This window comes from Sphingomonas sp. AP4-R1 (assembly GCF_013113735.1).
GTDB lineage: Bacteria > Pseudomonadota > Alphaproteobacteria > Sphingomonadales > Sphingomonadaceae > Sphingomonas_I.
On record NZ_CP053346.1, the window covers coordinates 791,794 to 905,183 of the forward strand.

A 113,390-nucleotide genomic window follows, 5' to 3' on the forward strand; every position below is an offset into this window, starting at 1 on the left:
AGCCTGTTCTGGTGCATGATGATCGGCCTCGCCGTCACGGGCGCGCTGGTCTGGATCACCGAATATTATACGGGCACCAATTATCGCCCGGTGAAGTCGATCGCGAAGGCCAGCGTGACCGGCCACGGCACCAACGTGATCCAGGGCCTCGCCATCAGCCTGGAATCGACCGCCCTGCCGACGATCGTGATCGTGGTGGCGGTGGTGGCGGCCTATCAGCTGGCCGGCGTGATCGGCATCGCCTTCGCCGCCACCTCAATGCTGGCGCTGGCGGGCATGGTCGTGGCGCTGGATGCCTACGGCCCCGTCACCGACAATGCCGGCGGCATCGCCGAAATGGCGGGCCTTGAAGACAGCGTGCGCGAGAAGACCGACGCGCTGGATGCGGTGGGCAACACCACCAAGGCCGTCACCAAAGGCTATGCGATCGGATCGGCGGCGCTGGCGGCGCTCGTCCTGTTCGGCGCCTATACGGCCGATCTGAAGGAGTATTTCCCCGGCCTCGCGGTCGATTTCTCGCTGTCCAATCCGTACGTGATCGTCGGGCTGCTGCTGGGCGCCTTGCTGCCCTTCGTGTTCGGCGCGTTCGGGATGACCGCGGTGGGCCGGGCGGCGGGCGCGGTGGTGGAGGATGTGCGCGACCAGTTCCGCGCCAACCCCGGCATCATGGCGGGCACCAGCCGCCCGAACTATGCCCGCACCGTCGATCTGGTGACCAAGGCGGCGATCCGCGAGATGATCGTGCCCAGCCTGCTGCCGGTGCTGGCGCCGGTCATCGTCTATTTCGTGATCCGCCTCGTCGCGGGGCCCGCCAACGGCTTCGCGGCTTTGGGCGCGCTGCTGCTGGGCGTGATCGTCTCCGGGCTGTTCGTCGCCATCTCGATGACGTCGGGCGGCGGCGCGTGGGACAATGCCAAGAAATATATCGAGGATGGCAATTATGGCGGCAAGGGATCGGACGCGCACAAGGCGGCCGTGACCGGCGACACGGTGGGCGATCCCTACAAAGACACGGCCGGCCCCGCCGTGAACCCGATGATCAAGATCACCAACATCGTCGCGCTGTTGCTGCTGGCGGCATTGGCGGCCCACGGCTGAACCCTCCCCTCCCGCTTGCGGGAGGGGCCGGGGGTGGGTGGGCAGTCCGACGGCCGATCGGCGGCACGACTTCTATGATCCGTCGGCCCACCCCTAACCCCTCCCGCAAGCGGGAGGGGAATGATCACTTCACCACCGGCGGCGCCAGCCCCGTCCAGTAAGCCGCGAACGCCAGCACGTCCGCATATTCCTCGATCGCCTTCGAGGTGGGCTTGCCTGAGCCGTGGCCCGCGCGCGTCTCGATCCGGATCAGATGCGGCTTCGGGCCGATGTCGGCCGCCTGCAAAGCCGCCGCATATTTGAAGCTGTGCGCGGGCACGACGCGATCGTCCGTATCGGCGGTCGTCGCCAGAATCGCCGGATAGGCCGAGCCCGAGCGGATCGTGTGATAGGGCGAATAAGCGAGGTTGTACTTCAGGTCCGCCTCGTTCGCGACGGGATCGCCATAGTCGCCCGTCCAGAAGCGCCCCGCCGTCCAGTTGGTGAAGCGCGTCATATCCATCACGCCCACCTGCGGGATCGCCGCCGCGAACAGATCCGGCCGTTGATTGACCACCGCGCCCACCAGCAGGCCGCCATTCGATCCGCCGTTGATCGCCAGCTTCTCCTTCCGGGTGATGCCGGTGGAGATCAGAGTTTCCGCCGCCGCGATGAAGTCGTCGAACACATTCTGCTTCTGCAGATGCTTGCCGGCATCGTGCCACGGCTTCCCATATTCGCCGCCGCCGCGCAGGTTCGCGACCGCGATCACGCCGCCCATCTCCATCCAGTCGAGCCAACCGACCGAGAAAGCGGGCAGCACCGGAATATTGAACCCGCCATAGCCATAGAGCCAGGTCGGCGCCCCCGTCGACAGATCCAGCCCCTTCTTGTGCGCGACGAACATCGGCACGCGCGTGCCGTCCTTCGACGTGTAGAAGACCTGCTCCACCTGATACTCGCCGGGATCGAACGGCGTCTGCGGGGCCTTGAACACGGTCGAGGCATTGGCGGCCGCGTCGTAGCGATAGATGGTGGTCGGCCGGTTGTAGCTGGCGAAGCTGTAATAGGTGATCGGGCCGTCGCCATCCTCGGCGAAGCCCGCCGCCGTGCCGATGCCGGGCAGCGCGACGATCCCGTCCGCCTTGCCGTCCAGCGCGTAGCGGCGGACGACACTCTTGGCGTCCTCCATCGTCACGACGAGGAAGCGATGGCCGACGATCGAGGCGGAATCGATCGTGCCCACCCCCTCCGCGATCAGCGGGGTCGCGACGGGATGGCCGGGTGCGGTGCCGTCGATCGCCACGATCCGCTTGCGCGGCGCGCCATCGGTGGTGACGACGAACAGGGTGTCGCCCGCCGAGCCCGCATATTGCAGCTCATGATCGCCGTAGGGGATCAGGATGCGCGCCTTGGCCCCCGGCTGCGACAGATCGAGCGCGGCCAGCTCGGTCTTCACGTCATCCTCGGTCGAGAGGATCACGAGCCAGCGGCCATCCTCGCTCACCTGCAGCCCGTGCGTCAGTTTGGGCCGATCGGATGTGTCATAGACGAGCGGATCGTCGCTCTGGGGCGTACCGATCCTGTGGAAATAGATGCGCTGGTCGAGCGTGCCGGACGTGTAGAGGTGCCCGCCCTCCGGCTCCGCATAGCGGCCGTAGAAGAAGCCCGAACTGTCGCCCTTCCAGACGATGTTCGTATATTTGCCCCACTCGACCGTATCGGGCAGCACCTTGCCCGTCGCCACCTCGACGACATGGAAGGTGCGCCAGTCGGTGCCGCCCTCCTGCACGCCATAGGCGACATAGCGCCCGTCCTTCGACGCCTCCCACTCCGCCATCGCGGTGGCACCGTCCTGCGCCCACGGATTGGGATCGATCAGCACGCGCGGCGCGGCGTTCCCTTCCTGCACGTACAGGACATATTGATTCTGCAGCCCGCTGTTGCGCCGGTAGAACAGGCGATCGCCGCGGATCTGCGGCACGGCGAACTTCTCGAAATTCCAGAGCTGGGTCAGCCGCGCCTTGATCGCGTCGCGGCCCGGCAGCGTCGCCAGATAGGCCTCGGTGAACCGGCTTTCCTGATCCACCCACGCGCGCACCTTCGCATCGGTGCGGACGTCCGCCTCCAGCCAGCGATAGGGATCGGGGATCGCCAGCCCGAACGGATGGTCTACCGTCGTCCCGCGTTCGGTGGCCGGATAGGGCGCCGCCGTCTGCGGCGGGGTGGCGGAGGTGGCGCCGGACAGCAGGGACGTGGAAAGCAGGGTCATCGCGAGCAGCACCGGGCGGAAAAGCATGAAGAGGCCTCGAAACGGAAAAGGGCCGGAAGGCTTTCCGCCCCCGGCCCTTCATCCATTCAACCCGAAGCGGGTGTCGCGATCAAGCCGCGTCTTCGAGCACCTCGACCGGGCCCGAATCCTGGCCCTTGGCGGTGACGTCGCGATCGACGAACTCGATCACGGCCATCGCGGCCGCGTCCGACAGACGGGTCGGCGCCTTGATGATGCGGGTATAACCACCGGCGCGGTTCGCATAGCGCGCCGCCAGCACGTCGAACAGCTTCACCAGCTGCGCGTCGTCCATCAGGCGGCCATGGGCCAGACGACGGTTGGACAGGCCACCCTTCTTCGCGAGCGTCACCAGCTTCTCGACATAGGGGCGAAGCTCCTTCGCCTTGGCGAGCGTGGTGATGATCTGCTCATGCTTGATGAGGGCAGCGGACTGGTTGCGGAACAGGGCCGCACGATGGGACGCGGTGCGCTGAAGCTTACGACCGCCGACGCGATGACGCATGGGTAATTCCTTCTCGTTCGTCAGGGGCCCGTATGAGGTAACCCCAGCCAGGCGGTGATGAGGGCCACCGCCGAAAGCCCATTCTCAATCTCGTCACCCCGGCCTTGAGCCGGAGGGGACGGCGGGTTTGAAAGCCGGGCCGAAGTCTCGCTTCGGCCCGAACTCTCAGAACTCCTGTTCGAGCTTCTTGGCCATTTCCTCGATATTCTCGGGCGGCCAGCCGGGGATTTCCATGCCCAGACGGAGACCCATCGTGGCGAGGACTTCCTTGATCTCGTTCAGCGACTTGCGGCCGAAATTCGGCGTGCGCAGCATCTCCGCCTCGGTCTTCTGAACCAGATCGCCGATGTAGATGATGTTGTCGTTCTTGAGGCAGTTGGCCGAACGGACCGACAGCTCCAGCTCGTCCACCTTCTTGAGGAGGAAGCGGTTGAGCTGGTTCGAGCCGACTTCCGGCTCGGCCACGCCACCGCCGATCGGCGCCATCGGCTGGGCTGCGGCCGGAGCCGAAACCGCCATGCCTTCGTCGAAGTGGACGAAGAGCTGGAGCTGATCCTGCAGGATGCGCGCGGAATAAGCGAGCGCGTCCTCGGGCGTCACCGTGCCGTCGGTTTCGACGGTGATCGTGAGCTTGTCGTAATCCAGTTCCTGGCCGACGCGGGTGTTCTCCACCTTGTACGCCACCTGGCGGACCGGCGAGTACAGCGCATCGATCGGGATCAGGCCGATCGGGGCGTCGGCCGGACGGTTCGACGCGGCCGGGACGTAGCCCTTACCGACATGGACGGTGAGTTCCATGTTGAGCGAGGCGCCCTCGTCCAGATGGCAGATCACGAGATCCTTGTTCATGACCTCGATGTCGCCCGACGTGGCGATGTCGCCCGCGGTCACCTCGGCCGGGCCGGTGGCGGACAGCTGGAGACGCTTCGGGCCTTCGCCCTGCATGCGCAGCGCGACCTGCTTCACGTTCAGAACGATGTCGGTCACGTCCTCGCGCACGCCGGCGAGCGACGAGAATTCGTGCAGCACGTTCTCGATCTTGATCGCGGTCACCGCAGCACCCTGCAGCGACGAGAGCAACACGCGGCGCAGCGCGTTGCCGAGCGTAAGGCCGAAGCCACGCTCCAGCGGCTCGGCCACGAAGGTCGCGCGGCTCTTGGAGCCACCGCCGGCCTTACGCTCGAGACCCATCGGCTTCTTCAGTTCCTGCCAATTCTTGGCGTTGACGGCCATGGTGTTCCCCTTGGGGTTTGAGCCGCGACGCGTCCGCCGCGACCATAAAAGCGGTGTCCGGGCCCACGGATGCGGGCGCCGGAAGGACGATCAGACGCGGCGGCGCTTGGAGGGGCGAACGCCATTGTGCGGGATCGACGTCACGTCGCGGATCGACGTGATGTGGAAGCCCACCGCCTGCAGCGCGCGCAGGGCCGACTCGCGGCCCGAACCGGGGCCCTTCACTTCGACTTCGAGGGTGCGGACGCCATGTTCCGCGGCCTTCTTGCCGGCGTCTTCCGCGGCGACCTGCGCGGCATACGGCGTCGACTTGCGGCTGCCCTTGAAGCCCATCATGCCGGCGGACGACCACGAAATGGCGTTGCCCTGGGCATCGGTGATGGTGATCATCGTGTTGTTGAAGCTGGCGTTCACGTGGGCCACGCCCGCCGTGATGTTCTTGCGCTCGCGCCGCTTGATGCGCTGTGGTTCGCGTGCCATCGAAAAGTTCCTGACCTAAATCTGTTGAAGCAGGAGGGGCCGGCTCTGGGAGCGTCCGCCTCCGGCGGAGAAGAAGTTGGAAAACAGTCCCGGGACTGTTCTCTCTTACTTCTTCTTGCCTGCGATCGGCTTGGCCTTGCCCTTGCGGGTGCGCGCATTGGTGTGCGTGCGCTGGCCGCGGACCGGCAGACCCTTGCGATGGCGCAGGCCGCGATAGCAGGCGAGATCCATCAGGCGCTTGATGTTCATCGCCACCTGGCGGCGAAGATCGCCTTCCACGGTGTAGCCGGCGTCGATCGCTTCACGGATCTGCAGGACCTCCTGGTCCGAAAGATCCTGGACGCGGCGCGCAGCCTCGATGCCCAGCTTGGCGGTGATTTCCTTGGCCTTGGCCGGGCCAATGCCGTGAATGTAGGTCAGCGCGATTTCGACGCGCTTGTTGGTCGGGATATTAACACCCGCGATACGTGCCATAGTCTTTCTATCTCCTGCTCCACAGGGCGGTTGGCGGGCCACCCCATCTCGACGCTTCGAACCCCCGAACAGGAAAAACACGACGCACGCGTAAGCGCCGCCGGAAACCGGTTTCGAGGGAGGACGCGCATGTAAGTGTGTGATGGAACCGAGTCAAGCGCCGCGCGTGCGGCGCCCGACCCGTTCCGGGCAAGGCGGAAGGAGCGTTGCGCCCCGCCCGCCTCATGCGGTGGCGGACTCGCTTATGATACCGTCGATCGCGGCCGTCACGGCGTGGATATCCGCCATGCCGTCGACGCGGGCGACGAGGTTCTTCGCATCGTAATAAGGCAGGATCGGCGCCGTTTTCGCGCGATATTCCGCCAGACGCGTGCGGACGGTATCCGCATTGTCGTCCGGACGGCGCTTGAACTCGTGGCTGCCGCACACGTCGCACGTGCCCTTCACCTTGGGCAGCTTGTAGCGATCGTGATAGCCTTCGTTGCACTTGGCGCAGGTGAAGCGGCCCGAGATGCGATCGACCAGGGCATCCTCGTCCACCTCCAGCTCGATCACATGATCCAGCTTCAGGCCGCGCTCCGCCAGCAGGGCGTCGAGCGATTCGGCCTGCGCCTGCGTGCGGGGATAGCCGTCGAAGATGAAGCCCGGCGCGTGCGCCTCGTCATCCAGCCGGTCCGCGATCAGCTTCGTCACGATCTCGTCCGAGACGAGTCCGCCCGACTTCATGATCGCATCCGCCTGCCGGCCGACATCGCTGCCGGCCTTCACGGCCGCACGCAGCATGTCACCCGTCGAAAGCTGGATCAATCCGTGCTTCGTCATCAGCAACTGGGCCTGCGTGCCCTTCCCCGCCCCCGGGGGCCCGAGCAGGATCAGAAGCTTCATCTACGCATTCCTCCCTTGAGGCGGGCCTTCTTGATGAGGTCGCCATATTGATGCGCCAGCAGATGGCTCTGGATCTGCGTCACCGTGTCGATGGTCACATTGACCACGATCAACAGGCTCGTGCCACCAAAACCAACCAGATGCCGGGGCATGAAAATCTCCGGCACCACGCAAATGAGCGTGAGATATGCCGCACCGATCACGGTGATGCGAGTGAGCACATAGTCCAGGTAGACTTCCGTGTTCTTGCCTGGGCGGATGCCGGGGATGAAGCCGCCATAGCGCTTCAGATTGTCCGCCGTCTCCTCCGGGTTGAACACCACGGCCGTGTAGAAGAAGCTGAAGAAGATGATGCCGGCCGCATAGAGCACGAAATACAGCGGCGTATCCTGGCCGATCACCTGGTTCACGGTGATCAGGAAATCGCCCCAGCGGCTCTCGCCCGAAATGCGGTTGCCCGCGAACTGCGTGATCGTCAGCGGCAGCGCCAGCAGCGAGGACGCGAAGATCGGCGGGATCACGTTGGCGGTGTTGATCTTCAGCGGCAGGTGGCTCTTGTCCGCCTGCATCATGCCGCGCGCGGTCTGGCGCTTCGGATACTGGATCAGCACCCGGCGCTGCGCGCGCTCCATGAAGCAGATCAGCAGGATCAGCGCGATGATGAACAGGAAGCCCGCCAGCACCATGATCGGCGAGGACGCGCCCGTGCGTGCCGCCTCGAACGCGGTGGCGATCGTCGTCGGCAGCTGGGCCACGATACCCGCCATGATGATGAGCGAGACGCCGTTGCCGATGCCCCGGCTGGTGATCTGCTCACCCAGCCACATCAGGAACATCGTGCCGCCGACCAGCGTGATCACGGTGGTGACGCGGAACAGGATCGGATCGACGACCACGGCCGTCTGCCCGGCGCTGTCGCCCCAGGCGGACAGGCCGACCGCGATGAAATAGCCCTGGATCGCCGTCAGCAGCACCGTGCCGTAGCGGGTATATTGGTTGAGCTTCTTGCGACCGCTCTCGCCTTCCTTCTTGATCGAGGCGAGCTGCGGGCTCAGCGACGTGGACAGCTGCACCACGATCGAGGCGGTGATGTAGGGCATCACGCCCAGCGCCACGATCGACATGCGCGTCAGCGCGCCGCCGGTGAAGGTATTGAAGAAGTCCATGACCCCGCCCTTCGTCGTATCGAAGAGCGTGGCGAGCGCGCGCGGATCGATGCCCGGCAGCGGCACATAGGAGAGCAGGCGGAACACGACGAGCGCGCCCAGCGTGAACCAGATGCGCTTCTTGAGTTCGGTGGCCTTGGCGAATTGCGAGAGGCTCGCGTTCGACGCCAGTTGTTCGGCTGCTGATGCCATGGAGAACTATCGAACCTTCAGAAATGACAGGAGCGGCGCGGCGAATGATCCGCCAGCGCCGCTCCATATAGTGCCGTTTCGGTCAAGGCCACTAGGCCCCGCGCGAATTAGCCGCGAGCGGCCTTCTTGGCAGCCAGGGTCTTGCCCTTCTTGGCAGCGGCCTTCTCGGCGGCCGGAACCACCTCGATCACGTTGACCGAGCCGCCGGCGGCTTCGATCGCCGCCTTGGCCGCGCCCGAAACGCCCGCGACCTTGAAGTTCAGCTTCGCCGAATATTCGCCCTTGGCCAGCACGCGGACGCCGTCCTTGCCGCCACGGGCGACACCGGCCGCCTTCAGCGCGGCATGATCGATCACGCCGTCGGTGGCGAGCGCGCCCGCATCGACCAGCTTCTGGATCGCGCCCAGGTTCACCTCGGCATAATCCTTGGCGAAGATGTTGTTGAAGCCGCGCTTCGGCAGACGCATGTGGAGCGGCATCTGGCCGCCCTCGAAGCCGGCGATCGACACGCCCTCACGGCTCTTCTGGCCCTTCTGGCCGCGACCGGCGGTCTTGCCGACGCCCGAGCCGATGCCGCGGCCCACGCGGACGCGGCTCTTGCGCGCGCCCTTGTTGTCGGTGATGTCGTTCAGTTTCATATCGTGCACTCGCTTTCGCTATGTTCGCGCGGATTGGGAAGCCGGCGCCCCTAGCCTATCCCGGCCGGCCTGCCAAGCCCGGCGGCGACTCCGGAAGTAGGCCCGCGCATTTGTGGAGACATGCGCGCCGTGTATGCTTCACCGGGACGGCACGAAAATGGGGCAATACGCGCATGGGGGTTCGGCAGGACGATCAACGGCGCGTCTTTCATATTCTGGATCTGCTGCGTGCCGTCGCCGCGCTCGCCGTCGTCGGCCATCACCTCGGCGGGATCCTGGATCGCTGGCTGCCGGCCAGCCCGCTCGCGGTGGATCTGTTCTTCGTCCTCAGCGGATTCGTGATCAGCCATGCCTATGACGGCCGATTGCGATCGGGGCGATTGAGCGCTTCGGCCTTCTTCCGGCTCCGCATCATCCGGCTTTATCCGCTCTATATCCTGGGCACGCTGCTGATGCTGGCGCTGGTCGTCGCCAAGCGCCTCTCCGGCCACGGGGCGCTCTTCCCGATCGAAGCCGCTGTCTCGTCCCTCGCCTTCGCCGCCCTCTTCCTGCCGACACCGAACGCCGTCTCCGTCGCTCCGGGCGTCGTCTTCCCACTCAACAACCCCGCCTGGTCGCTCTTCTGGGAACTGGCCGCGAATCTGGCCTACGCGCTCCTCATCCGGCGGCTGAGCAGGGCCGCGCTGGCGGCTCTCGTCGGCGTGGGTGCGCTGCTCCTGCTTTCCAGCAGCGTGCATTATGGGGGGCTCAATATCGGCGGCCTGTACGCGACCTTCCCGGGCGGGATGGGCCGCGTCGTCTTCGGCTTCTTCTGCGGCGTGGGAATCGAGCATCTCCACCGCCGGGGGCGGCTACCCGGTTTCTCCCTGCCGGCCGGGCTTTCGGCGATCATCCTGCTGCTGGTTTTCGCGTTTCGTCCGGCCGGCGATCCCGCGCTTTACGACGCGGGCGCCGTCCTGATCGCCTTCCCTCTGCTGGTCGCGCTCTCGCTGGGGGATCCGCCGCGCTGGATGGAGCCGATCTGCTCCAAGCTGGGCGTCGCTTCCTATGCGATCTATGCGCTCCAGACGCCGTTTCTGGATCACTTCGCGTTCGTCGAACATGGTCTGGCGTTCGAGCTCGGTTTCCTTGCGGTATTGACCGCGATCGCGCTCGTCGCCGACGCCGTTTACGACCGCCCCGTCCGACGCTTCCTCAGTCGCCGGTTTGCAGCGGCCTGATCCGGGCGGCGTACCGCTTGCAGCGCTCTGTAGCCGTCCTGCAAGCGCGGCTCCGGTGACGTAGCCCGATCGCCTCCGGCAGGGATCGTCCTTGCGAGCGCAGCGAAGCAATCCAGTCCCGAACGCGAGGAGCTGGATTGCTTCGCTGCGCTCGCAAGGACGGTCGCTTTGTCCGGACTATCCCGGAGCCCATACCGCAGCCAAAAGAAAAGCCGGCCCGGGGCGAACCCGGACCGGCTTTCTCTTTTCAACGCAGGGTCGGAAGAGGGCTCAGCCCTCGACCTTCACCATGTGCTGGACTTTCTTGATCATCCCGCGCACCTCGGGGGTGTCGGTCAGCTCGCTGGTCTTGTGCATCTTGTTGAGGCCGAGACCGATCAGCGTCGCGCGCTGATCCTTGGTCCGGCGAATCGGCGAACCCGTCTGGGTCAGCTTGATCGTCGCCATGTCGCTTACTCCACGATCGCGGCGGCGTCGGCTTCGGCGACTTCGGCCGAAGCGCCGCCACGGCGCAGCAGGTCCGCAATCTTCTTGCCGCGACGCTGGGCGACGGCACGCGGGCTCGTCTGCTCAGCGAGCGCCTCGAAGGTCGCACGGATCATGTTGTAGGGATTGCTGGTGCCGACCGACTTGGTGACCACGTCGTGGACGCCCAGGCTCTCGAACACGGCGCGCATCGGGCCGCCGGCGATGATGCCGGTGCCGGGAGGGGCCGAGCGGACGGTGACGCGGCCCGCACCGAAATGGCCGAGGCCATCATGATGCAGCGTGCGGCCATCCTTGAGAGCGACGCGGATCATCGCCTTCTTCGCCGAGGCGGTCGCCTTCGAGATGGCTTCCGGCACTTCGCGCGCCTTGCCATGGCCGAAGCCGACGCGACCGGCGCCATCGCCCACGACGACCAGCGCCGCGAAACCGAAGCGCTTGCCGCCCTTCACCGTCTTCGAGACGCGGTTGATGTGAACCAGCTTCTCGACCAGCTCCTCGCCGCCCTCGTCGCGATTATTGTCGCGGCGGTTGCGATCGTTGCGACCACGGCCGTCGCGGTTGTTGCCGCCGCCGGGACCACGGCCACGGCCGCCACGGGGGCCACGGCCCTCACGCTGCGGCGCGTCGCCCGCGGGTGCGGTCGCCTCGACGGCGACCTCGTTCTGAACTTCGTCAGCCATTTAGAACTCCAGTCCGCCTTCGCGGGCGGCATCGGCGAGCGCCTTCACCCGGCCGTGGAAGAGGAAACCACCGCGGTCGAACACCACCTTGGTGACGCCGGCGGCAGCCGCACGCTCGGCGACGCGCTTGCCCACGCCCTCGGCAGCGCCGAGGTTCGCGCCGGACACGTCGCGCACATCCTTCTCGAGGGTCGAGGCCGAAGCGACGGTCTTGCCCGCCGCATCGTCGATCACCTGCGCATAGATATGGCGGCCCGAACGATGCACCGACAGACGGGGACGCAGCGAACCCTTCGCCCTCAGCGCCGTGCGAACACGACGCCGGCGGCGTTCGAAGAGAGAGAGACCCTTGGCCATTACTTCTTCTTCCCTTCCTTGCGGAAGATGAACTCGCCCGCGTACTTGATACCCTTGCCCTTATACGGCTCGGGCTTGCGCCAGCGGCGGATCTCGGCGGCGACCTGACCCACCTTCTGCTTGTCGATACCCGAGATGTTGATCGTCGTCTGATCCGGGGTGGCGATCGTGATGCCTTCCGGGATCGCGTAATCGACATCGTGGCTGTAACCGAGCTGCAGCTTCAGGTTCTTGCCCTGAACGTTCGCGCGGTAACCGACGCCGGTGATCAGGAGCTGCTTCGAAAAGCCGTCCGTCACGCCGGTGATCAGGTTCTGCACCAGCGTGCGCTGCATGCCCCAGAAGGAGCGGGCGCGCTTCGTCTCGTTGGCCGGCTGCACCGAAATGCCGCCGTCGACGAGCTCATAGCTGATCTCGTCCGCCTTCGGGATCGTCAGGGTGCCCTTGGGGCCCTTGATCGAAACGTCCTTGCCTTCGAGGCTGGCGGTCACGCCGGCCGGAACCAGGACCGGCTTCTTGCCGATGCGGCTCATCAGAACACCTCCGCGAGCACTTCGCCGCCGACATTCTGGTCGCGCGCTTCCGCGTCGGACAGAACGCCACGCGGCGTCGAGACGATGACCATGCCGAGGCCGTTGCGGACGCGGGGCAGACCCTGCGAACCGGAATAGACGCGGCGGCCCGGCTTCGAGACACGTGCGACGTGCTGGATGGCCGGCTGGCCCTCGAAATACTTCAGCTCGATGCGGAGACCGGGGTGGTCGCCGAGCTGCTCTTCCGAATAGCCACGGATGTAGCCCTCGCGCTGGAGAACGTCGAGCACGCGGGCGCGCAGCTTCGACGCCGGCGAAAGGACCGAGTCCTTGCGCGCGCGCTGGCCGTTGCGAATGCGGGTGAGCAAATCACCCAGGGGATCGTTGATCGACATATCTTTGCGACCTTACCAGCTCGACTTCACGACGCCGGGGATCATCCCCCGCGTGGCAAGCTGGCGCAGCATGACGCGGCCGAGCTTGAACTTGCGATAGACGCCACGGGGACGCCCGGTGACTTCGCAGCGATTGCGAATGCGGGTCGGATTCGCGTTGCGCGGAATCTCGGCCAGCTTCAGGCGCGCGATCAGGCGCTCCGTCTCGTCCAGAGATTCATCGTCCGCGATCGCCTTCAGCCGGGCATATTTGCCCGCATACTGCTTCACGAGCTTCTTGCGACGCTCGTTCTTGTTGATCGAACTCAGTTTCGCCATCGACTTAAGTCCTTAGAGCCGCCGGCCAGGCCGGCGGCGGGAAACAATTACGCTGCCTTCTTCTCGTCGGTCTGGGGCAGCGGGAACGGGAAGCCAAACAGGCGGAGAAGCTCGCGAGCCTCCTCGTCGGTCTGGGCACTGGTCTGGACGATCACGTCCATGCCGCGAATGTTGTCGACCTTGTCGTAGCTGATTTCCGGGAAGATCAGCTGCTCCTTCAGGCCGGTCGCATAATTGCCACGGCCGTCGAACGACTTGTCGCTCAGGCCGCGGAAGTCGCGGACGCGCGGCAGCGCGATCGTGACGAAGCGGTCGAGGAATTCGTACATCCGCTCGCGGCGCAGCGTGACCTTGCAGCCGATCGGCATGCCTTCACGCAGCTTGAACTGCGCGATCGACTTCTTCGCCTTCGTGATGACCGCCTTCTGGCCGGCGATCTGCGTCATCTCGTTGGCGGCCTGCTCGACCTTCTTCTTGTCCTGCGTCGCCTCACCGACGCCCATGTTCAGCACGATCTTCTCGAGCTTGGGCACCTGCATCGGATTGGTGTAACCGAACTTCTCGGTCATCGCCTTGACGATCTTCTCGTCATACATCTGGTGAAGACGGGGCTTCACATTCTTGGCTTCAGCCATCGATCTTCTCCCCGGTCTTGACGGCCACGCGGACCTTCTTACCGTCCTGGGTCTCGAAACGGACGCGCGTCGGCTTGCCGTCGGCGGTCGCGATCGCGACCTTCGAGACGTGCATCGGCGCTTCACGGCGCTCCAGGCCACCCTGCGGGTTTTCCTGGCTCGGCTTGCGGTGACGGGTCGCGACGTTGATGCCGGAAACGATCACCTTGCCGTCCTTCGGCAAAGCCTTCGTCACCTCACCGGTGCGGCCCTTGTCCTTACCGGACAGGACGACGACGCGGTCACCCTTCTTGATCTTGGCAGCGGCCATCACAGCACCTCGGGCGCGAGCGAAATGATCTTCATGTGGCCCGCAGCGCGCAGCTCGCGCACGACCGGCCCGAAGATACGGGTGCCGATCGGCTCCCCGCTATTCTTGTTGATGAGAACGGCGGCATTGCCGTCGAAGCGGATGGTCGAGCCGTCGGCGCGATTGATGTCCTTCGCGGTGCGGACGATCACGGCGCGGTGAACGTCGCCCTTCTTGACCTTGGCGCGCGGAGCCGCCTCCTTGATGGAGACGACGATCACGTCACCCACCGAAGCGAAACGACGCTTGGAGCCGCCGAGCACCTTGATGCACTGGACGCGCTTGGCGCCCGAATTGTCGGCGACGTCCAGGTTGGACTGCATCTGGATCATGGTTCAGTCCTTCCTTTATGCGTGGTTGGGGGTGGCGTGGGTGTCCACGGCGCCGACAACAGTCCAGGTCTTCAGCTTCGAGATCGGTGCGCACTCTTCGATGCGGACCGTCTGGCCTTCCTTGAACGTGTTGCCCTCGTCATGGGCATGATACTTCTTCGACCGCTTGATGATCTTGCCGTAGAGCGGGTGCTTGACCCGGCGCTCCACGAGCACGACGATCGTCTTGTCGGTCTTGTCGGACACCACAGTGCCCGTCAGCACGCGCTTCGGCATCGTGTGGCTCCTTACTTGGCAGCCGAGCGGGTGCGCTCGGTCTGCAGCGTCTTGATCTGCGCGATCGTGCGACGGACTTCCTTCACCCGGCTCGGCTTTTCGAGCTGGTTGGTGGCCGCCTGAAAGCGCAGGTTGAACTGCTCGCGCTTCAGCTCGGAGAGCTGGGTCGAGAGCTGGTCGTCGGTCGCGACCTTGAGATCCGAAATCTTCGCCATGACTTACACAGCCTCGTGCACGGACTCGCCCAGACGGGCGACGACCTTGGTCTTGATCGGCAGCTTCTCCATCGCGCGCTCGAAAGCGACGCGGGCGAGCGGGCCGGGAACGCCGTCCAGCTCGAACAGGATGCGGCCGGGCTTTACGCGGGCGGCCCAGAATTCCGGCGCACCCTTACCGGAGCCCATGCGGACTTCGGCGGGCTTCGACGAAACGGGCACATCCGGGAAGATGCGGATCCAGAGGCGACCCTGGCGCTTGATGTGACGCGTGATCGCGCGGCGAGCCGCCTCGATCTGACGGGCCGTGATGCGATCCGGCTCCATGGCCTTCAGGCCGAAGGCGCCGAAATTGAGCGCGGTTCCGCCCTTGGCGTCGCCGTGGATGCGGCCCTTGTGGGCCTTGCGGAACTTGGTGCGCTTCGGTTGCAGCATGTTCTCTAACCTTCAAACACCGCCCGTCTCGCGGGCGGCCGATAAGGCGGCAGGGCTTTTCAGCCTCAGCGCGCCGGACGAACTCCGGAAGTCTGCGCTTCCATCATCAGGCGGTCCTGCGCGAGCGGATCATGGCCGAGGATCTCACCCTTGAAGATCCAGACCTTGACGCCGCAGACGCCGTAGGCGGTGTGCGCTTCGGCTTCCGCATAATCGACGTTCGCGCGCAGCGTGTGCAGCGGAACGCGACCCTCGCGATACCATTCGGTCCGCGCGATCTCAGCGCCGCCCAGACGGCCGGCGCAGGTGATGCGGATGCCCTCGGCGCCGAGGCGCAGAGCGGACTGAACGGCGCGCTTCATGGCGCGACGGAAAGCGATACGGCGCTCGAGCTGGTCGGCGACGCCCTGAGCGACGAGCTTGCTGTCGATCTCCGGCTTGCGGATCTCGACGATGTTCAGGCTCACGTCCGAACCGGTCATCTTGCCGAGCGTCTTGCGCAGCTTCTCGATGTCCGCGCCCTTTTTGCCGATGATCACGCCGGGGCGTGCGGCATAGATGGAGATGCGGCACAGCTTGGCCGGACGCTCGATCACCACCTTCGAGATCGCTGCCGAGGGCAGGTTCTTGAAGATGTAGGCGCGGATCTTGAGATCCTCGAGCAGAAGGCGGCCATAGGCCTCGCCTTCGGCGAACCAGCGGCTGTCCCAGGTGCGGTTGATCTGCAACCGCATGCCGATCGGGTTGGACTTCTGACCCATTATGCTTCTTCCTGCTCGCGCACGACGACGCGGATCCGGCTGAACGGCTTCACGATCCGGGCCGAGCGGCCGCGGGCGCGGGTGGCGAAGCGCTTCATGACGAGGCCCTTGCCGACCGATGCTTCCTGCACGACGAGCGCGTCCACATCGAGATTGTGGTTGTTCTCGGCATTGGCGATCGCGCTGGCGAGCGTCTTGCGGACTTCCACAGCCATCGCCTTCTTCGAGAAGGTGAGGATGTTGAGCGCGTCGCCGGCCTTCTTGCCGCGGATCAGGCCCGCGACCAGATTGAGCTTGTACGGCGAACCGCGCACGGAGGTGTTGACGGCAAGGGCTTCCTTGTCGCCCACCTTGCGGGGGGATGCAGGCTTCGACATCAGCGCTTGCCCTTCTTGTCCGCGGCGTGGCCGGGGAAGTAGCGCGTCGGCGCGAACTCGCCGAGCTTGTGCCCGACCATGTCCTCGTTGACGGCGATGGGAACGAACTTGCGGCCGTTATAGAGGCTGAAGGTCAGCCCCACGAACTGCGGCAGGATCGTCGACCGGCGCGACCAGGTCTTGATCGGCGCACGCGCACCGGATTCCTGGGCGGATTCGGCCTTCTTGAGCAGGCTCAGTTCGACGAACGGGCCCTTCCAGACTGAACGAGCCATGGTTTAGCCCTTCCTCTTCGTCGAATGACGCGACCGGATGATCATCTTGTCGGTCGACTTGTTGTGACGGGTACGATGACCCTTGGTCGGCTTGCCCCACGGGGTGACCGGATGACGGCCGCCCGAGGTCCGGCCTTCACCACCGCCGTGCGGATGGTCGACCGGGTTCTTGGCGACGCCGCGGGTCAGCGGGCGCTTGCCGAGCCAGCGGGTGCGGCCGGCCTTGGCGAGATAGGTGTTGGCGTTGTCGGGGTTCGACACCGCGCCCACCGTGCACATGCAATCCGCGCGGATGTAGCGCTGCTCGCCCGAGTTCAGGCGAACCATCACCATGCCCTTGTCGCGGCCGACGATCTGAGCGTACGTGCCGGCGGCGCGTGCGATCTGACCACCCTTGCCGGGCTTCATCTCGACATTGTGGACGATCGTGCCGACCGGAGCCTGGCCGATTTCCATCGCGTTGCCGGGCTTCACGTCCGTCTTCTTCGCGGCGACGACGACGTCACCGGCGGCGAGACGCTGCGGCGCCAGGATGTAGGCCAGTTCGCCGTCCTCATACTTCACCAGAGCGATGAAGGCCGAACGGTTGGGATCGTACTCGAGACGCTCGACGGTCGCGGGCTGATCCCACTTCCGGCGCTTGAAATCGACGTAGCGATACTTCTGCTTGTGGCCGCCCGCGATGCCGCGCGCCGTGGCGTGACCCATGTTGTTGCGGCCGCCGGACTTGCGCTTGCCCTCGACGAGCGCCTTGACCGGCTTGCCCTTCCACAGGCCCGACTTGTCGACGAGCACCAGGCCGCGACGGGCCGGGCTGGTCGGGTTATAATGCTTGAGTGCCATGGACTCAGATCCCCGTCGTCACGTCGATGGACTGGCCGTCCGCCAGCGTCACGATCGCCTTCTTGCTGTCGGAACGCTTGTAGGCTTCGCCCTTCCAGCGCTTCGTCTTGCCCTTCGACACGATCGTGTTGACGCCGGTGACGGTCACACCGAACAGCGCCTCGACGGCCGCCTTGATCTCGGGCTTGGTAGCCTTCTCGGCGACCTTGAACACGACCGCATTATGCTCGGAGAGCAGGGTCGACTTCTCGGTGATGTGCGGAGCGAGCACCACGTCGTAATGACGGATGTCGATCGCGCCCTTCTGCTGCTTAGCCATTGAAGCGCGCCTCCAGCTTCTCGACCGCGGCGCGCGTCAGCACCAGCGTGTCATGCTTCAGGATGTCATAGACGTTGGCACCGATCGCGGGCAGCAGGTTGATGCCCTTGAGGTTCGACGAAGCCCGCGCGAACGAGATGTTCAGCGCCTCGCCGTCGATCACCAGCGTCTTCGTGCCGAAGCCGAGCGTCGCCAGCTTGGCCGACAGCGCCTTGGTCTTGCCCTCGGCGACGTCCAGACCATCGATGATGATCAGGTTGCCGTCCTTGGCCTTCGACGACAGGGCCATCTTCAGGCCCAGCGCGCGGACCTTCTTGTTGAGGCCTGGGTTGAAATCACGGACGCGGGCGCCGTGCGCCTTGCCGCCGCCGATGAACACCGGAGCGCGACGATCGCCGTGACGGGCGGAACCGCCGCCCTTCTGGTTGCCGAGCTTCTTGCCCGACCGCGCGACGTCCGCACGCTCGCGGGTGCCGCGGGCGGTGCCGCGACGCTTCTCGAGCTGCCACGTCACGACGCGGTGCAGGATGTCCGCGCGCGGCTCGAGGCCGAACACGTCGTCGTTGAGCTCGATGTCGCCAGCCGATGCGGCGTCGAGGTTCTTGACCTGAATCTTCATGATCAGCCCTCCTGGCCTTCGGCGGCTTCGGGCGTCTCGACGACCGGAGCGGGGTTGCTGTTGGCGGCGACCTTCAGGCCGGCCGGCTTCGGAGCATCCTTGTGGGCGGGCTCCTTCACGGCATCCTTCACGAGGAGCCAGCCACCCTTCGAGCCCGGAACCGAACCCTTGATGAAGAGCAGGCCGCGCTCGGCGTCCGTGCGGACGATCTCGAGATTCTGCTGCGTGCGGTTACGGTCGCCCATGTGGCCGGCCATCTTCTTGTTCTTGAAGACCTTGCCCGGATCCTGGCGCTGACCGGTCGAACCGAGCGAACGGTGCGAGACCGAAACGCCGTGCGTCGCGCGCAGACCGCCGAAGCCCCAGCGCTTCATACCGCCCTGGAAGCCCTTACCCTGGGTACGACCCTGGATATCGACATACTGGCCGGCGACGAAATGCTCGGCCGAAAGCTCGGCGCCAACGTCGAGGAGGTTATCCTCGGAGACGCGGAACTCGGCGACGAACGCCTTGGGCTCGACCTCGGCCTTGCCGAAGTGGCCGCGCTGCGGCTTGGCGACATTCTTCGCCTTCGCGGTGCCGGCGCCCAGCTGAACGGCCACATAACCGTCCGACTCGACTTCCTTGCGCGCGACGACCTGGACGCTTTCCAGCTGCAGGACGGTGACGGGCACATGACGCCCATCGTCCTGGAACAGCCGGGTCATCCCAACCTTCTTCGCGATCACGCCTGTACGCATGATCCATTCCTTCCAACAACAGAGGCCCAACCCGATCCCTCGGGCAGGGCTTGCCAACGAAAAGGGCCCCGCATCGCTGCGAAGCCCGGCCCGGTGAAACTGCGTGCCCCGCCAGGGCCATATCCAACAGACAGGCGATCCTTCGCCCGAATGTCGAAAGCGGGGACGCAGGCAACGGACGCTCCCTTGCGGAACCGGCCGTTCGGTATCCTTGCTTTCTACTTCCACCGCAGCGGCGGACCCGAAGGTCGACGACGAGAGCGGGAAGCTAAAAGCGCCGGAAAGGGAATCACCCGATCCGGCGGTGCTGGCGCCTTACGCCAACTTGATCTCGACATCAACACCTGCGGCGAGATCGAGCTTCATCAGCGCGTCGACCGTCTGCGGGGTGGGCTGCACGATGTCGAGGAGGCGCTTGTAGGTGCGCACCTCGAACTGCTCGCGGCTCTTCTTGTCGATGTGGGGGCCACGGTTGACCGTGAACTTCTCGATGCGCGTCGGCAGGGGAATCGGGCCACGGGTCAGCGCGCCGGTGCGGCGAGCGGTGTCGGCGATCTCGCCGGTCGCCTGGTCGAGAATGCGATGGTCGAACGCCTTCAGGCGAATGCGGATGTTGCTGTCCATGGGATTCCTACCAATGCGAAAGAGCCTGGGCCGATGCCCCGCCCTCGTGGGCGGCGGAACGACCTCTCATTAAAAGCAAACCGGCCGACTCTCCGAAGAGAATCGGCCGGCTCATTGAGGCTGACGCCTATATTACGCGGTGATCGACGCGACAACCCCGGCGCCGACGGTGCGGCCGCCTTCACGGATCGAGAAGCGCAGGCCCTCTTCCATCGCGATCGGTGCGATCAGCTTCACGCCGAGCTGCACGTTGTCGCCGGGCATCACCATCTCGGTGCCCTCCGGCAGAACCACTTCGCCCGTCACGTCGGTCGTGCGGAAGTAGAACTGCGGACGGTAGTTCGCGAAGAACGGCGTGTGACGGCCGCCTTCTTCCTTCGAGAGGACATAGACCTCCGAAGAGAACTGGGTGTGCGGCTTGATCGAGCCCGGCTTGCAGAGAACCTGGCCGCGCTCGACGTCCTCACGGCCGACGCCGCGGAGCAGCGCGCCGATGTTGTCGCCGGCCTGGCCCGAGTCGAGCAGCTTGCGGAACATCTCGACGCCCGTGACGGTGGTCTTGCGGGTGTCCTTGAGGCCGACGATCTCGACTTCCTCGCCAACCTTGACGATGCCGGTCTCGACGCGGCCGGTGACGACCGTGCCGCGACCCGAGATCGAGAACACGTCTTCGATCGGCATCAGGAACGGCTTGTCCAGCGGACGCTCCGGCTGCGGGATGTAGCTGTCGACAGCCTGCATCAGCTTCAGAACGGCGTCATGGCCGATCTCGGGCTGCTTGTCCTCGAGGGCGCACACGGCCGAACCCGGAATGACGGGGATGTCGTCGCCCGGGAAGTCGTAGGACGAGAGCAGCTCGCGGATCTCGAGCTCGACAAGCTCCAGGATCTCGGCGTCGTCGACCAGATCGACCTTGTTCATGAACACGACCAGAGCCGGCACGCCGACCTGACGGGCGAGCAGGATGTGCTCGCGGGTCTGCGGCATCGGGCCGTCGGTCGCGGACACGACGAGGATGCCGCCGTCCATCTGCGCGGCGCCGGTGATCATGTTCTTCACATAATCGGCGTGGCCCGGGCAATCGACGTGCGCATAGTGGCGCTGCTCGGTCTCATACTCGACGTGCGCGGTCGAGATGGTGATGCCGCGCTCGCGCTCCTCGGGAGCCTTGTCGATGTTGGCATAGCTGGTGAAGGTCGCGCCGCCGGTTTCGGCGAGGACCTTGGTGATGGCGGCCGTGAGGGACGTCTTGCCGTGATCGACGTGCCCGATGGTGCCGATGTTGCAGTGCGGCTTCGTCCGCTCGAATTTCGCCTTCGCCATGTTTCCTACCTTGCTTCGAATCTGATGGGAATGACGGGCGCACCGCCAAACGGGGTGCGCCCATAACAGCTTTTTTGAGTTACGCCAGCCTTGCGGGAGTTCTTCCCAAAGGCAAGCGCTGCTTACGCCAGCTTCGCGACGACTTCCTCGGCCACGTTGGCCGGGACTTCGTCATAGTGGCTGAACTGCATCGTGTACTGCGCGCGGCCCTGCGTGAACGAGCGGAGCTGGTTCACATAGCCGAACATGTTCGCCAGCGGCACCATCGCCTCGACGACCTGTGCGTTGCCGCGGCTGTCGGTGCCCTGGATCTGGCCACGGCGGCTGTTCATATCGCCGATCACGTCACCCAGATAATCTTCCGGCGTCACGACCTCGACCTTCATGATCGGCTCGAGAATCTTGATGCCGGACTTCTGGGCCGCTTCGCGCATCGCGCCGCGGGCGCAGATTTCGAACGCCAGCGCCGACGAGTCGACGTCGTGGTAGGCGCCGTCCGTCAGCGTCGCGGTGAAGTCGATCAGCGGGAAGCCGATCTTCACACCCGTCGCCGCGATCTCGCGAATGCCCTTTTCCACCGACGGGATGTACTCGCGCGGCACGTTGCCGCCCTTGACCTCGTCGACGAAGATCACGCCCTGGCCGCGCTCGCCCGGCTCGACCGTGATCTTGACGCGGCCGAACTGGCCCGAGCCGCCCGACTGCTTCTTGTGGGTGTAGTCGATGTCGACCTTGCGGCTCAGCGACTCGCGATAGGCGACCTGCGGAGCGCCGATGTTCGCCTCGACCTTGAACTCGCGCTTCATGCGGTCGACCAGGATCTCGAGATGGAGTTCGCCCATCCCCTTGATGATGGTCTGGCCGCTCTCATTGTCCGAAGACACGCGGAACGAGGGATCTTCGCGCGCCAGACGATTGAGCGCGACGCCCATCTTTTCCTGGTCGGCCTTGGTCTTCGGCTCCACCGAAAGCTCGATCACGGGATCCGGGAACTCCATGCGCTCCAGGATGATCGGCGCGTTCGACGCGCAGAGCGTGTCGCCCGTGGTCGTGTCCTTCAGGCCCGCCAGAGCGACGATGTCGCCCGCGAACGCTTCCTGGATGTCCTCGCGGCTGTTCGCATGCATCAGCAGCATGCGACCGACCTTTTCCTTCTTGTCCTTCACCGAATTGGTGACGGTCGTGGCGGCTTCCATCTTGCCCGAATAGATACGGGCGAAGGTGAGCGTGCCCACGAAGGGATCGTTCATGATCTTGAACGCGAGCGCCGACATCGGCGCCGTATCCTCTGCCGGACGCGAATCGGGCGTCTCGCCGTCGAGCTTCAGGCCCTGGACCGGCGGAATGTCGAGCGGGCTCGGCAGATAGTCGATCACGGCGTCGAGCAGGGGCTGCACGCCCTTGTTCTTGAACGCCGAGCCGCACAGCACCGGCACGAACGAGAAGTTCAGCGTGCCCTTGCGGATCAGCTTCTTCAGCGTCGCCACGTCGGGCTCATTGCCCTCCAGATAGGCTTCCATGACCGCGTCGTCCTGCTCGACGGCCATTTCGATCAGCTCGGCGCGCGCGGTCGCGGCGGCATCGGCCAGATCGTCCGGAATCGCCTGATATTCGAACTTCGCGCCCAGCGACTCTTCGAGCCACACGATCGCGCGATTCTCGACCAGGTCGACGAGGCCCTTGAAGCCGCCCTCGATGCCGATCGGGAGATACAGGACGGCCGGGCGGGCGCCCAGACGATCCTTGATCATGTCGACGCAGCGCTCGAAGCTGGCGCCCGTGCGGTCCAGCTTGTTGACGAAGCACATGCGCGGAACCTTGTACTTCTCCGCCTGGCGCCACACCGTCTCGGACTGCGGCTCCACGCCGGCGACGCCGTCGAAGCAGGCGACCGCGCCGTCGAGCACGCGCAGCGAACGCTCGACTTCGATCGTGAAGTCGACGTGGCCGGGGGTGTCGATGATGTTGATGCGGTGCTCGAGACCGTTGCCGTCCTCGCCCTTCCAGAAACAGGTCGTGGCAGCGGACGTGATCGTGATCCCGCGCTCCTGCTCCTGCTCCATCCAGTCCATCGTGGCGGTGCCCTCATGGACCTCGCCGATCTTGTACGACTTGCCGGTGTAATACAGGATACGCTCGGTCGTGGTCGTCTTGCCGGCATCGATGTGCGCCATGATGCCGATGTTGCGATATCGTTCGAGCGGATGGCTGCGGGCCATGATCGGGCTTTCCTTAAGCGTATGGGGAGCCGACGGCGCCGGCTCCCCAGATGTAGGTCGTCGCTGCTAGAGCGACAATGTTACCAGCGGTAGTGGCTGAACGCGCGGTTCGCTTCCGCCATGCGGTGCGTGTCTTCGCGCTTCTTCACCGCGTTGCCGCGATTGTTCGCCGCATCCAGCAGCTCGCCCGAAAGGCGCGCCGACATGGTGTGCTCCGAACGGCCGCGGGCGGCGGCGATCAGCCAGCGGATCGCCAGAGCCTGCGAGCGCTCCGGGCGAACCTCGACCGGGACCTGGTAGGTCGCGCCGCCGACGCGGCGGCTGCGGACCTCGATGCCCGGACGGATGTTGTTGAGCGCGTCATGGAACACGCCGATCGGCTCGCGCTTGGCGCGGGTCTCGACGGTTTCGAGGGCCGAATAGACGATCGTCTCGGCGACCGACTTCTTGCCGTCGAGCATGACGGAATTCATGAACTTGGAGAGAATGATATCCCCGAACTTCGGATCGGGAAGGATCTCGCGCTTCTCGGGACGACGACGACGTGCCATCTGATTTTCCTTCTAATGCTTCAGCCTGGATGATCGGACTGGCCGGCAGCCCCAGCGAAGCTGGAGGCGAACCGGGCCGATCGGCTTACTTCGGACGCTTGGCGCCGTACTTGGAGCGGGACTGCTTGCGGTTCTTGACGCCCTGGGTGTCGAGCACGCCGCGCAGCACGTGATAGCGGACGCCGGGAAGGTCGCGAACGCGGCCGCCACGGATCAGCACCACCGAGTGCTCCTGCAGGTTATGACCCTCACCCGGAATGTACGAAATGACTTCGCGGGCATTGGTCAGACGAACCTTGGCCACCTTGCGGAGCGCCGAGTTCGGCTTCTTCGGGGTCGTCGTATAGACGCGGGTGCAAACGCCACGCTTCTGCGGGTTCTGCTCCATCGCAGGGACCTTGGACTTGGCCTTCTGCGGCTCGCGACCCTTGCGGATCAGCTGGTTAATTGTCGGCATTGAAGCCCTTCACCTCATCTTAGGGTTACTTTACCGCGCTCGCCCCGCTTCATGTCCGAAGACACCGCAGATCGAAGAAATGCACGGAAGGCCCCAGACGATCGGTTCCGATCGCCTTGGTGCCCTGCAAGCAACGGCAATGTTCATGCATCCGGCGCCGGAGAACCGGCCTCGAACGGTGGCGGCCTATAGGCGGAGGGACCGATCCGGTCAACCTGAGTCCCCTGGGGATGCGAAAGGCGCCGAGTTCTCGCTCTTCGGCTGCCCTGCGGCTTTCAGAGATCCGCCGTGCTCCTGCGAACGCAGGAGCCCAGAGCTTCAAATGCGACGCCTGCTGCCCTGGAGTTTTGCGTTCGCAGGAATACGCCGGTGCGCAGGCCGCTCCGCCCTCAAAACGGGCTCACCGCCCCCTTCAGCTTGTTGAACAGGCCGCCCTTCTTTTTCGACTGTTCCGGCGGCCGCTGCCCCTCGATCGCATCGCGCCCGCGATTGGATTCGTCGCCGGCCGGCCCGCTTGGCATGCCGAGAATCAGCCCCGTGGTGGACTTGTACCGCACCTTGGTGGTCCAGCTGATGTTCCACGGCACCTTGGGGTCGGCCGGGCGCGGCGGATCGGCGAAATTGGCCTCGTCGCCATAGGCGATCATCGAGACGATGCCCGAGCGCGCCTGAGTCGTCACCTCCGCAGGCACGACGCATTGCGTCGTCGCGGGCGGCATCACCACCTTCTGATCGATCAGCCGCTTCACCTCGGCCGGCGCGAGGAAGTCGAGCAGCCCCTGATCGGCGAACACTTGCACGCCGCTGGAACTCCACATCACGATCGTCGCGCCGTCCTCGCGACCGCCCTCGGCCGCCCCGCCGAACAAGGTGGCGAAATAGCCGGTGGCGGCGGGAATCGCCTGCCAGCGCAGGATCGTGCCGCCGCCGGGGCTCTTGCCCGCGGCGTCCAGCTGCAGCGGCGGCATCCAGTCCTTGCCGGGCGGCAGGATGAAGGCGATGTCGGGCGAATAATTGCCCTTCACCTGATGGCTGCCGAGCAGGCTCTGCGGCACCTGCTGGTCGCGCGACCTGGCGTTGGGCCAGCCGCCGAACGTGGCATAGCGGCCGACCGTCGGCGGATTCTGGTGGTGGACCGTCACATAGGGCAGGCGCGGCATGGGCTGGCCGGCCATGATCTTCGAAAGATCCAGCACGAAAGGCTGGCCGGCCGGCGCCTTCTCGCCGCAGCCCCAGTAGATCAGGATGCGCGCCTTGGGCGGTTCCTTGATGTCGGGCTGGTCGCGCGTTTCCTCCGCCTGCCGGGCGGGCGGGCCCTGCGTGGGCGTGACGAGCGGGAGCGCCGGGCCCGTGCCGGGCAGGTGATTCGCATCGGGCGCGGGCGCGGTGCGGCTGGAGCCGAGCGCCAGTTCCAGCAGATGGATCGGCCGACTTCCACCGCCGCGCATCATCGACATGATGTCGCCCATCGAAGGCTTTTTCTGGCCGGATCCGAGCCCGCCGAAGCCGAACCCGCTCGAAGTGGCGGCGCTCACCCAGTAAACGGCGACCGGCCCGGTCACCTTTTGTTGCGTGGCAGGCGGGGCAGCGATCCCCGCAAACGTGATCGCGGACGCAAAAAATGCGGATTTTCTGCCGATTTTCACAAGCATTGCCCCTCAAACGCCGTGAACCTGCGCGGTGATGCCTCTTCGGGCCCGCTTTCGTCAATCGAGGAAGCGCAAACTTGCTGCCCGCGTCACTCTGGGGCACGAAGCATTCAGAGAAGGCGACTTGGAGTTAGGGGACTCGTGAGATTGCTTCGCTTCACCGGTGCGTTGATCGCTCTTGTTGCCGCCGCCGAGCCGGGCGCCGCCCAGTTCGGCTCCTTCCTGCGCTCGATCACGCCGCCCTCCTCCTCCAGTTCGTCCAGCAGCGGTTCGGATGACGGCACGTGCAAGCGCGGCCAGCGCAGCAAGGGCGCCGCGATGATGGGCCAGATGTTCGGCAACGCCACCAGCCGCGCGCTGGGCAGCACCGGCATCGCCCAGTTCGTGCCGATTCCCGAAGTCGCCGGCGTGCTGAGCGACGCGATCGCCTGCCGGCTGGATCAGGGCGAGCAGAAGCAGGCCGCCACCGCGACGCAGACGGTGGTGCGCCAGGGCGAGATCGGCACCTCCTCCGAATGGAAGAGCGAGAGTCGCGAGGGCGTCTCCGGCACCTCCACCCTCACCGCGCGCAGCGAGGAATCGGACGGCTCCAGCTGCGTGCAGGTGACCGACGTGATCATCGTCAACGGCGAGGAGACGACGGTGCCCAAGAAGATGTGCCGCGCGCGCGGCGCCTCCGGCTACACGATCGCCGCCTGATGATGCGCGCGATGGCCGGCCTGCTGATGCTGCTCGCCACCGGCGCGCAGGCCCAGACGCAGATGGCCGGGCAGATGGATCCGAAGAACCCTACCTGTCCGCTCAATCCGGACTGGTCCGCCTATCCGGCGATGAAGTTCACGCCCGAGAAGAAGGACGGCCGCACGATCCTGTTCGCCGAGGGCCGGATCGATTCCGATGTCGTCGCCCGGCTGGAGGCGGCGATCGCGAAGTCGAAGCCGATCGACGAGATCGTCGTGCGCTCGCCCGGCGGCGATGCGGAGGCGGGCAACAAGGCGGGCCTCGTCGTCCGCAAGGCGGGCATCCCCACGCGCATTCCCGCCGGCTGGGCCTGCTTCTCCGCCTGCAATTTCCTGTTCATGGGCGGGCCGATCCGCGCGGTCGAGCCGGGCGGCCTCTTCATCGTCCACATGTTCACCTTCACCGGCGACGGCGGCGTGATCGCGGCGGAGGCGCAGCGCGGCTACAAGGAGGCCGTGGGCGTGATCGGGGATGTCGAGCAGGGATCGGCGCTTCTCGCCAGCGAGGACAATGATTTCCTGATCCGGATGGGCGTCTCGCGCAAATTGCTGACTGAGGTGATGTACCGGCAGAAGGCCGTCGCCGGCGCGAGCGGCGACACCTCGACTCGGCGCTGTCTCTCGCAGGACGAGCTGTTTCGTTACAATGTAGCCAACATCCGGTGATCGCTGGATTTTCAGCCCGCCTCCGGATCGCCCCGCCCTATCGTGAATAGGGCCGGATCGGCTGCAACATTCCGGCTACGTAACGCCGCATTCGGCAATCGTTAAGCAAACGGGCGCATGGACATTGCGGCCATGAACGCACCGCTCCGCCTTCCGGCACGCCCTTATGCGCTTGTGGACATCCGTCCGCTGGCGCTGGCCGTCATCATCCCCACGCTCAACGAGCGCGACAATGTCGCGCCTTTGTTGCAGGCACTCGCCCGCGCGCTGGCCGGTCGCGAGTGGGAGGCGATCTTCGTCGACGACGGCTCGACCGACGGCACGCAGGAAGCGATCGAGGCGATCGCCCGCGAGCGCCGCGACGTGCGCCTGATCCGCCGCCACGGCCGCCGCGGCCTTTCCACCGCCATTCTCGAAGGCATGATGGCCACCACCGCGCCCGTCGTCGCCTCGATCGATGCGGACATGCAGCATGACGAGGCGATCCTGCCCCGCCTGCACGATGCCGTCCTCGCCGGTGCCGACGTCGCGGTCGGCACGCGCTACGCCAAGGGCGGATCGTGCGGCGAGTGGGAGGCCAGCCGCGTCCGCAAGAGCGAGTTCGCCACCCGCCTCGCCGCCGTCGTCACGAAGACGCGCGTGTCCGATCCCATGTCCGGTTTCTTCGTCGCGCGGCGCGATGCCGTGCTGGATGCCGTGCCCAACATGTCGGGCGTCGGCTTCAAGATCCTGCTCGATCTGCTCGCCTCCTCGCCCCGCCCGCTGGCCGTGGCCGAGGTGCCCTACACGTTCCGCCCCCGTCAGGCGGGCGAGAGCAAGCTCGATTCGATGGTCGCGCTGGAATATCTGCTGCTGCTGCTCGACAAGGTCACGGGCGGCGCGATCCCGGCGCGGATGATCCTGTTCCTCGCGGTCGGCGCGGCCGGCCTGATCGTGAATCTCGGCGCGCTGGACATGCTGCTGAACGGCGTGGGCCTCGGCTTCCGCGCCGCGCAGACGATGGCGGTGGCGCTGTCGATCCTGTTCAATTTCGCGCTCAACAACTGGCTGACCTACAATGATCGCCGGCTGCGCGGTCTGGCCTGGCTGCGCGGCCTGGCGACCTTCACGCTCGTTTGCGGCATCGGCGCCATCGCCCAGGTCGGGATCAGCGAGATGGTCTATGACGAGCGGCGCGTCTGGTGGGTCGGCGGTCTGGCCGGCGCCGCCGTCGGCGCGGTCTGGAATTACGCGGCCTCCTCCTTCGTGACCTGGCGCCGGGCGTGACCCGGCCGGCTCCGGCCGGACGCCTTCCCCTGCTCCCCACGCCTGCGTGGAGCGATCGCCGCTGGCGCATCGGCCTCGTGCTGCTGGCGCTGGCTGCCTTCGGCTTGCGGAGCCTGACGTTCGGCTATCCCCTGATCGACGTGGACGAGGAATTCTACCTCCTCGTCGGCGATCGGATGCTCCACGGCGCGATCCCCTATCTCGACATCTGGGATCGCAAGCCGCCGGGGCTGTTCGTCTTCTATGCCGCGATCCGGCTGCTCGGCGGCGACGGCATCGTCCAGTATCAGGTGGTGGCGGCCCTGTTCGCCAGCGCCACCACCGTCGTCATCGCGATTCTCGCGCGCCGGATCGCGCATCCGCTGGCGGCGCTCGCCGCGGCTCTGGCCTATATTCCCGCCGCCGCGCTGATCGGCGGGAGCGGTGGCCAGACGCCGATCTTCTACAATCTGCCCGTCACGCTGGCGGCGCTGATCGTGCTGCGCCTCGCCCTCCGCCCCGCCACGGCCACGGCGATCCGCTGGCACGGCGCAGGCGCGATGCTGCTGATCGGCGTGGCGCTCCAGCTGAAGCCCACCGCGCTCTTCGAGGGCGTCTATTTCGGGCTGGTGCTGCTCTGGCTCGCCTATCGCGGCGGCGCGCGCCCGGCCCGGATCGCGGCGGATGCCCTTCTCTGGATCGCCATCGCGCTCGCACCCACGCTGATCGCCTGGGGCTATTATGTCGCGATCGGCCGGAACGACGCCTTCCTCTACGCCAATGTCGGCTCGATCTTCGCGCGGGCGGACGACGCCACCGGCACGCCGCTGAAGAATCTCGGCAAGATCGCCGCGCGCATCGCGCCGTTGCTCGCGGCGCCGCTGGTGGGCGAATGGCTGCTGCGCGATCATCTCCCCTCGCGGCAATCCTCCTCCGGGATCGCCGCGCATCGCTTTCTGCTCGGCTGGCTGATGGCGGCCCTGTTCGGCTTTGCCGTGTTCGGCACCTATTTCGAGCATTATGCGCTGCCGCTGCTGCCGCCGCTCGCCGTGATCTCGGCCGCCGCCTTCTCGCTGCGCACGCGGAATGTGGGCGTGGTGCTGGCGGGCTTCACACTGGCCCTGCTGCTCGTCCGCATGCCCATCGAGGCCCGCAAATGGCAGCACAAGCGCGGCGATGCCGCCTTCGCCCGGCGGATGGAGCAGGCGATCGCCGCGAACCTCCACGGCGGCTGCCTCTATATCTTCTATGGCGAGCCGATCTATTATCACCTCAGCCACGCCTGCATGCCCACGCGCTGGCCCTTCCCTTTCCACCTGAGCCTCGCGCGCGAGGCGGGCGCGATCGGCGTCGATCCGGAGGCGGAGACGCGCCGCATCCTCGCCCGGCGCCCGGCCGTGATCGTCGATCGGCTGGTGGAGGATGACGAGGTCAATGTCCGCACGCAGGCGATCCTGCGCGCGGGTCTGGCCCGCGACTACCGGCTGGTCTTTTCCGAGACGCACGACGGCAGCCGCCATGCCGACACGGATCGGGTGTGGGCGCTGCGCGCACCCGCCCGCTGACGCGGCCTATTCGCCCTTGCGCGCCAGCGCGGCGTTCATGCCATAGTCGGCCGGGAGCGTGCCGGAGCAGCCGCCCGCGCGCACGAACAGGCACTGATCGGGCAGGAGCGGAAGAGTGCGCTGCTTTCGCCGCGCCTTGTTGCTCACATAGCAGTCGATCCGCCGATAGCCGGGACCTAGCAGCCCCACTCGATCGGATGAGGTGATCGCCGCGTTGAAGGCGCCGCCCAGCCGGCGCACATCGCGATACGCCTCGGGCTGGTCGAACACGTAGATCGGCACCGCGCGATCGAAATAGGCATAGCTCGCCTGCAGCGCATTGAGCGGCTGGACGAAGGCGAGCCCGCAAATGCCCGGCACGTCATGCGCCGCGCGCATCAGCCGGATCACCCTCTTGTTAGAGGCCCAGGTGTCGTTGGCCGGGGCCGTCGCGATCGCCGCCGTGGTGAACAGGAGCAGCGCCACGCCACCGATCGGCAGCCAGCGGCGCGCACCCGGCCGCCGCGCGACCAGCAGCGCCAGCGCATCGCCCAGCCCCACGCCCGCCAGCAGCCACACCAAAGTAATCGAGAGGAAAAGGAAGCGATATTCCTTGTGCGGGATCACCGCATGGATCGCGACATTGGCGAGCGCGATCAGGGCCACCGCCGGCATCCGGCGCGCGCCGATCGCGGCGAGCGCCAGGATCGGGATCGTCGCCCAGCCCCACACGCGGATCTGGTTGGCGGCATACCAGAGCGGCGGCTCCACCCCGTAGAAAGCGCTCTTGTTCTCGACGAGGTTGATCCGGAAATTCTCGATCACCCAGCGGAACGGCACCGCCCCCTGCGCGAGATCGGCCAGCCCGTCGATCGCCAGACCCGCCACCCCGCCGCCGATCAGCATCAGCCAGCGGCGCAGGTCGAGCCGGCAGCCGATCAGCGCGATGAGGCCCAGCACCGGCGCCAGTTGGAAGCGGACGGCGAAGGCCAGCCCGAGCAGCAGGCCGCCGAGGAGGAAGCGTCGGCTCCCCTGCCCTTCGCGTGGCAGCAGCAGCCACAAAGCGGGCAGCACCAGCACCGGCGCGAGACTGTCCGACAAGGCGCGCGCGGCGAAATAGACGAGGTCGAACGCCGTCGCGAGCACCAGCCCGGCGACGAGCCCGTGCCAGCGCGAGATGCGCAGCGCGAGCGCCGTCCCGTAACCGACGATGACGAGCGACAGCAATGTCATCATCACCCGCAGCGGAAGCAGATAGTGGAGGCTCTCCGGCCACAGCAGCTTGCCCGCCGCGATCGGCCCGGTAAGGAATGTCGGGATCAGCCAGGTGCGGATCCCCACCCGATATTCCCACGGCACGATCGTCCAGCCGGTGACGAGGCCATGCGCCGGCTCCAGATATTGCCACGCCTCATCCGGGTGGTGAAACAGCTCCCAGAAGACGAGCGGCAGGCGCAACAGCAGCGCCACCGCGATCACGATCCACAGGATGCGCCGCGAATCGAGCGCGAGCGCCGGCGGCGAGGCCGACAGCCGCGACGACCGGGTCATGCCGCGCCCGACAGGCGGCCGAAGACCGGATAGGGATAAGGCTCGGGCGGCAGCACCACCCGCGCCGCGATTCCGATCAGGCAGATCGCCGTCACCAGCGCCACCCCGATCCGCCACCGCCGCCGATCCAGCGCGTCTGCCGACACGAGCAGCACCAGCGCCAGCGCGGAGGCGACCATCGACCAGAGATGATAGCGCAGGTCGCTCGCGATGCTGACCACGCCGTAGCTCGCGCTCATCACGATCGCGGAGAAAGCGAGCGTCGCGCCCAGCGCGGCGACCGGCGAGCGCACCTCGCGCACCGCGCCGAGCAGGGCGATCGCCAGCGCCAGCCACGTGACCGGCCAGCCCAGCGGCGTCACCGCGACGAAGGCGGCCGCGCCCACCAGCGCCTTGCCGGCCGCGCTCGGCGGCGCGCCCAGCCCGACCTCGTTCTTCTCCGATCCGGCGGGCGGCGCGGCATCGGCTTCGCCCGTGCCGACGAGGAAGCGGATGTTCGAATTGAAGTGGCGCAGGCGATGCTCGGCCCATGCCACCGGATGCGTCACGACGAGGCGCAGCCACAGTTTGATGATCGGGCCGCCGCTTGGATAATGGAAGGCGATGGCGTCGCCCAGCGGCTCGCACTGGCTGGGCATGCCGTACGGATTCCAGAAATAGGGCGTGTAGCAGGCCTTGCGCTCGCCCTCCCGCCACTGTCCGGGCTCCGCCCCCGGCACGTCGGGAAGCCTGGCATGATGCGCGATGCCGACGACATCATAGAGCGGCAGCGTGCGCTCCACCTTCGACGATCGCGCCTGCAGCACCCCGTGATTGATCAGCGGACCCACCACCAGCACGGCGAGGATCGCGGCCAGCATCAGCGCGCCGCGCGTCCACCACGCCCGCACGCCCAGCCAGCCGAACAGGGCCAGCCCCAGCGGCACCGTCGCGAACACGGCATTGCCGCGCACGAGGGTAGCGTAAGCAAGGAGGACGAGGATCGCCCCTGCCGCCCAGCGCGGCAGGCCGCGCCCGGCAAAGCGGACATGCGCGGCGAGGCCGGTCGCGGCGACGAGGCAGGAGGCGAGCTGCGCGTCCTTCAGCACCACCGTGTCCCACCCGACGAACAGCGGGAAGGCGCCGACCGCCAGCACCGCCCACGCCGCCCCGCTCCGGCCCGTGCGCGCGAGGGCCGCGGCGAGCAGGCCGAGCCCGCCCCACCACAGGGCCTGCTGCAGAATCAGGAAAGGCGGCGTGCCCGGCCAGACATGGATCAGCAGCGCCCAGGTGCGCGCCATGATCGGCGGGTGCCAATCCTCGAAATCGCCCGACAGCGCCTGCTCATATTGGGAGATGGTGTCGTACATCGCGACACCCGGCCAGCGCGCGGCCAGCGCGGCGAGACAGAGCAGCAGGGCGGCGAGCGCCACCGCCGCGGCGGAGCCGGCCCGGCCTTCCCCGGCCGGACGCGTATCGGTCATCGTCGACATTCGTGCCACCCGCTCTCGCCCCATCTCGCCCCGCCCCGTCGACCGCGCTCCGGACGGGCGCGTTTCGGGGCCGTCGGGCAGCACGGCAGCGAGCGCGGATATTGCGTCCGGGAGAATCCCGCAATGGCCACGAAAAAGGGAGGGGAATTGCGTCCCCTCCCTCTCGATATCACCGGCCCTTCCGGGCCCCGATCACATGTGCAGCTGGCGACCGTATGCGGCCAGAACCGCCTCATGCATCGTCTCGCTGATCGTCGGATGCGGGAAGACGGTTTCCATCAGCTCCGTCTCGGTTGTCTCCAGCGTCTTGCCGATCGTGTAGCCCTGGATCATCTCGGTCACTTCCGCGCCGATCATGTGCGCGCCCAGCAGCTCGCCGGTCTTCGCGTCGAACACGGTCTTCACGAAGCCTTCCGGCTCGCCCAGCGCGATCGCCTTGCCGTTGCCGATGAAGGGGAAGTTGCCGACCTTCACCTCATAGCCGGCTTCCTTCGCCTTCGCCTCGGTCAGGCCGACGGAGGCGACCTGCGGGTGGCAATAGGTGCAGCCCGGAATGTTGCGGACGTCCATCGCATGCGGATGCTTGCCCGCAATCGCCTCGACCGCGATCACGCCCTCGTGGCTCGCCTTGTGCGCGAGGAACGGCGGCGCGGTGACGTCGCCGATCGCGTAGAGGCCGTCCACGTTGGTCTTGCACGAGGCGTCGGTCACGATGTGGCCGCGCTCCATCTTCACGCCGAGCGTCTCCAGGCCGACATTCTCGGTGTTCGGCGCGATGCCGACCGCCACGATCACATGGCTGAAATCCTCGACGGTGACCTTGCCGTCCTTGCCCTTGATCGAGGCCTTGATGCCGGTGGCCGTCGTCTCGATCTTCTCGACGCCGGTGGACGTCAGGATCGTCATGCCCTGCTTCTTGAACGCCTTCTCCAGATGCGCGGAGACGTCCTTGTCCTCCACCGGCACGATCCGGTCGAGCATCTCCACAATGGTGACCTTGGCGCCCATGTCGTTGTAGAAGCTGGCGAACTCCACGCCGATCGCGCCCGATCCGATCACGAGCAGCTTGGTCGGCATCTCCGGCGGAGTCATCGCGGTGCGATAGGTCCAGATGCGCTTGCCGTCCGCCTTGGCGAAGGGCAGGTCGCGCGCCCGCGCGCCGGTGGCGACGATGATGTTCTTGGCTTCGAGGTCGGTCTTCTTGCCGTCCTCGGCCGTCACCGTCAGCTTGCCCTTGGCCGTGAGGACTCCGGTGCCCATGAAGACGGTGATCTTGTTCTTCTTCATCAGGTGCGTGACGCCCTGATTCAGCTGCTTGGCGACGCCGCGCGAGCGCTTCACCACCGCCGCGATGTCCGCGCTGATCGCGTCGGCGGCGAGGCCGTAATCCTTCGCATGCTGCATGTAGTGATAGATTTCGGCCGAGCGCAGCAGCGCCTTGGTCGGGATGCAGCCCCAGTTGAGGCAGATGCCGCCGAGCAGCTCGCGCTCGACAATGGCGGTCTTGAGGCCCAGCTGGGCCGCGCGGATGGCCGCGACATAGCCGCCGGGGCCGGAACCGAGGACGATGAGATCGAAGGCGTCGGCCACTTTACTGTGCTCCATCAGTCTTGAGCGGACGGGGGTCGCCCGTCCTAGTCAGCCAGCGGGCGCGGGCGCCCGTCATTGTCGATCGCGACGAAGGTGAAGGTCGCATGCGTCACGCGATATGTGTCTTCGGAGGCGCGCTTGCGAGCCCAGGCGGAGACATCGATCTTCATCGAGCTGCGCCCCTGCGCCACCACCTCGGCATAGACCGAGATGACGTCGCCCACCTTCACCGGCTTGTGAAAGGTCATCCCGTCGAGGGCGATCGTCACCGCACGACCCTGGCTGTGCAGGGCGGCGACGGTGCCGGCGGCCGAGTCCATCTGGCTCAGCAACCAGCCACCGAAGATGTCGCCATAGGGATTGGTGTCGGCCGGCATCGCCACCACCCGGACAGCGGGCTGTCCGGGCGGGGGGATTTCGGCCTCGGCCTGGCTCAAGCCAGCATGCCCAGCGGCGCCTCGACCAGGCGCTTGAAGGCGGCCATGAACTTGGCGCCGTCCGCCCCGTCGATCGCGCGGTGATCGAAGCTGCCGGTGGCGCTCATGATCGTGGCGATCTGGACAGCGTCATTGACGATGTACGGCCGCTTCTCGCCCGCGCCGATCGCCAGGATCATCGCCTGGGGCGGATTGATCACGGCCTCGAACTGCTTGATGCCGAACATGCCCATGTTGGACAGGCTGGCCGTGCCGCCCTGATATTCGTGCGGCTGCAGCTTGCCGTCGCGCGCACGCTCGGCAAGATCCTTCATCTCGGTCGCGATCAGCGAGACGGGCTTGGTGTCCGCGCCCGTAATGATCGGCGTGATCAGACCGCCCGGAATCGACACCGCCACCGAAATGTCGGCGCGCTTGAACGAGGTCAGCGTGTCGCCACCGAACATCACGTTGCAGGCGGGCACTTCCATCAGCGCCACGGCCTGCGCCTTGATCAGCAGATCGTTGACCGAAAGCTTGATGCCGCGCGAGGCGAGGCCCGCATTCAGCTGCTCGCGCAGCTTCAGCAGCGCGTCCAGATTGATGTCCACCGTCAGGTAGATGTGCGGAACGGTCTGCTTCGATTCGGTCAGACGGCGCGCGATCGTCTTGCGCATGTTCGACAGCTTGGACGTCTCGGCGGGGATGCCCTCGGGCGCCACGGCCGGAGCCGCGACGGTGGCCGGCGCGGACGCTGCGGCGGCAGGAGCGGCAGCGGCGGGCGCCGCGCCGCTCTTGCCGGCCAGATCGGCCTTCACGATTCGGCCGTTCGGGCCGGAGCCGGCGACGGCGCCGAGATCCACGCCCTGCTGCTCGGCCAGGCGGCGGGCGAGCGGGCTCGCCTTCACGCGGGAGCCGTCGCTGGCGGGCGGCGGCGCGGCCTTGGGCGCATCCGCCTTGGCGGGTGCGGCCTCGGCCTTGGCCGGGACCGGATCGGCCTTGGGGGCGGCGGCGGGCTCGGCCGCCTTGGCGGCCGGGGCGGAGGCGTCCTCGCCCTCGGCCGCGATGATGGCGATGACAGCGCCGACCTTCACGCCGTCCGTGCCTTCGGCGACGAGCAGCTTGGTGACGGTGCCTTCGTCGATGGTTTCAAACTCCATCGTCGCCTTGTCGGTCTCGATCTCGGCGAGGATATCGCCGGACGAAACCGTATCCCCTTCCTTGACCAGCCACTTGGCGAGAGTGCCTTCCTCCATCGTCGGAGAAAGGGCGGGCATCTTGATCTCGATCGGCATCGGCAAACCTTGGATGGGGAAGGGCTTGGCGGAAGGGGCCTGTCTTTCGGATTTCAGCGCAGGCGGGTCAAGGGTAACCGGTGTCGGTCACCACAATCTCTCAATCGCGCAACAATTCGTTTATCCCGGTTTTCGAACGGGTCTGCGCATCGACGCGCTTCACGATCACCGCGCAATAGAGGCCGGGGCCGCCCTTCGGATCGGGCAGGGTGCCCGGCACGACCACCGAATAAGCCGGCACGCGGCCGCGAGTCACTTCGCCGGTCGCGCGATCGACGATCTTGGTGGAGGCGCCGAGATAGACGCCCATCGAGACGACGGCGCCCTCTTCCACGATCACGCCCTCGGCCACTTCGCTGCGCGCGCCGATGAAGCAATTGTCCTCGATGATGACGGGATCGGCCTGCAGCGGCTCCAGCACGCCGCCGATGCCGACGCCGCCCGAAAGATGCACGTTGCGGCCGATCTGCGCGCAGGAGCCCACGGTCGACCAGGTATCGACCATCGTGCCCTCGCCCACATAGGCGCCGATATTCACGAAGCTGGGCATCAGCACGCAGCCCTTGGACACATAAGCGCCCTTGCGGACGACGGCGCCCGGAACGGCGCGGAAGCCGGCGGCGCGGTGCGCGGCCTCGTCCCAGCCCGCCCACTTCAACGGCACCTTGTCGAAGGCCGGGCCGCCCTGCTCGGCACCGATCACCATATTGTCGTTCAGGCGGAAGGAGAGCAGCACCGCCTTCTTCAGCCACTGATTCACCGTCCAGCCGGCGTCGCCCTTCTCGGCCACGCGATAGGCGCCCGAATCGAGACCCGCGATCGCCGTGTCCACCGCATCCCGCACTTCGCCCCTGGTGGCGAAGGAAAGGGTGTCGCGCGCCTCCCAGGCGGCGTCGATGGCCGCGGCCAGTTCGATCGTCATATTGGTGTCAGTCCTTCACTATTGCGGCGAGCCAGGCGCCGAGATCGCCGGTCCGATAGTCGATCCAGTCGCCCGCGCCCAGTTCCCCCACCTGCTCCGATCCATTGTCGATCCAGAGGGTGGTGATGCCGTGGTCCTTGGCCGGTTTCAGGTTGCGCGCCATGTCGTCCGCGAACAGCGCGCGGGTGGGATCCACGCCGAACGACTCGATCATCGACGCGTAGGAATGGGCGCTCGGCTTGGGCTGATAGGCGCAGGCGTGAATGTCGTGGATCGCCTCGAACGTTTCCGACAGGCCGATTCGCTCGAGCACGCGGCGCGCATAAGGCGCATCGCCGTTCGTGAAGATCAGCTTGCGGCCGGGCAGCGCCGCGAGCGACTCGATCAGCCGGCGATCCTCCGCCAGCACGTCCATCTCGATCGCGTGGACATCCTCCAGGAAGTGATGCGGATCCACTTCGTGGAGCGTCATCAGGCCCGAGAGCGTCGTGCCATGCTCGCGAAACAGCTTTTTCTGGAGCTGGTAGGCCGCCTCGCGATCGAGGCCGGCGGTGCGCGCCACATAATCGGTCATGCGCTGGTCGATCAGGCCGAACAGGTCACACGTCGCCGGATACAGCGTGTTGTCCAGATCGAAGATCCAGGCGTCGATATGGTCGAGGGCGGGCAGCATCGGGAGGCGCGTTGCTAACCCTCTCGCAATACTCACGCAATATGAAGCGGCTTCGTTGTCATGGTAAACGGGGCATTGAGGGTAAAGATGGTGGTGCGGGGGAACAGGGCGCGTTGGTGTCTGGCGGCGGCTCCGCTTGCGTTGCTCGCCGGCTGCGGCGGTGGCGGCGGCTCGGTCAGTTCGACCCCGACGCCCACGACGACGCCGACAACGACCACGACCACGACTCCCACGACGACCGTCACCACGACGCCGACGACAACGAACACCACCCCGACGACGACACCGACGCCGACCGTCATCAATCCGGTCGCCTCGCCCACGGCGCCTGCCGCCAATTACAACGATTCCCAATATCAGATCTCGAACGCCGCGACCGACATCAGCGCGATCACGGCCTATAATGCGGGCGTGAACGGCAATGGCGTGACGCTGGCCGTGGTCGACAGCGGCCTTACGGCGGTGGGCACCGAATTCACCGGGCGCATCTCCAGCGCCAGCCGCGCGTTCGGCGGCAACACCACGATCGACGATACGGACGGGCACGGCACCGCGATCAGCGCCATCGCCATCGCCGCGCGCAACGGCAGCGACATTCAGGGCATCGCCTGGGGCGCGAGCGTATTGGCGTTGCGCGCCGACACGGCGGGCACCTGCGGCACCACCGACGGCTGCAAGTTCGCGGACAGCACGCTGGCGACGGCGGTGGATTATGCGCGCACCAACGGCGCCAAGGTGATCAACCTTTCGCTCGGCGGCTCCTCGCCCAGCGGGCAGCTGGCGCAGGCCATCCAGCGCGCCACCTCGGCCGGGATCATCGTCGTCGTCGCCGCCGGCAATGACGGCACGGCCAGCCCCGACGCCTTCGCCCAGATCGCCTCGTCGACCGCCGCCAACGGCCTCGTCATCATCGCCGGATCGCACGACGCCACCGGCGCCATCTCGTCCTTCTCGGACAAGGCCGGCACGTTCGGCCAATATTATCTGACGGCGCTGGGCGAACGCGTGCGCTCGTTCAACCAGAGCGGGCAGGACTTCCTCTATTCGGGCACCAGTTTCGCCGCCCCCGCCATCGCGGCGGCCGTCGTGCTGCTGGAGCAGGCGTTCCCGACGCTCACCCCGGCGCAGATCATCGATATCCTCTACAAGAGCGCCACCGATGCCGGCGCGACCGGCACGGACGACGTCTATGGCCGGGGCCTGCTCAATCTCGCCAAGGCCTTCCAGCCGATCGGCACGGCCAGCCTCGCCGGCAGCGCCGTTCCCGTCACCACCGCCGATGCGAGCGTCATGTCGTCCGCGATGGGCGATTCGAATCTCACGACCAGTTCGGTCGGCTCCGCGATCATCCTCGACAGCTATGGCCGCGCGTTCAACATGCCGCTCGCCACGCGCACCTACCGCGCCGGCGGCGGCCGTCCGCTGCGCGAGGGCCTGCGCAGCGATCTGATGACGCGCAACACCGATCTCGGCCCCGTCTCCGTCTCGACGACGATGGCCCCGCGATTCGACGACGCGCCGTGGCAGGGCTTCGGCCAGCGCGGATTCGCCGCCAACGAGGAGCGCGTCCGCCCCACGTCGGGCACGATCATCAGCCGCTTCTCGCCCGGCTTCGTCACCGGCATGGCGTTCGGCGAGGGCGCCGCCTCGCTCTCGTCGCGCATGGGCGACACCGGTGGACAGGGCAGCTTCCTCTCCGCCCGCGCGCCCGCTTACGGCACCGATATGGCCCGCCGTCCGCAATTCGCGCTGGCGATGCGCCGCACCGACGGCGGCCTCGATTTCCACATGGAGGCCGAGCAGGGCCGCCTCGCCCGCCTGCTTCCCACCGATACGCTGGAGCCCGCCTACAGCCAGATGCGCGTCGGCGTCGGCCGCAGGCTCGGTCGCCTCGCGATGACCGCCTATCTCGGCACGCTGCGCGAGGCGCACAGCCTGCTCGGCGCGCGGCTGGCCCCCGCGCTCGGCTCGGGCGGCGCCATGACGCGCTTCATCGACATGGATGCGCGCCTCGATCTGGGCGATGGCTGGTCCGCCAATGGCAGCGTGCGGCGCGGCTGGACGCAGGGCCAGAGCGGCGGGATCCTCGCCTCGGCCGATCTGCGCAGCATGGCCGCCTCGCTCGGGCTGGTGCGCGAGCGCGCCAGCAACCGCATCGGCCTGCGCTTCGCCTTGCCGACGCGCGTGACCGGCGGCGGCCTCGGTCTGATCGTGCCGACCAGCTACGATTATGAAACCGGCGCGGTCGGCTATGACAGCCGCTTCGTCAGCCTCGCCCCGCAGGGTCGCGAGAGCGACATGGAGGCCAATGCCGGCCTGCGCGTCGGCGACGGCTGGCTGGAGACGAACCTGTTCTGGCGCCGCCAGCCCGGCAACATCGCCGCCGCCCCGGACGATATGGGTGCGGGCCTGCGTTACAATCTGCAGTTCTGAGCCATAAAGCGCGGCCGGGAGTCACCCGGCCGTCATGCAGCACCGTTAACATCTTGGTAAGGATCGGTTTTCGTTTCGGAAACATAACGTTTCCGGCCGGTCCCATGGGGTGCCTGCATGAAATGGAAGTCGCTCGTCGCGTTCGCCGCTCTGTTCGGTGGCGCCCACGCCGCTGATGCCGCGCTGCTGCTGTATCAGCTCGAGGGCACGGTCCCCGGCAAATATACCGCCTCGTTCACGCTCGATACGGATCGCGTGCCCAGCATTTCGATTCCGAACAATTCGGTCCGCTACAATGGCGTGCCGATCACGTTCACGCGCCCGAACAGCACGGTGGTGGAAACCGCCGCGTACAGCAATTCGGGCCCGACCTTCTCGGTCCTGACCAGCCAGGGCGGTGTGTTCCTCGGTTATCTCGGCGGTTTCCCGACCCAGTTTTCCGTCTATGGCCCGCAGCTCTTCACGGGCACCACGACGGCCCCCGTTTTCCTGACCGGCACGTTCGGTCTGTCGGACATTCCGCGCAACCGCACGACCGATCCGATCCAGGTCAATTACACGCTGACCGTCACCGACATTTCCAGCGCGGTGCCCGAGCCCGCGACCTGGGCGATGATGCTCGTCGGCTTCGGCGGCATCGGCACGGCCATCCGCCGCCGCACGATCACGACGCGCGTCTCCTCCGCCGCCTGATCGACACCAGCCCCGGAGCGATCCCAGCCGCTCCGGGGCCTATCGACAGCGCGCCTGAGGCGCGTCGCGGCACCGGCTATCCGAAATGCGATCTTCCTCGCATTTCGCAAAAAACTTATACCGTGAAGCTCTCGCCGCAGCCGCAACTGCCCTTGGCGTTGGGATTCTGGAAGACGAAGCCGGCGGTGAAATCGTCTTCCACCCAGTCCATCGTCGATCCGATCAGATAGAGGATCGAGGCGCCGTCGACATAGAAGTCGCCGCCGGGCGTCACGATCTTCTCGTCGAACGGATCGGCCGCCGTCACATAATCCACCGAATAAGCGAGGCCCGAGCAGCCGCGCCGCGGCGTGGAGAGCTTCACGCCCACCGCACCCTCGGGCGCCTGCGCCATGAGCGCGGCGATGCGTCCCTCGGCCGAAGGCGTGAGGTTCAGGGCCGCAGGGCGGGGACGGGCAATGGTCGCCATCTCATCAAACTCCGTTCGTGCTGAGCGAAGTCGAAGCACGGGCTTCGAACGATTCACCTGCAGCACGTCCTTCGACGTAGTTTACCCTGAGCAACGCCGCAGGCGGCGTCGAAGGGCTCAGGACGAACGGGATATAATCCCGATCGCCTCATTTTCATCCGGGCCAAAGTACTACTTTGGCCCGATCATATCACAGCATTCCGAGTTCGAGCTTGGCCTCGTCGGACATCTTCTGCGGATCCCACGGCGGATCCCAGACGAGGTTCACCTCGGCCGATCCGACCCCCGGCACCGCGCCGACGCGCAATTCCACCTCGCCCGGCATCGATTCCGCCACCGGGCAATGCGGCGTCGTCAGCGTCATCGTCACCACGGCATGCGCGTCCGCGATCTCGACACCATAGATCAGGCCGAGATCGTAGATGTTCACCGGAATCTCGGGATCGAAGATTTCCTTCAACGCCTCGATCACGCCTTCGTATAGCGCGCCGCCCGGCTCGCCGCCCGACAGCGGCACCGGCTTTTCCGCGAGGAAACCGCTCAGATAATCGCGCGGGCGCTCCGCCCCAGTCTCCGCCGGCGTATCCGCCTCGGCCGCATCGTCGACGCGCGCCTTGGGCGGCGGCGCCACCGAGGCGACCTCCTCGATCTGGAAGGGGGTGTTGTCGTCGCTCATCCGAAAATCCGCCTTACCCGTTCGATACCCTTCACCAGCGCCGCCACGTCGGCCGGGCCGTTATAGACGCCGAAGCTGGCCCGTGCCGTCGCCGGCACGCCCAGCGTCTCCATCAGCGGCTGCGCGCAATGGTGCCCCGCGCGGATCGCCACCTGCCCTTCGTCGAGGATGGTGCCGATATCGTGGGGATGAACCCCCTCGATCGCGAAGCTGACGATGCCGGCCGAATCCTCCGGCCCAAAGAGCGTGACGCTGTTGATGTCCGCCAGCGCCGCGCGCGTCGCCGTCACCAAAGCCGTCTCGTGCGCGTGGATCGCATCCAGCCCGATGCCGTCGACATAATCGATCGCCGCATGCAGCCCTAGCGCGCCGACGATATGCGGCGTGCCTGCCTCGAACCGCGTCGGCGGCGGCGCGAACGTCGTCTTGGCGAAGGTGACGCGATCGATCATCGATCCGCCGCCCTGATAAGGCGGCATCGCCTCCAGCAGTTCCGGCCGCGCCCACAGCACGCCGATGCCGGTGGGGCCATAGAGCTTGTGCCCGGAGAAGACGTAGAAATCGCAGCCGAGCGTACGGACATCAACCGCCAGCCGCGCCACCGCCTGGCACCCGTCGACCAGCAGTTTCGCGCCGACCTTGTGCGCCAGATCGGCGGCCCGCTTCACATCGAGCACCGAGCCCAGCACGTTCGAGACATGCGCCAGCGCGACGAGCTTGTGCTGCGGCGTCAGCATCGCCTCGACCGCGTCGAGATCGATCCTGTGATCGGCCGTCAGCGGCGCGACATCGATCGCCACGCCCGTCCGCTCGGCCATCAGCTGCCACGGCACGATATTGGAATGATGCTCCAGCTGGCTCAGCAGGATGCGATCGCCGGCCTTCAGCTGCGTGCCGGCCCAGCATGTCGCGACCAGATTGATCGCTTCAGTCGCACCGCGCACATAGACGATCTCGGCCGCAGAGCCCGCGCCGACGAACTTGGCCACCCGCTCGCGTGCCGCCTCATAAGCGAGCGTCATGTCCGCCGAGCGCTGATAGACGCCCCGATGCACGGTCGCGTAGGTTTCGCCATAGGCCCGCGCGATCGCGTCGATCACGGGGCGGGGCTTCTGCGCCGTTGCCGCCGTATCGAGATAAGCCCAGCCCGCCGGGATCGCCGGAAAATCGGCGAGGACGTCGAGCGGAGCCGCCCCTGTTCCACCGTTCGTCCTGAGCCTGTCGAAGGACGTGTTCCGGGCGATATCCCCTGCAGCCCGTGCTTCGACTTCGCTCAGCACGAACGGATCCGTGGGGGCACTCACAGCATCGTCTCCAGCGCCTTGTCGATCGCCGCGTCGAAACGCTCCGCCTCGGGCGTGCCCTCGAACAGGCCGCCCACGAACGCGCGCAGCAGCAACGTCTTCGCCTCGGCCGGCGGCAGGCCGCGCGCGGCCAGATAGAAGAGCGCCTCGCGATCCAGCTCGCCGACGGTGGCGCCATGCGCGCACTTCACGTCGTCCGCGAAGATTTCCAGCTCGGGCTTCAGGTTCGCGGTCGCGGTGCGATCCAGCAGCATCGCCTTGGCGGACTGGGTCGCATCCGTCTTCTGCGCGCCGCGCGCGACGGCGACCTTGCCGAGATAGGAGCCCACAGCCTTGCCGCCCAGCACCGCGCGCACCGTCTGCGCGCTGGTGGCATTGGGCTCGGCATGGGTGACGCGGGTGACGATCTCGTGCGTCTCGGCGCCACCGCCGACGATCGCGCCGGTCAGTTCCAGATGCGCACCCTCGGCCAGGGTCGCCTTCACGAACACGCGGCCCAGCCGCCCGCCCGCAATCGCGATATGCACCGTCGCGGTCGCGCCCGCGCCGATCGCGATCTCATGGTCCTCGATCGTGACAGCGCCCTCGCCCGCATCGATCAGGATCGGCAGCGCGAACGCCTCGCCCGGCGCCACGACATGGGCGTGCGTCGCGACCGGCCACACGGTCGCGACCGCCTCCAGATCGCTGTAGCGCCATGTCTCGTCGCGCTTGGTGGGGAGCGTGGTCACGCCGCGATGTCCTTATAGCCCTCGCGCTCCAGCTCCAGCGCAAGCTCCGGGCCGCCCGAGCGGACGATGCGCCCGCCGGCCAGCACATGGACGAAATCCGGCCGCACATAATCCAGCAGCCGCTGATAATGGGTGATTAGCAGCACGGCCTTGTCGGGGCGGCGCATGATCCGGTTGATGCCGTCGCCCACCGCCTTCAGCGCATCGATGTCGAGGCCCGAATCCGTCTCGTCGAGGATGGCGAGCTTGGGATCGATGATCCCCATCTGCACCATCTCGGCGCGCTTCTTCTCGCCCCCCGAAAAGCCGACATTGACGGGGCGCTTCAGCATCTCGGGATCGAGCCCGATCTCGCTCGCCTGCGCGCGCGCCACCTTCAGGAATTCGCCACCCGAAAGCGGCGCCTCGCCCCGACCCTTGCGCTGCGCATTCAGCGCCTCGCGCAGGAACTGGAGGTTGGACACGCCCGGAATCTCGACCGGATATTGGAAGCCCAAAAACAGTCCGGCGGCGGCACGCTCATGCGGCGCAAGCTCCAGCAGATCGACGCCGTCGAACGTGGCCGAGCCTTCCGTCACCTCATAGCCCGGCCGCCCCGACAGGACATAACCGAGCGTGGACTTGCCCGCCCCGTTCGGCCCCATGATCGCATGCACCTCGCCCGCATTCAGCGAGAGCGAGAGGCCCTTGAGGATCTGTTTGCCGTCGATTTCGGCGTGGAGGTTTTCAATTTTGAGCATTTTTATTCCGATTCCGACGCGCGTTAATTACCTCAGCCGCCACGTCTTCCGACAAATCTCGATCCATGCCGACCAGCCGCGCATGAGGATCGTAGGTATAGTAAGGCGACTTTGGATTATCTGCATCTGCAGCCGAATGCGCGGCAGATCCCGCTATACTCAGTTCTAAGATCAATCGATCGCTGCGGCATTCAGAGCGCGCAGCAAGCTCGATCGACGCAACAGCCTCTCCCGTCAAAGCATTCTCTCTGGCAAAAGAGATCACGCATTCCCGAAAGGGGGCAAACGCAGTTTGGTCTTTTTCCCAAGGCCCGGGAACCTCCGCCTGGAGAGCCAGAAGAGCGAAAAACATCACCCCAAGCCCCCCTCAAAGCTCACCCCCGAAAGCCCCTCCCCTTCAGGGGAGGGGTTGGGGTGGGGCCGCGCGGCAAGCGCCACGCCGACATGGGCCAGCACGCCCTCCATATTCCGCATCACCTCGTCATTGGTGACCCGAACCACGCGATAGCCAGCCTCTCCGAGTGCGGCATCGCGCCGCGCATCAGCCGCCGGATCGACATGGGTGTCGCCATCCACCTCGACGATCAGGCGCGCAGCGGGGCAGACGAAATCGGCAATGTAGCTGCCGATCGTGGCCTGCCGACGGAATTTCCATCCGCCGAGCTGGCCATTGCTGAGGTGGCGCCACAAACGCTTCTCGGGTTCGGTGGGATTGCGGCGCATCTCAGCGGCGCGCTCCTGCAAGTCAGCGATGCGCCCAGCCGAGAGGCCCCACCCCCGGCCCCTCCCCTGAAGGGGAGGGGTGTTGAGGCGTTTCGCATCGTCGCGCTCGGTCAGCATCACCCGACCGAGCCTTCCAACGAAATCCCCAGCAGCTTCTGCGCCTCGACCGCAAACTCCATCGGCAGCTGCTGCAGCACTTCCTTGGCGAAGCCGTTGACGATCAAAGCCACCGCCGCTTCCTGATCCAACCCGCGCTGCATCGCGTAGAAGAGCTGATCGTCGCTGATCTTGCTCGTCGTCGCCTCATGCTCGATCTGCGCGCTCGGGTTGCGCACCTCGATATAAGGCACGGTATGCGCGCCGCACTGGTCGCCCAGCAGCAGGCTGTCGCACTGGGTGAAGTTGCGGACATTCTCCGCCGTCGGCCCCACGCGGACGAGGCCGCGATAGGTATTTTCCGAGCGCCCCGCCGAAATGCCCTTCGACACGATCGTCGAGCGCGATCCCTTGCCGAGATGGATCATCTTCGTGCCGGTATCGGCCTGCTGGCGATTGTTCGTCACCGCCACCGAATAGAATTCGCCGACGCTATTCTCGCCCGCCAGCACGCAGCTGGGATATTTCCAGGTGATGGCGCTGCCCGTCTCCACCTGCGTCCAGCTCACCTTGCTGTTCCGCCCCTGGCAGAGCGCGCGCTTGGTGACGAAATTGTAGATGCCGCCCCGGCCCTCGCTGTCGCCCGGATACCAGTTCTGCACGGTCGAATATTTGATCTCGGCATCGTCGAGCGCGACCAGCTCCACCACGGCGGCGTGCAGCTGATTTTCGTCGCGCATCGGCGCGGTGCAGCCTTCGAGATAGGAGACGTAGGCGCCCTTGTCGGCCACGATCAGGGTCCGCTCGAACTGGCCCGTATTCGCCGCATTGATGCGGAAATAGGTGCTCAGTTCCATCGGGCAGCGCACGCCCTCCGGCACATAGACGAAGGTGCCGTCCGAGAAGACTGCCGCATTGAGCGCCGCAAAATAATTGTCGTGGATCGGCACGACCTTGCCCAGCCACTTGCGGACCAGATCGGGGAATTCCTTCAGCGCCTCGCTGATCGAGCGGAAGATGACGCCCGCCTGCTCCAGCTCCTTGCGGAAGGTGGTCGCGACCGAGACGCTGTCGAACACCGCGTCCACCGCGATCTTGCGCTGCGGCTGATCGCTCTCGACGCCCGCGAGCAATTTCTGCTCCTCGATCGGGATGCCGAGCTTCTCATAGACGCGCAGGATTTCGGGATCGACCTCGTCGAGCGAGCCGAGCTTCGGCTTCTCCTTGGGCGCCGCATAATAATAAGCGTCCTGATAATCGATCGGCGGGACATCCAGCTTCGCCCAGTCCGGGCTCTCCATCGTCAGCCAGTGACGATAGGCCTTCAGGCGATAGTCGAGCATCCACTCCGGCTCGCCTTTCTTGGCCGAGATGAAGCGAACCGTCTCTTCGGAGAGACCCTTGGGCGCGAACTCCTGCTCGATGTCGCTCGTGAAGCCCCATTCATAGGCCTTCTCGGCGGCGGCGATCGCATCTGCGTTGCGGGTAGCCATTATGCGGTGACCTCCACGCCGTTCGTGCTGAGCGAAGTCGAAGCACGGGCTTCAAGCGATTCCCCCTCAGCACGTCCTTCGACTTCGCTCAGGACGAGCGGAGAGGAATGGGCACTACCCAACTTTGCCAAACTCACCTCACCTAAAGCCTTCCGCATCGCTTCATTCACAACTTCCCAGTGCGGCTTCACCTGACAATGGCGATCCAGCCCGCAATCCTGCTTGCCCTGCTCGACGCAGGCGGTCATCGCGATCGGGCCTTCCACCGCCTCGACGATATCGGCCAGGCTGATCGCCTCGGCCGGCCGCGCGAGGCGGAAGCCGCCGCCCGTGCCGCGCGAGGACACCAGCAGACCGGCCGCCGAGAGCTTGCCGACCAGTTTCTGCGCGGTCGGCAGCGGCACGCCCGTCTCGTCCGACAGCAAAGTCGCGGTCAGCCGTGCCTCGCCGTGGCGCACGGCGGCGGCGAGCATCACGACCGCATAATCGGCAAGGTTGGAAAGGCGCATGAGTCCAATCGGAGTGATTCGTTCCGATTGGGCAGATAGGCGCACGCGCCGCAGGGTCAAGCGCCGAAACCGGCTTATTTGCTGGCCAACCTATCTATTGGGCCGCGTCGCCATCCACGTCCCGCAGACCAGCGCCACGCCGAGCGGGATAAAGCGCCAGTGATCGTGGAGAAAGAAAAAACCCATCACGGCGCTGCCGATCAGCGCCGTGATCCCGAAGAATTTGCCTCGTCGCGAGATCGCGCCATGCTCCCGCCACGCCACGATATGCGGGCCGAAGTGCGGATGCTCGACCAGCCGCCGCTCCCATTCGGAATTGCTGCGCGCGAAGAAGAAAGCGGCGAGCAGCATGAAGGGCACCGTCGGCAGCAGCGGCACGAAGATGCCGACCGCGCCGGTCGCCACCGAAAGAATGCCCAAAACGAGATAGACATGCCGCATGGATGCGACGTGGCGAGGCGAATGGCGCGACGCAAGCCTCCCCTCCCGCGTGCGGGAGGGGTTGGGGGTGGGCCTTTCCTCGATTAGACGGCGTCGATCCGCAGCCGACGTCGCTGCCCACCCCCCGACCCCTCCCGCAAGCGGAGGGGGGAGATAGACATGCCCATCTTCCCGCTCGTCCGTCCCCTGCTGTTCGCGCTCGATGCCGAGCGGGCGCACCGGCTGACGATCACCGCGCTGAAGGCGCTGCCCCGGCTGCCGATGGCCGAGCCCGATCCGCGCCTCTCGGTGTTGCTCGCCAATCTCGCTTTCCCCTCGCCGGTCGGCCTCGCCGCCGGGGTCGACAAGAATGCGGAGGTGCCGGACGCCTTCCTGTCGCTGGGCTTCGGCTTCGTCGAGGTGGGCACGCTCACGCCGCTGCCGCAGGAGGGCAATCCGAAGCCGCGCCTGTTCCGCCTGCCGGAGGACCGGGCGGTCATCAACCGGATGGGCTTCAACAATGGCGGGCAGGCCGAGGCGCTGGCGCGGCTTTCCGGGCGTCCGCGTCGCGGGATCGTCGGCGTCAATGTCGGCGCGAACAAGGACGCAACCGACCGCATCGCCGATTATGCGAAGGGCGTCGCGGCGATGGCACCCGTCGCCGATTATCTGACGATCAACATCTCCTCCCCCAACACGCCCGGCCTGCGCGCGCTGCAGGAGGCCCAGGCGCTGGACGAATTGCTGGCCGGCGCGATCGCGGCGCGGCCGGCGGGCGGCCCGCCCATCTTCCTGAAGGTGGCGCCCGATCTGGCGCGCGCGGACGTGGATGCGATTTCGCGCGTCTGCCTCGATCGCGGGGTGGATGCGCTGATCGTCTCCAACACCACGATCAGCCGCGACGGCCTGAAGAGCCCCCATGCCAGCGAGGCGGGCGGCCTCTCCGGCGCGCCGCTCAAGGCGCTCGCCCTCCAGCGCCTCCGCGATTTCCGCAAGGCCACCGGCGGCAAGCTGCCCCTGATCGCGGCGGGCGGCATCGCCAGCGGCGGCGACGCCTATGATCGCATCCGCGCAGGCGCCAGCCTCGTCCAGCTCTACACGGCGCTGGTGTACGAAGGCCCGTCACTCGCCCGCCGCATCGCGCAGGAGCTGTCCGCGCTGCTGGCGCTGGAGGGCTTCGCCACGATCGGCGAGGCGGTCGGCGCGGAGTAGGGCCCGGACCTCCCCCGTTTGCCCTGAGCCTGTCGAAGGGCCGTCCTTCTCTTCGCTACGAGGAAGAAAGGACGGTGCTTCGACAAGCTCAGCACGAACGGTTTTGAAAGAGACGGCAGAGCCTGTTCACCCCCGCCAGCGCCAGCCGCCCTCGGTATGTCGCCGCGTGATCCCGACCAGCACCGCCACGGCCGCCGCCGTCATCACGGCCCGCAGGCCGATCGGCCGGCCATGGACCGGAAGCGCCCACAGCCCCGCCATCACGGCCGCAAAGGCAAGGTACGTCACCCAGCCCTGCCACGTCAGCGGCAGTCCCGCGCCATATCCGTATCGCTTCGCCCGAAACCACGGCTCGTTCATCGCCCGTGCCCTCACATTCGATCGCTTCGGCCGATATAGGCCATTTCTTGCCCTTGTGGGAGAGAGGGAGCGCGCTACGCTGCCCGGCGATGCTCAACAAACCGCTGCTGGCGCTCGCCGCCGCCTCGCTCCTCCCCGCCTCCCTCGTCCCGGCCGCGCCCGCTTTCGCCAGACAGGCGGCGGTGAAGGCCGAACCCGGCATGGTCTCCGCCGCCGATCCGCGCGCGACCGCCGCCGGCGCCGAGATATTGCGCGCGGGCGGCAGCGCCGCCGATGCGGCCGTGGCGATCATGCTCGCGCTCGCCGTGGTGGAGCCCGGCCATTCGGGCATGGGGGGCGGCGGCTTCCTCGTCTTCCACGATGCCGCGCACAACAGGACGATCACGATCGACGGACGCGAGGCCGCGCCGAAGGCCGCCGATCCGCACTGGTTCTATGGGCCCGACGGCCAGCCGATGACCCATGCCGAGGCTGTGCCCGGCGGCCGCAGCGTCGGCGTGCCGGGCGCGCTGCGCCTGATGGCGCTGGCCCACGCCAAATATGGCAAGCTGCCCTGGGCGCGCCTGTTCGATCCCGCGATCCGGCTGGCGACGGACGGCTGGGCAATCAGCCCGCGCTTCTACAATTTCATCGCCCGCCCGATGCCCGGCCTGCTGAACGGCTGGCCGATCCAGTATCTCTACACTGCGGACGGCACGCCCAAGCCCGTCGGCACGATCCTCAAGAATCCCGAGCAGGCCGCGCTGATGAAGCAGATCGCCGCCAAAGGACCCGAGGCTTTCTATTCGGGCGCCGTCGCCAAATCGATCGTCGAGACGGTCGACGGCGCGCCGCATAACCCCTCGAAGATGACGGAAGCGGACATCGCCGCCTATCGGGCGAAGGAGCGCCCGCCCGTCTGCGGCACCTATCGCGGCTACAGGATCTGCGGGATGGGCCCGCCCTCCGGCGGCGGCGTCGCCGTGCTGCAGATCTTGAAGCAGCTCGAACGCTTCGACATGGCCGCGCTGGGCAAGGACAATCCGGTCGCCTGGCATCTGTTCGCCGAAAGCTCGCGCCTCGCTTATGCCGATCGCGACGCCTATCTGGGCGATCCCGATCATGTGCAGGTGCCCGTCGCGGGCCTGCTCGCGCCCGATTATATTGCGGGCCGCTCCGCCTTGATCTCCGAGACGGGCAGCATGGCGACGATCGCGGCAGGCAAGCCGGCGGGCGCGCCGCCGCGCGTGGCCGTCACCCCGGGGCCGGAGCATGGCACGACCGATCTGGTCGCGGTCGATCGCGCGGGCAACGTGGCCGAAGTGACCAACACGATCGAAAGCGTGTTCGGATCGGGCCTCACCACCAACGGCATCTTCCTGAACAACCAGCTGACCGATTTCGACATCGTACCCGATCGCAACGGGTATCTGGCGGCGAACAGCGTGGCCGGCGGCAAGCGGCCGCGCAGCTCGATGTCGCCCACGATCGTCTACAATCCGGACGGCAGCGTCCGCATCGCGATCGGCGCCGCAGGCGGTTCGACGATCATCGCGCAGGTGGCCAAGGCGCTGATGGGCGTGATCGACTGGCATATGAGCGCGCAGGACGCGATCGGCATGGGCCTGATCTTCTCCCCCGGCCAGACCGCCGTGGCAGAAAAGGCGACGCAGGCCGAATTGATGGTGCCCGCGCTACAGGCGCTGGGCGAGAAGATCGTCGTCGCCCCGCTGGGCCTCAAGGCCAATGCGATCGAGATGGTCGGCGGGCATTGGGTGGGCGCCGCCGATCCGCGCAGCGAGGGCGTGTCGCAGAGCGAAACCGGCGCGCCCGTCGTGCCCAGGAAGGCCGCCGCGATCGATCGCCCGTTCGATTGATCCGGCCACGCCGCCGCTGATGCCGGGCCGAGGGAAAGCTTTGCCCGCTCCGTCCGAGGGTCTATGGGCGCCCGGCGGAAGCGGCGGCCCAGCCGCGCCAAGGAGTTAGGATGTCGCTGGAACCCTTCCCCAATCTGGTGGCGATGTTTTTCGCGCGCGCCAAGGCGCGGGGCGATACCCCTTTCCTGTGGCACAAGGAGAATGGTGCGTGGCGCCCGCTCTCCTGGGCCAAGGTCGCGGAGCAGGTGGCGGCCGTCGCGCAGGCGCTCCGCGCGAGCGGGCTGCAGCCCGGCGACCGGGTGATGCTCGTCTCCGAGAATCGCCCCGAATGGTGCATCGCCGATCTCGGCATCATGGCCGCCGGCTGCGTGACCGTGCCGACCTACGTGACCAACACCGAGCGGGACCACGCGCACATCGTGGAGAATAGCGGCGCGCGCGCGGCGATCGTCTCCACCGCCAAGCTCGCGCGCACGCTTCTGCCGGCGCTCGCCCGCTCCTCCTCCTGCGATATGATGATCGCGATGGAATCGGTCGGGCTCGGCCGCGTCGGCGCGATCCGTATCCACGACTGGTCGGAACTGCTGGATCGCCAGACGCCCGACGTGGCCGCCTGCGCCGCGTCCGCCCATTTCGCGCGCGGCGATCTCGCCTGCATCATCTACACCAGCGGCACGGGCGGCGCGCCGCGCGGCGTGCGCCAGCACCACGGCGCGATCCTGCAGAATGTGGCGGGCTGCATGGCCATCATCGCCGAGGATTTCCACACCGGCGACGAGATCTTCCTGAGCCTGCTGCCGCTCAGCCACGCTTATGAGCATTCGGGCGGCCAGCATCTGCCGATCGGCCTCGGCGGCCAGATCTATTATGCCGAGGGGATCGACAAGCTCGCCGCCAATATCGAGGAGGTGCGCCCGACGATCATGATCGTCGTCCCCCGTCTGTTCGAACTGCTGCGTGGCCGCATCCTGAAGGCGGTGGAGAAGGAAGGCGGCGCCGGCAAATGGCTGCTGGGCAAGGCGCTGGCGCTCGGCGCGAAGGGCAGGGTGTCACTCGCGGACAAGCCGCTCGATCTGCTGCTCTCCGCCACCGTCCGCCCCAAGATCGGCAAGCGCTTCGGCGGGCGGATGAAGGCGCTCGTCTCGGGCGGCGCGCCCCTCAATCCGGAAGTGGGGCAATTCTTCTCCGCACTCGGCCTCACCATCCTGCAGGGCTATGGCCAGACCGAGGCGGGGCCGGTCATCTCCTGCAATCGCCCCAGAGCGGGGATCGATCATGCCACCGTCGGGCCACCTTTGCTGGGCACCGAGGTCCGCATCGCCGAGGATGGCGAGATCCTCGTGCGCGGCGAATGCGTGATGGCCGGCTATTGGAACAACGAGGCCGAAACCGCGCGCGTGCTGGTCGACGGCTGGCTGCACACGGGCGACATCGGCGTGATCGACGATCGCGGCCGCATCCGCATCACCGATCGCAAGAAGGATCTGATCGTCAACGACAAGGGCGAGAATGTCGCCCCCCAGCGGATCGAGGGCATGCTGACGCTGGAGCCCGAGATCGGCCAGGCGATGGTGGCCGGCGATCGCCGCCCGCATCTGGTGGGCCTGATCGAGCCCGATCTGCAGTGGATGGCCGAATGGGCGGCGGCGAACAACGTGCCGCTGGCCGACGCGCGCCACGCCCCCGCTTTGCACCGCGCGCTGATGGCAGCGGTGGACCGGGTCAATGCGGGCCTGTCGGTGACGGAGAAGGTCCGCCGCATCCTGATCACGGACGAGCCCTTCAGCATTGAGAATGGCGAGATGACCCCCTCGCTCAAGATCCGCCGGCATGTGATCCGCGAACGCTACGGCCCACGGCTGGACGCGCTCTACAAGAGCTGATCCCCTCCGGTGCCTGCGAAAGCAGGAGCCCAGGGCCGCAAGCGCCGCGTTCGAAACTCTGGGCTCCTGCTTCCGCAGGAGCACGGCTCGCTCGAAACTACTTCGCCTTCTCGTAAGGCGTGAAGTCACCCATCACGCAGCTGCCACCCTCGATCCCGCTGACCAGATCCACGATGCGGACGATATCGCCCCGACAGAGTTGGCTTCCGGGCGTGCGCGTCACGGTGGAGGTGAAATTGGTGAGCGAGGGGCAGCCCCGGTCGAAGCGGTTCACATAGAGCGTGCGTCCGCGCTTGTAGACCAGACCGATCCCCTCGATCTTGGTGGAATCCATCGAGGGCGTGAGCGGCAGGCAGGATGCCGGCTTTCCGGCCGTATAGCCCTGCAGCATCTTCTGCAGCTTCGCCTCGCCGGTGGGCTTCGGCGCGGCGGCAGCCCCCGTCGCGAGCGTCGCCAACAGCATGGCGGACAGGGTCAACTTCAGCATGGCGACTCTCCGGCGCGGGAAACCTCCGCAGACGGCGCATGCTGCGCCTTTCCTCACCCCGCGAAAAGCCCCGCCGTCTCGGCAATCAGGCGTCTTGCGACCATCTCGGCCGGCTCGGCCCGCGCCAGCATCGCCGCCTGCCCCGCCCACATGTTCGCGAACGCCTCGGGCGCCACGCGCCGCAATTCGGCCAGCGCCGCGCCCGCATGAGGGAAGGCTGGTGCCTCGGCACGGATCGGCCCCAGCTCACGCGTCAGTCTCGTTGCGAAGCCGCGCGCGGGACGCCCGCTGAACAGGTTGGTCATCACCGTCGGCGCCTCGGTGCCCAGCAGCGCGCGATGCTGCGGCGAGACGAGGCTTTCCGGGCAGGCGAGAAAGAGCGTGCCGATCTGCACCGCTGCCGCGCCCAGCGTCGCGGCGGCCGCCACGCCGCGCGCGTCGCCGATCCCGCCCGCCGCGATCACGGGCACGTCCAGCGCCTCCACCAGCAGCGGCACGAGCGCGAAGGTCGTCAGCCGGCTCGAAGGATCCTCGTCGAGGAAGCGCGCGCTATGCCCGCCCGCTTCCCAGCCCTGCGCGATCACCGCATCCACGCCGCGCGCCGCCAGCCAACGCCCCTCGGCCGGACTCGTCGCGCTGGAGAGGATCAGCGCGCCTGTCGCCTTGACCCGATCCAGCAGATCCGGGGCGGGCAGGCCGAAATGGAAACTGACAATCTCGGGCCGCACCCTCTCCACCAGCGCGCACGCCTCGGCATCGAAAGCGCGACGGGCGGGCGGAGGCTGATCGGGCGGGCCGACGCCATATTCGCGATAATAAGGCGCGAGCAGCGCATGCCATGGCGCCTCGTCGCCCGGTCCCGGATCGGCATGGCAGAAGAAGTTGAGGTTGATCGGGCCATCGACGGCCGCCCGCACCTCGGCCACCTGCGCCTCGATCGTCGCCGCCGGGACGGTGGCGCAGGGCAGAGCCCCTACCGCACCGCCCCGCATCGCCGCGATCGCCAGCGCGGGCCCGCCCGCCCCCGCCATCGGCGCGAGCAGGATCGGCGCCCCGCTGCCGAGGCGCGCGATCAGCCGGCGATCGCGCCAGCCGGGCGTGTCACCACTCGCCGACATTGGGCATCGACGCCCAGGGCTCGGCCGGCGCCAGATGACCGTCCTGCAGCAGCTCGATCGAGATATTGTCGGGCGTGCGGATGAACGCCATGTGCCCGTCGCGCGGCGGACGGTTGATCGTCACGCCCGCATCCATCAGCCGCTGGCAGCTTTCGTAGATATCGTCGACCTGGAAGGCGATATGGCCGAAATTGCGGCCGCCGGCATAGCCTTCCTCGCCCCAATTGTGCGTCAGTTCCACCTGCGCGTCCTCGTCTCCCGGCGCCGCGAGATAGATGAGCGTGAAGCGCCCCTTCTCGCTCTCCATGCGCTTCACCTCGCGCAGGCCGAGGAGCGAGAAGAAGCGGATCGTCGCGTCCGGATCGGAAACCCGGATCATCGTATGGAGATATTTGGTCATGCGCGGGAAATAGGGCCTCCCTGCGCCAGCGTCACCCCCGAACGGGGCGAAACATCGCCTTCATGTGTCCCTTTCCCGTTTGTGCTGCGAACGGCTTTTGAAGTCCGTGGCTCTCAGCCCTCGGGCGGAAGCGGGGGTTCGGCCTTGGCGTCTTCCAGCATCAGGCCGTGGCGCAGCAGCATCGGCACCTGCGCGAGCCCGAACACGATCGACGCGCTCGTCACGCCCCAGGTCTTCGCCGTCAGCCACGCATCGAAGCTCAGCTTGGCGCGCAGCACCTCGTTGCACACCGCCATCACCGCGAAGAACAGCGCCCAATTGCGCGAGAGCTTCATCCAGCCCGCCTCGTCCAGCCCCGGAAAGGCCGCCTGCAGCAGATATTTGATCGCGGGCTTCCCGATGATCAGCCCGCCGACGAGGATGATCGTGAACAGCGCATAGATGAGCGTCATCTTCAGCTGGATGAAGCTGGGATCGTGCAGATAGATGGTCAGCCCGCCGAAGCCGAGCACCAGCACCGCCGACAGCCACAGCATCGGCGAGACATGGCCGACCTTCACCTTCGAGACGATCACCGCCAGCACGATCGCGACCATGAAGGCCGCCGTGCCCGCGAACACGCCGAGGAAGCGATTGGCGAGGAAGAAGACGATGATCGGCGCATAATCCACCGCGAGCGACCATCCGGTCGCACCGGCTTTACGCGGAGCCACCGGGGCAGGCGTGGGGGCGCTCACCGGCGGCGCTCCACCGCGATCGCCTCGATGCCCGCGATGGCACGCGCCACCTCGCGCGGATCGAACGGGCGCAGATCGTCGATCCCCTCGCCCAGCCCGATCGCGTGAATCGGCAGGCCGAATTTCTCCGCCGCCGCCACCAGCACGCCGCCGCGCGCCGTGCCGTCCAGCTTGGTCATGACGAGGCCCGTCACGTTGGCCGTCTCCTTGAACACTTCGATCTGGTTCAACGCATTCTGGCCGGTGGTGGCATCCAGCACGAGCACCACATTGTGCGGCGCCGCCGGATTGAGCCGCCCCAGCACGCGCCGGATCTTGGCCAGCTCGTCCATCAGCCCGGCCTTGTTCTGCAGGCGACCCGCCGTATCGACGATCAGCGCGTCGATGCCCGTCGCCGTCCCCTGCTTCACGCCCTCGAACACCAGACCCGCCGCATCCGATCCCTCGCTGCCCGCGATGATCGGCACGTGGATCCGCTCGGCCCAGACCTTGAGCTGGCCGATCGCGGCGGCGCGAAAAGTATCGCCCGCCACCAGCATCACCGAATAATCCTCTTCGGTCAGCAGATGCGCGAGCTTGGCGATCGTCGTCGTCTTGCCCGATCCGTTCACGCCGATGACGAGCAGGACCTGCGGGCGCGGAAAGGCGTCGATCTCCAGCGGCCGGGCCGCCGGGCGCAGGATCGCCTCGATCTCCTCGGCCACGATCTCGCGCAGGCGCAGCTCCGTCAGCCCCAGCGGGAAACGCTCGCCGGCCAGACGCTCGCGGATGCGCCCCGCCGTCGCGGGGCCGAGGTCGGTCGCGATCAGCGCCTCCTCGATCTGGTCCAGCGTCTCCGCATCCAGCGCGGCCTTGCCCAGCAGCCCGCCGAGATTCTCGCCGAGCCGGTCGGACGTGCGGCGGAAGCCCCCCGCCAGACGCTCGGTCCAGGAGAGTCCGTGTTCGGGTCCGCTCACGCAATCACTCCCACGAGATGGTCTTCCTCCAGGCCCGTGATGCGGACCCGATGCACGGCGCCCGCCGTGGCGCCCTCCGCGATCCGCACGCGGGCGAAATCCTCGGCATGGCCGGTCACGCCATCGCGCTCCACCAGCACCTGCGCGGTGCCGCCGATGCGCGCGCGCAGCCACGCCATGCGCCGCGCGGAGCCCGCCTCGCGCAGCCGTGCGGTCCGATCGCGCACCACGTCGCGCGGCAGTTGCGGCATCCGCGCGGCGGGCGTGCCCTCGCGCGGCGAGAAGGGGAAGATATGCGGATGTACGATCTCGCACTGCTCGATCAAAGCGAGGCTGTCCGCGAACATCTCTTCCGTCTCGGTCGGGAAGCCCGCGATCACGTCCGCGCCGATCGCCAGATCGGGCCGCTTCGCCTTCAGCCGCGCGACCAAAGCGATCGCCTGCGCGCGCGTATGGCGGCGCTTCATCCGCTTCAGGATCATGTCATGCCCCGCCTGCAGCGACAGATGGAGATGCGGCATCAGCCGGGGCTCGCTCTCGAACAAGGCGATCAGCCGATCGTCCATTTCCTGCGGATCGAGGCTGGAGAGCCGCAGCCGCGGAAGCTCCGGCACGAGCCGCAGGACGCGCTCCACCAGCATGCCCAGCGTGGGGCGGCCCGGCAGATCCGCGCCATAAGCGGTCACGTCCACCCCGGTCAGCACCACCTCGCGCCGCCCGGCCTCGACGGCCGCGCGCACCGCCTCGACGACGGCACCGGCAGGCAGCGAGCGGCTGGGCCCGCGGCCCTGCGGGATGATGCAGAAGGTGCAAGCGTGATCGCAGCCATTCTGCACGGCGATGAAGGCACGGGCATGCGCGCCCTCCATCCCTCCACCGTCACCCCGGACTTGATCCGGGGTCCCGCTTTCTTCCGCTCCCGTCGCAAAGGTAGGGAGATACAGCGCCGGATCCGTCTTCGCCGCATTCGCCACGACATGGCTCACCTCGGCCATGCCCTCGAACGCCGCGCGATCGATCTCCGAGGCACACCCCGTCACCACGATGCGCGCCTCCGGCCGGCGCCGCGCCGCGCGGCGGATCGCCTTGCGCGTCTCCACCACCGCCTCGTTGGTGACGGCGCAGCTGTTGACGATCACCAGATCGTCCGCCCCGCCCAGGGCCGCGCGGATCGCCTCGCTCTCCGCGATATTGAGCCGGCAGCCGAGCGTGATGAGTTCGGGCCCGCTCACAGGCCGGTCGCCTCGCCTTCGTAAACGTGCGTGGCGGGGCCGGTCATGCGGATCGTGCCGCCCGGCGCCCAGTCGATCACCAGCTCGCCGCCCGGAAGCTGCACCGTGACGGGGCTCTGCACACGCCCGCTGCGGATCGCGGCGACGGCGGTGGCGCAAGCCCCGGTGCCGCAGGCGCGGGTAAGCCCCGCGCCACGCTCCCACACGCGCAGGCGCAGGCGCTGCGGCCCTTCGACCGTCGCGACATTCACGTTCACCCGCTCCGGGAACAGCGCATCATGCTCGATGATCGGCCCCAGCCGATCCAGCGGCACCGCGTCCGTATCGGGCACGAAGAAGATCACGTGCGGATTGCCGACATTCACGGCGGCGGGCGATGCCAGTTCCTCCCACGCCACCGGCAGCGACGCGGTATCGACCGGGTAAGCGAGCGGAATGCGATCCCAATCGAAGCGCGGCGCGCCCATGTCGACGGTCGCGCCCTCGCCTTCGGCCTTGAGCGTCAGCATGCCCCCGGCCGTTTCCACCCGGCTCTCACCGCCCAGAAACTGCGCGATGCAGCGCGAGGCATTGCCGCAGCTTTCGGCGATGCTGCCGTCCGCATTGTAGAAGATGATCTTGGCGTCGGCGATGTCGGACGGCTCGATCAGCACGAGCTGGTCGAACCCGATCCCCTCGCGCCGGTCCGCAATGGCGCGCGCGCGCGCCGCATCCATCGCCACGGGCGTCACGCGCGCGTCGATCACCACGAAATCGTTGCCGAGCCCGTGCATCTTGTGAAAGCGAAAGGGGTTCGCCTGCGCCATGCCGCGCGATCTAGGGGCGAGGGCGCCCGAAGTCCATGCGCTGCCCTATGCCCACGTCATCCTGAACTTGTTTCAGGATCCATGTCCTGCACTCTCCACGAGCGGAACACTTGCTTCCATGTCGGGTCATGGATCCTGAAACGAGTTCAGGATGACGGAGGGGAAATCACCGCCCCGTCTGCGCCCGGTGCAGCAGTTTCTGATCCGCCAGCACCAGCGCCATCATCGCCTCCACCACCGGAGCCGCGCGGATGCCCACGCACGGATCATGCCGCCCCTTGGTGCGGATATCCGCCGCCTGCCCGTCGCGTCCGATCGTCTCCACCGGCGTCAGGATCGAGGAGGTGGGCTTCAGCGCCACGCGCACCACCACCGGCTGCCCGGTCGCGATGCCGCCGGCGATCCCGCCCGCATGATTGGCGAGGAAGACGGGATTGCCATCATTACCGGGCCGCATCGGATCGGCATTGGTTTCGCCGGTCAGCCGCGCCGCCTCGAAACCGTCGCCGATCTCGACGCCCTTCACGGCATTGATGCTCATCATCGCGGAGGCCAGTTCGCTGTCGAGCTTCGCATAAAGCGGCGCGCCCCAGCCGGCCGGCACGCCTTCCGCCACGCATTCCACGATCGCGCCCACGGACGATCCTGCCTTGCGCGCCTCGTCCACGATCTTTTCCCAGCGCGCAGCCGCCGCCGGATCGGGGCAGAAGAAGGGATTCGCGTCGATCGCCGTGTCGTCGAACGCCGCCCGATCGATCGCGTCGCCGCCCAGCTCCACCAGATAGGCGCGGATCCGCACCTCGGGGATCACCGCGCGCGCCACCGCGCCCGCCGCCACCCGCGCCGCCGTCTCCCGCGCCGAGGATCGCCCGCCGCCGCGATAGTCGCGAAAGCCATATTTGGCGTCATAGGCATAATCGGCATGGCCCGGCCGGTAGGCGAGCGCGACCTCCGAATAATCCTTCGATCGCTGGTCGACATTCTCGATCATCAGGCTGATCGGCGTGCCCGTCGTCTTCCCCTCGAACACGCCGGAGAGGATGCGGACCTGATCCGGCTCCTGCCTTTGCGTGGTGAAGCGCGACGTGCCGGGCCGGCGCTTGTCGAGCCACGGCTGGATATCGCCTTCCGCCAGCGCCAGCCCCGGCGGGCAGCCGTCGACGACGGCGCCCAGCGCCGGCCCATGGCTCTCCCCCCAGCTGGTGAACCGGAAGACGCGCCCGAACGTGTTGTAGCTCATGCGGCTCGCGCGGAAGCCGGCGTTTCGAAGCGGCCAGCCAGCAGGCTGGCGATCGAGATGTCCTCGTCCAGCTCGTCCCAATGTAGACCGCTGGGCGAGATGAAGCAGGCCTGTCGCGCGTCCGGGCTGCCCTTCAACAACCGAGGATACCAGGCAAGAGGCACGCCGATCGTGCGCCCGTCCTCAAGCGTCACCCACATCGAATCCTCATCGAATTCAACGTTGGTCGCTTCCGGAGAAAAAGGCGTTCCACTCATCTTCGATTTCCTGCCGCCGTCGCGTGACGATCTCTTCCACGATCCGTAACTCTCGCGGAGTGAGGCGCCTGTTATAGGCAACCCTCACCTCCGGATACAGCCATAGCTTGGCGTCCCCACCGGGCCGCGCGATATGAACGTGGACCGGCTCGCGCGGATCGCCTTCACTCGAATAGAAGTGAAAGCGGAAACCGGCCTCCCGGAAGACAAGAGGCACAGCCGGCGCCCCGCTTACGCCAGCGCGATGTCCGGCGCGTCCTCGGCCTTCATGCCGATCACATTGTAGCCGGCATCCACATGGTGGATCTCGCCCGTCACGCCGCCCGCCAGATCGGAGAGCAGATAGAGCCCGGCGCCGCCCACATCCTCGATCGTCACGTTGCGGCGGAGCGGCGAGTTCAGCTCGTTCCACTTCATGATGTAATTGAAGTCGCCGATGCCGCGCGCGGCCAGCGTCTGGATCGGGCCGGCCGAGATGCCGTTCACGCGGATATTCTCCGGTCCCATGTCGACCGCGAGATATTTCACGCTCGTCTCCAGCGCGGCCTTGGCGACGCCCATCACGTTGTAATGGGGGATCACCTTCTCGGCGCCGTAATAGCTGAGCGTCAGCAGCGATCCGCCCTGCGGCATCAGCACCCGCGCGCGCTTGGCGACGGAGACGAAGCTGTAGGCCGAAATGTGCATCGTCATCAGGAAATTATCGAGCGTGGTGTCGTAGAATTTCCCGCGCAGCTGGCTCTTGTCCGAAAAGCCGATGGCGTGGACGACGAAATCGATCGTGGGCCAGGTTTCCGCCAGCGTGGCGAAGGCCGCATCGATGCTCTCTTCCGAGGAGACGTCGCAATCCACCAGCAGCGGCACGCCCAGCGCCTGAGCCAGCGGGCGCACGCGCTTTTCCATCGCGGGGCCCTGATAGCTGAAGGCCAGCTCCGCCCCTTGCGCCGAGAGCATCTTCGCGATGCCCCACGCCAAACTCTTGTCATTGGCGAGACCCATGATCAGGCCACGCTTGCCTTCCATCAGGCCCGCCATCATTCCTCCGTCAAACCCGGTTGTTCGTCGCCCCTTACGCCGCTTTCCGGTCTTTCCGCCAGCGCCGCGTTCAGTTGGGCGCCGATCACGATGCCCAGACCGACCAGCCAGAAGAAGATCAGGGCCACGATCACGCCTGCCAGGCTGCCATAAGTGAGGCCATATCCGCCGACCAGACGGAGGATGGCGGGCAGCGCCATCGTCATCAGCACCCACCATCCGGCGGTGAAGGCGGCGCCCGGCCATTTGGGGCATCCGGTGTCGCGATAGCGGCTCGGCGTCAGCACGAAGAAGATCAGATAGAGCGCCACGAACAGGGTGGCGAGCGGCGCGAGCCGGCCCCAGCCGATCCAGTTCACCAGATCGTCCGCCAGCGGGAAGAAGCGCAGGATCACCTCCTCCACGCCGGTCAGCACCAATTGGGCGAGGAAGGCCACGAACATCAGCAGCACCGCGCCCACGATCAGCGCGGACGAGATCAGCCGGTGCCGCCAGAACAGCGGCCGCGCGGTGACGCCGTAGGCGCGGCGCAGGATATCCCGGATCGTCTCGATGAAATTGCCCGTCGTCCACAGGCCGATGAGCGCGCCGATCCAGAGCAGCGAACCCGTCCGCCGCGTCAGCACATCGGTGATCACCGGGCGCAGCATCTCGCGCACGGCGCGCGGCACGGTGCGCAGGAAGCTGTCGATCGCGACCGTCCCGTCCGCGCCCAGACCCAGCAGATGCGCGAGCGCCGCGGTGACGATGAAGAACGGAAAGAGCGAGATCAGCGCGAGGTAAGCGAGGTTGCCGGCATGGATGAAGCCATCCGCCCACACGCCCAGCAACGTGCGCCGGGCCACCTCATAGACCCGCGCGCCCGGCCGCAGATGCGCGACGGCGCGATCGCGTCGTTTCGCGCGGCGCTCGGGCGATTCAGGGGAGATCACGTCGTCCATCTCGCCCCGAATATCGCCCCTCTCGTGCGTCTATACGCCAAGATTCGCGCGCGGGTTCCTGTCGGCATCGCCTTTCCAGCCCTCGACGAAGGCCTTGAGCGCCGCATCGTCGGCCGGCAGATCGACCATCAGCGTCACCAGCTGATCGCCGCGCGTGCCGTCGCGCCGGTGAAAGCCGCGGCCCTTCAGGCGCAGCACCTTGCCCGACGTGGAGCCCGCCGGCACCGAGAGCATCACCGCGCCCTCCACGGTGGGCACCTTCACGCGCGCGCCCTCCACCGCCTCGTCCAGTCGCACGGGCAGATCGATGCGGACATCGTCGCCGTCGCGCTTGTAGAAGCGATGCGGGCGCACCTCGATCGTCACGAGCGCGTCGCCGGCGCCGCCCGCGCCCGCCTCGCCCTGCCCGGCCAGCTTGAGCGGCGTTCCCGCCACCGCCTCGGCCGTCAGCTTGAGGTCGACCGTCTTGCCGTTGCCCAGCGTGATGCGCTGCGGCTTGAGCGCGGCGGCATCGTCCAGATCCACCGCGAGCCGATAGGCGGCATCGGGCCCCTTCTGCGGGCGCCCCCGGCCCCCGAAGCCCGAAAAGCCGCCGAAGCCGCCGCCACCGCGCTGCTGGCGCCCGGCCGCGGCGCCCGCGCCGCCCCCGAACAGGCCTTCGAAAATATCGCCGAAATCCGCGCCGCCCGACGAGGTCTCATATTCGAAACCGCCACCGCCCGGCCGCCCGCGAAAGCCGCCGCTTTGGCCCGCGCCGCCATAGCCGAACGGCATTCTGGGATTGCCATTCTCGTCGATCTCGCCGCGATCATATTGGGCGCGCTTGTCCTTGTCGGACAGCAGATCATAGGCGCCCGTCACTTCCGAGAAGCGTGCGGCGGCAGCCGGATTGTCCTGATTGCGATCGGGATGCAGCTCCTTGGCGAGCTTGCGATAGGCTTTCTTGATCGCCGCCTCGTCGGCACCGCGCGAAAGCCCCAGGGTCGTATACGGATCAGCCATTTCACCTCCACCTTCGCAGATGCGGAGCGGCTCCGCCATCGGCAAGAGGCACTCATATTTTGGTTCGGCTTCCGCCGAACTGGCGCGGCACCGGCCCGCTCCCCCACCCGGCCTCCCAAACAGAGTATCCTAGATGGGAGGCCGGGTGGGGAGCGGGCCGGTGCCGCCTAGGCGCACGCCACAAACAACAACTGGCACCAATCCGGCCTCTCCGCGTTTTCACGCCCGAAATCCGACCCCGATCAGGACATTATATGCGGCCCTACGCCTGTCCCAATTGCGCGCGCCCCAACCATTTCGAGGTGCGCGTCTGCCCGAACTGCGCCTTCACGCTGGGCTATGACCCCGCCAGCGACCAACTGCTGTTCCTCGGCGACGAGGCCACCACATGGCGCGACGCGAGAGGCGAGGCGCATGCGGTGATCGTCTGCCAGAACAACAACGAATATCAGATCTGCAACTGGCTGGTGCCGGCCGTGGGCGATCAGCCGCTCTGCCCGGCGTGCAAGCATAACCGCACCATCCCCGATCTCACCGGGCCGACCGTGCCGGAGCGCTGGGCGAAGATCGAGGCGGCCAAACGGCGCCTGTTCCACACGATCCTCCACCTGAACCTGCCGTGCGAGACGGTGACGGAAGCGGCCGAGAACGGCACCTCGCCCGGCCTCGCCTTCGATTTCCTCTACGATCCGGTGGGCGAGGAGACGGGCACCGTCCAGATCACCACGGGCCACGATGCCGGCCTGATCACGCTCAACCTGCTGGAGGCGGACGATGTCCAGCGCGAGAAGATGCGCACCGGCCTCGGCGAACCCTATCGCACCATCCTCGGCCATTTCCGCCACGAGGTCGGCCATTATTACTGGTCGCGCCTGATCGAGGACACCGCCGAGGTCGAGAATTTCCGCGCGCTCTTCGGCGACGAGCGGGTGAGCTACGAGGAGGCGATGGAAAAGCATTACGGCGAGGGCAGCGCCGGCTGGACCACCGATTATGTCTCCTCCTACGCCACGATGCACCCGTGGGAGGATTTCGCGGAGACCTTCGCGCACCTGATGCACATCATCGATACGCTCGCCACGATCGGCGGCTTCGGCATGCGGATGATGGACTGGCCGGGCTATGAGGAGCAGCCGGCGGTGGATTTCGATCCCTATCGCGCCGAGACGCATCAGCTGGTGGCGGAATGGGGGCCCTTCGCGTTCGCGGAGAATGCGATCAACCGATCGATGGGGCAGCGCGATCTCTATCCATTCAACCTGTCGGACACGATCGTCGCCAAGCTCGATTATATCAACCGGCTGCTGCGCCGGGCGGGAGAGGGCGACATCGCGCCGAAGCAGGCCCCGGTGGCGACGGCCTGATCCGGCCGATCGCGGAATGAACGGCCGGGCGCGCACGGCACCCGGCCGCTCCATCCGTCAGGCGTTGGCGAGCTTCGCGGCCGCCAGCGGCTTGCGACGGCGCAGCGCGAAGCCGACACCGCCGAAGCCGACGAGCATCATCATCCAGGTGCTCGCCTCCGGCACCGCCGACGAGAAGGTGTCGACCGCCGCGACGGCGAGGTCGGGATAGTTGGCGAACACGCCGTCCATGCCCATCGCCAGATAGCTGGCGAACTGCGCCGCCGCCCGCGTCGGATCGGCCTGGCTGAAGGTCCAGCCATGGACCTGCAGGCCCACCGCATGCGCCTGGGCGATATAATCGGCGGTGATCGCCGCGCTCAGCGAAAGGCCGATGCCGTCCGTGAAGCTCGCAATCTCCTGCATCGAGTAGACTCTGGTGCCCACGCGGATGGCGGCCGCGCCGGACGAGTCGGTCGTCGCATAGCCGAGCACGACCGTCGCCAGATCCATGCCCAGCGCGGCCGACTTCTCCTCGATGCTGCGGATCGTCTGATCGCTGAACGACTGGACGAACAATTTGTCGCCCGTCGTGCCATAGCCGTTGGCCTTGAGCGTGCTGATGATCGCATTCTCCATCGCCGGATCGGCCTGCTTGGCTTCCGGATAGATGCCGACGGTCCGGCCCGTCGCGGCGCTCTGCTGCTTGGCGAGATCGATCACCTCCTGGAAGGTCGGCACGCGCATCTCGGCATTGGCGGGCGTGAAGCCCGGATAGCTGGTCTGCGCGGTGCCCACTGGCTTCACGGTGAGCGTCTTGATCTCGGCGAGCGAGAAATCCTCGACGCGGTAGCCGCCGTTGCGCGGGGCGAACAAGGTGGCGACGTTGGTCGTGCGGTTCAGCGTGGCGTCGTGCATCGCGACGAGCTGGCCGTCGGAGGTGAACTGAAGATCCGGTTCGATGAAGTCGGCGCCCATGCGGACGGCGAGTTCATAGCCCGCCAGCGTATGCTCGGGCAGATAACCGCTCGCGCCGCGATGCGCGATCACGATCGGGTCGGCCGCCTGGGCGGCCACGGGCGCAAGGCAAGCGCTGACGAGAAGGGCAGTGACACCGGCCGCAAATCGGAATGCTTTCACGATCATCTCCCACGGAAGGCCCAGATTGGCCGGGGAGCGAGTTAGGTTAACGCGATGACTCGACCGTGACTCCTGGATGAACGATATTGTCATTTTTTGGCGGATTATCGCGGAAAATAGTGAGCGGGACGCTCCAACAGAGCCCGATCCGGACGATTCCGGAGCGCCCCAATTTCGTGGTGTTAAGAAAATCGGAAGGGCAAGCGTCGCCGGGCCACCCCCACGACACCGCTGACCCGAAAACCGTCCCTAACCCAGCGGCTCCACGTCCACCGACACGTCGATCTTCTGGCCGTTGCGGCCGACGAACACGCCGTCGATCGGCGCGACATCGGCATAGTCGCGGCCGATCGCGGCGACGATATGGTCCGGCCCCACCGTGCAGCCGTTGGTGGGATCGAAGCCCAGCCAGCCGCGCGCGGGCCCGCACCACAGGATCACCCAGGCGTGGGTGGCGTCCGCGCCCACCAGCCGTTCCTTGCCGGGCGGCGGGATCGTGCGGAGGTAACCCGACACATAGGCCGCCGCCAGCCCCGCCGAGCGCGCGCCCGAGATCATGATCTGCGCGAAATCCTGGCACACGCCGCGCCGCGCCGCGAAGGCCTCGGCCGGGCTGGTATCCAGTTCGGTGGCGCTGCCGTCATATTGGAAGCCCGCCCGGATCGCGCGGGCGAGCGCGAGCCCGGCCTCCACCACGCCGCGCTCCGGCCGCAGTTCCTCCGCGCACCAGGCGGCGATTTCGGGGAAGGCCGCGATCAGCGGCGAGGGAAACAGGAAATTGGCGGGCGCCGTCCGCCCCAGATCGCGCACGTCGCGCGCCAGCCGCCCAGCCTCCGCCACCGAGAGATCGTCCGCCGCCGGCTCGGGCGCGATCCGGTCGACGGTCACGGTCGATCGGCTCTCGATCGCCAGCGCCGAGGTGCGCTTGTCCAGCACGAAGCGCTCGCCCAGCACGCAATAGCCATTGTCGCGCCCCGGCAGCAGCGGCGTCTGCGGATCGATCGTCAGCGCATATTCCTCCACGCGCTGCCCATCCCAGTCGACCGGATGCAGCCGCAGATTGCAGCGCGCGAACCGCACGGGAAATTCATAGTCGAAGCGCGTCAGATGACGGACGGTATAGCGCATCGCGGAGCGTCCTCAGGCCAGCGTCATGCCGGCGGCGCGGATCGTCTCCGCCCCCTGCAGGAAATAGCGGCGGCCGATCGCGTCGGAGAGCGACATCAGCTTGTTCTCGACGCTGAGCAACGCCGTGCGCGCCATCGCCTCGCTCCGCATCGTCGCGATCGTGAAGCCGAGATCGGTGGCGAGCGCGACCGGCTCCTCCTCGATCCCGTCGTCGCGCAGCGAGGGAAGCGCCGCCAGATGCTCGCGCACGCGATCGATCTGGAAGGCGATCGAGCGCGGATTGTACGGATCGAGCGCGACCAGATCGCGCACCGGCACCAAAGCGAGCCCGGTGAGATAGCGCGCGCGGTAGCTGATCTGGCTGTCGCACAGATCCAGCAAGGTGGTCAGATCGTCCGACACCGCCGATTCGGAGGCGAAGGTCCGCACGCAGCGTGCCACCGTCATCGCGCGCTCGATCCGGCGCCCCATGTCGTGGAAGCGCCAGCCGGCATTGCGCCCCATATTCTCGGCGGCGAGGCCCGCCAGCGCCGCGAACCGATCCTGCAGGCTCGCCGCACGCGCCAGCATCGCATCGGCATCCTCGATGCCGACCGTGGGCATCGGCAGATCGATCAGGCGCCACACGTCCGCCGCCAGCCGGTCGCGGATCACCTCGGCGATGCCGTGCGCCGCCGACAGGAGCGAGCGGACGCTGGCGAGGCCGGATCCGTCGAGCGCGGCGCCCGCCATCTCGGCCAGATCGCGGATCGCGCCGCCTTCCTCGTCTTCCTCGTCCTCCTCGATCTTCGCGGCGCCGGTGGAGATGAGCAACGTCGCCAGCCGATCGAGCGTCATCGGCACCAGGCTGGCGCCGCCATCGGCATCGATCGTGCCGCCCAGCGTCGCGCGCACCAGCCGCAGCGTCGCGTCGCCGCGCTCCAGATAGCGGCCGAGCCAGTAGAGATTGTCCGCAGCCCGGCTGGGCAGCGTGCCCGGATTGCGCCGCACCGCCACATGCTGCGGCATCAGCGACACCGGCTCCACCTGCTTCAGCGCGACGATGCCGACATCGGCCGAGAAAGCGCCCTCGCCCATCACGGTGGCGCGCACGTCCGAATCGTCGCCCAGCCGCGCGAAGCCGCCCGGCATCACCGTCCAGCGCCCTTCGCCGTCGCGCGCGGCGAACGCGCGCAGCGTGAACGGCCGCGCGACCAGCTTGCCATCCTGCACCACCGGCATGGTCGAGAGGCGCACCACTTCGCGGCCGACATAATCCTGCGGGCGCCGCGCGATCTCCGCCTTCAGCGCGTCGCGATCCGCCCAGTCGAGGTGCGCGCCCAAGGTCGGCCCCCTGGGTAGGCCCAGCGCCGGATCGCCGAAGGCGGGCGCCACCAGCATCTCGTCCAGATTGGCCAGCATCTCCGCGCGCGGGCCGTCCTGCCCGCACCACCAGGTGGCGATATTGGGCAGCTTCAGATCCTCGCCCAGCAGGCGCCGCGCGAGGATCGGCAGGAAGGCCGCCATGGCGGGCGCCTCCATCACGCCCGTGCCCGGCGCATTGGCGATGATCGCCTGTCCGCCCGCGATCACGTCCATCAGGCCCGGCACGCCGATGCGCGAGCTGGTGTCGAACGCCAGCGGATCGAGGAATTTGGTGTCGATGCGCCGCCACAGCGCGTCGATCCGCTTCAGCCCCTCGATCGTGCGGACAAACAATTGGTTGTCGCGCACGGCGAGATCGTCGCCCTCCACCAGCAGGAAGCCCAGATAGCGCGCGAGATGCGCCTGCTCGGCATAGCTGGGATTGTAGCGGCCCGGCGTGAGCAGGCCGATGCGCGGATCGGAGCGGCGGCAGACGGCTGCAAGCCCCTCCCGGAAATCCGCGAAGAAAGGCGCGAGACGCTGGACGTTCAGGCGCGTCTGGAGCGGGCCCATCACGCGGCTCGCCGCCAGCCGGTTCTCCAGCGCATAGCCGGCCCCCGCCGGCGCGCGCGTATGATCGGCCAGCACGCGCCATTCGCCGTCCGGCCCGCGCCCCAGATCGACCGCGTAGATTTGCAGCCGGTGTCCGCTGGCCGGCTCCATCCCGATCATCGATCGCCAGAAATGGCGGCTGCCCGTGACGAGCGGCGCGGGCAGATAACCGTCCGTGACGAGGCTGGCCGGGCCATAGACATCGGCCAGCACGGCCTCCATCAGATCGGCACGCTGGACGATGCCGGCGGCGATCCCCTGCCACTCATCCTCGCCGATCAGCAGCGGCAGCGCGGCGGCCGGCCACGGCCGTTCGCGCGTGTCGCCGGGCAGGCGGAAGGCGGTGCCCAGTTCGTCCACCTGCCGGCCGATCCGGTCCTGCAGGCGCTGCAGCCGCCCCTCGGTGAGCGTGGCCACGCCGTCGAACAGATAATGCCACCAGCGCCCGCCGCGCCCCATGTCCCCGCGCACGACATCGCCCGCATCGGCCTGCGCGACATAGGAATCGAGCCATCCCTGCCCCCAGGACGGCATTCCCGGCAGCTGCGCCATGTTGGTCCCTCCGGCCGACATCAGCTGGCCGAGGCGCATGGGGAAAGCTCCTCCCCGTTTCGGGGAGGATCAAAACGGCGGACCATCACAGCCCCGCCGGCCGACGCAGATCGAGCGTCATCGGGAATTCGCCACCCTGTTCCTCGGGCGGCATGGCGAGCTTGCCGGGCGTGTGGCCCTGCTCCTCGAAGCGCGCCTTGCGCCGCGCCTCCGCCTCATAATCGTTGATCGGCACGCCTTCGTAGCTGCGCCCGCCCGGATGGCCGACATGATAGACGCAGCCGCCCAGCGAGCGCCCGTTCCACGTATCGAGCACGTCGAACGTCAGCGGCGCATCCACGGGCAGGCGCGGATGGAGGCAATTGGCCGGCGCCCACGCCTTGTAGCGCACGCCGCCCACGCCCTCGCCGGGCGTGCCCGTCGCCGTCATCGGCACGCGGCGTCCGTTGCACGTGACGATGTGGCGGCCGGGCGTGAGGCCCGTCGCGCGCACCTGCAGCCGTTCCGTCGAGCTGTCGACATAGCGCACCGTGCCACCGATCGCGCCCGTCTCGCCCAGCACCGGCCAGGGCTCCAGCGCGTGCGCGATCTCCAGCGTCACCCCGCCCGCCACGATATGGCCATGCACCGGGAAGCGGAACTGGCGCTGCGCCTCGAACCAGGCGGGATCGAAATCATAGCCCGCGCCGCGCAGGTCGCCCAGCACCTCGAGGAAATCGGCCCACACGAAATGGCCGAGCATGAAGCGGTCGTGGAGCGTCGTGCCCCAGCGCACCAGCCCGCCCGCCTGCGGCTCGCGCCAGAACCACGCGACCATCGCGCGCAGCAGCAATTGCTGGGCGAGGCTCATCTTGGGCTCGGGCGGCATCTCGAACCCGCGAAACTCGACGAGGCCGAGGCGCCCGGTCGGCCCGTCGGGCGAGAAGAGCTTGTCGATGCAGATTTCGGTGCGGTGCGTATTGCCCGTCACGTCCACCAGCAGGTTGCGGAACAGGCGATCGACCACCCAGGCCGGCGGCGTCTCGCCCCCCGCCAGCGGATTGGCGACCTGCGCCAGCGCCACTTCCAGCTCATAGAGCCCGTCATGCCGCGCCTCGTCGATGCGCGGTGCCTGGCTGGTCGGCCCGATGAACAGCCCGGAGAAGAGGTAGGAGAGCGACGGGTGGCGCTGCCAGTAGAGCACGAAGCTCTTCAGCATGTCCGGCCGGCGGATGAAGGGTGAATCCAGCACCGATCGCCCGCCCAGCACCAGATGGTTGCCGCCACCCGTGCCCACGGAACGCCCGTCGATCAGGAACTTGTCCGCCGTCAGCCCGATCTCGCGCGCCATCTCGTAGAGCGAGGCGGTCAGATCGACCGTCTCGTCCCACGTCGCGGTGGGCTGGACGTTCACCTCGATCACGCCGGGATCGGGCGTCACCTTCAACACCTGCAGGCGCGGATCGGGCGGCGGCGCATAGCCCTCCACCCGGATCGGGATGCGCGTCGCCTCGGCGGTCGCCTCGATCGCGGCGATCAGCTCGAGATAATCCTCGAGGCGTTCGGTGGGCGGCAGGAACACCGCCAGATAGCCCGCGCGCGGCTCGACCGTCACCGCCGTCCGCACCGCGCCGTCGATCATCACCTGCTCGACGCGCTCCTGCGCGGCATTGCCCTCGCTCGCGACCGCTTCCGATCGCTGGTCGCGCACCGCGCCGTCCGTCTCTCCGGCCGCCAGCGGCTTCGCGCGGAAATCGGGGAGCGGCGCGACCGGCTCGGTCGTGTCGCGGATATGGTGATAGGGATAATCGCTCTTGGGAACGTGCGGCAGCGATCCCAGCGGCAGGCGATAGCCGACCGCGCTGTCGCCGGGGACGAGGAAGAGTTTGCCCCGCCGCACGCGCCACTGCTCGCTGCGCCAGCGGCGCGGCTCGGGCGCGCTCGCCGCCTGCCACGCCTGGATCGGCAGCACATAGCCGACCGGCCTGGAGAGCCCCCGCTCGAACGCGCGCACCATTCGCGCCCGCGCCTCCGGATCCTCGATCTCGGGATCGGTGGGGATCGTGTTGTCGGGAAGGTCGGCTTCCTTCAGCGACCATTCGACCGGATCCTCGTAAGCGGCCTGCACATAGTCGCCCGGCACGTCGAGCTGCGCGGCGATGCCCTTCAGGAAATCCTCGGCCGCGTCGGCCGCGAGCGGGGCCGCATCCGGCAGCGCCTCGGCCAGCAGGCTCGTGTCGCGCCACACCGGCACGCCGTCGCCGCGCCAATAGACCGAATAGCCCCAGCGCGGCAGGCTCTCGCCCGGATACCATTTGCCCTGGCCGTGATGGATCAGCCCGCCCGGCGCGAACCTGTCGCGCATCCGGCGGACGAGTTTGTCGGCATAGGCCGCCTTGGTCGGGCCGACCGCATCGGCATTCCATTCCGGCGCCTCGGGATCGTCGGCGGCAAGGAAGGTGGGCTCGCCCCCCGTCGTCAGCCGCACGTCCTGCGCGACCAGATCGGCATCCACCTTCCGCCCAAGCGCGTCCAGCGCGTGCCAGCGCGCATCGGTGAAGGGCTTGGTGATCCGCACCGCCTCGGCGATGCGCTGCACGTCCATCGCGAAGCTGAAATCGGTGTGCGCGGGCTCCAGCAGCGCACCCTCGATCGGCGTGGCCGAGCGATAATGGGGCGTCGCGCACAGCGGGATATGCCCTTCGCCCGCGAACAATCCGGAGGTGGGATCCATGCCGACCCAGCCCGCCCCCGGCACATAGGCCTCGGCCCAGGCATGCAGATCGCACACGTCCTGCGCGACGCCCTTGGGCCCGTCGACCGCGACCACGTCGGGCGTCAGCTGGATCGAGTAGCCGGAGACGAAGCGCGCGGCGAAGCCCAGCCGCCGCAGCAGATTGACGAGCAGCCACGAGGAATCGCGGCAGGAGCCCGTCCCGATGCAGAGCGTCTCCTCGGGCGTCTGCACCCCCGGCTCCATCCGGATCACATAGCCGACCGCCTCGTTCACGGCGCGGTTCAGCTCGACGAGGAAATCGATCGTCCCCATCTCGACGGACTCGAACCGCCGGAACAGCGCCTCGAACAGATCGCCCTGCCCCTCGCAGTCGAAATAGGCCGACAGATCGTTGGCCAGATCGGGCGCGTAGGCGAAGGGCCGCGCGGTGGCATAGTCCTCGACGAAGAAGTCGAACGGATTGATCACCGCCAGATCGGCGATCAGGTCCACGGTCACGCGGAATTCGCTGGTCGGCTCCGGGATCACGATCCGCGCCAGCCAGTTGCCGTGCGGGTCCTGCTGCCAGTTGATGAAATGCGCCTCGGGCAGGATCTTCAGCGAATAATTGGGCACGTCGGTGCGGCTGTGCGGCGCCGGGCGCAGCCGGATCGTCTGCGGCCCGAGCATGACCGGCCGGTCATACCGATAGGAGGTCAGATGATGGAGCGCGGCCTGTATCACCCTCGCGCTTGCAGCACAGCGCCGGGGCGGGAGCAAGCGATTGCCGGTGGTTCGTTACAGATCGTGATACCGGCCGGGTGGGGCGAGGCTTGGGATCGCCTCTCATATCGCCCGACCCGAGAGGCTGACCGGCACGTCTTCCCGATCCTCAACCCTCCGTTCGTTCTGAGCGAAGTCGAAGAACGTGCCGCAAACGTGCCGCGTGAAGCCCGTGCTTCGACTTCGCTCAGCACGAACGGGTCAAGAGATGGCGACTGCTTTTGGCCAGAGTTTCAGAAGCAGCGGGTCTGAGACTCTCATCCCGCCCGCGCGGGTGATCGTGCACGGAGAAGCCGCTCAGTCTTCCAGCATCGCCTGCAGCGCAGGGCTCACATGCTCACGAAAACCATGCCCCTCGCGCGTCACGATCCGCGCCGCCAGCCCGCGCTCCGCCGCCCTCGCCAGCCCCCGCTCCGGCCCCAGCACGGTCAGCGCGGTCGCCCAGCCATCGGCGAGCATCGCGCTCTCATGCAGCACGCTCACCGACACGACATGCACCGGCAGCGCCTGCCCCGTCGCCGGATCGATCGTGTGCGCGCCGCGTCGATAATCGCCCGACGTGGCGACCGCCATCTCGTGGAGCGCGAGGTGGAACGGCGCCAGCGCCACGCCCGGCGGCACCTCCAGCGCCACCCACCACGGCTCGCCATCGGGGCGCAGCCCGCGCCCGACCAGCTCGCCGCCAATCTCGATCAGGAAATGGCGGATGTCCCGTGCCGTCAGCAGATCGGCCACCGCATCCACCGCATAGCCTTTGGCGATGCCCGAAAGATCCAGCCAGAGGTCTCCCGGCTGGAGCAGCCGCCGCGCGGCGGGATCGAACGCGAGCTTCCGCCAGCCCGATTCGGCCCGTGCGGCGCCGAGATCGTCATCGGCGGGAATCTCCGCGCCATAGCCCAGCAAAGCTGCCGCCCGCCCCAGCGTGGGATCGAACGCGCCGCCGCTCTCCTCCGCGATCCGGAGCGCGCAGGCGATCACGGCCGCGAAATCGGGCGGCAGATCGGCCCAGTGCCCGGCGCCCAGACGATTGAAGCGCGAGAGATGGGAGGTCGGCTCCCACTGGCTCATCTCCGCGATGATCCCGTCGAGCCGGGCGAGGATCGCGCCGTGAAGCGCCAGAAGATCCAGCGACGGTGACGAAACCAGCCGAAGCCGCCAGTCCGTCCCCATCGTGGTGCCGCCGAGATCGACGATCGGCGCGAAGGGATCGCGCGCCGCGAAGGCGCCCGTCGAGACGCGGGGCGGCAGCGCGACGCGCGCCTCCCCGCTCGCGTCCCGTCCTGCGGTCAGGGCGTCGCCACCTCGATCGTGGCGGTATAGCCCATCCGGCGCTTCTGCGCCTTGGGCTCGGAGGGATGCGCGTCCTCGGCAGCGGCGCCGACCCAGAACATCCCCGCCATCGGCCATGTGATCGCCGCTACGCCGTCCGCACCGGTCGTCAGCTCGATCGTGCCCGTCTCCTCGCGATAGCGATCGCCGCCGGGGATCACCGTCACCTTCACGCCCGCCGCCGGCTTGCCGTCGATCAGGAAGCGGAAGCGAGAGGTTTCGCCCGAGGCCGCTTCGTTCGGGTGCGTGATCGGCTCCAGCTCCAGCGCCTTGCCGGTCGGCTTGAACACCGTGGTGGTGGTCGCGCCCTGGGTCACGAACGTCTCGACCGTGTTGACGATCTCGGTCAGCTTGATGTCGGTCGCCTCGGGCGGAATGTCCGCCAGCGCGATCGGAGGCAGACGGCGCGGGCCATCGGGGCCACCCGGCCCTCCGGGACCACCAGCGCCGCCCGGTCCGCCGGGACCGCCCGGTCCATCTGCTCCCCCCGGACGGCCGGCGCCGGGGCCACCCGGACCGCCAGCAGCACCGGGCCCGCCCGGCCCACCGGGCCCGCCGGCACCCGGCGGCGGACCACCGCGCCCACCTACGCGGCGCTCCTCGCCGTTCAGCTTCAGCGTGCCCATCACCATCATCTGCTGGCTGGCGACCTTCCAGGTGCCGGACTGTTCCAGTCGCACGTCGAAGGCGGTGCGGAGGCGGCCCGAGAAGGTCGCGGTCGGCTTGGCCTCGGTGCCGTCCGGCTTCCAGATCTTGATGCTGTCGATCCCGATCGGGCGGTGATCGAAATAGAAGACATGCTCCGATCCGGCCGCGTCGAACGTCACGAAATTGTTGCTGCCGGAGAAGAGCGTTCCAGACGGCAGGATGAAGCTGTGATCGGCCTGCGCGGCGGCGGGCACGAGCGCGGCGGCGAGCAGCGCGGCGACGATGCGGGCGCGCATCACTTGGCCGCCACCACGACGGCGCCCAGCTCGGTCTTGCCCGAGGCGCGACCCGCATAAGCGGGAACCGAGATCGGCACGCTCACCAGCTCGCGCCCGCCGCCCTCGCGCGCGGATTCGACGCTCAGCACATAATTGCCCGGCGCGATGTCGGTCGGCAGCGGGATCGCATAGGTGCCCGGCCCCTTGGTCGCGCCGCTGACGCCGTCGACCGGCAGCTTCAGGCTGCGGCCGCTCTTGCGCCACCAGGAGCGCAGATCCGCCAGCCACTTGTGGCCCGGCTCCGCGCCGCCCTTCTTGATGTCGTACCAGGCGAAGAGGCTGCGGGCGGCGCCGCCGCCGGCGGGCTCGATCCAGCCCGCCACGTAGGGCTTGTGATATTCGGCCACCGGGATGCGGGGGAGCGTGACGCTGACCGTACCGGCGACGGCGGCCGGAGCGACGAGCACGCCGCCGATCAGCGCGAAGGAAGCATGGCGCATGGAATGAACCCCTCAGTGGATGAAGATGATAGCGATGATGAGCGGCACCGCGAAGCCCAGCCCGACGAGCGGCCACGTCTTCTTGCGATGCTTGGCGTGGAACTGGAGCAGCAGCAGGCCGGTGCCCGTGAAGAGCAAAGCGGCGGCGGCGAACGCATCGATGAACAGGCGCCAGCCGAGCCCGGTGTTGCGCCCCTTGTGCAGATCGTTCAGCAGCGAGATCCAGCCCTGCCGGGTGACCTCCGAGCTGATCGCCCCACTCGCACGGTTGACGCTCACCCAGGCGTCACCGCCGGGGCGCGGCATCGCCACATAGACCTCGTCGTCGCTCCATTCACCCGCGCGACCGGAGGGATCGAGGCCCACCTGCCCCGCCACCGCCTGCGCCACCGGCGCCGGCATCGGCGCGCCCTCGGCCGGCGTGGCCTTCAGCAGGCGCAGCAGCGAAAGCGGCAAAGTGCCCGATTTCTGGACGACCTGCGGATGCGCGGGGATCGAGGCGGCATGGTTGAGCGTCACGCCCGTCAGCGCGAACAGGAACATCCCGATCAGCGACACGGCCGCGCTGATCCAGTGCCATGTGTGGAGCTGCTTCAGCCACCAGCCGCGCGTGATGCGCTTGCGCTTGACGGGAGCGGTCTTGGGGAGGGGCGGAGAGGCGTTCACGGATATGGCCGGTAGCGCGAATGATTCGCATCCGCAACGCCTATTGCGAATCGTTCGCACGTCCGTCTCGCCGTTCGGCCGGCCGTCCGAATCCGCTCCCTTGGCATTGATCCCCCATTCCCGGCGATTTCCTGCGCCGGAGAAGGCCTTTTACCGATCGATCGCCGCATCTTATTTCAGGACTGAAGGATTCGATCACACCACGCGCCGATTGTCGTGAATCATCGACAGCCGCGCTCCGCTCCCATATCGTCGCCGCATGCAGCTTCGGGCGATCGGCGGACGGGGACAACAGCGGGCCATGATCCTGCTGGCCGCGCTCGCCCTGATCCTGCGAATCCTGATTCCGTCGGGCTGGATGCCCGCCGCCGACCGCATCGGCCTGATGCCCTGCTTCGGCACGGTTTCGGCAGGCCATGCCGCGGCGGCGATGGATCATGCGGGCCACCATGCCGCCCACCGTCGCGGCGATCATCCGGACGACGGCAAGAGCGACAGGCCCTGCGCCTTCGCCGGCTTCGCCTGCGCGCTGGCCGAGCCGGATGTTGTGTCCGGCCCGCCGCTCGTTCCCCTCGCCGCCCCGATCCTGCTCGGCGGCGTCGCGGCGGCGGCCCGGATCGGTGCGGGCCTCGCCGCCCCCCCGCCACCTCCGACAGGCCCACCCGTCACCCCCTGATCACCCTTCCCCGCCACCCGCTCTCCGGGTGGTCTCGGCGCGAGCCGCTCGCGCCCGATCAGGATCGTCCCATGTCGCATCTCTACCGCGCCGTCTGGCGTTGGCATTTCTACGCGGGCCTGCTGGTGCTGCCCTTCCTCGCCTGGCTGGCCGTCACCGGCGCGCTCTACCTCTACAAGGCTGAAATCGAACGGAATTTTTACGGCAGCTGGATGGTCGCCAGCCCCCACGCCGCCGCGCCAAAAATCGCGCCCCTGCTCAACGCCGTCACCTCCGCCACCGGAGGCACCGTCACCCAGATCGTGAAGCCCGCCTCCGGGGGTGAGGCATGGCGGATGAACCTGACGCTGGCGGACGGCCAGAAGCGCATGGCCTTCGTCGATCCGGCCGACGGCCGCGTGCTGGGCATGACGCGGCCGGGCGGGATCATGGGGCTGGTGAAGGATCTGCACAGCCTCGCCATCACCGGCCCGGTCGGCAATGCGCTGATCGAGATTGCGGCGGGCTGGGCGATCATCCTCGTCCTCACCGGTTTCTATCTGTGGTGGCCCCGCCGGGGCAGCCCGATCGTCGGCCTGCGCGGCGCGCCCGGCCAGCGCCTGTTCTGGCGCGATCTCCACGCCTCGCTCGGGCTGGTCGCGGGCGGGATCGTCTTGTTCCTCGCCGTCACGGGCATGCCGTGGAGCGGGGTGTGGGGCAAGAACGTGCAGGCCTGGGTGACGAGCCATTCGCTCGGCAAGCCCAAGGCCCCCGCCGCCGCCGGCGCCGGCGGCGAGCATGCTGGGCATGAGGGCATGGCTGCGATGCCGTGGGCGATGCAGAAGATGATGATGCCGATGGACCACAAGACCGGCCCGGCCATCGGCCCCGATCGTGCGATCACGGCGGCGCAGGCGGCCGGCCTCTCCGGCGCGTGGACGCTCACTTTGCCCGCCGCGCCCGGCAAGCCTTATCTCTTCTCCGTCACCGCCCGCGCGGCGGAAGAGGAACGTGCCGTCTATGTCGGCTATAGCGACGGCCGCATCCTGCAGGACACGGGCTATGCCCGCTACGGCGCCGGATCGCGCTGGATCGACTGGGGCGTGCAGACGCATCAGGGGCTGGAATATGGCGAGCCGAACCGGCTGCTGATGCTGGCGGGCTGCATCGGCCTGCTGCTGCTGGCGATCAGCGCCCCCGTCATGTGGTGGAAGCGGCGCCCCGCCGGCCGGATCGCCGCGCCGCCGCGCGTGCGTCCTCAGGCAGCCACGCGCGGCCTGCTCGTCATCATGCTGGCCGGCGGCGCGCTCTTTCCGCTGACCGGCCTGACGATGGTCGCGGCCCTGCTGCTCGACATGGCGGTGCGGCGGACGGGCACCGGGCGGCTGGAGGCCGCCGCCGCCTGAATTGGATCCGAAGAGCGTCACCCTCGCCCGGCCTGCCGATTTTCGGGATTTTTTCGTTGCCCGGCCGGGCGCCCCCCGCCATCCCGAGGGCATGCGCGTCCTCCGGATCTATCACGACCTGACGTTCGGGCTGGAATCCTGGATCGGCAGCGACACCGTGCCGCATATCTGCGCGGGGCTGGCGCTGTGGCTAATCGGGGCGCTGGTCCTCAGGCGGCCGCTGCGCGACCCCTGGTCCTTGTCGCTGACGGTGCTGGGCGAAGCCGTCAACGAGACGTTCGATTATATCCTGCACATCGGCTGGAGCCTGGGCGATACGCTGCACGACATCGCCTGGACCCTGTTCTGGCCCATCGTGATCCAGCAATTCCTGGCGCGCTCGCGCCGCTGAATCGCCCTCCCGCTCAGCGCGAGGCGGCGAAGTCCGGAACGGGACGGCGGCGTGAAGAATCCGACGATTTCGCCACCAGCGCCTTTTTCTGATCGCGCACCGCCTTCGCGGCCGCCTCCTCGATCCGCCAGCGCGTGCGGCGATAATAGCCGAGCAGGCACAGCGCGCCCGGCCAGAAGACGGTCGCGGCGACATCGCCGATCGTGTCGGACCAGCGCCAGCTGCCCCAAAAGAGGCGGTCCATCACTTCGTTGGCGAGTTCGAGCGCGACGACGATCTGGAATGCCACCGGCGATGCGCGCCGCGTCCTGAGCGCGACCTGCGCCAGCACGTAGATGGCGAGCCCCGCATAGGTGTGGACGATCTTGTCCGACCCTGCGAGCCGGACGATGGCCCCCGTCAGCGCGATATAGTCCGAGAGCAGATCCATGCCCCCCACCTAGCCGGGGGGCAGTTAAAATATGCCTCACGCCGATACCGAAAAATCCCCGCGATCGGAGATTTTCGGCATCGTGGCGGGTCCGCCCGATCGACGCCGCCCGGAGCGGCGCCGATCGAGAGGCTTACTTGCCGATGCCGACGTAGCGCAGACCGGCCTTCTCGGCCTCGACCGGCGGATAGACGTTCCGCAGATCGACCAGCAGCGGATCGGTGAGCAGCGACTTGATGCGGCCGAGATCCAGCGCGCGGAACGCATCCCATTCGGTGACGATCACCAGCGCCGCCGCGCCTTCGGCCGCCTCATAGGGGCCATCGACATAGTCGACGTTGTTCAGGACCTTCTCGGCCTGCTCGCGCCCTTCCGGATCATAGGCGCGGACGACGGCGCCCGCATCCTGCAGCGTCTGGATGATGGCGATGGCGGGCGAATCGCGCATGTCGTCGGTGTTCGGCTTGAAGGTCAGGCCGAGGATGCCGATCGTCTTGCCCTTCACGTCGCCGCCGGCCGCCTTGATCACCTTGCGCCCCATCGCGCGCTTGCGCTGATCGTTGGCGGTGACGACCGCCTCGACGATGCGCAGCGGCGATTCGTAATCCTGGGCGGTCTTCAGCAGCGCGAGCGTATCCTTCGGGAAGCAGGAGCCGCCATAGCCGGGGCCGGCATGCAGGAACTTGCGCCCGATGCGATTGTCGAGGCCGATGCCGCGCGCCACTTCCTGCACGTCCGCGCCCGCCACTTCGCAGAGATCGGCGATCTCGTTGATGAAGGTGATCTTGGTCGCGAGGAAGGCGTTCGCGGCATATTTGATGATCTCGGCCGTGCGGCGGCGCGTGAACAGCACCGGCGCCGACTGGTTGAGCGAGAGCGGACGATAGATCTGGGCGAGAACCTCGCGCGCGAAATCGTCCTCCACGCCGCAGACGACGCGGTCGGGCCGCTTGAAATCGTCGATCGCGGCGCCCTCACGCAGGAACTCCGGATTGGAGGCGACCTTGATGCCCTTTTCGGGGCCCACCTCGGCCACGATCCGCTCGACCTCGTCCCCGGTGCCGACCGGCACGGTCGACTTGGTGACGATCACGGCGGGGCCGGTGAGCGCCGCCACGACTTCGTGGACGGCGCCGAACACATAGGAAAGATCGGCATGACCGTCGCCGCGACGCGAGGGCGTGCCGACGGCGATGAACACCGCATCGGCTCCGGCGACGCCGGCGGCCAGATCGGTGGTGAAAGAGAGGCGGCCGGCCTTGACGTTGCTCGCCACGAGCGCGTCCAGACCCGGCTCGTAGATCGGCATCACATTGCGCTCGAGCGCCTCGATCTTCGAGGCGTCCTTGTCGACACAGACGACTTCGTGACCGAAATCGGAGAAACAGGCGCCGGAAACAAGCCCGACATAGCCCGTGCCGATCATCGTGATACGCATTCCCAACCCCCGAATTTCTTGCGGTGCAGCATCCCGTAACCATTTCCGGGGGGGAACGAAAGCGCCGCGTATCGAGGCGCGACGGAAGGAGCGTCCGGAACGGCCACTGGCGACGGCCCGCAACGTTAAGCCTGTCTGCACCCCGGTCCTGAGCGCTCATTGGCGGTTTGTAAGCCCGGCACCAGATCGCGCTGTTCCCCCGATACGGCGCACGCCACGCACATTCCGTCTCCCATACGGTAACCAAACCCCGTCGCTGCCGGTTGCGAGCCGCAATCGTGCCGCATATACCATGCCGCAAAGCAGCATTTGGCGGTCTCCTGACGGACAAGCCCCCGGCGCGCGTCGAACACTGGAGTTGGGTATGCCCACGAAACGTCGGTCCGGTCGCGCACGAGGCCATGCACCTCATACCGTTGATGCCGTTCCCCTGTCTTTGGCGTAAGACGTCCGCCGTAGCGTAACAGCGAGTATAAGATGGCCACACGTTCGATGCCGAAACTCGCGGCGGTGGAGCAGCCGTCCTACCAGTGGGCGGCGTTCGCGCTGGGCTTCTTCCTCCAGTTCAATCTCGTGCCGACGGCCTGGCACATTCCGATCACCCGCTTCACGCAGCTCCTGATGCTGCCGTGCATCGCGTTTCTGGTGCATCGCCTCGCCAGCCGTCCGAACCCGCTTCCCACGCTTCTCTATTGCGCGGGGATGCTGCTGCTGGTCGTGCTGCATCTGGCCTTCAGCGGCACCCCGCTCGCCTTCGGCGGCGGCAATATCGATCTGGCCGCCAGCGTCGGCTATGCATTGTATCTGCTCGGCGGCGTCGGGCTCTACATCATGCTGGCTCAGCGCAGCGGAACCTCGTGGTTCTGCTGGGGCATCCTGATCGGCGGGCTTTTTTCGCTCCTCGTCTTCGTGATGGAGGCGAACGGCCTGACGGGGCTCGCCAAGGCCATCGGCCTCACCCAGCCGACCCAGTCGCTGCAGAAGATCGGAAGCGACGACGGCTTCACCCGGCTGACCGGCATGTGGGGACATGCCAACGAGGTGGGCCACGTCCTCGCCATCGCCGCGCCCGCGGCCGGCTATCTGTATGTCTCACGCCGGGAGCGGATGCCGCTGGTGTTGCTCGGCCTCATCACGATGGCCTGCTTCTTCTTCACGGCCAATCGCGGCGGCGTGATCGCCGTGATCGTCACCGGCCTCGCGATGCTCGTCGCGCGCAAGGAGCGCGTGGACATCAAACGCAAATCGTTCCTGTTCACGATGCTGGGCGTGGTCGGGGTCTGCTACGCGCTCTACTTTCTGCCCTCTCCCGATTTCATCTATGCGCGGTTCGCCGGCGATTCCGGGGCCATCAACAGCAATGCCTCGGGTCGCCTCGTGACGACGCGTCTCGGCATCGATATCGCACTCCATCACCCGTTCGGCATGGGCGTGACCGACTGGCGTGCCGCGCTGGAGCGGGGAAGCGGCTTCCAGACGCCGCACAACGGCTTCATTTCCATGACGAACGGAATGGGCATTCCGTTCTTGCTGATGTGCGTCTGGGCCCTGATCGCCGTGACCCTGGCGGGGCTGCGGCAGCCGCGCAAATTGTCGCTGGACATCTTCCTCATGCTGGCGGCCGTGCAGATGGCCGTGTCCTTCATGTTCGAGGAATTGTCCTATGTGGACAGCTTCATGATGATCTCCGCGCTGATCATGGCGCGCGTCTATTCGGGCGCGGTGAATCTCGTGGGCCGGGGACGCGGGCGCGGCGCCGTGCCGATGCGACGCAAGCCGGACGCGCAGGCGCAACCGGCCCTGTAATGCCGGACCGGGCGATCCTTTGCGGGTGTCGCCCGGAGATGACGCCGTGCGGCGGCCCGCCCCTGAATAGGCGCGGGCGCCGAGCACGGCGCGCGCCGGTCCGCCCTTCCACCTCCCTCGGTTCGATATAGGGCAGCATGGTCCTCAAGAATTTCGCGACGATGTCCGCGCTGAGCATCTTCCGCTCCGCGGCGCAGCTGGGGATCAACGTCCTCCTCGCCTTCTTCATCGATCCCAGCGAATATGGGCTCGTCGCCTTCTCGACGCCGTTCATCGTCCTCATCAGCATGCTGACCGATCTCGGCATGTCGAGCGCGCTGGTCCGGATCGAGGGGCTGGAGCGCAAGACGGTGGGAGCGGCCTTCACGCTGCTGATCTCGCTGGGCGCGGCTTTCGCGCTGGTGCTGGTCGTCTGCACGCCCTTCATCGCCATGGGCGTGAAGATGCCGGGTCTGCCCGGCGTGCTGAGCGGGATGACGTTCGGCGCGATCCTGAGCATCACCGCGATCGTTCCGCGCGCGATGCTGGAACGCGCGCTCGATTATTCGAAGATCGCGCTGACGGAGAGCCTCGCCGTGGCCGTCGCCGGCGTCAGCGCCGTGCTGCTCGCCGCCAGCGGCGCGGGCGTGTGGGCGCTCGTCTCCTTCATGATCATCACCAATGCGCTGCGGGCGATCCTGTTCTGCTTTCTCGCGCGCAACTGGCTCTCCATCTCGTTCGAGTGGCGGCGCTGCGCCGGGATCGTGACGTTCGGCGGCTGGGTGCTGCTCACCAATCTGCTGACATTCCTCGCCCGCAATTTCGACAATCTGCTGATCGGCACCGTATTGGGCGCGGCGAGCATCGGGCTTTATGGCCTGTCCTATCAATTCATGCTGATCCCGATGATCGCGATCACCTGGCCGGCGAGCGGCGTGCTGCTCGCGACGCTGAGCCGGGGCGGATATGATGGACCGCAGGCCGAACGGATCATCCTCGCCACCATCGGCGTGACCGCTACGATCACCTTCCCGATGATGATCTGCCTGAGCCTGGTATTCCCCGATTTCGCCAATGCGGTCCTTTCCCCCAAATGGCGGGAGATCAGCGAGATCCTGCCCTGGCTGGCGCCGCTCGGGGCGTTGCAATCCATCTCGTCCTACAACGGCACCGTGCTGCTGGTGGCCGGGCGGGCACGCGCGCAGTTCGTCTATGCGGTGCTGAACACCGTGCTGACGATGCTGGCCTGCATCATCGGCATCCAGTGGGGCCTGATGGGCATGGTGAAGGCGGTGGTGATCGTCGGCACGATCATCTCCTTGTGGTTCATCGGCGTGGTCGTCAGCGTATCACGCCTGCATTGGCTGAATCTGGCCAAGGCGCTCGTTCCGGCCGCCTGCTCGAGCGCGGCGGCGATCCTGGTCGCGATGCTGTTCCACTCCTGGCCGCCCCATTTGCCGGCGCCCTACGTGGCGCTGGCGGCGGGCCTGGCGATCGCCGTGCTGGCCGTCTACGCGCTGTTCCTCGGACAGCTGAAGAGCTGGGGCAAGGCGCTCGCCAGCCGGAACAGTCCGGAGCCCGTCGTCGCCTGAGCGATCGGGCAGCGATGCCTAGGACGCCTTGAAGCTCACCTGCGGCGCCGGGCCGCCGCTCTTGCCGCGCAGCAGGATCGGCATCGCCGTCAACGCGCCCCAGCCCCGTCCGGCCGGCGCGGTCGGCTTGCACATCGGCTGCATCGTCGCGGCATCCGTCTGAAACTGGGCGGGCCGGGTGCGATCGGCCAGCCAGATCGCCGTGACGGGCCCGTCCTTGCCGACGAAATCCACGCGCATCGCGCTGCCCTGCCGCACGCGACGGACGGGCTTGGCGTCGCGCACCAGCCGGGCCGCCGCCTGATAGGCGCAATAGGCCGGCTTCGGACGGTAATCGAACCCGACAAGGCCGAAATTGTCCTCGATCTCCGCCGGATTCTGGCCACTATCCTTCAGCTCATAATACCACGCACCGCGGATCCACGGCCGCGTCGATGCGCCGAGGAGGAATTGGGCGACGTTTTCCGCCACCTCCTGCTGGGGAACGCTGCAGGTGCCGCGCCCCGTGGGCCAGCCGAATTCGCTGACATAGATGTCCGATTTGCCCGGCGCGTGCGCGGCGGCATAAGCATGGATGCCATCCAGCCGCGTCATCATTTCATCGGCGGCATGCGTCAGCCATTTCGGCGCGCAGTGATCGTAAATGTGGACGGAGAGCGCGTCCGCCGCATCGAGGCCGCCCGCATCGATCATCGCCTTCGTCCATTCGAACGGCGTCTGGCCCTTGTCGTCCGCAGCACCGCCCGCGAGGATGATGCCGTCGGGCGCCGCCTTGCGGAGCGCGGGCGCGGTGGCCTTCACCAGCGCGACATAGGCTTCGGGCGTGCCATGATCGCCCCGGCGGGCGCCCTTGTCCCACTCGTTCCAGATCTCGAACAGGACATGGCCTCCCTTCCACTGCGCCGCGCTATCGCCCGTGAAGGACGCGAAAGCCCGCAGCGCCTGGGGCGAGCGCGGCAACTCGCCGCCATCCATCGTGGAAATGACGCCGTGCGGCGTCAGCAACGGCGGCGCGAGATCGCGCCGGTGGGAGATGCTGAAGAAATCGGGAAGCTTGGCGGCGATACCGGCGGGAGGCGTATTGGCCAACAGCGGCCAGGCGATATTGTCGCGGATCGAGACGATATCGAGCGCACGCATCGCCGCCATCGTGGGGGCGAGCTGATAGCCGCTTCCTTTCACCTTCCCGCCGAAATGCACCTGCACGCCGGTGATGAGCGGCGTCGGCCGGGTGATGGCCGTGTCCTCTTTCTGGGCGGCGGCGGGCTGGCAGCGACCGGGCGCGCCGAGCAGCAGCGGGAGCGCCGCCGCGAGCGCGAGCGGCATCACCCATTTCCTGCGATGCGACGTGGCGGAAGTGACGGCGGTGGCGGGTTCGGGAAAAAGGGGATGGGCGTGCATGTGGACGCTTCTCACGCTGAGCGGATGCAGATCCGGTGGCATGGCCGGCAGCATCGTCCTGCCGCCGGCCATGATCAAGGCGCGCAACCGCGCTCCTCTCCCCTCTGTTCCCTCCCGTGACGGCGAAATGCGACGACCGGCGTGGAAATCGGCCGACCGACAATATCCGGACGACGATCCGACCCGCCCCGATCACGGAGCGGGCCGGCCCGCGGATCAGCCGAAGTGGAAGCCGCCGCTGTCCTTGATCAGGTGCGACATCGCCAGACCCTCGACCAGGATCGAGGTGCCGGAGTCGATCGTCACCATCGTGCCATCGGCGGTTTCGCTCAGGGTCGCCGTCTTGCCGGCCTTGAGGAAGGCCGACAGATCGATCGTGTCGCCCGCATCGAAATCGCCGATCTTGGCATGCCCCGACTTGCTGAAGACGAACACGTCATTGCCGCCACCGCCGAACAGGGTGTCGTCGCCACCCTGACCGTCGATGATGTTGTTGCCGCTGTTGCCGCGCAGCACGTCCGCCCGGCTGCTGCCGGTGGCGTTGATGTTGGCGGTGCCGGTGAGGCGCAGTTCCTCGACATAGGTGTCGGCGATGCTCTGGCTCACCGACGAATAGATGATGTCGTAGCCCTGGCTCGCGCCCGCCAGCTCGATCACCTTGCTGTTCGCATTGTCGATGAAATAGATGTCGTCGCCCTTGCCGCCCACGAAGATGTGCGCGCCCGGCGTATCGAAGATATTGCCGCCGGCATCGCCATAGATCGTGTCGATCGGCACGCTGTTGTGCGAGTCGGGATCGGCCGGGAGCAGGATCCCGGTGCCGCTGGCCGTGCCGTCCACATCGATGCTGTAGACCGACTTCGGCGCCACGGTCGTGCCGTCCGTCACCGTGTAGGTGACGTCGACATTGGCGTGCGTGCCCTCGTTCAGCAGACCGGCCACCGCATGCGTGTCCAGCGTGAGCACGCCGTTGACGATCGAGTACATCGACGCATCGATGACCTTCAGGACATTGCCCGCGCCATCCACCAGATTCACGGTCGGCGTGCCCGCCAGCTTCAGGTTCGTGCCCGACAGCGAACTGTAGGACAGGAGCTTGGCCGTCGTGCTGCCCTGATCCGCGGCCTCCGCATAGGCATGGAACGACTTGGCGCCGCTCGCCGCCGTGAAGGCCTCCAGCGTCTTTTCGCCGGTGGCATCATAATAGGTCAGCAGCTTGCTGCCGTCGGCATTGTTCTGCTGCGAGAAATCGAGCGTGCCATCGGCATGGTAGCGCGTCAGGCTCTGGGCCGCGCCACCCGCGAAGAAGGTGACGTGATCCGACACATAGGTCTGGCCGGTGATGCCGTAGTGGAACTGCTCACCGCTCTTGTCCGCATTGGTGACGGATTTCGACTTCAGATCGCCGGTCACCGGATCGAACGTCCAGATCGTGGTCGCCTGCTGGCCGCTGGTGTTGACCTGCGTCGTCACATGGCCGGTCGTGTCGTAGGAGCGGACGGCCGATCCCCCATCGGCAGCGACGAGCACCTTCTGGCTGATCACCCCGGCGGCGTTGTAATATTCCTTCGCCGTGCTGCCGTCCGAACCGCGCTGCTCGAAATAATCGAGCGTGCCATCCGCATGGAAACGGCTCACGCTCGCGAGCGTGTTGTTCGCCGAGTAAACGGTCTGGTCGGACGTGTAGCTCTTGCCCGTAATCCCGTACGTCCAGACGACGCCGCTCTTGTCGGCATTGAAGATCGTCTTGGACGTCATCGCCCCGGAGGCCGACTCATAGGACCAGGTGGTCGTCGAGTTGGCGGTGCTGATGTCCTGCCGCTGCGCCAGCCGGCCGGCGCTGTCGTAGGAATAGGTGCTGCGGCTGCCATTGGCGCCGACCTGCACCTCCAGCGTCAGGATGCCCTTGGCCGAATAATAATCATAGACCGCGCTGCCGTCCGACGTGTGCTGCTCGAAATAATCGCGCGTGCCGTCGGCATGATAACGGGTCACGTTATAGAGCGAACCGCTGGCCGTGTAGACATATTGATCGGACGTGTAGCTCTTGCCCGTGATCCCGTAATGCCAGACCATGCCGCTCTTGTCGGCATTGAACAAAGTCTTCATCGTCGTCGCGCCCGACGTCGTGTCGTAGGCCCAGGTGGTCGTCACGTTCGAGGCGCTGACATCCTGGCGCTGGGTCAGACGGCCGGCACCATTATAGGTGTAGGTGCTCCGGCTGCCGTTGGCGGCGATCTGCACTTCCTGCGTCAGGACGCCGGTGGCCGAATAATAATCATAGACCGCGCTGCCGTCGGACGGATGCTGCTCGAAATAATCGCGCGTGCCGTCGGCGTGATAGCGGGTCAGATTATAGAGGCTGCCATTCGCATTATAGACATACTGATCGGACGTGTAGCTCTTGCCCGTGATCCCATAATGCCAGACCATGCCGCTCTTGTCGGCATTGAACGACGTCTTCATCGTCGTCGCGCCCGACGCCGCGTCATAGGTCCAGTTGGTCGTCACGTTGGAGGCGCTGACTTCCTGACGCTGGGTCAGGCGCCCCGCACCATCGTAGGAGAAGGTGCTGCGCATGCCGTTCGCGCCGATCTGCACTTCCTGCGTCAGCACGCCACTCGCGGAATAATAATCATAGACCACGCTGCCGTCCGAGCCGTATTTCTCGTAATAATCGCGGGTGCCGTCGGCGTGATAACGGGTCAGGCTGGCGACGCTGCCGTTCGCGGCATAGACATACTGATCCGACGTGTAGCTCTTGCCCGTGATCCCGTAGTGCGAGACGGTGCCGCTCTTGTCGGCATTGAACACGGACTTGCTGGTCAGCGCACCGCTCGTCGCGTCATACGTCCAGCTTGAGGTGACATTGGCGGCGGTGACATCCTGCACCATGCGGCCCTGAGCATCATAGGTCGTCGTCGCGCGGGCGCCGGAGGCGCTGACGCGGACTTCCTGCGTGAGCAGACCGGCGGCCGAGTAGAAGTCCTGCACGGTGCTGCCATCGGCATTGCGCTGCTCGTAATAATCGCGCGAACCATCCGCGTGCAGCCGGGTCATGCTCGCCAGCACGTTGCCCGCCGTATAGACGGCGTGGTCCGCCACATACGTCTTGCCGGTGATCCCGTAATGCCAGACGTCGCCGCTCTTGTCGGCCTTGAACACCGTCTTGGTCGCCACGGCGCCGCTCGCGTCATAGGCCCATGTCGAGGTGACGCCGACGGCGCTGACATCCTGGATCATCCGGCCGGCGCTGTCATAGGTGGTGGTCGCACGGCTGCCGTCGGCGGCGGTGCGAACCTCCTGCGAGATCACCCCGGCAGCGGTATAGAAATCCTGCTGGATGCTGCCGTCGGCATTGCGCTGCTCGTAATAATCGCGCGAGCCGTCGGCGTGGAGCCGGGTCATGCTGACGAGGACGTTACCCGCCGAATAGACGGAGTGATCCGACACATAGGTCTTGCCGGTGATCCCGTAATGCCAGACGTCGCCGCTCTTGTCGGCGTTGAAGACGGTCTTCGTCGAGACCGCGCCGGACGTCACATCGTACAGCAGCGTGGTCGTGACGCTCTTCGCGCTGATATCGACGCGCTGGGTCGTGCGCCCCGCACTGTCATAGTTGATCGTGGTGCGGCTGCCATCGGCCGCGAGATGCGTCTCGTCGACGGTCAGACCGTTCTTGTAGCTGTAATGCGCCGAGCCGCCATTGGCATAGACCACGTCCAGCGTCGTCGCGACGCCATTGGCCAGCGCATAATTGGAGGTCGACGTGAGGGTGCCGTACTGATCGTACGCGGTTTCGATCCGCGAGGTCGATCCGACATTCTCGATCATGAAGCTGTAGCCGCCGGCAATCTTGCCGAGCAGGCTGCCATAATGAGCGATGATATCCTTCATCGTCGGGATGGAGGCGACTTCCAGCGCATGGCTGTCGGTGAGCTTCACGCTGGTGATGCCGCTCGTCTTCGACAGCGTATCGATCTGCGCGATGAAGCTGGCCGTATCGATCGTAAGCGTCGGATCGGTCGCGACGAGCGGGGTCGCCACATAGGGATGGCTGCTGCCCAGCTCGACGATCAGCGGCGTGTCCGAAACGGGCAGCGTGATCGAGGACACATTGGTGTAGGAGGCGATCGGCGTCGTGCCGTCCAGCGGGCTATAGACATAGACATGCGCCTGGACGGAGCTGAACGAGACCGTCACCGGCTGCGATGCCACCGCGACGTTCGAATTGGTCGCCGTGTTCCACGAGCTGACGTCGCGCCAGATCACCAGATCGCTGCCGCCCGCGGCCTTGCCGACGTTCAGCGTATGACCATCGCTGCCGAGCCCCTGCACCTGGACCGTTCCGGCCATCGCGCTGCCGCCCGTCGCGTTGAGCAGGGAGGTGAAATTGTGGAGCGCGGTCGCGGCCAGCTTCGGAGAGCCATCGGCGTTGAACAGGCCGAAATACTTCTCGGCCTCCGGCGACGTCGCCGTCGTATTCTCGAACGTGGGCGTATCGAGCAGCTGATAGACGTAGCTCATCGACGAACCGTTGGCATAGGCCATCAGAAGATCCGTCAACGTCATCTTCGCCTGGGCGAGCTCGTTCACCGCGATGCCGGCGGCCGCCTTGGCCGTGGTGAAGCCCGTCTCGGTGACCACATAGCCTTCGCCCGGCGTCACATTGTTGGCCAGCGTGACGCTGTTCGCGTAGCGCTTGGCCACGTCGGTCGCCGCGCCCGCATAGAAATGGACGTTGGCATAATCGCTATAGTCGGAAAGATCGCCGAACGCGGCGTAATTCGCCTCACGCCCCATCGCCATATTGTAGACGCTGACGCCGGAGAGCGCGGCATTCGCCTTCACATCGGCATACAGCTGCTGCTGTACCTTGATCGCGGCGGCGAACGACGTGTCACCGGCATAGTTCGTGCCGAAGAGATCAACCTCGTTCTGCCCCTCGATCGCGATCACCTGCCCCGGATTGCCCTTGGCGAAGGCGGCGACCCCATCGACGAAGCTCTGGACCCCCGCGCTGCCGTTGACCGCGACGATGTTCGAAGCGACGAAGTCGAACTTGACGCCGGCATCGGCCATCGCCTGAAGAACCTGGCCCGGAACACCATCCGACCGGAAATTGTCGCGAACCGTATCGATACCGATATAATCGAGCGAGCGAATCACCAGCGCCGCGTTGACGTATCCATCATTGTCGAACATCCCGCTGTGGGTGTTGACGCCGAAGCTACCAAGCAGATCCGAGGCGGACACGGAGAGGATTTGCGATGACTGGTCAGGCATGACTGGCGCTACTCTTACTCGACAATCTACTGGGAGATGTCGGATTAGCAGATCCGGGCTTTTATTCGGTTAACGCGCATGCCTACCACAAGCTTAAACGCTCGTTGCACCTATAGAACGACATGGTCGCAAGCGCAGATATCAAGCCAACCGCCGCTCCGGATATCGTGCCTTATAATATGATGGTCGTTCCACCGGATATCCGAAGGCCATCCGAAGCATTGAATCGAAGATATCGAGTCTTTCCGACGCGATCAATCTCCAGGAACGGCAACAATATCGTTCCGGATACGCACATTACTCCGCATGTCCGAATCGATTCCATCTCACGAACTTTTATGTCGCCCTGTTATCAAGCACGTAGGGCCATCGTGAGACGCGAATCGGTCCTGGATGCGTCCGCCGGCCATCGATTCGGGCTTTTTGCCGTGCGGCAGGCGCCCGTTTTCGCGGGATGAACTCCGGGCGAAGTCCCGCCGCGTGGATGACGCTGCGGAGAGAATCTGTTAATCATGCCGCAGGCGGGGCGCGCTCGCAGTGTCTTCTGCGCGCATCCCGCAAGGGGGTGGAAAACTGTCTTGATCGCGGCACGAGCCGCCGGTGAGTCCGGATATTCCGGGATCGGAATCGGCTGCGCGTGCGGAAAAGGCCGTGGCGATTCCATCGCCGCGCCGTGCGGGACGCTGCGCATCATGCCGATCGCACAATCCCATGCGGGTTTTACAGCCGCTCAACGTCTATCGTTAACCGTGTTTTAGCGAAGAATCCGGTATCCGGGGTCATCCCGGAAGAGTGGTCGACCCTGTTGGTCCGTAGCCTGATTCCCAGTGGGAACCCCGCATGATCAAACCGTTGTTCGCGTCCATTGCCCATGACGACCGCGCCGATCCGATCGGCCGCGTGGTCCGCGCCTGCCGGCGCTATTTCGTGCACGGGGCGGCGTTCAGCGCCTTCCTGAACCTGCTGTATCTCGCGCCGACCATCTACATGCTGCAGGTCTATGATCGCGTGATACCGACGCGCGGCGCGCTGACGCTGACGATGCTCACGCTGATCCTGTCGCTGTCGGTGGTGACGATCGCCCTGCTGGATCTGGTGCGGACGCGCCTGCTGGTGCGGGCGAGCGCCAGGCTGGATCGCGAACTGGCCGGGCCGATCCTCGACGCGATGCTGCGCCTCGCCGGCGGCAGCGCGCGGACGACGGCGGCGATGCGCGAATTCGATACGTTCCGCTCGACGATGACGGGCCCCGGCGTGCTGGCCCTGTTCGATGCGCCCTGGGCGCCGATCTACATCCTCACCTGCTATCTGCTGCATCCCGCGCTGGCGGGGCTGGCGGTGGCGGGCGCCGTGGTGCTGTCCGTCCTGTCCTGGCTCAACGAGCGCGCGACCGCCGAATCGATCCGCCGCGCCACCTCCGCCGCGCAGGCGAGCCATGCGGGCATCGAGAGCATCATGTCCGCCTCCGGCGTGATCGGCTCGCTCGGCATGCGCCCCGCCATGGTGCAGCGTCACCTGCGCGACCGCCACGTCGCGACCCGGCTGGCGCTGGGCGCCACGTTCGGCAGCGCGGGCTATACCTCCGCGATCAAGGCGATCCGCCTGCTGCTCCAGTCGCTGGCGCTCGGCCTCGGCGCCTTGCTGGCGATCGAGGGGCAGGTTTCGGCCGGCTCGCTCTTCGCCGCCTCGCTGCTCGTCTCGCGCGCGCTCCAGCCGATCGAGCTGATCAACGGCGCGTGGAAGGGCCTGATCCAGGCGAGCGCCGCCTATCGCTCGATGGTCGATCTGTTCGCCGCGCGCGGGCCGATCCGCCAGGCCACGCGCCTGCCCGATCCGGTCGGCGCGCTTTCGGTGGAGGGCGTCACGATCGCCTCGCCCTCGGGCGACCGCGCGCTGCTGCAGAATGTGCGCTTCGAGCTGGAGCCCGGCGAATCGCTCGGCATCATCGGCCCGTCGGGCGCCGGCAAGTCGACGTTGGTGAAGGCCATTGCGGGCGCCCTGCCCGCCACCGCCGGCCGCATCCGCATCGACGGCGCCGCGCTGGAGGATTGGCCGGAAGAGCAGCTCGGCAACCTGATCGGCTATGTGCCGCAGGCGCCGACGCTCTTTCAGGGCACGATCAAGGAGAATATCGCCCGCTTCCAGACCGAGTTCGCCGAACCGGGCGCGCTCGACGCGGAAGTGGTGCGGGTCGCCCAGCTGTGCGGCGCGCATGACTTCATCCTGCGCCTGCCGCGCGCCTACGACACCGAATTGGGTCGTGGCGGAGCGGGTCTCTCGGTCGGCCAGGCGCAGCGCATCGCGCTCGCCCGCGCCATGTTCGGCAACCCCGCCTTGCTGGTGCTCGACGAGCCCAATGCCAGCCTGGATGCCGAAAGCGAAGCGCAGCTGATCGCCGCGCTGGACGAGCTGCGCGGCAAGGGTGTGACGATGATCATCGTCGCGCACCGCATGGGCATCCTCGCCTCGGTCGACAAGATGCTGTTCCTGCGCGACGGCAAGCCCGAGCTGTTCGGCCCGCGCAACGCCGTGTTCGCACGCCTGGCGACGCGCACCTCGGGCGACGGAGGTGGCGCCCCCGCGCCCGCCCGCGAGCCCGCCGCCGCAGCCGTCTCCGCCCAAGCCTCCTGACGCACGGATCCCCGGTCATGTCCGCCGATATCATCACGCTGAACCCGCTCACCCCGATCGCCCCCTCGGCAGATCAGGATCATGATCTGCCGCGCGAGGCGCGTCTCGGCTGGATCGTCGTCGCACTCTTCTTCGGCCTGTTCCTGGGCTTTGCGAGCTTCATCCGGATGGACTCGGCCGCGCAGGCGGACGGCGTCGTGAAGGTTTCGGGCAGCCGCCGCGCCGTCCAGCACCGGGATGGCGGCGTCGTCTCCGCGCTGCATGTCCGCGAGGGCCAGCGCGTGAAGGCCGGCGACATCCTGATCGAGCTGGCGGGCGCTGAAGTCGCCGCCAACGAGCGTGGCCTCGCCTCGCAGGTGATCGGCCTGCAGGCCCAGCATGCGCGCCTGCTGGCCGAGCGCCAGGGGCAGACGAGCTTCGCCGCGCCCGCCGAATTCGCGTCGCTGACGGGCGCCGACCGCCAGCTGGCCGACGATGCGATGCGGCTGCAGCGCGGCGAGATGGCCGCGCGGGGGCAGGCGCTGTCCGCGCAGAAGAACGTGCTGCATCAGCAGGCGGCGCAGCTGTCCTCCAAGATCACCGGCATCGATCAGCAGATCGCCTCGACCAAGCGCCAGAGCGAATTGTTCAACGACCAGCTTTCCGGCATGCGCGAACTGGCGACCAAGGGCTTCGCCAGCGTCAACCGCGTGCGCGAGCTGGAGCGCGCGCAGGCGCAGCTGGGCGGCGATACGGCCAACCTCGCCGCCTCGGGCGCCTCGACCCGCCAGCAGATCGGCGAGACGCGGATGCAGGCGCTCTCGATGGACTCGCAGCGGCTGCAGCAGATCGCCGACGATCTGCAGAAGACCGAATCCGCCATCAACGAAACCTTGCCGCGCTGGCAGGCCGCCCGCAATCAGGTGGAAGCGACCCGCGTGCGCGCGCCCGCCTCGGGCCAGGTCGTCGGGCTCACCGTGTTCACGGTCGGCGCCGTCATCACGCCGGGTCAGAAGATCCTCGAAGTGGTGCCCGACGCGACGCCGCTGGTGATCGAGCCGATGATCTCGCCCACCGACGCCTCCGATCTCGCGGTCGGCCAGACGGCGGAGGTGCGCTTCCCGAGCCTGCACGGTCGCGGCCTGCCGGTGTTCGAAGGCAAGATCACGCGCATGTCCGCCGACAGCTTCGTCGACGAGAAGAGCGGCGCGCGCTTCTACACCGCCGAAGTGACGGTGCCGCCCGAGACGCTGGACGCGCTGAAGCGCGTGGATGCGAGCCTCAGCATCAAGCCGGGCCTGCCCGCGCAGATCATCGTGCCGCTGAAGAAGCGCACGCTTCTGAGCTACCTGATCGAGCCGATCAGCCAGTCGCTGTGGCGCTCCGGACGCGAGCGCTGATCGGGGGCGGGGGTGCCACCGCAAGGGACGTAGCCTTGCGGTGATCCCGTTCTTCGGGCGCGGAGCTGGATGGCTTCGCTGCGCTCGCAATGACGGGTGACTCTTCGGGGGAGATCTGGCTCTACGCCTCTCTAGAGGCTGCCGAAATCATTCCCACTCGATTGCCTCAGTCGGCGTTAAGACGTTGAAAAACAAGGAAAATAACTCCATTCTCCAGCCCGATCCCGATAGGCGATCCGACAAAAAGCTACGCTTTTGATTTCAAACGATTTTTCCCGCGAAAATTTTTTTGCGAGGCTTCGTCAGCTATCGCTGTCGATCGCCCCATTCCAACGCTCGAGATCGCAGTTGCCTTCGCAGCGGCGTTCCAAAAAAACACCGTCACCACCCTAACGAACACTCGAGGGAAACGCGAGCGTCAGCCTTGCGGGGAGTACGTCAATAATAGGCAGGCGGCCGAAAGTCGTGATCGTCGTCCTCGGCAAACAGCCGGCTCTCCTCGAGCCGACGTTCGAGACCATCTGCCGACAGCGCCAACTCGCGACGCGCCAGCTTTTCCTCCGCAAACCTCACCAACGCTACAACCCTTCCAGACGCGTCCGCTTCCAGTTCGGCGCGCAGCGACGAGACAAGGCGCCGCAGCCGATCAAGTGCGGCCATTTCCTCCAGCAGACTGTCGAGCGCCTTGGAACGGCGTTCGTCGATGTGCTTCTGGCGAAGAACGCGCTCGCGACGCTGCCGTTCTTCCTCGCGCTGACGCGCATCCGCCTCTCGCCGGACGCGATCCTCCTTCCGCGCTGCGGCCAGGACCTTGATGCCCACGGCTATGTCGACCGCCATTTTCTCGAGGCGCTGCACCTTGGCATCACGGTAGGAGCGTCGCGGACTGGCCCCCATGAGGTAGGCGTGTTCCAGTTCGAACGACAGTTGGCCGTTGGGGTGATAGTCCCACTCCGGAAAGCGGGGCGGGAAGACACTGAAATCCTCGTCGTCCCATGAGGCGGGCTTGCTCCAGTATTTCTCGCGCTTCTTCCGATACGCGGCGTCTTCCGCCACCTCCTTCTCGGTGAGAACGTGCTTCTCGCGCCTCGTCGCCTCGGAGATCGAAAATCCGATCGTCTCACCATCGCATTCGAACGCTGCGGCCTTGTCAGTCTTCACGAGTCCGATACCCAGCGCGGCGCCTGCTGCTGCAATCCGATTCAGCACCGACTGGAGACGCTCTGCAGAGTCGGGCGCGACCTCGACCTTGATGAGCCCGGCCTGTTCGACCGAAGCCAAGCCCGTGACCGGCGCGGGCTTCGCCTTGCGAAGCTTCTCGATCGTCCGTTCGACGATCGGATTGGACGGCGGCTCGTCCCCGGCCGCGATCGTCGACGCCAGCACGCGGGCATTCTCACGAGCCTCCGCAATCAGCTCCGGCTCCGCTTTCAACTCTCCGCTCGCGATGGTGATCCGGTCGGCGTCGCCGGTCTTCATCTTCGGCAGCGGTATCTGTTTCACCGGCTTGCCGGCTGCCTTCTTGGCCCACCATCCCAGCGGCGGGTTGGGGATAGCGTGTTTCCTGCAGATCTTGTGGAGGGCGACGTCCGAAAGCACGAATTCCTTTGCCAAGTGGGTCATTGGCTTCGACCAGACGAGATCGTAGAATTCTTCGCGTGTAAAGGTTCTGGACATGCGCGGCTCCTGCCTTGCTCAGGTTGCACTAATGCGAAAGTCCTGATGCTTGCTCGGGCCACTGCGACGATCTTGATGCGAGATCACGATCGTTAGTAGACCTTGTTGAAGTCGGGCGGATGTTATAAAACCTCGGATGTCATGGATAAGTCTCCGAGGAAATATAACGCATCTGAGACCCAAGGGGAGCGAGCGCGAAACCTGCTCGCTCGGCATGGCATGATGCGCATTCGGGAACTCGAGGCCGAAGGTATCGCGGCCACCACCATTGCTCGCCTGCTCTCGGACGAAACGGTAATGCGGCTGTCGCGGGGCCTGTATCAACTCGTCGACGCCGACATCGACGCCAATCATGATCTCGCGGAGGCCTCGAAACGCGTGCCGAAGGGCGTCATCTGCCTCACCTCCGCCCTAGCCTTTCACGAACTGGCCGATCAGATGCCGCGAAAGGTCTGGATGGCGATAGGGCATAAGGACTGGACACCCGCCGATCACGGGCCGCGTCTCAAGGTCGTACGGATGTCGGACAGCCTGCTTCGGTCGGATGTCGAGACGCACATGATCGAGAATATCGGCGTTCCGATGTTCACCATCCCGCGAACACTGGTCGACTGCTTCCGTCATCGAAAGTCCGTTGGGATCAACGTCGCGGTCGAGGCGCTGCGCGAGACGCTCAGGCAGCGCAAGGCGACGCCGGCAGTCATTGCGGAATGCGCGCGCAAACGCGGCGCATGGTCCGTGATGGCGCCGTATCTCGAGACACTCGCCCTCAATGGCTGAAAAGCGCGCCAACCCGGGCGCCTCGGTCCGCGCGAAGCTGCTCAACCAATCGCGAGCCTCCGGTCAGCCGTTCGACCTCATACTTGTTCGCTTCGCGCTGGAGAGGTTGCTGTATCGCGTGAGCATCTCCGCTCATTCGAAGCGGTTCATCCTCAAAGGGCAATGCTGCTCAACACCATCTAAAGCTGGCTTCATGTCATTAGCAGGTCTTGGACCCATGGATGGTCTTGATCGCGTTCTCCGCCAAGCAGAAATCGCATATCTCCGCTGAACGGACTACTATAATCGATTGCCATCAGTATGCGTTTAGCCACCCGCTTGAACGCGGTTTCCTGAACAGGATCAGACTGGCTTAGGACAAAATGTCCTTTTGCTTCTTCGATATCCAGCAGGAGTTTTACCGCTTCGGCGTGTCGAAGTTTGCAAGTCGGCTCATGTTGCAGATGATAGATCGCGATCGAAGTCTCGGCTCGCTTAAGGTCAACGACACTGCCGCCAGCCGGACAAGGCTGACCATTCTCGCGCTTGCAACCTAAAAGGCGCCAATCGGAGATGTCGCATGGATCGAGCAGAACCGGGTGTTCATCGGCGAGCGCGCCGGGCGCGTAAAGCCTCTTGCTCTCGTCAAGTAAAGGAAAGCGATCTGCCTTTCCCCCTGCTGTCCCGCCGTCAACGTCCTTACGACGTGAGTTGCAGAACGTGCATGCGTATCTGAAGTTGGTCTGATCGAAAGCTAACCATTTGTATCCGGTGTGTGGATTAACGGCATCACTGACCCGACCCTTGGGCCGGAAATGATCGACTGCGTTATCTGATCGCGGGACGGCCGTTTCGCAGTACCAGCACTTGTCGTTGAATAAATCGGCTAAGGCCGATTTGAGCTGCCGCCAGACGCCAGAATGGTCGTCTGGGCTGTCCCCTTGGCTGACGGCGGATGTCGCGGCTGCCGACGCCTCGAACCACCCATCTGGCAGAACTATGCGGCTGAGGTTGATGTATCTCATAGGCTAGGGTGCCGGGTCCGACTGCTGCTCGGCCAGCATCTCGGCGATAAGGCGCCGACCTAACTCTTCTCTGGCCTCGGGCTCCATAGCCGCAGAGAGTGTGGCAAGCTCTTCGGGATCTGAGGTCAAGAAGCTTGCTCGCATGACATCACTTCGTAGCCTAAGATAGCGTGAATATTCTTCATCTGGGTGGAAGAAACGGAAGCCTAGACGCTCCAGTTTTTCGTTTATGGAGGACAGCGTCTCAAGCTCGTTCGAAGATAGGTGCTCTTTGCCCGCGTAGGCCCGCTGACGTTCCAACAAAAGATGCGTCGGCTGATCGAGCGTTGATGAGATGCCGAACATGTCGCTTGTTATGATCGCGGCATAACCTTGGCCGCGAGGATCGAGCTCAGGGTGTATCGCCACGATGCGGGCGTCGTCCGCTTTGGGCGCATCGTTCATCCGAAGGATTTGCACCTGCTCCCTCACGAGCTCGGCGATCGCCAAAGGGTTGTGGGTGGTCAGCAAGATGTGGCTATTCTGCCGATCCTGGTCAGTCTGACCAGCGAAGGTTCGCAGATAGTTTAAATAGTCGACGGTCCATCGTGGATTTAGATGTGTATCGGGTTCATCAAGCAGGAACAGGCTCTCGTTCTCGGCTGTGAATCGAAGCAGCCCCAGCACCGTAAGGAGTTGCTGCTCGCCCTCACTGAGCTCCCTGAAGGTAACAGTGCCGTCGTTCTTTTTAAGCCGGACGCGAATTCGAACTTCGTCGATCAATTGAGAGACGTGAGTGCTTTCAATATCCCGGAAGAACTCTGCTGGTCGCTGATCGCCAACGAGAGCCCGCAGAGCCGCTATGTCTTTTACAAAAAGGTATTTGAAGTTCAGCGACTTCTTATTCCATAGAGAGACTTGGACGCGCCGGCTGACCTCGATCGGAGCGAGAGCGATGGAATACAGGCGGTCGAGGAAGCCAGCGACGACGCCTTTGGCGTTCCAGAACCTAGGGTCTCCGTCATGGGACGTCCATGGGGGCTCTCTGAGAACGAATAGAACCGACTCAATCCCTTGATCTGGATCGATGCCAAGATGCTCGGAGAGAAATTGCCGGACATCGGCGGACTGCTGAATCAAGAAAGCAAGCAGCACGAAGTGGCTGTGAACCGGCATCGCATAGAAAAGCCGCTTAAGTCCAGGATCACGGCCAAGTCGAAGCTGAGAATCAAATCGCTCTAAGTAAGGGCGAAATACCTCGAAAAGACGGTCACTCTCTCCAGAGTAATATGCAAATACGTAACGGGGGAGAAGGCTAGATTGATCAAAGAACGACTTCAGTGAAACCTTCTTTCCGGTGGTCACAGGAAAGCCCGTAGATTCAGCGAAGAGGTCGGGCCCGGCATCCGCATCATTGGCGGCTCTCGTGTCGACATGAATGATTAGGGCTTCGCGCTCCCGATCTGGATCGGCGTCGATGTTCACTCGAGCGGCATTCTCGCCAGCACCGACCCGGTAGCTTAAGTTGAAGGCGAACGAGGGTTTGCGATCGCCTTGTATCAAATCCCGGAAAATGATCGCCAGTGCCTCCAGCACGTTAGATTTGCCGGTGCCGTTCCAACCGATGACCACGGTGATCCAGTGGTCCTGGTCAAAGTCTATGGTGACGTTCTTCAGGTTTTTGAAGTGATGGGTCGGACTGTCCTTAAGACTTCCGACTGTGAGTTTGTCGAGGCGCATTTTAGGAGCGCTTCCAACGTAGGCGATCATAGAGCTTACGCCCTTGATCGTCAGTGACCGGTTTGGACTCAATTTGCCCGTTAATGTCAAGCTCTCGCAATTCGCTATAGAGGGCTTCGATGTCTTCGGTCGCCGCGTTGGCGCCGATTCCACATAGTTCAAAGGCTTCTTGGCCCGAAACCCAGCCATCTGCGCTGGAGAGCACAGCTGAGAGAGATGTTCTTGAAACCATGGTTTTTATTTCCTTCGGGTCGCTCTTCGGGTGACGACGATTGCTCACCGTCGATTGTCGTGCGCCTGCTTCTTGGCGAGCCAAGAGAGCATCCGCAGGCTCTTCCGTAGCGTCTTGCGAGACCAGCGCTCCGCTGAAAGCCTTTGTCCAAATCGCAGCCTCGAGTTTCGGCAGAAACTCCATCGCGGTAGTGTGATCGGCCACTACGCGATCAAGCCAACCGAAAGCTGCTTCGATCCGTCGGCTGATCTCGGCCGCCTCCTCCCAGGGCGGGACGGGAACCGGCAACGCGGCGACCTTACGCTTGCTGATTGAGGCGAGGTTCGTAGTCTGCGTTCCTTCGTCGAAGAAGTACGATTGCCCCTTCTCGTTCGCGAAGTGGGAAAGGTACTTGGGCGGGAGAGTCCCGTCCTTGAGGCGTATTCGAAAGACATGGTTCTGGTGGATGCATGGGTCGATTTGTTCCTCCCAGACCCATCCGCGTCCTAACTTATCCCTGTCTCCCCCTTCGTTCATCAGCACATCTCCCTCCCTCAGGAGGAGTCTGTCCCGCTCGGTCTCGGTCACACTGATGGTCTTAATCTCATCGAGTTTGAGCCACCCCCTCTGAACGTTGGCCACCCGAAGATACGGGACCTCGACCAGAACCTCGTCGGCTTTTCGTCGTCGGCCGACCTGAATTCCGCCTTGGATCTCGCTGATCTCGCCAAGCGCGCGAATGCTCCAGCCCTCCGGCAGAGAGCCGGCATCCGGATGGTTTTGATTGCGTAGATCTCGCGTCAAGCGTCCGGAGAACGCAAGGTCGAGCACAATCGACCGATATCGGGCGATCAGCATCGGGATTTGCGCCAACTCGGCCGTCGCGCGGCTAGTGCGAGCAATAAGAGCGTTCGATTTATCGACGATACGCCTTTGCTCTGCGAGCGGCGGCAGGGGCACCATATAGCTCTTGAGGAATTCGGCCGGCACACGCTGCTGACCAACGGCGCCTGACATGACTTTCTGAGCCTCGTCTCGGAAAGATCGTTGTCTCACAAATCGCCATATAAAATCCGGGAGAAGTGCGCCCTTGCTCCGAATGACGTGGAACTCCGTTGACCCAAAGCCCACGCCGTTCGCCAGATCGGTCGCGATCGCTGCCTTGCCGTTCTCCATTGATGGCGTGATCTTGGCGACGATGACGTCATTCTCCCGAAATTGGGTAAACCCCGACCTGACCTCCCTCAACGGCCGCTCGACACGGTCCGTTATCGTGCCAGAGACCTCATCGACAGCCGCCATGGGGACGAACGTCACAGCATCCGTCATTTCGAGATCGACGGACTTCCGAGGATTAATCTCCGCTACCTCGCGGAGCGGGACACTCGCCCACCCAATTCGCTCACGCATGGCTTGCCCGATCGTTCTGATATCGCCAGTCTCGCTGCGCGTCAGTTAGAGGCCCGGAAATCATTGCGCGGCCCCGGAAGAGTCTCCGAGCTCGTCGGCGACCGCTTGGATGTCAGCCAGGGCGTTCCGCAAATGGCCGATTATCGCGGCTGCGACTTCCTCGGGCTCGGCCGGCAACTCCTCGGGAGCTGGATCGGACCCGCCCAACCAGATAAGATCGAGATTGTCGGAGCGATCGGCGATCGCTCGCCGATCATAAGATCGCCAACGCCCTCCTTCACCCTCACTAACGCGGGGAGCATTACCGCTTGGGTCTGAGCCGAACGCGCTCTCGAACGGCTCGAAATCACCGGCGGTCAGAGGACGCTTTTTTCCAAAGCGGGGTGCTTCATGACGCATGTCATATACCCACACAGTCTCGGTATTTCCGCTGTCTGTCTCGCCCCTCACAAAGAACAGAACGTTTGTCTTGACCCCGGGACTGTAGAAAATTCCACTCGGAAGTCTTAGGATTGTGTGGAGATTGCAAAGCTCCATGAGCTCGCGCCGAATCTTTTGACCTACACCCTCTTCGAAAAGCACATTGTCCGGCAAAACTACCGCAGCCCGTCCCCCCGGCTTCAGCCCAAGATAGATGTGCTGAAGAAAAGCCAGCTGCTTGTTAGCGCCCCCATAGGTAATATCTTCACGCAACTTCCGCGCGCTTCCAGCTTTTGCGCCGAATGGCGGATTGGCCAGAATGACGTCCGCCGGGGATAGCAGGTCGGCGTCCGATGTCAGGGCGTCTCCCAAAATGAGACGAGAATCGAGCTGATGGAGGAAGGCATTCATCAAGCAGATTCGAAAGGTCGCCTTCTCAATCTCGACGCCTTCGTATTTTGGCGGATTGCGGTCATACTCATCCGGTGCGACACGGGCCCGAAGTTGTTGATCTGCTGAAATCAGGAAGCCGCCGCTTCCGGTCGCTGGGTCTTGGACGACATCTCCCAAGGCTGGCTGAACGAGCTTCACGATGGAATCAACGAGCGCCCGAGGCGTAAAATATTGTCCCGCTCCGGATCGCGCATCCTGGGAGTTCTTCGAAAGCAATCCTTCGTAAATGTCTCCCATTCCGTCCATCGATAACGAATGCCAATCCAGACGGGCAATGCCATCGACCACAGCCTTCAGATTTTCTGAGTGCGAGAACACGGTAGTAGGAAACGCGTATATTTTCCGGATGTTTTCACTCTCCGCGTGGCCGCCCAGATAAGTCAGCATTTCTCTGTAGAAGTTTAGGAGATCCGGACCTTCATAGCCGACAAGATCTCTCCACCGATATCCTTTCGGAAGAAGATCTTCGGTGCCGTTCTCCTCAGCAATTTTGAGGAACAGCAGGTAGGTCAGTTCTGAAATATACTCGTGATAGCTGACACCATCACCCCTAAGGATGTGGCAAAGATTCCAAATCTTCTGAACAATGTTCTCTATATTCATACTGACCAAGCATTCCGGGTATCGTTACAAGGTTGAGCCGGCCGTTGAGCTCGCCCATGGCCGCCTAAAGGAACCGATTGGCGACAAACGGCGTCTACGAGTGAGAGACATGGCTGTAGTTGACCAACGCGCGGCGGCGATAGGGTGCACTCGTCCAACGGCAGCAGCGGCCCAAAGCAATGAGGAAAGGTTCTCATCATAGCGCCAAGGCTCGCCTCAAATCGTCGTGTTCGAAGGCGCTGGCCATTCGGCTGATCTCGGCCGACCGTGCGCCGACCGCTTTGGCGGTCTCCCGCCAAGTCGCGGTAACGGTCGCCACCTCTTTGATGACCACGCGAGCCTGCGCCAACGTCAGGGCGAAGAACTCCGACGCTTCTTCCAGGAGATCGAGTGAACAGGTGCCCTCATTAAGATCGATGTTGGTCGTCAGCACCCGTGCCTTGATGTCGGTCGGCACCGGGTTCAGATCGTAGGCGGGCGAAAGCGACCATCCGGCCCGGCCGAGCCAAAGGAAGCCGTGATTACGCAAGTGATCATCGACATTTGAGATCAGCACGTTGAACACGACGCGACGATAGAGGGCGTGAGCATCGCTCTTTCCCTGCGCACCATGCTCGGCAAGGGCGTCGACAATCTCCGGATAACTACCGCGTTCTCCATCCTTTGCGCCCATCATCGCCATCGCCGAAAGGAAGGGAATCCGAACTGCGCCGTCGCGATCAAAGCGCCGGGACAACATGACCTTCTTGCCGGCCACGTCGATCAGTTCGTGAAAAGGTGTGGCGATGCCAGCCTGGCCAGCGAGTAGCAGGGCGACTTCCTCCCAGGTTTCCATGCTGTAGTCGTCGGTCTCCTTGGGAAATTTGGCGATCGAGAGACGGCCATGTTGATCGACGACCGATGCCTTGGGCCGCGCTCCACCGAGGGAGGAGCCGGGTGCGAAGATTAGCTGGAGATCCTCGTCGGTCTCTTCGTCGCGCAAGATGCGTTCGGTAATCTGGAGCAGTCGGCCGAGTTCGATCAGGGCGGGCACACCGGCGCGGATCGGCGCCTGAAACTGGTCTTCGCCGACCCAGCGGAAGCGGAGCGCGCCGAGCCGCGTCTCGTCTGCGACGCCAAGCAGATAATCGCTCTCCGCCAGCGTGCGCACTGCCCGGCCTTCACGGTCAGCGCTCCGGCGTTCTGCGCGTTGCATGAGGCGGCGGCCCCAGGTATCGGGCGCGGAGTCGCTGATGGAGCCGAAGGTTGCAAGACCAACGGGGGGTGCGAAGGCGCCGCGTGTTAGCGCAAGCGCAGGCTCCAGCGAGAACCGTTCGGCGTCTTCAAGCCAATCACGATCGTACTCAAACAGGATGGTTTCGGCACCACGGACACGATTGCTCCTAGCCAGACCCACCGGACGCGTCCGTCCATCCAGATCGAGATGCACCTCGAAGTCAGCCATCGCGTGACGTCCCCGACGATCTCTTCAGGTGGGCGTGTTTGGGCAATTCGGCGCTGGCAAGCGACTGGCCGACGCTGTCATTGCTGATGTCTGCAATCTGGCTCAGACCGTCGAGAAGTCCGAGCGCCTGAAGAGCGCCGGCGTAGATGCCAATGCTCACGTTGGTATCGCCCGCTTCAATCTTCTGTAGGGTCGACCGAGACGTGAACGCGCGTTCCGCCACGACGGCCATTGGCAACCGCCGACGCTTCCGCGCGTCGCGGATGTCAGCGCCGAGCTTGCGCATTGCGCGTCGCACCGCTGCTGATGGCTTATGGGGTGTCGGCACTTGCCACCTTCGCGCTACAGATCGACGTGATATGTAGCACGAAGCTTACATAATTCCAGCTAATAGCTGCCCTCGCCGCGAAATTCTGTGCGAAAGTTTTATCTGCTGCTTCGTTGGTATCAATGCTTCTAAGCGATGATCGGAAGTCAAGCCCGCCGCCGGCCAACTGGCCTGAAAGCCGCCTTTCCGGATTTGTGCCCCGAGGGAAAAGCCTTCCCCTGCGGCCGAGCCTGACGTCTCCGCCGACCCCTTCTGCGGGGAGACCCCGCAACGCCCCCCAGAGAGCGAGAGTGCCGAGCCGATGGCCGTGACGGGTTAACGGCTGGGAGAGAGGCTCCCGGCGCCCGTCGCGAAAGACCAGTGCCATGATTACCCAGACCCTAGACGCGCGCCGTGACGTGAGCGGCGGATACAAGGTCGATGTCTCGCGCGGCGAACGGAACGGCCGGGTTTCGTCGGAGTGGTTTTCCCGCCCCGACGACGAACGCTTCCTCTCGCTCGATGCCCTCGGCCACGCCGTCCGCAGCCGGTCCGAGCGGAGCCATACCCGCGTCCTCGAAACCGCCGCGATCCGCGTCGAGGCCGACCGATCGAACGCCGAGCGCCTGACGCTCATCCTGCCTGGCGCCGATCGACCCGCCGCGCCGACTCACTGGAGCTTCGGCCAGCTCGCCAGCCTGATCGGCGCACCAGCCGCCTACCTGCGCCAGCTCTCCGCGCCGCTTGCGGGGATAAACCTCCAATATGGACTGACCTCCCACCGCGCAGAGCAGATCAAGACGCTCGAAACCGAGAAAGGCCGGCTTGAGCTGCGCGCCGTCACCGGCCCTGACTATGGCCGCATCTTCGACCACGAGCTGGTCGATGCCGTCCAACGCATCGCGGGCAACGGCACGGGCGACACTCGCTGGAAGGTGCCCGGCGTGCTTGACTGGTCGACCGGCATCTACAACCCGCGCGTCGACATCACCAAGGACACGACCACACTCTACGCCTCCGATCGCGACATCTTCCTGTTCCTCGTCGACGATCTCAACCCGATCGAGGCCGGACGACTCCCAGACGGATCGCCCGACCTCTACTTTCGGGGCTTCTACTGCTGGAACTCCGAAGTCGGCGCGAAGACGCTCGGCATGGCGAGCTTCTATCTTCGCGCGGCCTGCCAGAACCGGAATCTCTGGGGCGTCGAGAGCTTCGAGGAAATCTCGATCCGCCATTCCAAATATGCGGCGTCGCGCTTCGCCCACGAGGCGGCACCGGCGTTGCTGAACTTCGCCAACTCCTCGCCGCTCCCCTTCGTCAATGGCATCCGTGCTGCCCGTGAGCGCATTGTCGCCCGCACCGACGAAGACCGCGGTGACTTTCTGCGCCGACGCGGCTTCTCCAAAGCGGAGACGGGTCGCATCATCGAGACCGTTCTCGCAGAAGAAGGGCACCCGCCCGAAAGCGTGTTCGACTTCGTCCAAGGGATCACCGCGATCGCCCGCGACAAGACCAATCAGGATGCCCGCCTCGACCTTGAAGGCAGGGCGAAGAAGCTTCTCGAACGCGCACAGTGACAGACGACCCCGCCGGACCAGATCCGGCGGGGTCGAACGCTTCGATGCGACCCGAAGCGGCTTTCCTTAGATCGGCGTGGGGGAACAGCGCGGCGGGACTCTGTCGATACCTCAGCCTACGCTAACGCCGGTCAGCCAGAAATAAGCGCGGGGGGACCACGCCCTTCGGTAGATCGAAGCTCCACGCGAACAGCCATTGGGGGCATCGCGGAAGGATTGGTCATGGTCTCCCGGATGGTTGCCCCGCCAATCTACCTTCGCCCGAGGAAATTATAATCGGGCAACACCGGACAGACTGTTGTCAGACCGTCAACAATCCCGCCCTTGGCTCATCCCGACCTTCACGCCATCTCCAGACGAATTTCGGAGGAGTGCGACCAGTGCCAATTGAATCCATGCGCAGTAGCTATCTCGATCGAAGCTCAGCACCACGAGCCGCGATCCACAATGATCGGCGGCTGATTCCCTTGGTGACGAGATAAAATGTCCGAGCGGAAACTGCCGGCGCGTCACGCCGACCTGAAGCCTAAAGGGTATCTGATCGAAATCGACGGCGCACCGAACTACATCGCCTCGGATGACATGGGCGACCGGATCATCCTGAGAGGCCGCACGCGCCTCGTCGCGGTTATCTACGACACGGCCCATCTTTCCCGGGTGCTGGAGCAGGAGACGATGCAATCGCGGACGTCCGCAATATGGCCGTGACGCGAGCGACGAACACGGCTCGCGGCGCGCGGTCGCGCCCGCTCAGGCCGCCCGCGCGGAGCGCCCTAGGGAGAGAGGAAGAGGGCCGGAAACGGCCTTCGTGACGGGTTTAGGTTGAGAGAGAGGCTCTCGACGCCTGTCGCGGAGACCTACCATGGCCACGGCCGTACAGAAGATCACCCTCGCACCCTCGCGTGACATCCCCCTCAACAAGCTGGTTCTCAGCCAGTCGAACGTCCGCCGGATAAAAGCCGGCGCGTCGGTCGAGGAACTGGCGGATTCGATCGCCCGTCGAGGCCTCATTCAGAGTATCAGCGTCTTCCCCGTCGTCGATGCCGACGGCAACGAGACCGGCATGTTCGAGGTTCCGGCCGGCGGTCGCCGCTACCGCGCCCTCGAACTGCTCGTGAAGCGCAAGCGGCTCGCCAAGACCGCCCCCGTGCCGTGTGTCGTGCGCGAGCGCGACGGCGCCATCCTCCCCGAGGAAATCTCGCTCTCCGAGAATATCGAGCGCGCCGCCCTCCATCCCCTCGACCAATATCGCGCGTTCAACGACATGCGCCACAAGGGCATGAGCGAAGAGGAGGTCGCTGCCGCTTTCTTCGTGTCGGTCGCGATCGTTAAGCAGCGGCTCCGCCTCGCCGCCGTCTCACCGACCCTGCTGCAGATCTACGCCGATGACGGCATGCAGCTCGAGCATGTGATGGCCTTCACCGTCTCCAACGACCATGCCCGCCAGGAACAGGTCTGGGACGCGATCAAGGACAGCTGGAACAAGCAGCCCTATCAGATCCGCCGTATGCTGACCGAAAGCGCGGTCCGCGCGTCCGACAAGCGCGCCCTCTATGTCGGCGTTGATGCCTATGAGGAGGCCGGCGGCTTTGTGTTGCGCGACCTGTTCGAGAAAGACGATGGCGGCTGGCTGCAGGATCCCAGCCTTCTCGACATGCTCGTGTCCGAAAAGCTTCGCGACGCCGCCGTCGGCATTGCGGCCGAGGGCTGGAAGTGGATCGAGGTCGGGGTCAGCTTCCCCTACGATGCGACCTACGGCCTGCGCGAACTCGCCGGCGAGACGATCGCACTAACGTCCGACGAGGAGGCGACGATCGCCGCGCTCAACGCCGAATATGAGCAGATCGAAGCGCAGCATGAGGGCGTCGATGAGCTGCCCGACGAGATCGACCATCGCTTTGGCGAGATCGAGACGGCGCTCGCAGCCTTCAAGACCCGCCCGGTCCGCTACGATCCCACCGACATCGCCCGTGCCGGCGTCTTCGTCAGCATCGGCCACGACGGCTCGCTCGACATCGACCGGGGCTACGTCCGCGCCGAGGACGAGGCGCCGACCGTGCAGGAGGGCGGAGAGCCCGCTACGCACGACCCGGCGAACGACGGCGCGGATGCGACCTCGGACACACGGACGGTCATCGCGATCGGCGGCCAGACCGTCGAGCCCGCCGAGGAGGAAGACGGCATCAAACCGCTTCCCGACCGGCTGCTCGGCGAACTCACTGCGCATCGCACGCTCGCGCTGCGCAACGCAGTCGCCAACGACCCGCGCATTGCAATGACGGCGCTCCTCCACAAGCTCGTCGCCGACGCCTTCGACCATCACTCCTATGCCGGGGCGCTGGAGGCGTCCGTGCGCCATGTTCACTTCCCCGCCCAGGACGAAGCCCTTGGCGACAGCGCGGCAGCGCGGGAAGCCGAACAGCGTCACGAACTGTGGGGCGACGTCATCCCCGCCGACGAGGACGCACGGTGGAACTGGATCGACCAACTCGACGAAACCGACCGGATGGCGCTGCTGGCCCACTGCGTGAGCTTCGGCGTGAACGCGCTGTACGAGAAGCCCAACCCCTATGGCGGTCACGGCGTCTCCCAGCACGGTCTCGACCAGCGCCTCGCCCAGGCCGACCGCCTCGCGCGCGCAACCGGGCTCGACATGGTCGCATCGGGCTGGCGGCCCACCGTAGGCAACTATCTCGGCCGCGTCACCAAGGCCCGTATCCTTCTCGCGGTGCGCGAAGGTGCCGGCGACACCGCCGCCCAGACCATCGACCACCTGAAGAAGGGCGAGATGGCGAAACAGGCCGAGGAACTTCTCGCGGGCACCGGCTGGCTGGCCGAGCCCCTCCGACTCGCTGCCCCGGCGACGATCGGCGATGACTCGGCGGAGGACGGCGGCGAACAGGCTATGGGCGACAGCGAACCCATGAGCCACACTGACCCGCGCGACGACGCGCCGTTCGCCGTCGCGGCGGAATAACTTCCCGACAATCGATCATGCGGGCCGTCAGCAATGGCGGCCCGTTTGGCTTGGAGATGGCCCATGGCGCATCACGTCCGCCTTTCTTGCGTGCTCGACGTCCGCACCGCCGCCAACGTCGAACGCGCCTTCACCCTCTACACCGACCTGCTCGCGGAGAATGCGCGGCAAGACCCGCCGGCCGACGCCTTCCGGCTGTCCGTCGTGCCCGACTATGGCGCCCATCGCCTCTGGCTGCACGACACCGGCACGGCCGACCAGCAATTGCTGATCGCCTTCGTCCAGCGCTGCGCCACCGCGCTTGGCCTCGCCGGCCGCTGGGGCTTCCAGTGGGCGCTCCAATCCGACCCGCCCAGCGTCGACGGCTTCGGCGGGGGTGCCCATGTGCTCGACCTTGCGACCGGGCGCACCATCGACCGCATTTCCACCAGCCGGTGGCTGGATGAGCATCTGACAGGCGACACCTGATGGAATACGAACCGATCATCACGCTGGCCGAACGACTTGCGCACGACGCCGAGGCCGTCTGCCGCCACTATCTCTCGAACGGCGACCGCGCCGGCCGCTACTGGCAGGTCGGCGACGCCCGCAACACGCCCGGCCGCTCCACCTATGTCCGTCTGCACAGCACGGCGAAGGGACCGGCGGGGAAATGGACGGACGCCGCAACCGGCGAACATGGTGACCTGCTCGACATCATCCGGGAATGCTGGGGCCTTCACGACTTCAAGGATGTGGCGGACGAAGCCCGCCGATTCCTCTCCATGCCGGCCGCCGAGCGGCCAGAACCCGCGACAGCACGACGTGCGCCAGCGCCGCAGGGATCGCCAGAGGCAGCGCGCCGCCTCATCGCCATCTCGAAACCGATAGCGGGCAAAATCGCACAAACGTATTTACGCAAACGCGGCATTACGGATTTGCGGGACACCGACAGCCTGCATTTCCATCCCCGATGCTATTATCGGCCGATGGACACCGCGCCGACCGAGACCTGGCCGGCAATGGTCGCCTCGGTGACCGACGTCATGGGCAAGATCACCGGCGCGCATCGAACCTGGCTCGACCGCGCGGGGCGTGGCAAAGCGCCGATCGACACCCCGCGACGGGCGATGGGAGACCTTCTCGGCAATGCGGTGCGGTTCGGTGCCAGCACCGATGTCATGGCGGCAGGCGAAGGGATCGAGACGGTCCTGTCACTCCGGCAGGCTTTGCCCAGGATGCCGACGCTCGCTGGACTCTCCGCAGCACATCTCGCCGCCATCGCTTTCCCCGAGAGCCTGCGCCGCCTCTATATCGTCCGCGACAACGACCCCGCCGGCGAGGCGGCTCGCGATACATTGGCCGAACGGGCGAACGCGGCCGGGATCGAGGCGATCGTGCTGACGCCCGAGCTTGAGGACTATAACGAAGACCTGCTCATCCTCGGATTGCCTGCGCTGCGCGCGCGGGTGCGGCAGCAGATGTCCCCGCAGGACGTCACCCGCTTTCTGGTTTCATGACAGGGACGCCCGTGGCGTAAAGTCACGGTTTGTCACGCCGCCGGACACAATCGAACCGGACGCCGAGAGGACCACGACCCCGGCCTTCCGAGGGGGCGATCGGCCCATAGGCAAGCCGGCCCGGCAACGCCTGCGGTAGGCTATTTTCCGGCGGCCCTGCGGGCCTTTCCATCGCGAATCAAAATAGCCGTCCTTCGGCATCCTCCACTGCGTTCCGGCCCGGCGCTGACGCGCCGGGTGCAGGTCCGTCCCGCCCATGGGCTTCGTCGCCATGAAGGCCGCGGCGGATCGCGGTCCAGCATCCGGAGGATCTCATGACCGGCTACGAAGACGACGAACCCTTCCACGCATCCTCACCGACCGACCATGTCCTGAACGAGCTTCAGCTTTACGGCTACCGACCATTCGGGGACGAACCCGACCAGCGGCTCCTGCCCGACGGCAATCAGGTCGCAGGCGCCATCGCCGACATCTTCGACGCCCTGATCGCAACGCTGGAGGACACACGCCTCGAACCCGACCTCGACGACCTCCTATGGTCGACCGTCAATATCTTCCATCGGACGACCGAGCGCGTTGCCCGCGAGCTCGACGACAACGAACAGGCGCAGAAACGCTCGCAGCGCGAGCAGGACGGCAGCGAGGTGAAGTCGGTCGAACTCGAACGACTGATCGCGGAGGGCAAAACCAGCCTCGAGCGCCAGGCCGCCTTCGAGCTCATGCGTGAGCAGGCCGCCGACCACTATGAGCGCCAGCTCAAGAAGCCGTGGATCCCGCGCAGCGGTTCGAAGGTCAGCCACCGCAACCTCACCGCCGCGATGATCGACAGCCGGGATTTCCTGATGGCCCGTCGCCGCGCCGAGCAGGAAGCGCTGGTGCCCGCAGGACCCAAGATCGTCGTGACTGGCGGCCTCGACTATAACGACCATCAGCTCATCTGGTCGAAGCTCGATCAGGTCCACGAAAAGCACAGCGACATGGTGCTGGTGCATGGCAAATCGCCGAAGGGCGCCGAGCGCATCGCCTCTTTGTGGGCCACAAAGCGCGGCGTGCCGCAGATCGGCTTCGCACCCGACTGGACGAAGCACGGGCGAGCCGCACCGTTCAAGCGCAACGACCAGATATTGGAGATCGTCCCGAAGGGTGTGCTGCACTTCCCCGGCACGGGCATCAACGACAATCTCGCCGACAAGGCGCGTAAGATGGGAATCAAAGTCTGGAAATTCGGCGGCGCTTGATGCGCCGCCTTTCTTGGGCGCGAAACACGCGCCCGCGCACCCAGGCGATTAGCGCTCCTCCCGCGATCAACAATCGGCTATGACGATTACGCGCCTCGGTGGTGGTGGCTGGCGCAACCGTCAGTCCTGTCTGCGGAGTCCACCGTCATGATACTTCTCGCCGCAATCGGATCGCTCGTAGCGATCGCGCTCCTGTGCTGGCTGCTCTTCACATTGGCAGTATTCGCACTCCCCGTTTTTGTCGGCACCACCGCCGGCGCCTGGGCCCACGGCACCGGCGCGGGCCTGCTCGGCGCCGCCATCGTCGGCCTCGCGGCCGCCGCCGCGACGCTCGCCGCCGGCCAGCTCGCGCTCGCCTTCACGCGATCGTCCGCGCTGAAGCTCATCGTCGCCGCCGCGTTCGTCGCCCCGGCCGCGTTCGCCGGCTTTCACGCCACCCATGGGATCGTGAAGCATCTCATGCCCGGCGACGTCTGGCAGACGATCTTCTCGGTCGTCGGCGCGATCGCGGTCGGCGCGACCGCCTTCGCCCGGATCGCCGGCATGGTGACAGGCCCCGACCATAGCGGACCGCCCCTCGCACGCGCCTGACCGTCCAGACACCCCGGCAGGAGCAGGGCCAGATCAGCGAACACAACGCTACCCCCGGCCAGCAGGGCAGCGGACAAGCGCGGCGCAGGTGTTTCCGCACGGCGACGGTTGCAGCACGCATCGACGCTGGAAGGAGGCAGATCGCGCGGCGCGGTGGTCCGGATGCCGGCCCGTATCGAGCGGAGCGACGATCCCGGGATGGAGGGAGGTT

At 66.1% G+C, this 113,390-nt stretch carries 110 protein-coding genes (1 of these 110 running past the window's edge); 27 read left to right on the forward strand and 83 right to left on the reverse strand.

All coding sequences use genetic code 11. The features are described from left to right. Positions 1-1,098: the 3' portion of a sodium-translocating pyrophosphatase gene (locus HL653_RS03810; protein WP_171743332.1), read on the forward strand. The gene continues 1,035 nt to the left of window position 1, outside the view; the window shows 1,098 of its 2,133 coding nt (coding positions 1,036-2,133); its start codon lies beyond the left edge, outside the window; the stop codon is at positions 1,096-1,098. 124 nt (positions 1,099-1,222) lie between these two features. Here HL653_RS03810 and HL653_RS03815 read toward each other — a convergent pair whose 3' ends face one another. The 8 genes from HL653_RS03815 to rplO form a co-directional block, all read right to left on the reverse strand. Continuing rightward, the gene (locus tag HL653_RS03815) at positions 1,223-3,376 is read right to left on the reverse strand and encodes a prolyl oligopeptidase family protein (protein ID WP_253717507.1); all 2,154 of its coding nucleotides are present in this window, start codon (positions 3,374-3,376) and stop codon (positions 1,223-1,225) included. An 82-nt stretch (positions 3,377-3,458) separates the two neighbouring features. Further along, positions 3,459-3,872 carry a 50S ribosomal protein L17 gene (gene rplQ, locus HL653_RS03820; protein WP_171743333.1) on the reverse strand — a complete coding sequence of 138 codons (414 nt, stop codon included), beginning with the start codon at positions 3,870-3,872 and terminating at the stop codon, positions 3,459-3,461. A 165-nt stretch (positions 3,873-4,037) separates the two neighbouring features. Further along, entirely contained in the window at positions 4,038-5,105 is a 1,068-nt protein-coding gene (locus HL653_RS03825; protein ID WP_171743334.1) for a DNA-directed RNA polymerase subunit alpha, read from the reverse strand. 90 nt (positions 5,106-5,195) lie between these two features. Further along, entirely contained in the window at positions 5,196-5,585 is a 390-nt protein-coding gene (gene rpsK / locus HL653_RS03830) for a 30S ribosomal protein S11 (RefSeq protein ID WP_171743335.1), read from the reverse strand. A gap of 105 nt (positions 5,586-5,690) precedes the next feature. After that, entirely contained in the window at positions 5,691-6,059 is a 369-nt protein-coding gene (gene rpsM, locus HL653_RS03835) for a 30S ribosomal protein S13 (RefSeq protein WP_171743336.1), read from the reverse strand. A 222-nt stretch (positions 6,060-6,281) separates the two neighbouring features. After that, entirely contained in the window at positions 6,282-6,944 is a 663-nt protein-coding gene (locus tag HL653_RS03840; RefSeq protein ID WP_171743337.1) for an adenylate kinase, read from the reverse strand. After that, positions 6,941-8,302, reverse strand: coding sequence for a preprotein translocase subunit SecY (gene secY, locus HL653_RS03845; protein ID WP_171743338.1), 1,362 nt, complete (start codon positions 8,300-8,302; stop codon positions 6,941-6,943). Before secY ends, HL653_RS03840 begins: the two co-directional genes overlap by 4 nt. Positions 8,303-8,409: 107 nt before the next feature. Further along, on the reverse strand, positions 8,410-8,940 hold the full coding sequence (gene rplO, locus HL653_RS03850; RefSeq protein ID WP_171743339.1) for a 50S ribosomal protein L15: 531 nt from the start codon (positions 8,938-8,940) through the stop codon (positions 8,410-8,412). A gap of 173 nt (positions 8,941-9,113) precedes the next feature. Here rplO and HL653_RS03855 point away from each other — a divergent pair, with 173 nt between their 5' ends. Next, entirely contained in the window at positions 9,114-10,160 is a 1,047-nt protein-coding gene (locus HL653_RS03855) for an acyltransferase (RefSeq protein WP_171743340.1), read from the forward strand. A gap of 270 nt (positions 10,161-10,430) precedes the next feature. Here HL653_RS03855 and rpmD read toward each other — a convergent pair whose 3' ends face one another. From rpmD to HL653_RS03980, 25 genes are all read right to left on the reverse strand, one after another. Next, complete coding sequence (rpmD, locus tag HL653_RS03860; RefSeq protein ID WP_171743341.1) at positions 10,431-10,607, reverse strand: 50S ribosomal protein L30; 177 nt, start codon at positions 10,605-10,607, stop codon at positions 10,431-10,433. A 5-nt stretch (positions 10,608-10,612) separates the two neighbouring features. Further along, complete coding sequence (gene rpsE / locus HL653_RS03865) at positions 10,613-11,329, reverse strand: 30S ribosomal protein S5 (protein ID WP_171743342.1); 717 nt, start codon at positions 11,327-11,329, stop codon at positions 10,613-10,615. Further along, positions 11,330-11,686 carry a 50S ribosomal protein L18 gene (gene rplR / locus HL653_RS03870; protein ID WP_171743343.1) on the reverse strand — a complete coding sequence of 119 codons (357 nt, stop codon included), beginning with the start codon at positions 11,684-11,686 and terminating at the stop codon, positions 11,330-11,332. Then, positions 11,686-12,219 carry a 50S ribosomal protein L6 gene (gene rplF / locus HL653_RS03875; RefSeq protein ID WP_171743344.1) on the reverse strand — a complete coding sequence of 178 codons (534 nt, stop codon included), beginning with the start codon at positions 12,217-12,219 and terminating at the stop codon, positions 11,686-11,688. Before rplF ends, rplR begins: the two co-directional genes overlap by 1 nt. Then, on the reverse strand, positions 12,219-12,614 hold the full coding sequence (gene rpsH / locus HL653_RS03880; RefSeq protein ID WP_171743345.1) for a 30S ribosomal protein S8: 396 nt from the start codon (positions 12,612-12,614) through the stop codon (positions 12,219-12,221). Before rpsH ends, rplF begins: the two co-directional genes overlap by 1 nt. A gap of 12 nt (positions 12,615-12,626) precedes the next feature. After that, positions 12,627-12,932, reverse strand: coding sequence for a 30S ribosomal protein S14 (gene rpsN / locus HL653_RS03885; RefSeq protein ID WP_171743346.1), 306 nt, complete (start codon positions 12,930-12,932; stop codon positions 12,627-12,629). Positions 12,933-12,979: 47 nt separating this feature from the next. After that, positions 12,980-13,567: a 50S ribosomal protein L5 gene (rplE, locus tag HL653_RS03890; RefSeq protein ID WP_171743347.1), complete on the reverse strand. Its 588-nt coding sequence runs from the start codon at positions 13,565-13,567 to the stop codon at positions 12,980-12,982. Continuing rightward, complete coding sequence (gene rplX / locus HL653_RS03895; RefSeq protein WP_171743348.1) at positions 13,560-13,877, reverse strand: 50S ribosomal protein L24; 318 nt, start codon at positions 13,875-13,877, stop codon at positions 13,560-13,562. Before rplX ends, rplE begins: the two co-directional genes overlap by 8 nt. Beyond that, positions 13,877-14,248 (reverse strand): 50S ribosomal protein L14, encoded by a 372-nt coding sequence (rplN, locus tag HL653_RS03900; RefSeq protein ID WP_171743349.1) that lies wholly within the window; start codon positions 14,246-14,248, stop codon positions 13,877-13,879. The genes rplX and rplN overlap by 1 nt, the downstream gene beginning before the upstream one ends. Before the next feature lie 15 nt (positions 14,249-14,263). Continuing rightward, positions 14,264-14,524 (reverse strand): 30S ribosomal protein S17, encoded by a 261-nt coding sequence (gene rpsQ, locus HL653_RS03905; protein ID WP_171743350.1) that lies wholly within the window; start codon positions 14,522-14,524, stop codon positions 14,264-14,266. An 11-nt stretch (positions 14,525-14,535) separates the two neighbouring features. Next, complete coding sequence (rpmC, locus tag HL653_RS03910; protein ID WP_171743351.1) at positions 14,536-14,739, reverse strand: 50S ribosomal protein L29; 204 nt, start codon at positions 14,737-14,739, stop codon at positions 14,536-14,538. Positions 14,740-14,742: 3 nt separating this feature from the next. Continuing rightward, complete coding sequence (gene rplP, locus HL653_RS03915; protein ID WP_171743352.1) at positions 14,743-15,174, reverse strand: 50S ribosomal protein L16; 432 nt, start codon at positions 15,172-15,174, stop codon at positions 14,743-14,745. A gap of 65 nt (positions 15,175-15,239) precedes the next feature. Beyond that, positions 15,240-15,935 carry a 30S ribosomal protein S3 gene (gene rpsC, locus HL653_RS03920; protein ID WP_171743353.1) on the reverse strand — a complete coding sequence of 232 codons (696 nt, stop codon included), beginning with the start codon at positions 15,933-15,935 and terminating at the stop codon, positions 15,240-15,242. After that, a complete protein-coding gene (gene rplV / locus HL653_RS03925; RefSeq protein WP_171743354.1) occupies positions 15,935-16,312 on the reverse strand; it encodes a 50S ribosomal protein L22 in 378 nt (125 codons plus the stop codon). Before rplV ends, rpsC begins: the two co-directional genes overlap by 1 nt. After that, positions 16,312-16,587 carry a 30S ribosomal protein S19 gene (rpsS, locus tag HL653_RS03930; protein ID WP_171743355.1) on the reverse strand — a complete coding sequence of 92 codons (276 nt, stop codon included), beginning with the start codon at positions 16,585-16,587 and terminating at the stop codon, positions 16,312-16,314. Before rpsS ends, rplV begins: the two co-directional genes overlap by 1 nt. Positions 16,588-16,590: 3 nt before the next feature. Continuing rightward, positions 16,591-17,430, reverse strand: a complete 840-nt coding sequence (gene rplB / locus HL653_RS03935) for a 50S ribosomal protein L2 (protein ID WP_171743356.1) — start codon at positions 17,428-17,430, stop codon at positions 16,591-16,593. Positions 17,431-17,434: 4 nt separating this feature from the next. Then, positions 17,435-17,749 (reverse strand): 50S ribosomal protein L23, encoded by a 315-nt coding sequence (locus HL653_RS03940; RefSeq protein ID WP_171743357.1) that lies wholly within the window; start codon positions 17,747-17,749, stop codon positions 17,435-17,437. Beyond that, positions 17,742-18,368, reverse strand: coding sequence for a 50S ribosomal protein L4 (gene rplD / locus HL653_RS03945; RefSeq protein WP_171743358.1), 627 nt, complete (start codon positions 18,366-18,368; stop codon positions 17,742-17,744). Before rplD ends, HL653_RS03940 begins: the two co-directional genes overlap by 8 nt. 2 nt (positions 18,369-18,370) lie before the next feature. Continuing rightward, positions 18,371-19,108: a 50S ribosomal protein L3 gene (rplC, locus tag HL653_RS03950; RefSeq protein ID WP_171743359.1), complete on the reverse strand. Its 738-nt coding sequence runs from the start codon at positions 19,106-19,108 to the stop codon at positions 18,371-18,373. A 315-nt stretch (positions 19,109-19,423) separates the two neighbouring features. Continuing rightward, entirely contained in the window at positions 19,424-19,732 is a 309-nt protein-coding gene (gene rpsJ, locus HL653_RS03955) for a 30S ribosomal protein S10 (protein ID WP_171743360.1), read from the reverse strand. Between the two features lie 132 nt (positions 19,733-19,864). Next, positions 19,865-21,055 (reverse strand): elongation factor Tu, encoded by a 1,191-nt coding sequence (tuf, locus tag HL653_RS03960; protein WP_171743361.1) that lies wholly within the window; start codon positions 21,053-21,055, stop codon positions 19,865-19,867. 122 nt (positions 21,056-21,177) lie between these two features. Next, on the reverse strand, positions 21,178-23,274 hold the full coding sequence (gene fusA / locus HL653_RS03965; protein ID WP_171743362.1) for an elongation factor G: 2,097 nt from the start codon (positions 23,272-23,274) through the stop codon (positions 21,178-21,180). A gap of 80 nt (positions 23,275-23,354) precedes the next feature. Next, positions 23,355-23,825: a 30S ribosomal protein S7 gene (rpsG, locus tag HL653_RS03970; protein ID WP_171743363.1), complete on the reverse strand. Its 471-nt coding sequence runs from the start codon at positions 23,823-23,825 to the stop codon at positions 23,355-23,357. Between the two features lie 85 nt (positions 23,826-23,910). After that, positions 23,911-24,282, reverse strand: a complete 372-nt coding sequence (gene rpsL, locus HL653_RS03975) for a 30S ribosomal protein S12 (protein WP_171743364.1) — start codon at positions 24,280-24,282, stop codon at positions 23,911-23,913. A 389-nt stretch (positions 24,283-24,671) separates the two neighbouring features. Further along, positions 24,672-25,844: a hypothetical protein gene (locus HL653_RS03980; RefSeq protein WP_171743365.1), complete on the reverse strand. Its 1,173-nt coding sequence runs from the start codon at positions 25,842-25,844 to the stop codon at positions 24,672-24,674. A 234-nt stretch (positions 25,845-26,078) separates the two neighbouring features. On the opposite strand from HL653_RS03980, the gene HL653_RS03985 reads away from it, so the two are divergent. The 4 genes from HL653_RS03985 (at position 26,079) to HL653_RS04000 (ending at position 30,147) form a co-directional block, all read left to right on the forward strand. After that, positions 26,079-26,630, forward strand: coding sequence for a hypothetical protein (locus HL653_RS03985; RefSeq protein WP_253717509.1), 552 nt, complete (start codon positions 26,079-26,081; stop codon positions 26,628-26,630). After that, complete coding sequence (locus tag HL653_RS03990; protein WP_253717511.1) at positions 26,630-27,337, forward strand: hypothetical protein; 708 nt, start codon at positions 26,630-26,632, stop codon at positions 27,335-27,337. The genes HL653_RS03985 and HL653_RS03990 overlap by 1 nt, the downstream gene beginning before the upstream one ends. 132 nt (positions 27,338-27,469) lie before the next feature. Next, complete coding sequence (locus HL653_RS03995) at positions 27,470-28,603, forward strand: glycosyltransferase family 2 protein (RefSeq protein ID WP_171743367.1); 1,134 nt, start codon at positions 27,470-27,472, stop codon at positions 28,601-28,603. Then, a complete protein-coding gene (locus tag HL653_RS04000) occupies positions 28,600-30,147 on the forward strand; it encodes a glycosyltransferase family 39 protein (RefSeq protein WP_171743368.1) in 1,548 nt (515 codons plus the stop codon). Before HL653_RS03995 ends, HL653_RS04000 begins: the two co-directional genes overlap by 4 nt. A gap of 6 nt (positions 30,148-30,153) precedes the next feature. On the opposite strand, the gene HL653_RS04005 is transcribed toward HL653_RS04000, so the two are convergent. The 7 genes from HL653_RS04005 to HL653_RS04035 all read right to left on the reverse strand — a co-directional run bounded on the left by HL653_RS04005 (position 30,154) and on the right by HL653_RS04035 (position 38,045). Beyond that, positions 30,154-31,677 (reverse strand): hypothetical protein, encoded by a 1,524-nt coding sequence (locus tag HL653_RS04005; protein WP_171743369.1) that lies wholly within the window; start codon positions 31,675-31,677, stop codon positions 30,154-30,156. Further along, positions 31,674-33,140 (reverse strand): hypothetical protein, encoded by a 1,467-nt coding sequence (locus HL653_RS04010; protein ID WP_171743370.1) that lies wholly within the window; start codon positions 33,138-33,140, stop codon positions 31,674-31,676. The genes HL653_RS04005 and HL653_RS04010 overlap by 4 nt, the downstream gene beginning before the upstream one ends. Positions 33,141-33,341: 201 nt before the next feature. Continuing rightward, positions 33,342-34,739, reverse strand: a complete 1,398-nt coding sequence (lpdA, locus tag HL653_RS04015; RefSeq protein ID WP_171743371.1) for a dihydrolipoyl dehydrogenase — start codon at positions 34,737-34,739, stop codon at positions 33,342-33,344. Positions 34,740-34,783: 44 nt separating this feature from the next. Beyond that, the gene (locus HL653_RS04020; RefSeq protein ID WP_171746764.1) at positions 34,784-35,116 is read right to left on the reverse strand and encodes an acyl-CoA thioesterase; all 333 of its coding nucleotides are present in this window, start codon (positions 35,114-35,116) and stop codon (positions 34,784-34,786) included. Between the two features lie 56 nt (positions 35,117-35,172). Further along, positions 35,173-36,450, reverse strand: a complete 1,278-nt coding sequence (locus HL653_RS04025) for a pyruvate dehydrogenase complex dihydrolipoamide acetyltransferase (protein WP_171743372.1) — start codon at positions 36,448-36,450, stop codon at positions 35,173-35,175. Between the two features lie 100 nt (positions 36,451-36,550). Then, positions 36,551-37,372: a 2,3,4,5-tetrahydropyridine-2,6-dicarboxylate N-succinyltransferase gene (dapD, locus tag HL653_RS04030; protein ID WP_171743373.1), complete on the reverse strand. Its 822-nt coding sequence runs from the start codon at positions 37,370-37,372 to the stop codon at positions 36,551-36,553. A 7-nt stretch (positions 37,373-37,379) separates the two neighbouring features. Then, positions 37,380-38,045, reverse strand: coding sequence for a pyrimidine 5'-nucleotidase (locus HL653_RS04035; protein WP_171743374.1), 666 nt, complete (start codon positions 38,043-38,045; stop codon positions 37,380-37,382). A gap of 87 nt (positions 38,046-38,132) precedes the next feature. Between HL653_RS04035 and HL653_RS04040 the strand changes: the two genes are divergently transcribed. Beyond that, positions 38,133-40,478 (forward strand): S8 family peptidase, encoded by a 2,346-nt coding sequence (locus tag HL653_RS04040; protein ID WP_171743375.1) that lies wholly within the window; start codon positions 38,133-38,135, stop codon positions 40,476-40,478. A gap of 117 nt (positions 40,479-40,595) precedes the next feature. Then, positions 40,596-41,171 (forward strand): PEPxxWA-CTERM sorting domain-containing protein, encoded by a 576-nt coding sequence (locus HL653_RS04045; RefSeq protein WP_171743376.1) that lies wholly within the window; start codon positions 40,596-40,598, stop codon positions 41,169-41,171. Between the two features lie 115 nt (positions 41,172-41,286). Here HL653_RS04045 and HL653_RS04050 read toward each other — a convergent pair whose 3' ends face one another. From HL653_RS04050 to HL653_RS04095, 10 genes are all read right to left on the reverse strand, one after another. After that, positions 41,287-41,640, reverse strand: coding sequence for an iron-sulfur cluster assembly accessory protein (locus tag HL653_RS04050; RefSeq protein ID WP_171743377.1), 354 nt, complete (start codon positions 41,638-41,640; stop codon positions 41,287-41,289). Positions 41,641-41,830: 190 nt separating this feature from the next. Next, a complete protein-coding gene (locus HL653_RS04055) occupies positions 41,831-42,316 on the reverse strand; it encodes an SUF system Fe-S cluster assembly protein (RefSeq protein WP_171743378.1) in 486 nt (161 codons plus the stop codon). Beyond that, a complete protein-coding gene (locus HL653_RS04060; RefSeq protein ID WP_253717979.1) occupies positions 42,313-43,473 on the reverse strand; it encodes a cysteine desulfurase in 1,161 nt (386 codons plus the stop codon). The genes HL653_RS04055 and HL653_RS04060 overlap by 4 nt, the downstream gene beginning before the upstream one ends. Before the next feature lie 143 nt (positions 43,474-43,616). Next, the gene (locus HL653_RS04065) at positions 43,617-44,351 is read right to left on the reverse strand and encodes a SufD family Fe-S cluster assembly protein (protein ID WP_171743379.1); all 735 of its coding nucleotides are present in this window, start codon (positions 44,349-44,351) and stop codon (positions 43,617-43,619) included. Next, positions 44,348-45,091, reverse strand: coding sequence for a Fe-S cluster assembly ATPase SufC (gene sufC, locus HL653_RS04070; protein WP_171743380.1), 744 nt, complete (start codon positions 45,089-45,091; stop codon positions 44,348-44,350). The genes HL653_RS04065 and sufC overlap by 4 nt, the downstream gene beginning before the upstream one ends. After that, positions 45,078-45,446, reverse strand: a complete 369-nt coding sequence (locus HL653_RS04075) for a hypothetical protein (RefSeq protein WP_171743381.1) — start codon at positions 45,444-45,446, stop codon at positions 45,078-45,080. The genes sufC and HL653_RS04075 overlap by 14 nt, the downstream gene beginning before the upstream one ends. Then, on the reverse strand, positions 45,443-45,931 hold the full coding sequence (locus tag HL653_RS04080; protein WP_171746766.1) for an endonuclease domain-containing protein: 489 nt from the start codon (positions 45,929-45,931) through the stop codon (positions 45,443-45,445). Before HL653_RS04080 ends, HL653_RS04075 begins: the two co-directional genes overlap by 4 nt. Next, entirely contained in the window at positions 45,931-47,403 is a 1,473-nt protein-coding gene (gene sufB / locus HL653_RS04085; protein ID WP_171743382.1) for a Fe-S cluster assembly protein SufB, read from the reverse strand. The genes HL653_RS04080 and sufB overlap by 1 nt, the downstream gene beginning before the upstream one ends. Further along, positions 47,403-47,912, reverse strand: coding sequence for an SUF system Fe-S cluster assembly regulator (locus HL653_RS04090; protein WP_171743383.1), 510 nt, complete (start codon positions 47,910-47,912; stop codon positions 47,403-47,405). The genes sufB and HL653_RS04090 overlap by 1 nt, the downstream gene beginning before the upstream one ends. Before the next feature lie 90 nt (positions 47,913-48,002). Beyond that, the gene (locus tag HL653_RS04095) at positions 48,003-48,353 is read right to left on the reverse strand and encodes a YbaN family protein (RefSeq protein WP_171743384.1); all 351 of its coding nucleotides are present in this window, start codon (positions 48,351-48,353) and stop codon (positions 48,003-48,005) included. Between the two features lie 159 nt (positions 48,354-48,512). On the opposite strand from HL653_RS04095, the gene HL653_RS04100 reads away from it, so the two are divergent. Beyond that, complete coding sequence (locus HL653_RS04100; RefSeq protein ID WP_171743385.1) at positions 48,513-49,544, forward strand: quinone-dependent dihydroorotate dehydrogenase; 1,032 nt, start codon at positions 48,513-48,515, stop codon at positions 49,542-49,544. A 126-nt stretch (positions 49,545-49,670) separates the two neighbouring features. On the opposite strand, the gene HL653_RS04105 is transcribed toward HL653_RS04100, so the two are convergent. Further along, positions 49,671-49,904 (reverse strand): hypothetical protein, encoded by a 234-nt coding sequence (locus tag HL653_RS04105; RefSeq protein WP_171743386.1) that lies wholly within the window; start codon positions 49,902-49,904, stop codon positions 49,671-49,673. An 89-nt stretch (positions 49,905-49,993) separates the two neighbouring features. Here HL653_RS04105 and ggt point away from each other — a divergent pair, with 89 nt between their 5' ends. Further along, complete coding sequence (gene ggt / locus HL653_RS04110) at positions 49,994-51,760, forward strand: gamma-glutamyltransferase (protein WP_171743387.1); 1,767 nt, start codon at positions 49,994-49,996, stop codon at positions 51,758-51,760. A 110-nt stretch (positions 51,761-51,870) separates the two neighbouring features. Beyond that, a complete protein-coding gene (locus HL653_RS04115) occupies positions 51,871-53,643 on the forward strand; it encodes a long-chain fatty acid--CoA ligase (protein ID WP_171743388.1) in 1,773 nt (590 codons plus the stop codon). Positions 53,644-53,740: 97 nt separating this feature from the next. Here HL653_RS04115 and HL653_RS04120 read toward each other — a convergent pair whose 3' ends face one another. The 13 genes from HL653_RS04120 to HL653_RS04180 form a co-directional block, all read right to left on the reverse strand. After that, entirely contained in the window at positions 53,741-54,130 is a 390-nt protein-coding gene (locus HL653_RS04120; protein WP_171743389.1) for a hypothetical protein, read from the reverse strand. Between the two features lie 53 nt (positions 54,131-54,183). Then, a complete protein-coding gene (locus HL653_RS04125; protein ID WP_171743390.1) occupies positions 54,184-55,248 on the reverse strand; it encodes a nitronate monooxygenase family protein in 1,065 nt (354 codons plus the stop codon). Next, complete coding sequence (locus HL653_RS04130; protein ID WP_171743391.1) at positions 55,232-55,648, reverse strand: VOC family protein; 417 nt, start codon at positions 55,646-55,648, stop codon at positions 55,232-55,234. Before HL653_RS04130 ends, HL653_RS04125 begins: the two co-directional genes overlap by 17 nt. Positions 55,649-55,761: 113 nt before the next feature. Then, entirely contained in the window at positions 55,762-56,385 is a 624-nt protein-coding gene (ispZ, locus tag HL653_RS04135) for a septation protein IspZ (protein ID WP_253717521.1), read from the reverse strand. After that, positions 56,382-57,341, reverse strand: a complete 960-nt coding sequence (ftsY, locus tag HL653_RS04140) for a signal recognition particle-docking protein FtsY (RefSeq protein WP_171743392.1) — start codon at positions 57,339-57,341, stop codon at positions 56,382-56,384. The genes ispZ and ftsY overlap by 4 nt, the downstream gene beginning before the upstream one ends. After that, complete coding sequence (gene mtaB, locus HL653_RS04145) at positions 57,338-58,573, reverse strand: tRNA (N(6)-L-threonylcarbamoyladenosine(37)-C(2))-methylthiotransferase MtaB (RefSeq protein ID WP_171743393.1); 1,236 nt, start codon at positions 58,571-58,573, stop codon at positions 57,338-57,340. The genes ftsY and mtaB overlap by 4 nt, the downstream gene beginning before the upstream one ends. After that, complete coding sequence (gene dapF / locus HL653_RS04150; protein ID WP_171743394.1) at positions 58,570-59,379, reverse strand: diaminopimelate epimerase; 810 nt, start codon at positions 59,377-59,379, stop codon at positions 58,570-58,572. Before dapF ends, mtaB begins: the two co-directional genes overlap by 4 nt. 166 nt (positions 59,380-59,545) lie before the next feature. Next, entirely contained in the window at positions 59,546-60,619 is a 1,074-nt protein-coding gene (gene aroC, locus HL653_RS04155; RefSeq protein ID WP_171743395.1) for a chorismate synthase, read from the reverse strand. After that, a complete protein-coding gene (locus HL653_RS04160; protein WP_253717523.1) occupies positions 60,616-60,819 on the reverse strand; it encodes a DUF2442 domain-containing protein in 204 nt (67 codons plus the stop codon). Before HL653_RS04160 ends, aroC begins: the two co-directional genes overlap by 4 nt. Positions 60,820-60,835: 16 nt before the next feature. After that, positions 60,836-61,093, reverse strand: a complete 258-nt coding sequence (locus tag HL653_RS04165) for a DUF4160 domain-containing protein (RefSeq protein WP_171743397.1) — start codon at positions 61,091-61,093, stop codon at positions 60,836-60,838. 14 nt (positions 61,094-61,107) lie between these two features. Beyond that, positions 61,108-61,911, reverse strand: a complete 804-nt coding sequence (fabI, locus tag HL653_RS04170; protein WP_171746768.1) for an enoyl-ACP reductase FabI — start codon at positions 61,909-61,911, stop codon at positions 61,108-61,110. Further along, on the reverse strand, positions 61,911-62,852 hold the full coding sequence (locus HL653_RS04175) for a YihY/virulence factor BrkB family protein (protein ID WP_171743398.1): 942 nt from the start codon (positions 62,850-62,852) through the stop codon (positions 61,911-61,913). The genes fabI and HL653_RS04175 overlap by 1 nt, the downstream gene beginning before the upstream one ends. A 30-nt stretch (positions 62,853-62,882) precedes the next feature. Further along, positions 62,883-63,854 (reverse strand): DnaJ C-terminal domain-containing protein, encoded by a 972-nt coding sequence (locus HL653_RS04180; RefSeq protein ID WP_171743399.1) that lies wholly within the window; start codon positions 63,852-63,854, stop codon positions 62,883-62,885. 254 nt (positions 63,855-64,108) lie between these two features. Here HL653_RS04180 and HL653_RS04185 point away from each other — a divergent pair, with 254 nt between their 5' ends. Beyond that, positions 64,109-65,218, forward strand: a complete 1,110-nt coding sequence (locus tag HL653_RS04185; RefSeq protein WP_171743400.1) for a putative zinc-binding metallopeptidase — start codon at positions 64,109-64,111, stop codon at positions 65,216-65,218. Between the two features lie 57 nt (positions 65,219-65,275). On the opposite strand, the gene HL653_RS04190 is transcribed toward HL653_RS04185, so the two are convergent. From HL653_RS04190 to HL653_RS04225, 8 genes are all read right to left on the reverse strand, one after another. Continuing rightward, positions 65,276-66,337, reverse strand: coding sequence for a glycerophosphodiester phosphodiesterase family protein (locus HL653_RS04190; protein WP_171743401.1), 1,062 nt, complete (start codon positions 66,335-66,337; stop codon positions 65,276-65,278). Between the two features lie 249 nt (positions 66,338-66,586). After that, complete coding sequence (locus tag HL653_RS04195) at positions 66,587-67,465, reverse strand: transglutaminase family protein (RefSeq protein ID WP_171743402.1); 879 nt, start codon at positions 67,463-67,465, stop codon at positions 66,587-66,589. Between the two features lie 12 nt (positions 67,466-67,477). Continuing rightward, positions 67,478-69,973 carry a circularly permuted type 2 ATP-grasp protein gene (locus tag HL653_RS04200; RefSeq protein ID WP_171746769.1) on the reverse strand — a complete coding sequence of 832 codons (2,496 nt, stop codon included), beginning with the start codon at positions 69,971-69,973 and terminating at the stop codon, positions 67,478-67,480. 85 nt (positions 69,974-70,058) lie between these two features. Next, entirely contained in the window at positions 70,059-73,412 is a 3,354-nt protein-coding gene (locus tag HL653_RS04205) for a DUF2126 domain-containing protein (protein ID WP_171743403.1), read from the reverse strand. A gap of 336 nt (positions 73,413-73,748) precedes the next feature. Continuing rightward, positions 73,749-74,837, reverse strand: a complete 1,089-nt coding sequence (locus tag HL653_RS04210; protein ID WP_367613603.1) for an FAD:protein FMN transferase — start codon at positions 74,835-74,837, stop codon at positions 73,749-73,751. Beyond that, complete coding sequence (locus HL653_RS04215) at positions 74,738-75,724, reverse strand: DUF4198 domain-containing protein (RefSeq protein ID WP_171743404.1); 987 nt, start codon at positions 75,722-75,724, stop codon at positions 74,738-74,740. The genes HL653_RS04210 and HL653_RS04215 overlap by 100 nt, the downstream gene beginning before the upstream one ends. Beyond that, positions 75,724-76,206, reverse strand: a complete 483-nt coding sequence (locus HL653_RS04220; RefSeq protein ID WP_171743405.1) for a DUF2271 domain-containing protein — start codon at positions 76,204-76,206, stop codon at positions 75,724-75,726. The genes HL653_RS04215 and HL653_RS04220 overlap by 1 nt, the downstream gene beginning before the upstream one ends. 12 nt (positions 76,207-76,218) lie before the next feature. Beyond that, positions 76,219-76,872, reverse strand: a complete 654-nt coding sequence (locus HL653_RS04225) for a PepSY-associated TM helix domain-containing protein (protein ID WP_171743406.1) — start codon at positions 76,870-76,872, stop codon at positions 76,219-76,221. A gap of 301 nt (positions 76,873-77,173) precedes the next feature. On the opposite strand from HL653_RS04225, the gene HL653_RS04230 reads away from it, so the two are divergent. The 3 genes from HL653_RS04230 (at position 77,174) to HL653_RS04240 (ending at position 79,324) form a co-directional block, all read left to right on the forward strand. Further along, on the forward strand, positions 77,174-77,548 hold the full coding sequence (locus tag HL653_RS04230) for a hypothetical protein (RefSeq protein WP_253717525.1): 375 nt from the start codon (positions 77,174-77,176) through the stop codon (positions 77,546-77,548). Positions 77,549-77,619: 71 nt separating this feature from the next. Next, positions 77,620-78,933 carry a PepSY domain-containing protein gene (locus HL653_RS04235; protein WP_171743408.1) on the forward strand — a complete coding sequence of 438 codons (1,314 nt, stop codon included), beginning with the start codon at positions 77,620-77,622 and terminating at the stop codon, positions 78,931-78,933. Between the two features lie 91 nt (positions 78,934-79,024). Beyond that, positions 79,025-79,324, forward strand: a complete 300-nt coding sequence (locus tag HL653_RS04240) for a hypothetical protein (RefSeq protein ID WP_171743409.1) — start codon at positions 79,025-79,027, stop codon at positions 79,322-79,324. 13 nt (positions 79,325-79,337) lie between these two features. Here HL653_RS04240 and HL653_RS04245 read toward each other — a convergent pair whose 3' ends face one another. Next, complete coding sequence (locus HL653_RS04245; RefSeq protein ID WP_171743410.1) at positions 79,338-79,754, reverse strand: hypothetical protein; 417 nt, start codon at positions 79,752-79,754, stop codon at positions 79,338-79,340. A 133-nt stretch (positions 79,755-79,887) separates the two neighbouring features. After that, positions 79,888-81,192, reverse strand: a complete 1,305-nt coding sequence (locus HL653_RS04250) for a UDP-glucose/GDP-mannose dehydrogenase family protein (protein ID WP_171743411.1) — start codon at positions 81,190-81,192, stop codon at positions 79,888-79,890. Positions 81,193-81,669: 477 nt separating this feature from the next. On the opposite strand from HL653_RS04250, the gene HL653_RS04255 reads away from it, so the two are divergent. Both HL653_RS04255 and HL653_RS04260 read left to right on the forward strand, forming a co-directional pair. Continuing rightward, on the forward strand, positions 81,670-82,998 hold the full coding sequence (locus tag HL653_RS04255) for an O-antigen ligase (protein ID WP_171743412.1): 1,329 nt from the start codon (positions 81,670-81,672) through the stop codon (positions 82,996-82,998). A 161-nt stretch (positions 82,999-83,159) separates the two neighbouring features. Beyond that, the gene (locus tag HL653_RS04260) at positions 83,160-84,569 is read left to right on the forward strand and encodes a lipopolysaccharide biosynthesis protein (RefSeq protein ID WP_171743413.1); all 1,410 of its coding nucleotides are present in this window, start codon (positions 83,160-83,162) and stop codon (positions 84,567-84,569) included. Between the two features lie 18 nt (positions 84,570-84,587). Here HL653_RS04260 and HL653_RS04265 read toward each other — a convergent pair whose 3' ends face one another. Both HL653_RS04265 and HL653_RS04270 read right to left on the reverse strand, forming a co-directional pair. Further along, positions 84,588-86,057 (reverse strand): hypothetical protein, encoded by a 1,470-nt coding sequence (locus HL653_RS04265; protein ID WP_171743414.1) that lies wholly within the window; start codon positions 86,055-86,057, stop codon positions 84,588-84,590. 129 nt (positions 86,058-86,186) lie between these two features. After that, positions 86,187-91,256 carry a hypothetical protein gene (locus HL653_RS04270; RefSeq protein ID WP_171743415.1) on the reverse strand — a complete coding sequence of 1,690 codons (5,070 nt, stop codon included), beginning with the start codon at positions 91,254-91,256 and terminating at the stop codon, positions 86,187-86,189. A gap of 840 nt (positions 91,257-92,096) precedes the next feature. Here HL653_RS04270 and HL653_RS04275 point away from each other — a divergent pair. Beyond that, a complete protein-coding gene (locus HL653_RS04275; RefSeq protein WP_171743416.1) occupies positions 92,097-93,887 on the forward strand; it encodes a type I secretion system permease/ATPase in 1,791 nt (596 codons plus the stop codon). A 17-nt stretch (positions 93,888-93,904) separates the two neighbouring features. After that, positions 93,905-95,266: an HlyD family type I secretion periplasmic adaptor subunit gene (locus tag HL653_RS04280; protein WP_171743417.1), complete on the forward strand. Its 1,362-nt coding sequence runs from the start codon at positions 93,905-93,907 to the stop codon at positions 95,264-95,266. A 438-nt stretch (positions 95,267-95,704) separates the two neighbouring features. Here the strand turns inward: HL653_RS04280 and HL653_RS04285 are convergent, their stop codons facing one another. Continuing rightward, complete coding sequence (locus HL653_RS04285) at positions 95,705-96,943, reverse strand: hypothetical protein (RefSeq protein WP_171743418.1); 1,239 nt, start codon at positions 96,941-96,943, stop codon at positions 95,705-95,707. A 219-nt stretch (positions 96,944-97,162) separates the two neighbouring features. On the opposite strand from HL653_RS04285, the gene HL653_RS04290 reads away from it, so the two are divergent. After that, positions 97,163-97,723, forward strand: a complete 561-nt coding sequence (locus tag HL653_RS04290) for a transcriptional regulator (protein ID WP_216599947.1) — start codon at positions 97,163-97,165, stop codon at positions 97,721-97,723. Between the two features lie 191 nt (positions 97,724-97,914). On the opposite strand, the gene HL653_RS04295 is transcribed toward HL653_RS04290, so the two are convergent. The 6 genes from HL653_RS04295 to HL653_RS04320 all read right to left on the reverse strand — a co-directional run bounded on the left by HL653_RS04295 (position 97,915) and on the right by HL653_RS04320 (position 105,315). Beyond that, complete coding sequence (locus HL653_RS04295; RefSeq protein WP_171743420.1) at positions 97,915-98,727, reverse strand: hypothetical protein; 813 nt, start codon at positions 98,725-98,727, stop codon at positions 97,915-97,917. A 3-nt stretch (positions 98,728-98,730) separates the two neighbouring features. After that, a complete protein-coding gene (locus HL653_RS04300; RefSeq protein WP_216599948.1) occupies positions 98,731-100,476 on the reverse strand; it encodes an AAA family ATPase in 1,746 nt (581 codons plus the stop codon). After that, positions 100,448-102,067: a restriction endonuclease subunit S gene (locus HL653_RS04305; protein WP_171743421.1), complete on the reverse strand. Its 1,620-nt coding sequence runs from the start codon at positions 102,065-102,067 to the stop codon at positions 100,448-100,450. The genes HL653_RS04300 and HL653_RS04305 overlap by 29 nt, the downstream gene beginning before the upstream one ends. 60 nt (positions 102,068-102,127) lie before the next feature. After that, positions 102,128-103,543 carry an N-6 DNA methylase gene (locus HL653_RS04310; RefSeq protein ID WP_171743422.1) on the reverse strand — a complete coding sequence of 472 codons (1,416 nt, stop codon included), beginning with the start codon at positions 103,541-103,543 and terminating at the stop codon, positions 102,128-102,130. A gap of 196 nt (positions 103,544-103,739) precedes the next feature. Continuing rightward, complete coding sequence (locus HL653_RS04315; RefSeq protein WP_171743423.1) at positions 103,740-104,987, reverse strand: type II toxin-antitoxin system HipA family toxin; 1,248 nt, start codon at positions 104,985-104,987, stop codon at positions 103,740-103,742. Continuing rightward, complete coding sequence (locus HL653_RS04320; protein WP_171743424.1) at positions 104,980-105,315, reverse strand: helix-turn-helix domain-containing protein; 336 nt, start codon at positions 105,313-105,315, stop codon at positions 104,980-104,982. The genes HL653_RS04315 and HL653_RS04320 overlap by 8 nt, the downstream gene beginning before the upstream one ends. A 365-nt stretch (positions 105,316-105,680) precedes the next feature. On the opposite strand from HL653_RS04320, the gene HL653_RS04325 reads away from it, so the two are divergent. The 7 genes from HL653_RS04325 (at position 105,681) to HL653_RS04355 (ending at position 113,179) form a co-directional block, all read left to right on the forward strand. Then, complete coding sequence (locus tag HL653_RS04325) at positions 105,681-106,874, forward strand: DUF932 domain-containing protein (protein WP_171743425.1); 1,194 nt, start codon at positions 105,681-105,683, stop codon at positions 106,872-106,874. A gap of 483 nt (positions 106,875-107,357) precedes the next feature. Next, the gene (locus HL653_RS04330; protein ID WP_171743426.1) at positions 107,358-107,582 is read left to right on the forward strand and encodes a hypothetical protein; all 225 of its coding nucleotides are present in this window, start codon (positions 107,358-107,360) and stop codon (positions 107,580-107,582) included. 154 nt (positions 107,583-107,736) lie between these two features. After that, positions 107,737-109,851, forward strand: a complete 2,115-nt coding sequence (locus tag HL653_RS04335) for a ParB/RepB/Spo0J family partition protein (RefSeq protein ID WP_171743427.1) — start codon at positions 107,737-107,739, stop codon at positions 109,849-109,851. Positions 109,852-109,914: 63 nt separating this feature from the next. Next, positions 109,915-110,319 (forward strand): hypothetical protein, encoded by a 405-nt coding sequence (locus HL653_RS04340; protein ID WP_171743428.1) that lies wholly within the window; start codon positions 109,915-109,917, stop codon positions 110,317-110,319. After that, complete coding sequence (locus tag HL653_RS04345) at positions 110,319-111,350, forward strand: toprim domain-containing protein (protein WP_171743429.1); 1,032 nt, start codon at positions 110,319-110,321, stop codon at positions 111,348-111,350. Before HL653_RS04340 ends, HL653_RS04345 begins: the two co-directional genes overlap by 1 nt. A 314-nt stretch (positions 111,351-111,664) precedes the next feature. After that, the gene (locus HL653_RS04350) at positions 111,665-112,588 is read left to right on the forward strand and encodes a DUF2493 domain-containing protein (protein ID WP_171743430.1); all 924 of its coding nucleotides are present in this window, start codon (positions 111,665-111,667) and stop codon (positions 112,586-112,588) included. A 147-nt stretch (positions 112,589-112,735) separates the two neighbouring features. Next, positions 112,736-113,179, forward strand: a complete 444-nt coding sequence (locus HL653_RS04355) for a hypothetical protein (protein WP_171743431.1) — start codon at positions 112,736-112,738, stop codon at positions 113,177-113,179. Positions 113,180-113,390: the final 211 nt, after the last annotated feature.

Bases quoted from the DNA above. Each gene is read 5' to 3' on its own strand.
- HL653_RS04325 (WP_171743425.1), top strand. From the start codon at position 105,681: ATGATTACCCAGACCCTAGACGCGCGCCGTGACGTGAGCGGCGGATAC.
- HL653_RS04235 (WP_171743408.1), top strand. From the start codon at position 77,620: ATGTCGCATCTCTACCGCGCCGTCTGGCGTTGGCATTTCTACGCGGGC.
- HL653_RS04295 (WP_171743420.1), bottom strand. From the start codon at position 98,727: ATGAGATACATCAACCTCAGCCGCATAGTTCTGCCAGATGGGTGGTTC.
- HL653_RS04200 (WP_171746769.1), bottom strand. From the start codon at position 69,973: ATGGCGCAGCTGCCGGGAATGCCGTCCTGGGGGCAGGGATGGCTCGAT.
- rplP (WP_171743352.1), bottom strand. From the start codon at position 15,174: ATGCTGCAACCGAAGCGCACCAAGTTCCGCAAGGCCCACAAGGGCCGC.
- HL653_RS04270 (WP_171743415.1), bottom strand. From the start codon at position 91,256: ATGCCTGACCAGTCATCGCAAATCCTCTCCGTGTCCGCCTCGGATCTG.
- HL653_RS04280 (WP_171743417.1), top strand. From the start codon at position 93,905: ATGTCCGCCGATATCATCACGCTGAACCCGCTCACCCCGATCGCCCCC.
- HL653_RS04050 (WP_171743377.1), bottom strand. From the start codon at position 41,640: ATGGCGACCATTGCCCGTCCCCGCCCTGCGGCCCTGAACCTCACGCCT.
- HL653_RS04290 (WP_216599947.1), top strand. From the start codon at position 97,163: ATGATGCGCATTCGGGAACTCGAGGCCGAAGGTATCGCGGCCACCACC.
- HL653_RS03840 (WP_171743337.1), bottom strand. From the start codon at position 6,944: ATGAAGCTTCTGATCCTGCTCGGGCCCCCGGGGGCGGGGAAGGGCACG.
- HL653_RS03815 (WP_253717507.1), bottom strand. From the start codon at position 3,376: ATGCTTTTCCGCCCGGTGCTGCTCGCGATGACCCTGCTTTCCACGTCC.
- sufB (WP_171743382.1), bottom strand. From the start codon at position 47,403: ATGGCTACCCGCAACGCAGATGCGATCGCCGCCGCCGAGAAGGCCTAT.
- HL653_RS04260 (WP_171743413.1), top strand. From the start codon at position 83,160: ATGTCCGCGCTGAGCATCTTCCGCTCCGCGGCGCAGCTGGGGATCAAC.
- rpsK (WP_171743335.1), bottom strand. From the start codon at position 5,585: ATGGCACGCGAACCACAGCGCATCAAGCGGCGCGAGCGCAAGAACATC.
- HL653_RS04120 (WP_171743389.1), bottom strand. From the start codon at position 54,130: ATGCTGAAGTTGACCCTGTCCGCCATGCTGTTGGCGACGCTCGCGACG.
- sufC (WP_171743380.1), bottom strand. From the start codon at position 45,091: ATGCTCAAAATTGAAAACCTCCACGCCGAAATCGACGGCAAACAGATC.
- HL653_RS04175 (WP_171743398.1), bottom strand. From the start codon at position 62,852: ATGGACGACGTGATCTCCCCTGAATCGCCCGAGCGCCGCGCGAAACGA.
- HL653_RS03990 (WP_253717511.1), top strand. From the start codon at position 26,630: ATGATGCGCGCGATGGCCGGCCTGCTGATGCTGCTCGCCACCGGCGCG.
- HL653_RS04215 (WP_171743404.1), bottom strand. From the start codon at position 75,724: ATGCGCGCCCGCATCGTCGCCGCGCTGCTCGCCGCCGCGCTCGTGCCC.
- aroC (WP_171743395.1), bottom strand. From the start codon at position 60,619: ATGAGCTACAACACGTTCGGGCGCGTCTTCCGGTTCACCAGCTGGGGG.
- rplO (WP_171743339.1), bottom strand. From the start codon at position 8,940: ATGAAACTGAACGACATCACCGACAACAAGGGCGCGCGCAAGAGCCGC.
- HL653_RS04100 (WP_171743385.1), top strand. From the start codon at position 48,513: ATGCCCATCTTCCCGCTCGTCCGTCCCCTGCTGTTCGCGCTCGATGCC.
- HL653_RS04315 (WP_171743423.1), bottom strand. From the start codon at position 104,987: ATGGCTGACTTCGAGGTGCATCTCGATCTGGATGGACGGACGCGTCCG.
- HL653_RS04055 (WP_171743378.1), bottom strand. From the start codon at position 42,316: ATGAGCGACGACAACACCCCCTTCCAGATCGAGGAGGTCGCCTCGGTG.
- rplN (WP_171743349.1), bottom strand. From the start codon at position 14,248: ATGATCCAGATGCAGTCCAACCTGGACGTCGCCGACAATTCGGGCGCC.
- HL653_RS04230 (WP_253717525.1), top strand. From the start codon at position 77,174: ATGATCCTGCTGGCCGCGCTCGCCCTGATCCTGCGAATCCTGATTCCG.
- HL653_RS03940 (WP_171743357.1), bottom strand. From the start codon at position 17,749: ATGGCTAAGCAGCAGAAGGGCGCGATCGACATCCGTCATTACGACGTG.
- dapF (WP_171743394.1), bottom strand. From the start codon at position 59,379: ATGGCGCAGGCGAACCCCTTTCGCTTTCACAAGATGCACGGGCTCGGC.
- HL653_RS04160 (WP_253717523.1), bottom strand. From the start codon at position 60,819: ATGTGGGTGACGCTTGAGGACGGGCGCACGATCGGCGTGCCTCTTGCC.
- HL653_RS04115 (WP_171743388.1), top strand. From the start codon at position 51,871: ATGTCGCTGGAACCCTTCCCCAATCTGGTGGCGATGTTTTTCGCGCGC.
- HL653_RS04180 (WP_171743399.1), bottom strand. From the start codon at position 63,854: ATGGCTGATCCGTATACGACCCTGGGGCTTTCGCGCGGTGCCGACGAG.
- rpmC (WP_171743351.1), bottom strand. From the start codon at position 14,739: ATGGCGAAGATTTCGGATCTCAAGGTCGCGACCGACGACCAGCTCTCG.
- rpsL (WP_171743364.1), bottom strand. From the start codon at position 24,282: ATGCCGACAATTAACCAGCTGATCCGCAAGGGTCGCGAGCCGCAGAAG.
- HL653_RS03825 (WP_171743334.1), bottom strand. From the start codon at position 5,105: ATGGCCGTCAACGCCAAGAATTGGCAGGAACTGAAGAAGCCGATGGGT.
- HL653_RS04220 (WP_171743405.1), bottom strand. From the start codon at position 76,206: ATGCGCCATGCTTCCTTCGCGCTGATCGGCGGCGTGCTCGTCGCTCCG.
- HL653_RS04310 (WP_171743422.1), bottom strand. From the start codon at position 103,543: ATGAATATAGAGAACATTGTTCAGAAGATTTGGAATCTTTGCCACATC.
- HL653_RS04350 (WP_171743430.1), top strand. From the start codon at position 111,665: ATGACCGGCTACGAAGACGACGAACCCTTCCACGCATCCTCACCGACC.
- HL653_RS04300 (WP_216599948.1), bottom strand. From the start codon at position 100,476: ATGATCGCCTACGTTGGAAGCGCTCCTAAAATGCGCCTCGACAAACTC.
- HL653_RS03995 (WP_171743367.1), top strand. From the start codon at position 27,470: ATGAACGCACCGCTCCGCCTTCCGGCACGCCCTTATGCGCTTGTGGAC.
- rplQ (WP_171743333.1), bottom strand. From the start codon at position 3,872: ATGCGTCATCGCGTCGGCGGTCGTAAGCTTCAGCGCACCGCGTCCCAT.
- rpsJ (WP_171743360.1), bottom strand. From the start codon at position 19,732: ATGGACAGCAACATCCGCATTCGCCTGAAGGCGTTCGACCATCGCATT.
- HL653_RS04185 (WP_171743400.1), top strand. From the start codon at position 64,109: ATGCGGCCCTACGCCTGTCCCAATTGCGCGCGCCCCAACCATTTCGAG.
- HL653_RS04045 (WP_171743376.1), top strand. From the start codon at position 40,596: ATGAAATGGAAGTCGCTCGTCGCGTTCGCCGCTCTGTTCGGTGGCGCC.
- rpsE (WP_171743342.1), bottom strand. From the start codon at position 11,329: ATGGCTGACGAAGTTCAGAACGAGGTCGCCGTCGAGGCGACCGCACCC.
- HL653_RS04035 (WP_171743374.1), bottom strand. From the start codon at position 38,045: ATGCTGCCCGCCCTCGACCATATCGACGCCTGGATCTTCGATCTGGAC.
- HL653_RS04130 (WP_171743391.1), bottom strand. From the start codon at position 55,648: ATGACCAAATATCTCCATACGATGATCCGGGTTTCCGATCCGGACGCG.
- rplD (WP_171743358.1), bottom strand. From the start codon at position 18,368: ATGAAGATTCAGGTCAAGAACCTCGACGCCGCATCGGCTGGCGACATC.
- HL653_RS04275 (WP_171743416.1), top strand. From the start codon at position 92,097: ATGATCAAACCGTTGTTCGCGTCCATTGCCCATGACGACCGCGCCGAT.
- rpsM (WP_171743336.1), bottom strand. From the start codon at position 6,059: ATGGCACGTATCGCGGGTGTTAATATCCCGACCAACAAGCGCGTCGAA.
- HL653_RS04335 (WP_171743427.1), top strand. From the start codon at position 107,737: ATGGCCACGGCCGTACAGAAGATCACCCTCGCACCCTCGCGTGACATC.
- rpsQ (WP_171743350.1), bottom strand. From the start codon at position 14,524: ATGCCGAAGCGCGTGCTGACGGGCACTGTGGTGTCCGACAAGACCGAC.
- fusA (WP_171743362.1), bottom strand. From the start codon at position 23,274: ATGGCCCGCAGCCATCCGCTCGAACGATATCGCAACATCGGCATCATG.
- rplB (WP_171743356.1), bottom strand. From the start codon at position 17,430: ATGGCACTCAAGCATTATAACCCGACCAGCCCGGCCCGTCGCGGCCTG.
- HL653_RS04255 (WP_171743412.1), top strand. From the start codon at position 81,670: ATGGCCACACGTTCGATGCCGAAACTCGCGGCGGTGGAGCAGCCGTCC.
- HL653_RS04305 (WP_171743421.1), bottom strand. From the start codon at position 102,067: ATGCGTGAGCGAATTGGGTGGGCGAGTGTCCCGCTCCGCGAGGTAGCG.
- HL653_RS04285 (WP_171743418.1), bottom strand. From the start codon at position 96,943: ATGTCCAGAACCTTTACACGCGAAGAATTCTACGATCTCGTCTGGTCG.
- rpmD (WP_171743341.1), bottom strand. From the start codon at position 10,607: ATGGCGACGATCAAGCTGACCCAGACGGGTTCGCCGATTCGCCGGACC.
- rpsC (WP_171743353.1), bottom strand. From the start codon at position 15,935: ATGGGTCAGAAGTCCAACCCGATCGGCATGCGGTTGCAGATCAACCGC.
- HL653_RS04245 (WP_171743410.1), bottom strand. From the start codon at position 79,754: ATGGATCTGCTCTCGGACTATATCGCGCTGACGGGGGCCATCGTCCGG.
- rpsN (WP_171743346.1), bottom strand. From the start codon at position 12,932: ATGGCGAAACTGAGTTCGATCAACAAGAACGAGCGTCGCAAGAAGCTC.
- HL653_RS04040 (WP_171743375.1), top strand. From the start codon at position 38,133: ATGGTGGTGCGGGGGAACAGGGCGCGTTGGTGTCTGGCGGCGGCTCCG.
- rplC (WP_171743359.1), bottom strand. From the start codon at position 19,108: ATGCGTACAGGCGTGATCGCGAAGAAGGTTGGGATGACCCGGCTGTTC.
- rpsH (WP_171743345.1), bottom strand. From the start codon at position 12,614: ATGTCGATCAACGATCCCCTGGGTGATTTGCTCACCCGCATTCGCAAC.
- HL653_RS04195 (WP_171743402.1), bottom strand. From the start codon at position 67,465: ATGCGCTATACCGTCCGTCATCTGACGCGCTTCGACTATGAATTTCCC.
- HL653_RS04250 (WP_171743411.1), bottom strand. From the start codon at position 81,192: ATGCGTATCACGATGATCGGCACGGGCTATGTCGGGCTTGTTTCCGGC.
- HL653_RS03855 (WP_171743340.1), top strand. From the start codon at position 9,114: ATGGGGGTTCGGCAGGACGATCAACGGCGCGTCTTTCATATTCTGGAT.
- rplX (WP_171743348.1), bottom strand. From the start codon at position 13,877: ATGGCCGCTGCCAAGATCAAGAAGGGTGACCGCGTCGTCGTCCTGTCC.
- rpsG (WP_171743363.1), bottom strand. From the start codon at position 23,825: ATGGCACGTCGTCGTCGTCCCGAGAAGCGCGAGATCCTTCCCGATCCG.
- rpsS (WP_171743355.1), bottom strand. From the start codon at position 16,587: ATGGCTCGTTCAGTCTGGAAGGGCCCGTTCGTCGAACTGAGCCTGCTC.
- ggt (WP_171743387.1), top strand. From the start codon at position 49,994: ATGCTCAACAAACCGCTGCTGGCGCTCGCCGCCGCCTCGCTCCTCCCC.
- fabI (WP_171746768.1), bottom strand. From the start codon at position 61,911: ATGGCGGGCCTGATGGAAGGCAAGCGTGGCCTGATCATGGGTCTCGCC.
- HL653_RS04345 (WP_171743429.1), top strand. From the start codon at position 110,319: ATGGAATACGAACCGATCATCACGCTGGCCGAACGACTTGCGCACGAC.
- HL653_RS04125 (WP_171743390.1), bottom strand. From the start codon at position 55,248: ATGTCGGCGAGTGGTGACACGCCCGGCTGGCGCGATCGCCGGCTGATC.
- HL653_RS04080 (WP_171746766.1), bottom strand. From the start codon at position 45,931: ATGCTGACCGAGCGCGACGATGCGAAACGCCTCAACACCCCTCCCCTT.
- HL653_RS04355 (WP_171743431.1), top strand. From the start codon at position 112,736: ATGATACTTCTCGCCGCAATCGGATCGCTCGTAGCGATCGCGCTCCTG.
- HL653_RS04330 (WP_171743426.1), top strand. From the start codon at position 107,358: ATGTCCGAGCGGAAACTGCCGGCGCGTCACGCCGACCTGAAGCCTAAA.
- HL653_RS04105 (WP_171743386.1), bottom strand. From the start codon at position 49,904: ATGAACGAGCCGTGGTTTCGGGCGAAGCGATACGGATATGGCGCGGGA.
- HL653_RS04025 (WP_171743372.1), bottom strand. From the start codon at position 36,450: ATGCCGATCGAGATCAAGATGCCCGCCCTTTCTCCGACGATGGAGGAA.
- dapD (WP_171743373.1), bottom strand. From the start codon at position 37,372: ATGACGATCGAACTGGCCGCGGCCATCGACGCCGCCTGGGAGGCGCGC.
- rplE (WP_171743347.1), bottom strand. From the start codon at position 13,567: ATGGCTGAAGCCAAGAATGTGAAGCCCCGTCTTCACCAGATGTATGAC.
- rplR (WP_171743343.1), bottom strand. From the start codon at position 11,686: ATGGCCAAGGGTCTCTCTCTCTTCGAACGCCGCCGGCGTCGTGTTCGC.
- HL653_RS04095 (WP_171743384.1), bottom strand. From the start codon at position 48,353: ATGCGGCATGTCTATCTCGTTTTGGGCATTCTTTCGGTGGCGACCGGC.
- HL653_RS04340 (WP_171743428.1), top strand. From the start codon at position 109,915: ATGGCGCATCACGTCCGCCTTTCTTGCGTGCTCGACGTCCGCACCGCC.
- HL653_RS04090 (WP_171743383.1), bottom strand. From the start codon at position 47,912: ATGCGCCTTTCCAACCTTGCCGATTATGCGGTCGTGATGCTCGCCGCC.
- rplV (WP_171743354.1), bottom strand. From the start codon at position 16,312: ATGTCGAAGCCTGCATCCCCCCGCAAGGTGGGCGACAAGGAAGCCCTT.
- HL653_RS04005 (WP_171743369.1), bottom strand. From the start codon at position 31,677: ATGACCCGGTCGTCGCGGCTGTCGGCCTCGCCGCCGGCGCTCGCGCTC.
- secY (WP_171743338.1), bottom strand. From the start codon at position 8,302: ATGGCATCAGCAGCCGAACAACTGGCGTCGAACGCGAGCCTCTCGCAA.
- HL653_RS04020 (WP_171746764.1), bottom strand. From the start codon at position 35,116: ATGCCGGCCGACACCAATCCCTATGGCGACATCTTCGGTGGCTGGTTG.
- HL653_RS04010 (WP_171743370.1), bottom strand. From the start codon at position 33,140: ATGACCGATACGCGTCCGGCCGGGGAAGGCCGGGCCGGCTCCGCCGCG.
- rplF (WP_171743344.1), bottom strand. From the start codon at position 12,219: ATGAGCCGCATCGGCAAGAAGCCGGTCCTGGTTCCGGCCGGCGTGACC.
- tuf (WP_171743361.1), bottom strand. From the start codon at position 21,055: ATGGCGAAGGCGAAATTCGAGCGGACGAAGCCGCACTGCAACATCGGC.
- HL653_RS04240 (WP_171743409.1), top strand. From the start codon at position 79,025: ATGCGCGTCCTCCGGATCTATCACGACCTGACGTTCGGGCTGGAATCC.